We start from the raw sequence: 113890 nt of genomic DNA, 5'->3' as shown, positions 1-113890 counted from the left end.
TCTCTCCCACGCCCGTTGCTTTGCCTTCATCGCTCCGTTTCTCGCGGAAGATTACGACGTGGTGGCGTTCGATCTCGCCGGCATGGGCGACACGGAGATGCGCGGGCAAGCCGATCCCGCGGCAAGGGGGCGCGAGTTTGATGAGATTGCCGAGGCACTCGATCTGTTTACAGATGGCCACAAACCCACCATCATCGCGCACAGTTTCGGCGCGGGCGCAGCGCTGACAGCCGTGACCCTGTCGCCCGATGCATTCTCCGGCGTCGTGATTTGCGATCTCATGGTCATGCGAGCCGAGCTCCTGGAGCAATACTGGAACCATCGCCGCTCCAGCCCGGGATCAGGTGATCCTGACAAGCCCAACCGGCCCTATGCGAGCTATGAAGAGGCGCGCAAAAGATACGTCCTTTCCCCGCCCCAGCCGGTCGGCGAGCCGTTCCTCCTAGATTACATGGCGTATCATTCAATGCGGCGCGACGGTGACGGTTGGACATGGAAGTTCTCACCTGAGGTATTCCGACGAAGCAATAAGTCCGACGAATGGCTCACAATCGGCCATCGACTCGTGAATGCGCCGGGCCGCAAGATCATCGTTCATGGCGGAAAGAGTCAGCTCTTTACCAGGGACTCGGCTGACTACATCCGCGAGCTGGGGGGCGGTGACATTCCGATAATCGCCGTACCTGAGGCGCGCCACCATTTGATGCTCGATCAGCCATTAGCTTTTTTAACTGCACTCAGAAGCATTCTCTCCCTTTGGGAGGAGCAGGCACACCCAAGGTGTGTGTGAAGGACAAGCGCGCCGAGATCCACGGGCGGATCACGGCGTACCAGGCTCAGATCGCGCAGGCGAAGCACGACCTGGCTCATATAAATGCGTCGATCCGGCTGTTCACCGACATCTGTGTGCGCCATCTTGAGGTCGATGGCGAACTCACAACCCGGGATCTCGCCGAGCGGGTGATGATCGAGCGCCGACTTGACGCGACGGATGCCACGCTGCGCAATTCGGTCGTCTTCAAGGTCGTCCAGGCCCTTCGCCATGCCGCCCGGCGCAAGCATGTCCGGATGGTGGAGAAGCGCAAGGGCATGTGCGTCTGGGCACCAGGCGATGCCGTCACGTTGCGGGTCGTTGCCAGTAGATGTTGGCATCCAATACCGGTTCGATCAGGACTCAAATCGCTTGCACCGGGAGAGCCGTCCATAGATATAGAAGTTGGCCGAGCTGACACCATGACGCCGGCACACGTCTGCGGTTGCCACGCCTCGTTCCTGTTCAGCCAGGATCGCGATGATCTGTTCCTTAGTGAATTTGCTTTTGCGCATTGTCTGTCTCCGTTGCGACAGACTCTCCATTCAAATGCGGGACCAAATGGATATCAGGTCACATTGTATGAATGCATACCATATGCAAGCAAATGGGCCGTCGGGAGGCCGATGAAGGGTCGGCAAAAGTCCGTTTGCTTACATACAGTATGGACCCGTGCGGAAATTTCGTGTATTAGGGTTGGCAACAGCCGGTAGCACGAGTGCCTGCGGCTTGTCTGAGCGGTGGAATGTCAAACCAGTCGCCCTGACGAAGTGAGGAAAGTATCACATCGTCAGGAAGGCCTCCTCCTACATTCCGCAGTTTCGGTAGACTTGCTGGCTAGATTAATCTAGCCAGCACTTTTTTCCTGCTTTGAATATAGCGGTTGAATTTCGAGCTGCACAAAGCCAGAGTGAACTTTTGACACCATGGCTAGGTTTGGTTGGAATGCCCCAAGAGAAAATTCTGAGATTCGCTGACAATGATTTCTGGAGCGATGAGCGAGTTGAGCTGGCTTTTCTGATAAGCCGTGTTACGCGCGTGCTTCGGCGTCGATTTGATATGGATATGGCATCCTTGGAACTCACGCGGGCTCAATGGAGAGCGATGCTGTATGTTTTTCGGCTTTCTAACCCTACGCAAACCGAGTTAGCCGAGATATTGGAGCTGGGGCGAGCTTCTGTCGGGTCTCTGATAGACCAGTTGGAGCGAAGTGGATATGTATCCCGGGTCGCGGACAGCGATGATCGTCGTGTGTGGAGGGTTGTGCCTTCTAGATTGGCAGTCTCCCGGCAGTCCAAAATTGATCGGGCCGGAAGACGTGCGGCCGCTGAGTTATTTGCGGATTTCGACGAGAAAGATCTTAGAGATTTCCGTCGATGTCTTGAAAAGCTAATCCCAAGCGCGGAATGAGCGTGGTGAACGGTAATCATCCTATTTTTAAGCTGCCAGGTTCCTGAACTTTACGCAGAAAGTTTCAGTTCCATGGCGGGGTAATCCCGCCGATGCCCATGTCCGGGCGCTGATTGTTGTAAATCCAGAGCCACCGCGTAGCGTGTTCCTTGACCTTCTTGATCGCATTGAAGATGAACCGTCCTGGCCATTCCTGCCGAACGGTCCGATTGTAGCGCTCGACATAGGCATACTGCTGCGGCTTGCCAGGCTGGATGCAGAAGATGCCAATGCCGCGCTTTGCTGCCCAGGTCTGCAGCTTGCCACTGATATTTTTCGGCCCCGTTGTCCACGCGCATGCCCATCGGCTTTCCGAGCCCTTCAATGATTTGCTCAAGCATGCGAACGACACGGGCTGCAGGCAGGGAGAAGTCTACTTCGATACCAAGGCCTTCGCGGTAAAAGTCCTCGAGGACATTTAGCGTCCGGAAGGACCAGCCATCGCCGAGTTGGTCGGCCATGAAGTCCATCGACCACATTTCGTTCGGCCGCTCCAGAACCGCCAGGGGCCCGGAACTTCCCGAACCAGGCGTTTCCTCGGCTTGATCTACAAATTCAGCTCCAGTTCGCAAGGATATGCGCGTCTGTGAATCGCGATTTCTTCATTCTCGTCTCCGTCGATAATCAACGCCGGAGAAGTCCAGTTTTCAAGTCGCTTATTTTCAGGGATGACTACCTTTCCAGGTGAAGTCCGGCCCCTGATCGACCCGGATAGCTCAAGTTTTGAGCAGACCCGTTCGAGTGTTTCAGCGATATCGGCACCGGCGTACGTCCCTCGAAAGTCAATGGCTGGAACAAGTCTGGTGAAGGCATCGATGATGTTCAGGGTTCTGATCTTGCAACCGTCGTAGAGTGGGACGTGGACGAAACCTGTGCTCCATGCCTCGTTCGGTCGCGACAGCTGGCAACGCGCTTCCTGATGAGACGTCAAATCGTCGCGCCTTGGCCGTTACGCTGGTAAACACGCACCCTTCCCGCGACAATGCAAAAAGACAAGATGCTTGCCGACGTCCGAGCCTTCACAAATATGGGTCAATGAGATTGCCTTGAATTGAGCCGACTGTCGCGCGTTCGGTCTAGCGCTTACATCTATTGCAAATTTGCATCACATTGCGACGATTTCTGGCAGTGGGCAAAATGAATATTCACATCGCAGAAAAGTAATATAGCATACAGTACGCTATAAACATAAGGAGGAAACCAGGTGCATTATTTTAACACGCTGTCTAAGACAACTGCTTCGGTATCTTTGGCGGCATTGCTGCTCGCCGCAGGTGCTCATGCACAAGTTGAAGTGGACGAGCAGGGTACTACATCGACAACCGAAAACGCAGAGACCACACGTCGTCTGGGCGCAATTACAGTTACGGCGCAAAAGCGCGAGCAAAGTCTGCAAGATGTGCCGATCGTTGTGACGGCTTTGTCCGGTGAACTTCTCAGTGATGCGGGCGTTAAGGATATTAAAGATCTGACGGTCGTTACGCCCGGCCTGCTTGTGACTTCGTCGTCAAAGCAAGCAAATACGACGGCGCGTATTCGCGGCATTGGCACGGTAGGAGACAATCCTGGCCTCGAAAGTTCCGTCGGCGTCGTTATCGATGGGGTTCCGCGCGCCAGGAATGGCGTTTCCTTTGGAGATCTCGGCGAAATCGAGCGAATCGAAGTGCTAAAAGGGCCGCAAGGCACCTTGTTTGGCAAGTCGACTTCTGCGGGCGTTATAAATATCATTACCAAGAAACCGTCTGACGAGCTTGAGTCTATCTTCGAGGTCGGGATCGGCAACGAAGGCTTCCTTCGCACCTCTGCAGAAGTTACCGGACCGCTTTCTGAAACAGTGAGCGGTCGCCTTTTTGGGGTCTATGAGGAGCGCGGCGGTCTTCTCGACGTAAAGACGGGCAATGGTCCGCGTACCGAAGACGAAACGAGTCAGTATGACTTCTACTCCTTTCGAGGCCAGCTTCTTTTTGAGCCTTCGGGCGACCTCGAAATCCTTCTCTCGGCTGACTATACTGACCGGGAAGAAGATTGTTGCATGGGTGACTATGTCTCGGTGGACCCGGCCAGAGGCCCGCTGGTTACGCTGTTGGCCGGCGGCGATGGTGCCTCTGCTTTCCCGATCGATCCGTTCGATCGCGTCGCCTTTGCGAACCGCGACGCCACGCAGACGACCGAAGACTGGGGCGTGTCAGCCAATATCAAGTGGCAGACCGGATTCGGTGAACTGACATCCATCACATCGTATCGCGACTGGGAAAATGGCTCGGGTCAAGATACCGATTTCAGCGCGGCTGATCTTTGGTATCGTGATGATGAAACTTCCGTGGATGCTTTTGCGACTTTCAGCCAGGAGTTGCGGTTCGCAGGTGCCACCGACAACATTGACTGGCAGGTGGGTGCCTTCTACGCAAATGAGACTCTCGACCGTTCAGATTTCATCCGTTACGGCAATGATTACTTTTTCTACTTTCAGCAATTGCTGCTCGGTGCGAGCGGTGGTGCGTTCAATCTCGCTGCGCTGCCCGGTAACATTTACACGGGTGAGGCCAATGCAACTGCGGACGTTTATGAACAATCTTCGGACACATACGCGATCTTTACGAACAATACGTTCAGCTTGACCGATCAGTTCGACCTGACCGTCGGCCTTCGTTATACGATCGATGAGAAGACGCTGGAATCCAATTTTGATGGCAATGCAGGTAGCTGTGCCACAGCCTTGACTGTATTTGGGGCTGCAGGTGGGTTGACCCCAACGCTTTGCTTGCCTTGGACGAACGACAACTTCGTCGGTGTGAGATCCACGCAGGATCGCTCTGACGACGATTTGTCAGGTACAGTGAAGGGGGCATATCGGGTCAATGAAAATCTGATGTCCTACGCGTCCTATTCGCGCGGTTACAAGGCCGGTGGTTTCAACCTTGACCGCAGCCAGTTTGGTCCCTCAGATCCCACGCCGTTTCAACCGAATCTGGACACCGGTTTCGATCCCGAAACTGTGGATGCGTATGAGGTCGGCTTCAAGACCAACAATGCGGCAAATAGCTTGTTCTTCAATGGTGCGATATTCTATCAGGAATATAGCGACTTTCAGCTCAACACGTTCACCGGTACGAGTTTCATCGTGACATCCGTTCCCGGTGTGATTTCCAAGGGCGCTGAGTTCGATATCCGATACCTGCCTGAACAGCTTGAAGGACTGACGCTTCAGGGCGGCCTCGTCTATGCGGAAACCCAGTATGACGATTTCGAAGCGGTAGACTTTTTTGCCCCCCCGCGTCTGCCGGGAAGCACGATTTCGTTCGCGCCCCGCTGGTCCGGAACGTTGGCCGCAACTTATGAGACCCCGTTTATCAGCGACTGGGATGCGAGATTCAATGTGTCGAGCCGATTCACTTCACGGTATAATACAGGGTCGAACCTCGATCCGCTCAAGGAAGTTGACGATTTGGTCGTGGTCAATGCGAGGATGGCATTCTATAGCGACAATTCACCGTTTGAGCTGGAGGTTTGGGCGCAGAACCTGTTTGACGAGGACTATTACGAGCTGGCTTTCGATACGCCCCTCCAGGGCAATGCTGCCACGCAAACAGCGCCTGGAACCGCTGTTGGAGCGTTCCTGTCGCCACCTCTGACCTTCGGAGCAACCGCCCGTCTTCGTTTCTGACGTTGATGTAAGCGTAACTGACCTTGAGGCGGCTAGGTAGGTTCGTTTAACATTTGAAAGTCAGCGAAATACCGTTAGGTGCTTCGCTGACTTTGCTTAAGACGATTCAGGTCGTCGTTCTGCCGCCGAATGCCGGAATTGTTCGCTGGTGTTCAGGGCCTTGTCTGCATTCATGGCGAATACCACTATGAATGCAGACAGTTCCGGGCTTATTGGTGCTGGGATAATTCCGTGAATAATATCCGTAATCGCAGATTGAGACAATGCGCCAGGTCAACTTGTGGGGTGGCGTCTAAAGGCGAACCAACATTCTCTTTGTGAGTGATTGTGTTGAAAAAGTCCCCAAAATCGAAAATCACTAATTTTGAACATTTCTCGAAGAATTTTGTTGAGCCGATACAGTGACTTATAGCTATCCGTATACGGTGTGAACTGCGATTTTTGACTTTTCAGCACAATCTGAGTGGAAAAAGAAGTTTTCGCAGCCCGTTTTGGGGTTACTTGAAAAGCGCGGATACCCAGACTTGATACTTGGCTCACGATCCGCGCTAGCAATTCCCGTCTTTTTCCAGTCGGTCGGGAGTTGGAGAGATCAGGTTCTCGCGGAGGGTTGAGAGCAAAGCCATGGCCGCCGATAGATCTCGGTCTTCTATGGAAGCAAAGACTTGCGTCGCAACGCGTTCGGCAGACTGCGCAAAGGCTTCCGCGCGCTGGCTGGCCAACTGGGTTGGCATGATCCGCCAGACGCGCCGGTCATGGGCATCACGCTCACGCGAGACATAGCCCGAGTTCTCGAGCTGGTCTATGAGTGCTCCAACTGATGGGCGCGCAATATCGAGCGCTTCTGCAAGTGCAGTCTGCGTCGGACCATCCATTTTCAGAACATAAACAAGTACATGCCATTGCGATCGTGTCAGACCAATGGCTTCCATTTCATGATCGAACGCTCCGCGCAAAAGGCGGGTGACCTCGCCAAGAAGGAAACTGAAATCAATCCTTGGATCCTCTTTGATATCTGTCCCGTGCGATCGTGTGGAAACCGCCATCGAATTCTCCGTTTACAAAAACAGTAAGGTAACTTAACAATAGGAAACTTACAAATATCTAAAGTGGAGACACATATTGAGCAACAGTGATGGGTATCTTCACGCAAATAGACTGAAACTGGCGCAGAGTTCGTTCGGTGATCCTGCCGCACCCCCGATAATTTTTGCGCATGGTGGAGGGCAAACCCGCCACGCCTGGAGGGGCGCAGCCAAAGCGCTCGCATTTGAAGGGTATCGCTCAATTGCGTTGGATCTTCGCGGACATGGTGAAAGCGATTGGGCCGCTGACGGAGATTATTCGCTCGAAGCCATAGCGAGAGACCTTATTGAAGTTGGTGAACGCGTGGCAGGTGGGGGCGGGCGGCCGCACATCGTCGGTGCTTCGCTTGGAGGACTTGCCGCCATCGTTGCTGCGGGCGTGCTGTCAAGAAATGCATTTGCGTCTGTTACACTCGTCGACATTGCGCCGAATATGGACGCCGCCGGTGTGGCCAAGGTTGTCGAGTTTATGGGCGCTCACATTGAAGAAGGCTTTGACTCGCTGGAGCAGGCCGCCGATGTGATTGCCACCTATTTACCGCATCGTCCCCGGCCGAAAGATATGGAAGGGCTGCGCAAGAATTTGCGGCAAGATAATGACGGTCGCTGGCGATGGCACTGGGACCCCGCCTTCATCACCGGCGTAATGCGGCGCTCTGCTATTGCCCGCACAGGTGATTTGGAGCAAGCGGTACGAGACATTCGCGTACCGCTTCATCTCATTCGTGGCCGCATGAGCGAGTTGGTTTCGGAAGACTCGGTCACGGCATTTCGATCACTGGCTCCGCAAGCTCACTTCACCGACGTTGCCGGAGCGCGACACATGGTGGCGGGAGACCGGAATGATGTGTTTACCGAAGCTGTTGCGTCCTTCCTGCGTCAGATACGAGAGGAAACCCCTGCATGAATGCCTCATCGCTTACTCTCGACCAGGTGCAGACTGCGCTTGATGCGGCTCCGTTTCACCGTTGGCTTGGACTCAACGCCGTAAGTCTGGACACCGGAACGATCATGCTGGAAATGCCTTGGCGGGACGAAGTTGTCTCCAATCCACGCACACAATCTGCGCACGGCGGTGTTCTCGCTGCGCTCATCGATCTGACGGGCTTTTATGCCTTGCTGGCCGCAGGAAATATGCCAATCGCGACCGCAGACTTGAGGGTTGATTTTCACAAGCCTGCAACACCTGGAACACTTATTGCGACGGGAAAGATTGTCCGTCTGGGCTCGACACTCTCAGTCGCCGAAGCCTCGGTTATGAACGCAGACGGAGCCCTGCTTTCGAGCGGACGCGGTGCTTATCAGATGCCAAGGCGTTCATGATGATCCGTCCGGTGATTGCGCTCTGCTTTATGCCTGTTCTGCTCCTGGGTTGCCGAGAGACGGAGCCTGAAGTCCAGGTTGCCGCGCCGGCAGACGATTTGATGTCTGAAGCCGAGACGGCGCTCGTTTTGGTTGAAACTGTATCCGCAGAAACGACCATGTTGGTCGAACCTCTGATAGCTTCTGGGACGATTGCTGCCAAACAGACCAGCGATATTGGCGCGTTGGCAGAAGGGGTCGTCGACCGAATCTTCGTGCGTGTCGGAGACCGCGTCAGTAAGGGCGATCTGCTTTTTCGCACGCGTCAAGTTGATTTTGAACGGAGGCTTGTCGAGGCTGAAGCTATGCAAGATGTTGCTGCGGCTGAAGTTGACCGCGCCCAAACGCTCGTGAACCGGTACGCGCCGCTCGCTCCCGAAGGTGTGGTTGCCGAGGTGGTCTTTGATGACGCCAAAACCGGACTATTAGTGGCGAAAGCCAATTTGCGTCTCAGGCAGACGGAAGTGGAAACCGCAAACCAAATGCTCACAGATACGATCGTGCGGGCGCCGTTTGATGGCTCCATAACAGCGCGGTATATTGATGAAGGCGTCTTCATGGCGAACAGATTTTCCGGAATGGGAAATTCTGCCGTGGTTCAAGTGCAAGAATGCAGGATCGCGGCAGGGATATTGTTTGCGCCTGAGGCTGAACTCACGCGTTTGCGGCTCGGCTTGACGGGTCGTCTTTTTGTCGATGGCCGGAGTGATCCGATAGAGTCAGAGATTGTTATTCTGAACGACCGCGTGGACCCAACGTCGCGCATGATTGAATTTCGCATGGCGTTCGTGAACCCTGATTGCGGTGTCAAGGCCGGGCAATCGGTGCGCGCAGAAGTGGATGTCGATCCGCGATCAGCCACAGTCCTGCCACGGTCAGCAGTCCATGGCACAGGCGATGCGCGCTACGTATACATCGCCGCAGACACTCAGGTGCACCGACGCCCTGTCAAAGTATCCGATATCGACGCGGATCGTGTTGAAATTATGGGTGGACTGACGGACGAAGACAAGGTGATCGTGACCGCGTCCGGGCCACTTTACGATGGTGCGAAGATTGAGCCTTCATCCTCATGATGTGGCTGGTTGATCTATCGATCCGTCGCGCCGTATTCGCCGTAATGATCATCGCATCATTAGTTGGTCTTGGCTATATGTCGATAGGGCGCCTGGGCGTTGACTTGTTCCCCGATGTAGAATTTCCTTATGTGAATGTGACGGCCGTGTTGGACGGCGCATCTCCGGAAACCATGGAGTCGGAAGTCACCGACATTCTGGAAGAGTATATCAATACAATCGATGGAATAGAGACGCTGCAATCCTTTTCGAGTGAAGGGCGCACGCAAATTCTAATCGAGTTCGATTTAAGTTCGGACGCCCGCGAAAAAGTTCAGGATGTGCGAGACAAGGTGCAGCTTGCCCTGGCAGAGTTGCCACCGGATATGGACCCGCCAATCGTGGACAAGGTCGACCCGGATGCGGCACCGATCATTTCCGTTATGATTGCAGGCGATATACCGATTGCTGAGCTGACGGCCTTTGCAGACGATGTCGCCAAGGAACGTCTTCAACGCCTCGATGGTGTGGGCGCTGTGAATTTGGTGGGAGGTCGTGAACGCGCCGTGCGCATCTGGCTCGACAATGAACGCCTGCGCGCCTTTGGTGTCACTGCCGACGATGTGAGTCAAGCAATACAAAGCGAGCACGCTGAGCTTCCCGGTGGGCGGCTGGAAACCGCTGCTGGCACGCGAGAATTTGGTGTCAAAACCGTCGCCGAAGTTACCCATGCAACCGGCTTCATGGATTTGCCTGTCGCGTACCGCGAAAACGGCGTCACAATCCGAATTTCCGACGTGGCACGCGTTGAGGATGGGCTTGAGGATGAGCGCTCTGCAGCGATGCTCAATGGCAGACGAGGTATCTCACTTGATATCAGGAAGCAGTCAGGTCGAAATACTGTGGAGGTCGCGCACAATGTGAAGGCCGCCACAGAAGAATTGCGTGAGCTTGCGCCCGCCGGTGTGACCATTATCGCGACACGAGACGTGTCGAAGTTCATTGAGAGTTCAATCGAGGATGTGGCCCATGACGTGGTGATCGCGATTGGGCTCGTTGTTGCAGTGACTTTTATTTTCCTCCTTAAAGTCAGAGCGACCATCATTGTTGCCATGGCGATCCCGACATCCCTCGTGGCGACCTTTTTTGGTTTTTACCTCCTCGGCTTCACAATCAATGTCCTGACCCTTCTGGCGCTCACGGTTGCGATTGGGTTGCTCGTTGATGACGCCATCGTTGTTGTCGAAGCGATCATGAAAGAACTTGAAAAGGGAAAGTCGCCTCATCAAGCTGCGCTGGACGGCACACGCAAAGTGGGACTTGCTGTATTTGCAGGCACTGCCGCCACGCTTGCTGTTTTTGTTCCGATTGCTTTCATGGATGGCATCGTCGGACGTTTCTTCTACCAATATGGACTGGCAATCGTACTTTCGGTGTCGGTCTCTTTGCTTGTTGCGTTGACACTTACGCCGATGCTTGCATCGCGCATCCTCGCATCGGGTCGCGTTTCGCCATTATTTCGACCTCTGGAAGCCTTTTGGGACAGCGTTGACCGGGCGTATGCGGGGCTCGTCAAGCTCGCGGTCCGATTGCGCATTATTGTCATTTTTATCGCGGTCGCCTCAGTTGTTGCCGGTGCCTGGTACGCCGCTCGCGTACCTTCAGGCTTCACGTCGCGCGCAGACAGAAGTGAGTTTCAGGGTTCAATTGAGCTGCCACTTGGCACTGGAATGGTTGCCGCGCTCGACGCAGCACAAAAGAGCGATGCTGAACTCCGCAAGATCGAAGATATTGAAGATGTGTTCATATCTGTCGGATCCGGCGCGCAAGCCGACATTCATGTCCTTGAGTTATACGCATCTTTGACCCCGAAACAGGCCCGCCAAACCGGTCAGTTCGAAATCATGGATAAAGCCCGCAAGGCCATCCGAATAGCATCGCCCGAGGCGGTCAAAATATCCGTTCTTGAAGTCCCGTGGGTCGGCGGGACGACGTCCGGCAGTTCGGATATCGACTTGTTGTTGAGAGGATCCGATCTCAACTCCCTTGCGCAATATGCCGATAGTCTTGTGCGCGAGATGCGCGCCAACCCCAATTTTGCCGATGTAAGAACAAGCTTTGAGAGCGGTCGGCCGGAAGCACAAATCCTGTTTGATCGACGGAGAGCCGGGGATCAGGGTATCTCCGCTCGTGCGCTGGCAGAGACAGCCCGAATTGCCCTTGGCGGACTTGATGCAGGCACTTTTGAAGCGGACGGAAAGCGTTATGACGTGCGGTTGCGGCTGGAGGAGGATCAGCGGGAAAGCGTGCAGGACTTTAGCCGAATACAAGTGCGCGGCGCTGATGGGCGCCTTGTTGATATCGGTGCCGTATCACGCGTTCAGTTCGCTTCCGGTCCTTCGCAAATCGATCGATCAGACCGAGCCCGGAAGATTTCAGTGCTGGCGAGTTCTGCAACAGGTGTTTCACTGGGGGAGGCGACAGACACGCTGCTGGAGCTACTTGAAGCCAACCCGCCGCCCGTAGAGGTTGCCTACTCGATGGGCGGCATGGCGGAACGTATGCAAGAAACTGCTGGCGCGATCGGGTTCGCATTGTTGCTCGCCTTGATTGCGCTCTACATGGTACTAGCCAGCCAGTTCAATTCCTTCGTTCAGCCGCTTGTGATCATGGTGACGGCACCCCTCAGTTTTTCGGGGGCATTCGCAGGGCTCTATTACTTTGGACTGGAGTCCTCCCTGTTCGCACAAATTGGTCTCATTGGATTGATGGGGATCGTCATGAAGAATGGCATTCTGCTCGTCGACCGGGCAAACCAGTTGATAGCGGAAGGCATGACAGAAAGAGACGCGATCCTTCAGGCGTGCCCTGAACGTCTGCGCCCCGTCCTCATGACAGCCTTGTCGGCAATTTTTGGCATGGTGCCCGTCGCATTGGCGACGTCTGATGGAGCGGAATGGCGGAACGCCCTCGGCGCACTCCTTATTGGTGGGTTGACCTCTTCAACGATCCTGACGCTAGTCGTAGTGCCTGCGGTTTTTATGATCCCCGGTGATGTTGTAAACTTTTACCGAGTGCTTAAGCGTCTAATCCTTTGGCCATTCAGGCGATCGAAACGTGGCGACGACGCTGCGCAGAATGTAGCTATTGCTCATTCCTGATAATCAAAATTGCTTTGTCGATGTCAGTTTGCTCGGTTTAGGCCGTTGCGCACGGATCCAGGCAATAGCGTCCGCATTGGTGGCGCAATGGTAAGCGTCTTGGATGGGTTTAAGGTCGGTCGGATCGGTACTGTCATGTGTAGACGGCCCGGGTTCTGCGAGCGCAAAGCTTGAGGGACGTTGATCTGACGGGATGCGGTCATGTGTCCGACCTTTTGGCGCGGCGTATGCGACCGCTGGCCCTGATGAAGTCCGCTAGGGCGTTTTCCGAGCGACCTGAATCATTAGGGATTCCCAAGGCAGGCGGATTCTGATTCACCATGGGGGCTGGTGAAGGAGGTCAGCCTGTCATGGGGAAGCCGCTTTCGATTGATCTGAGAGTTCGGGCGTTGGCTGCGGTCGATGCCGGATTGAGCCGCCGGGCTGCGGCAGAACGCTTTGGCGTGAGCGCATCGAGCGTCATCCGCTGGGACCAAGCCCGGCGCGAGCGCGGCGATCCAGGCCCCAAATCCCAGGGCGGCGACCGCACGTCACACAGGATCGAAAAGCATGCCGATTTCATCTTCGCGCTGTTGGAGGAGCGTGGCGACATCACACTTGAAGAGATACGCACCGCCCTGTCGGCGCGCGGCTTTCATACGGCGATCTCGACAATCTGGCGGTTCTTCGATCGCCACGCCGTCACGCGTAAAAAAAGACCGGCCATGCGAGCGAACAGGACCGTCCGGACGTCCTGATCCGGCGCGAGGCGTGGTTCGAAGCCCAGCCCGTTCTTGATCCGGACCGCCAGGTGTTCGTCGATGAAACCTGGGCCTCAACGAACATGGCACGCACCCATGGCCGCTGCCGGCGTGGCGAGCGGCTGCGCATGAGCGTGCCATTCGGGCACTGGAAGACCTCGACGCTGGTGGCAGGCCTTCGCACCAGCGGGATGGTCGCGCCCTGCGTTTTCGACGGGCCCATCAATGGCGAGGCCTTCACCGCGTGGGTCGAGCAGTTCCTCGCGCCGGCCCTCAAGCTCGGCGACACAGTGATTCTGGACAATCTCTCAAGCCATAAGGGGACGAAAGCACGTGAACTGATCAAGGCTGTAGGGGCCGAACTCGTGTTTCGGCCGCCCTACAGCCCCGACTTCAACCCGATCGAAAAGGCCTTCGCCAAGCTGAAGGCCCTCTTGAGAAAGGCCGCCGAACGCACCGTAGATGCCTTGTGGAACACCATCGGAAGCCTCGTCGGTCTGTTCAGCCCGAACGAATGCGCAAACTACTTCGCAGCCTGCTAGGCAAGTAGGGTTGGCGTCCTGGTACAGGCGTCGTCCGGGCGATCAGCTTTACATATGATGCAGACTGGCTCGGTTGGGATCAAGCCATGCAAGTGTCAATTTCGCCGCCGATACGAGATGAAACCTATCGCGGCGCGCCTGTCATAAACGTTTTCAAGAACCGATTGCCAGGATGCCCCGCGTGTACGGGCCAGTTTGGCCGCGCGGCTCAGAGCCAAAGGGACTGATGCAGTCTCTTTGCTGGCAGTCGCGGGCAGGGATTGCGTAGGCACTCTGCAATTTCACTCAGAAGACGAAGCCCCGGTGTGGCCGGTTATGTAGCGGGTGGACCGCTGACAGAAGCGGAGATTGCCGAGATAATCCACAAGCTCAAGGTCAACCCGCTCGGGCTGGATCCGGACGACAATGACTTCCGCATCTCCATCGCTGGTGCTCAGGACAAGACGGCGCTCTTGAATATGGATGAGGGCGGAAGGCCCGATTGCCACAACACATATGCTGAAGCCGCCCATTGGTATTCTCCAGAACGAGATCGACATGACCGATGGCGTTGCGAACGAATACGTATGCCTTGAGCTCTGCCAGGCCTTTGGATTGGACGTGGCCGGGGCAGAGATAGAATCATTTGAAGATCAGACTGTGTTGAGTGTTCGTCGCGTCGACCGACTATGGGACCGGGACCGATAGCTGCGCCTGCCGCAGGAAGAATTTGTCGCTGCCCATGTGCGACGACTGGAGGCTTTGCGCCGCGCCGGCCAGCAGGTGCTCACGCAATCGTCAGGACATGTGACGTCTGACTGGCTATTTCTCTGCTATGGATCCCGTGATGTTCAAGCAAGATTGGCGGAGTCCCGCGTGAAACTGACATATCTTTTTGCCGCTGTTGGTTTATCCCTGTTTGGTCTTTGCGCCTGTACGCAGAAATATGAGAGTCAGCTGACCGCCCGGCACGACGTGCTGGAGGGCGATCGCGTCGCGGCAGTCCTGATCTTCGCGGAATGGTGCCCGAGCTGCAAGGTGCTCGATCCCAAGGTTGAATCGGTGCGAGCCTCCGAAGACTGGACTGGCGTCAGCTTTGTCTTGCTCGACTTCACAGACAAGAATGAAGGCGCCCTGCTCAAAGCAGCTGATGAGGCGGGGATTGGTCCTGCAATCCGAAGGGCCACATTGGACGGCATCCGGACAGGCCAGCTGATCCTGATGGATATTGCGGCACAGGAGGAGATGTCCCGGATAGGGAAGGGCACATCGGTAAAGGACATGGCAGAACGGATACGTTTGGCCCGGGACGAAGTCTCTTGAGCCTGTGGAACCGGTTCTCGCGTGGGTCAGTCTGACTTGGGGCCGACAGCCATGGCGCTGAAGACCGACACGCAGAAAGGTACAATATAGCTGAGGCCCATTTTCCACCAGTTCAGGGGTTCAACCGCCACGACCCGTTCGAACTGGTTGATCAGGGTCAGGAGCGAACCGACCAGTATCGCGACAATGAGACCTCTGGTCAGGATGGGGCGCATGATGTCGTCAAACTCTCTTCAAGCGGTGGCAGGCGGTCAATTCGCCCATGTCAGACTGCTGCCTTGCGGAAGGTAGTAAAAGGCGCGCCGTTGATCCATGCCGCTGCTGGCGTTGCTGCGCCCCAGAAATAACCCTGACCATACCGCGCTCCGAGTTCAAGCAGCCTTTTCCGGTCTGCATCTGTTTCAATGCCCTCGGCAATCGTGACGAGCCCAAGTGAGCCGGCAAGGAGCAGGATTCCCTTGATAAAGGCGTCCTCGTCACTCTGGACAAAGGCCCGGTCGATCTTGAGATAGTCGAACTCGAATTGCTGAAGGTGGGCCAGCGACGACATGCCGGTGCCGAAATCGTCCAGTGACAATTCAACCCCGGCGTCTCGCAACTGTGACAGGACCGACCGGGCGCGGACAGGATCCTCGGCCACACCACTCTCGGTGAGCTCCAGTTTCAGCCGGGCAAAGCGCGTACGCGCCTTGTGGACGGCTCCCACAAGTGTAGAGGGCTCGTTGAGCTGAAACGGGGACACGTTGACGCTCATGAAGAGGTCTTTCCGGCCGAGCGCGAGCGACATGCGGCGCGCGTCTTCAGCCGCAACGATCAGGATGCGGCGGCCGACCTGGTTGATCAGGCCAGATTCTTCAAGCAGCGGAATGAAATCGACCGGCGGCACCGGACCCAGCAAAGGGTGCGTCCAGCGCAGCAGCGCCTCCCAACCTGCGAGCAGATTGGTCGACAAGCAAACGATCGGCTGGTAGGCGACCCACAACTGGCGGCTCCGGATGGCTGTGTGCAAGTGGGATTCCAACTGAGCAAGGCGCTCGGCGCGCTGGCGTTGCCCCTTGTCAAAGTCAACCGACCTCTGGCGCCCGAGGCGCTTGGCCTCGTTCAGGGCGAGGCTGGCATTGTGCATCAGCATCGGGATATCCCGAGACTCCCTCGCCCATGCGGCACCGGAATTGGCCCCCCCTGAGAACGTGAAGCTGCCAGCGTCAATCGACCGGCCGAAACTCCCAAGGCTCGGAATATCCTCGCCTTCCAATTCATCCGGGTGCACGGACGCAAGAATCGCGAATTCGTCTGCGGCGATCCGCGCGATGAATGTCGAAGGCCGGGACGCGCCACGCAGGTCCTGAGCCGCGCGCACAAGCAGCGCATCCCCGGCAACCCGGCCCATTGTGTCGTTGAAACGCCTGAAGCTGCAGAGATCAACGAGAACAAGCCGGAGCGGGCGAAAGGGGCGCTGCCTTGCCCGCTGATCGAGTTCATCATTCAGTGCCTGCCGGCTGGGCAGCCCTGTCAGGGCATCTGTGTACAAGGCATCATGCAGCTGACGCGCTGTCTGCTGTCGTTCTTCAGATTCCTGCCTGAGCTTTGCGAGAAGGCGCTTTTCCTTTTTCAGCAGGCGCACGAGCTGGCTGGCATAATCAGTCACACGCCCCATGAAGCGCTGTCCTCGCCGCATCGCAATCGCGAGGCTGAACGAGAACAGGAGAATGGCGAGGACTTTCTCGACTTCGGCGCCGACAAGAATGGACGGTCCGGACATATAGGCCACAAAGTCGTGCGTTATTGCACTCGGCGGACTTTGCCAGACAGCCCACAGGGTCAGGCCGGTCCATCCGGTGGCAGCCATTGCGCCGGCTGCGAGAACCTCCAGGGGATCTAATCTCAGGGCTCGCAGGCCAATCAGAACGAAGAGCCAGATGACCGTCGGTGATTTCAGCACAAAAGCAGGAGGCTGATCATACTTGGCTTCAAAACAGACGATCAGAGTGAACAGGACGGCAAATTCGCCAGCCATTGTTATGTATGAAAGCCAGGACGGAAGCGGTCGCCGACGTGACATGTAGATGCGGAAAAGCGATAGGATTGCGAGCGCAGACATGGCCGGCCAGACAGGATCCAAGCTTTTCGAACTTGCATCACCGGGCGCCGGGGTCATCACGTATACCAGCGCCATCAGGATCAGGAGTATGGCTGTTACAAGCGCGATCGAGCGATCGCCTATCCGGATTTCATTCTCGAGTTGTGTGTCAGGTGCGGCTGGTCTGGTTTGCATATGCACGTTCCCTTCGAGAGCGCGATGAGTGAGGACGCCAGGCACGTCGCGGCTCAATGGCTTGACCCTCCTGAGGCGCGACTTTCAGATGGATGGCTGCTGTAAGTCCGGGCAGGCAGAGCGGATCTGGATCGTCCCGACTCAGCCTGGCCTGGCCTGTAGGTCTGGTCGATCTGCCAGAAATTCAGGTCAATATGTACAAGCCCACGCTCGCGGTCGCCAGGACGGGCGCCGGTACGGAGTGTGACGGCGATGTCTGCGAGGACGCCTGGATGTAGCCGAAAATAATTGTGCCTATCAAACTGATTGGCGTCCTGGACCATGATGAAGTGAACGGATTTGACGCCCTGAAAAACAGCCCGCGATTCAGGCGACAATTGATCGGGCCGGGCTGCGCCAAATCGCGGCGACCCAAATATCCAGCCAGCAAGACCAAGCGCGTTGTCGCCTGGGTTGAGATAGACATCGATCTGGCCAAATCCGATGCCGAAGGCTTCGGCGACAAGACGTTGCTCCATCACGCCAAGATCGATGTCTGGCGCAGCCATGATCAAAGTGTCGATCCGATAAGTGTCGCGCATCGATACTCCAGCACCTCGGGATTCGATCAACAGTTCCCGCAGGGCTGACGTCACAATTGATGCGCCGTGACTGTGCGTAACAACAACTAACTCATCGACCGCTCCTGTTGCAGAGATGAGTCGCAGCGTTTCTTTCAGATGGTAGACTGAAAAGTCACCGCTTTGCGTGTCACTGAAGTAGCCCAATGCCTTGTGCCCGCCCGTCGGCCAGCTGAACAGTATCGGGACGCCGGCCCTGCCGGCAGCTGACCAGAGTTCGAACAGGTTGAACGCACCATCATCGAACGTATTGTTGAAGCCGTGAACATAGAGAATGACTTTGCCGGTGTCGTTGTCTTCCAGCTCCTGCGTGAGTGCGGCTTGAAATTGTGCGCCTGCGCCCTTGTAGGCGGCCATTGCGCTTCTATCACGGATGAGCACGCCCTTCTCGATCGCAAAAGGCAGGGGCGTTCCCGGAAACCGAACGATTTCATCAGTCAGCGTCGCGGCATAACGCGGTCGCTTGTCGCTGATCGCGTGTCCCGACATGTAGGCGTCGAAGTCTCGCTGCCCCATATTGGTGGTGTCAATCCTGACATGGCCAAAAGCCATCGCGGTCGACCGGTCGGTACCAAAGCCTTGTTCGGTCTCGAGCATGTTGCGATCCGTGACATAAAGCATCTGCGAGGTGTTTTGTGGCACGCCGTCTCCCGGCCGCGACGCCGCTGCACCTGAAGTCTCCCAGGGCGTCGGCGAAACGGCTGCAGGGTAGACGCTGACGCAACCGCCCAGCAGAGCACACAGGGCTAGCAAGCAAAGGCGTTTCATCTTCTTGACCTTTCGAAGTATCGGGCTTTGCGGTGACGCAGAATTCCGGTCACCCAGACGGCTCCGATGAGCACAGATAGCAGCAGGGAGAGGAAACACTGTGGCAGAAAGCCAAATGCACGTGGACAGAAGGGCCCGTTGGCGATCTCGAGAACCGTCGCGAGAAACGCAAGAAAAGCGACAGGCAACCATCCGGCCAGGAACGCCAAATGTCTCTTCCATCCCCATGCCATCGCGGAATAGAAAATGAGACCATATCCAGCGAAGACAAGAAGGCAGGCAGGTAGCGGTCCGATCAGAGGACAAGCGGTACCCGTCGAGAAATGTTCTCCCGTCAACAAAGCTGCCGGAATCAGTCCAAACATGGCGACAATGGCCAGAAACAACCGCGATGTCATTGTCCTTCAATCCGGCTCGTCGTGAGGAGGGACAATGTGAAAAGTATGGCGTGTGACGTGTTCATGGCCGTCGGCAATACCAGCCATCCGATCACGGGCGCCGCGGCATATAGGCCAAAAATCAGAGCGAGCAAAAGTGCCGGACTGAACAATGCCATCCAGCGCGGGTAGCGTGTCTTTCCCGAAAGGATGCGCCGTATCCAGATAATCGAAAAGGCCGCCATGACGAAGCGAAGTGCATTCACCAAGGGCTCGTGAAGCAACCTCTGGTGAACCAGAAGATCCAGGCTGGCTCCGTCCGAACTGAGATCTTGCACGGTTTCAGCAATCAACGCGCGTTGACCGATCCAGACCGTTGCGAGAATGAACGCCCAGGCGCAACATACGAAAATTCCAAAACGCCATTTGGGCGCTTGCGGCAGGAGATGACCTGTGAGGTGCCAATAACCGGCAAGATAGAGAGGGGCAGCCGAGACGCTGAGGAAGTGCCCAAACGTCAATCTTGCCCGACTGACATCCAGAAAAAATCCATAGTCCGGGTCTGTGTAATTGCCCCCCGGGACAAGTTGCAAGACCCCTTCGCCGATCCCGGTCAGCAGGGCGCCGACAAGGCCGGCAATTCCGAACCAGACAAGGTTTTGACGAGGATTGGTGTCGACACAAGTCATGGCGCATCGACCCGCCAGTCCAGGACGGTGTTGGCCGCGACTTGCTCTGCTGAGCGTACCTCGCCATCCGGAAACCGGAGGGTAATTCTCCCGGCGGTCGCGGCATCGCCCAGTCCGATGAAAATATCCGCCGTGCTATCGGAACACAGTCCCTGAGCCGGTACCGCCTGGCGGACAAGTGTTCGACCATCGACAAGAACCTCAATACGGGCCGAATAGGCTGAAACCGAGTCGTCGAGCCGAATGCGTATACCATGCCGGTCGGGCGTTGCATTGAGGAAAGCCCTGGCCGGCCCCTTGAGATTGGCCCAGATTAGATCGGGCAGGCCGTCGCCGTTAAAGTCACCGACCAGTGGGGAAATAGCAAATAGCCGATTGGCCACGCCTGCGCGCTTCTCTACCGGGTTGAATTTGCGCCCCCGGGTATTTTGCAGAATCTTTCCGGCATAGCGGTGGATCAGTGCCGGTTGTCCGAACTTGGCGTAATTCTGGGCGACGGCGATGTCTTCCCAGCCATCGAGATTGAAATCAGCCGCAACCACACCCCAGCCGAAACCCAACCGTGCGGCGTTCATTTCAGCGGCATGGTCGCTGAAGCCTCCCTGGTCGTTGCCGACAAACAGCATGTAGTTGGAATTGAATGGCGCTGATTTCGGCAAGTCACCGCGCAGAAGCGAGGACGGCAGAGTGTTCCCGACATTCGAGAAATAGAAATCGAGGGCGCCGTCACCGGTAAAATCGCCTGCTGCGATCCCCATTGGATAGGAATTCACGGATGGGCTTTCGAGCCGCTCGAAAGGCGGCGCGTCGTTGTTTCTCCAGATTTCGACATGTCCTGTGTCCTGGGCAACGACCAGGTCTGGGTCACCATCATCATCGATATCGGCCAGGACGGCCGTGAACGTGTTGTGCTGGCGGCGTAGGCCCCACAATTCCGTTGCGTCGGTGAAGTCGCCTGCCGCATCCCCCAGCAACAGATAACTGTAGCCTCCGTAAGGGCGCGTGAAGATGGTCTGACCCTCGACGCGATCATTGCTGATATAGCCGGAAACGTAGAGATCGACATGCCCATCGGCATTGACGTCTCCAGGTGTCACCGAAAGAGCGGTGGTGCCGGCTTCCGGCTTGAAAATGGTTCTTCCATCACCGAGTCTGCCACTGGAGTTGAGATACAACCAGACGCCGCTCTCGCGGGCAAGAATCAAATCGGTCCATCCATCCCGGTCGACGTCGACGGAGACGCCGCCCATTGTTGCATCGCTTGAAGGTTTTGAGAGATCATGATCTGCGCTCTGATTTACAAACCTCCCGAGCAAGGCGCTGTAGCTGAAAAGTGCATCCGGTTGATCACGGCCTCCTCCCAGGAACACCTCGTCGTAGATATCACGATCAGTATCGATGACCACGCCCGCCATGAAGGGCAGGGATCCCGACTTTGCCTGGATGTCTGACTGGTTCTCGAACGCCAGATCAACGGATACAAATCTGAGGTCTGTGCTGCCTTGCGTTTTCCACTCAAGTTGCACGAGGCGAAAACCGAGCCAGCCTGAGCTGAGGAGGACGACCAGGACTGTACCGATCCCCAGTGCGCCACAGCCAAGCCAGAACCATTTTGGGGTGGATCGAAACATGCTGGCCCCCAAGGCTCTCACGTTCTCGAGGATTCGAGCTTGAATAGTCGGTCAAGAGAGAATCGGCCGGGACCACGGGCGACGATCACAAACAGGATGGCCGCCCACCAGACGTGACTACCCCACCAGCTATCGGCATCCGGGAAGACAAGGCGTTCGATCACCAGGGTCATCGTGAGCAGTCCGGCGGCCGCCAGTCTTGACGTCAGTCCGAGGACAAGAAGGATCGGCAGAAGGATTTCCATGATACCGGCCATGTTGGCGAAGCGCTCGACAATCCATTGTGTTGTCGGTGCGTATGTGCCCGCCGCCTGGTCTGTGCACAGCACGAGGGCGCCAGCGCGCTTATCTTCCGGGCAGAAGAATTCGAACAGGAAGAGGTCGTATTTGTCAGGGTTGAATGACAGGAAGCCATTCCATTTTGTAAGCCCTGACATGAAAAATACCCGGGCCACGGCCAGGCGCGCGATAAGTAGCGCAAACGGTTCCAGCATGTTGGCCTTGCTGGTAAGCCAGCTATAACCAGCCTGCAGCCTCTGAATGAGTATCATGATTAGCTCCCCCTTGTTGAGCGATGGTGATGAACAATCCCGACGAGACGGCGCCGGCAATGAGATGCGAAAGATCAATAGACGGCTCGGCAGCCAGGGCGGCTTCACATGCATCCCCAAGTGGCGATTGGGACATGGCCGAACTGAGAAACGCGTGTTCTCCGGGATGAAGAACGCGCATCCTGACCTCTCCTTCGGGACGCCAGAAAAGAACGTGTTCAGATCGGCACGCCAGGTGCATCTGGCGGTTCGGAAGCTCGCCTGATTTCAGGTCTGTCCAAAGGGATGCCACCGCCCATTCGATGTCGATAATATTAAGGCTCGGATGCATGGTCAGGGTGGATACCATCAGGGTCGAGCCATCGATCTCGGCAAGCGCGCCCGGTGCCAGCGGGTCTGCATCTGGTGCGAGGTGGGCATTGAGCCAACCCCGGTCCAGCCGGGCGATATCTGCGAGCCAGGGCAGTCCATGTTCAGATTCAGCTGCGGCGATAAAATGAGCGAGCGACACACCGTATCCGACCAGACTCCGGGTCGAGGGCGGTTCCGCATCGGCATAGGCCCGTGCCAGGGCACTGAAAAACGCGTCGCCCATGACGGCTGCCAGTCGTAGATTGTTGGACCTGAGGGCCTCAACGCAGGCGAGGATGCCAGAATTGCGATAGACTTGCGCGCGCTGGCCCGGGTGCGCTCTGGAGTCCATCAAAGGGGTAAGCGCAGCGGCGCCGGCGCGGCCAGCAGCGAAGGACGACATGGCTTCGATATGCTGCTCAAGCCGCATCGTGTGCCGCCTCTTGTGAAGCTGTCAGTATCCGCGTGGCGTGGTGAAATTCGGCAAGCAAGTCGTCAAACGGTGGGATATTGCCATCACGTTCAACGAGGACCGGCCTGGCCCCCCATGCGTGAAGCGCAACGGCCAAAAGGTGCCACACGCCCTCACTGACGGGCGCGTCATGACTGTCGATCAGAAATTTGGCGCCAAGCCCAGGGTCTTGCGAGTGCCCTGCAACGTGAATCTCGCCGACGAGCTCGCCAGGGATTGCGCGAACATAAGCATAAGGGTCCACGCCGACATTATTTGCACTCACCCAGATATTATTGATGTCCATCAGGAGACCGCATCCGGATCGGCGGGCGACTTCCACAAGAAATTCAGGTTCGTCGAGCTCGCAGGCGAACGGCAGGTAGTTGGTGGGGTTTTCGATCAGAATTCGCCGACCGATCAAGGCCTGGAAAGCATCGACCCGGTCTGCAAGATGTATCAGCGCTTCCTGTGTACGGGGAAGCGGCAGCAGATCTGCATGGTAGCGCGTCTTGTGCGCGGAGAACGTTGCGTGCTCGGACACCTGAAACGGATCGAACCGCTCGATCAATAAACGTAGATCATGGGTGTGCTGCCTGTCGAATGGATCCAGTCCGCCGAGAGACGCGCCGACGCCGTGAAAGCTGAGCTGGCGCTTTTCGCGGATAGCAGTCAGCCAGGCCAGGCGTGGGCCGCCTTGGACCATATAGTTTTCAGGGTGAACCTCGAACCACAATCCTTCAACTTCGGTCTCGAGCGCCGGAGCAAAGTGCTCCGGTTTTAGCCCGAGACCCGCAGTGGACGGGGGGGACGGTGGAAGTTGCATGACTGTGATCCGAGGAACTCTGTTGCCGGGCTGGGATCAGGCCGGTGTATTACGATCCAGTTCGTTCAACGCAGCAGGACCTTCGGGCGAGACGATGAAGTCGCAGGAGCCTTTGGGCGCGAACGTCCAGGCATTTCCCTGGAAGTCGACGGTGGATGTGCCTTCGCAGCTTGTTCCTTTGCCGGCCTTGCAATCGTTCTCGCCAGCAAGGGCAATACCGTAACATTTGTCCTTGCGGCCTTCGATTCGCTCACCAGCCTGCCATGCCGTGAAGGCGGACTGAACGTCCGCGGGCGCATTGTCGGCCAGGGTAAGTTGAGCGTTTGGCTTCGCGTTTGCGGCGCCAGCGGCTGCGGCGAGTGCAAGGCCAGCGATCAGGGATTTTGCAATGAACGTTGTGTGCGACATATGTCTAGTCTCCAGGTTGAAATCAGCTCCGCAAGTTTGGCGGCGCAGGGTCTGAATACGTGAAGCCCTATTGAACTGAAACTCACGAAAGCGTGCGGAAGGATCAACGATCCGGCATTCCGGACTGTTCAGTCCACTATTTCTTATGCGGGGACTGACAATCCTCGCTTATATGCAATGCTGTACCACTCGCCGTGAAAGGAAATCCGACATGAGCTATTATCCGAGCCTTCCGGACCGCGCGCATCTGAGCGACCTGTTCAAACGATTCCCAAGGGGCGTCGAGCCACTGCTCGCGTTCCACGACGCTGTCCTGCGAAGCGATAGCGAGCTGTCAATTGGCGAACGGGAGCTGATAGCAGCCTGGGTCTCAGGCCTTAATCAGTGCAAGTTCTGCTATGGCGCACACAAGCTCATGGCGCACGCGTTCGATGTTGATCCGGCACTGGTCGACATGTTGTTTGAGCGATTTGACGAGGCCCCGCTTCCAGCCCGATTCCTGAAATTGCTCCCGTTCCTCGAAAAGCTCGCCCTGACTCCGTCACTTGTGCGCCGTAGCGATGTCGCGGGACTGCTGAAGGCCGGCTGGTCAGAAGAGGCGATACACGATGCCGCGCTCGTTTGCGGGCTGTATGCGTTCATGAACCGGGTGGTCGATGCCGCGGGTATTCTTCCGGGAGAAGAATATGCCGACCCGTCGCCTGAAGCCATCGAACGACGCAGGAGCGGGTCGTACCTGTCCTGGGGACGGGATGCAGGTATCACCTGAGCGCCAGTTCGGAATAATTCAGTTATCCTGTTCTTGATCGGTCAGTACAGAATACCCAGCTAGAAGGGCCTAAAGGAGAAAGACCCATGGCATTATTTGATTTGCATACCATCGACACGGCGCCTGAAGCCGCAAGGCCACTTCTGAAAGAATCCGCCAAGGCCTTCGGGAGAATCCCCAACCTGCATGCCGTCATGGCCGAAAGCCCTGAGCACCTTGAAGCCTACAAGAACCTGCATGAATTGTTCGAGCGGTCAGACCTGAGCAAGGTTGAGCGGAATGTGGTCTGGCTTACGATTAATGTTGAAAACGCCTGCCACTATTGTGTGCCAGCCCATACCGCAATCGCCATGATGCAAGGGGTCGACGAAGCGACGATCAATGCTTTGCGTGCCGGTGATGCGCTGGATGACCCCAAACTGGAGGCCTTGCGTCAATTCACGCTGGCGATTGTTCGCCAGCGGGGCGTGTTGGATACGCAGCAGGTGAGCACGTTCCTTGAGGCAGGTTATGCGAGGCGGCATGTGCTGGATGTGCTACTCGGGGTCGCCCAGAAGACCCTGTCAAATTATGTGAATCACATAGCCGATACGCCTGTTGACCCGGCTTTTGCCCGTTTTTCCTGGGTCGACCCTGTCGCGGACTAGGGGCGCAGAGGCCGCCAGAATCCGGAAATTGTGAGAAACGTCTGCAGCGGTCCCTTGCCGAAGGCTGCTGCAGACGACATTTAGGGCGCATGGCAGGAAGACCTCGCAGCTTTGACAGAGATCTGGCGCTGGACGCGCTCGTCGACGTGTTCTGGACCCACGGCTATAATGGCGCCGACGTCGACAAATTGCAGCAATCTGCCGGCATCCAGCGTGGCAGCTTCTATGCCGCCTTCAGGGACAAGCCGACCGCCTTCCTCGACGCCCTCCGCCGCTATATGGAATTCACGCTCCTTCCCCGGCTGGACATGCTTGAGGGCGAGGCTGGCCAGCGACGCGAGCTTGTGGAATTTCTCGAAGCTGTTGGCGCATTTGTCGCAAAGCAGGGAAATCGGGGGTGTATGCTGTCCGAGGCGCTCGTCCAGTCGCCCCAGTTCGACCCGGCCTTGCGCCGGCAGGTCCGGCGCATCCGTTCTGATTTGTTGCGCAAACTGAAAAGGTTGAGTGGTGGTGACGAGGCGCTGGCGTCTTTCGCTCTGGCATCCGCGCTCGGATTTCACGCACTCGCCAGATCTGGCGCGTCAAAAAAGCAGATCCTTGCTGCCTCGACCTTGGCCGCTAAGGCGATTGGGCAGCGTCGCTGAGATTTTGTCACGTCCTCATTGACGATGATATTTTAACATCGCTACCAGGTCACAGACATTGTCTTGAAACAGTCCATTTTCAGACGAATGTTTAGACCCATAGAGTGATGGATTCGCTTTATGCCGTGAAGTGTCAAGGTCGCTGTCGGGGAACAATCGCTGCAGGATGCTGGACGTGAGGGTGATCTTCACTTCGTTTACTCGCCTATCGCGCACGCGCGGCACTTTCACCGGCACTGGATCAGTGCCGGTCATTACTTCGCTTTTCGGTAAGTGACCATGACGGACCAGACGTGCCCGCCCATTCACGCAGGGTGGCCTGTCGGGGCGCAATACATCTCTTCGAACCGGGCCAGGTCTTCGGTTTTGTACGCTGGCGCTGTGATAGCTTTGGCGCCCAATCCGGCGCATTCTGGTTGCCGAGGCAGGTCAACCCGTAGAGCAACTGACCCGGACTCCTGGTATCATAACCGGCGCACATTTACTGCTCCACGCCTTTGGCATGATCCGCTCCAGGCGTGCCCTGCGTGCGATTGACGTTCTCTCAGACGCTCACATTCTGCACGAGACACATCCTGCTTATTGGCGTCATGCTCATGCGCAGTTCACCGGGCTGGGTCAGCCAGAGCGTCGTCAATTCCTCGTTTGACAGGAACTGGTTGCCCGGTTTGCCCTTGGACCTCGTGGGAAGCTGTTCGGCGATATCGTAGGTATTGCTGTAGTCCCGCGCGCTACCACGATAGTCATAACGATTCTTCACCGCCCATTTCCAAGCCGTGACGATGCTGGAGCGAATCTGACTTCCTTGACGCTGACACGGCCGCTTTACAGTGGCTTTGCGACGTTCCGTCACGAATGTCGGGCGCTCACCTAGTCTACAGCTTTAGCCTGACACCTGGACCGCCATCTTTATTTTCTTCCGGGGCTAGGAAAACAACTCCACCCGCTTCCAGCGCCCGGCACACTGCGTCCACATTGGCCGGAGTACTCGCTGAAGGCCCGCGAGCACTCTCCATCCGGCGGACGGTCGGCACAGACAGTTTCGCCATCTCAGCCAGTTTCGGCTGCGTCCAATCCAGCAGGGCGCGCGCTGCGCGAATCTGAGCGGAGGTGAGATCAGTCATTTTCTTTTTACGATCATATTTACTTAAAACGATCACGCTGTTATGGTGCGTGACACTAAACGACTCACATGTACCATAAAGGTAAACCAATGTCGCGACGCCCTCTTGGTGCGGCGGATGCTGATTCACGCGCTATTCTTGAACTCTCGCGCCGGCAAATTATCGCGGGATCAGTTGCCGTCGCAGCCGTACGAGATATCCCCGCACGGACGGATCCATCTGTCGACGCTTGCAGGGCCTGGCTTGCGCTTGAGGAAACACACCAGGATCTGGTCAGGCGTTGGCAGGCGCTCGACACCTACCTCATTCGGGAGCGCTATTGGAGCGACCTTTCCCGGCAACGATGCGCCGCCATGCCTGAAGCTGTGGAACTAGATGCAATGGACCACCGTCTGGAGGCTCTATATGAGACGCGGCAAGAACTTCTCACTGCCCTGCCAGAAGTACCGGCAAGTACCCCTCAAGGTCTCGCTCTGAAGCTTGCCATCCTCGCGATCATCGTGATGCCGGACGAGAACGAACAAGCCTACAACCTGATCACGAGCGCGCTGAAGGATCTGCACACTTTAGCATTGTGATATGCACGCCTCAGCGCGCAAGGCCTTACCTGGCTTGATCGTCATCTGGCTGGCGAGACCAGCCAACAGGTGGGCTATTCCGGGTTTGGCGGCGAGGCGCGCGAGCTTATCCGACAGCGCCGGGCCGTGCTCGTCGCGCGCGGTATCGCGCAAGCGGGCCATAGCGGGGCACTGGAACCGCAGGCGATGGAGATGCTCCATATCCGGTCGATGCATGACTATGGCCGCGCCTATGCCGGAGAAAGTGGTATGGCCTACGTTCCGTACCAGCCCGGCAGGGAGGTCTCCGGCAGGGTGATGCCCGTCAACGATGGGCAAGCTTGAGCGGCTCGAGACATAGGTGACAGATTGTACCGGACACATGGGTAACACTTTCCGCTTTGGCGGGAGGTTGCGATGCCATGGAAGGACCCATCGAAAATGGACGAGAGACTGCGTTTTGTTGCCCGGCGGCTTGAGGGCGAATCGATGACGGATCTTTGCCGGGAGAAATCGGGATCGTCTCCCTGGAACGTCGGTGGGAACCTCGCCTCGACAAGGATATTCATGAGATAAAGCGCGGCGATGAGCACATCATGGGGGTGCTTTTCCAGTGGTCGAAATTGCGCCGGGCAGGTAGGACAAGATGGAGGAGAGTCCGGAAGATCGACAAGTATCGCCTTGTATAAGTTTTCGTGAATTTAGGGACGAAGTCCTCTATCGTCAGAGATATATCCGGTCACAGACCTGCGACGCTTTCCTGAGCTGGATCAGACGAAGTCTGCGTGACCGGATAGAGGTACTCCCGGTAGGGGAGGCATTTTGGCGCGCGCAGATTGGCCGCGACTGGGAATCCGGTGATGAAGAGGCACAGCGTCGGCGCGTGCCGCTTCAGAATGAACGGACGAAGCCTTGGATCGACAAGGCATTTGAGGGCCGGGTAAATCCCAAGGGTATTTCCTGTCTTTATCTTGCGACCTCAGAATATGTGGCCATGTCCGAGTTACGGCCCTGGATCGGCGCGACGCTGTCTCTGGCCCGCTTTCGGACTGTCCGGGCGCTTAGGATCGTCGACTGTTCCCTTTTCCACACGCTCACCGAGACCGCTCCGGACAGTCGTTCAGCCAATTCGGACGAACAGGTATGGCGGGACATCGACCGGGCATTCGCGCACCTGTCCTGCGCAGTGACAACACAGCCTTCTACGCGCCAACCCAGCTGATCGCCGAGTTCTTCCGGCTGGAGGGCTTCGACGGGATTATCTATGGCAGCGCGTTTGCCGAAACAGGCCGGAATACGGCCCTGTTCGATCTCAACGGCGCCGAGCAGGTCGACGCGCACTCGTTTGAAGTGATTGGCTGACAGAGTATTACCGGAAAAGCAGCAGCGGGATCGCGCACGACCGGATGAGCGCGGTCGTTGTTGAGCCAATAATCAGGCTGCGAATGCGCGAATGGCCATAAGCGCCCATTATCAGCAGGTCTGCATCGTCGCGTTCGGTTTCCTCGGCAATGATCTTTTCTGCATGGCCGGGCCGTTCTTTTGCAACGGCCTCATAACCCGCCTTGATGAGGCGGGCTGCTGCCGCGATCCCGCCGCGGGCGATATCTGAGCCCGCTTCGGCAACGCTGAAGACGGTGATACGCGGGCGATCGGCCAAGGGAGACTGGACCAGGCTGTCGAGTGCCTTACGCGCGCTGACTCCGTCATCGAACGCGAACACGGCATGCTGGATCGGCTTGAACGTCCGGCTGGCGATCAGAACCGGCCGGTGGACGGCTCGCACGACGCGCTCAAGATTTGAGCCAAGATGGAGCTTCTCAAAGTCTGCGCCTTCGCCGCGCTTGCCCATGACGATGAGGTCGCCGGCCCGCTTGACGAGGGAGTCGGCAATCTCCCCGGTGCGCAAGGCGAGGCTGACGTTCCCGATGCCCTGGCTTTCGAGGCGCTGCTGGGCAGCGTCGAGAATGGCACGGCCCCGCTCCTTGTCGAGCTGCGCGGTGCGGGCATCATGCTCAACAAGATCATCCAGGAGCGATGAACGGGCGCCGAGGCCGATGGCGCCTGACAGGTCCGTTGGCAAGGCGCCGGATTTTTGGGTGCTCAGAACATGGAGAAGCTCAATGTCCCCGCCATACTGGCGGGCTGCCCAAGCGGCATGGTCGCAGACGCTGTGGGTATAAACCGAGCCATCGATGAGTGCGAGAATATGGGTCATTGTCGTTCCTCCCTAGTGCGACATCAGCTTGTCGATCGCACCAGGCTTGTCGTGGATGGCGAGCTTGTCGACGATGGTTTCGCTGGCTTCGTTGAGGCCGATGATTTCAACTTTAGCACCTTCGCGCCTGAATTTCAGCACGATCATATCGAGCGCGGCCACGCTGGAAATGTCCCAGATATGGGCCTGGCTTACATCAATGATCACCTCATCGAGCGCTTCCTTCAGATCGAAGGCGGCATTGAAGGCCTCCACCGACGCGAAGAACACCTGGCCTTCCACCCTGTAGCGGCGCGTGCGGCCGCCTGCGGACAGTTCCGATGAGACCCGGAAAATCTGAGAAATCTTTCCGGCGAAAAACACGCCGGACAGTAGCACGCCGATCAGTACCCCGATGGCGAGGTTATGGCTGAAGATAACGCCGGCAACAGTCGCTAGCATGACGATCGACGAGCTGCGCGGATGGACCCGCAGGTTTTTGAGCGACGACCAGCTGAACGTGCCGATGGAGACCATGATCATGATGGCGACAAGGGCAGCCATCGGGATACGGCTCACCCAGTCTCCGATCAGGAGGATCATGGCCAGCAGGAAAATGCCCGCAGATAGCGTCGAAAGTCGTCCGCGGCCGCCTGATTTTATGTTGATGATTGACTGGCCGATCATGGCGCAGCCCGCCATGCCGCCGAAGAAACCGGTGATCGTATTGGCAACGCCCTGGCCAACACATTCGCGGTTCCGGTCGCTCGGCGTGTCGGTGAGTTCATCGACTATCGTGGCCGTCATCAGGGACTCAAGCAGGCCGACGACGGCGACGGCGAGCGCATAAGGGAAGATGATTTGCAGGGTTTCCAAGGTCAGCGGGATGTCCGGGATCAGGAACATTGGCAGGGTGGCGGGCAACTCGCCCATATCGCCGACGGTGCGGACATCCAGGCCGAAAGCAATGGCGATGGCCGAGAGCGCAATGATGCAGATAAGGGGCGAGGGCACCGCACGCGTGAGCAGGGGGAAGAGATAGATGATGGCCAGGCCAAGAGCGACCATTGGATAGGTCAGCATCGGGACACCCACGAGTTCGGGAATCTGGGCGAGGAAGATCAGGATGGCCAGGGCATTGACGAAGCCTGTAATGACCGAACGTGAGACGAACCGCATCAGCTGGCCAAGTCTGAGGAGGCCAGCTAGAATTTGAAGAAGACCTGCCAGGACGGTCGCCGCGAGCAGATATTCAAGACCATGATCCTTCACCAAGGTGACCATGAGCACGGCAGTTGCGGCGGTCGCCGCTGAGATCATACCGGGGCGCCCACCCGCGATGGCGGTGACGACCGCGATACAGAATGAGGCGTAAAGTCCAACCTTTGGATCGACGCCCGCGATAATTGAGAAAGCAATAGCTTCGGGAATGAGGGCGAGAGCCACGACAAGGCCGGCGAGCAGGTCACCGCGAATATTGAAAAACCAAATGTCCTTTAAAGAGGTGAGGGCTGGCAGCGGCATTGGGGTTATTTCCCTCTTGCAGATCGGGTGCGCTTGCACCTCTCAAGGCGGCAAACGCGAGCGTGTGACTTCGATTTCGGATAATTAGACTGAACGCATCCAGCAGCATGCAGCGGCGCAGCACATGCACCGGATAGAGCGTGCGGACACGTTTTGCAAGATCCTGCGCCATGAGCGGCTAGCAAAAGCTGCATTGGCCTGTCAGCAGGTAGGTTGGCGAGGGGCAGGCCTTGTTGTGCCAAGGCTAGATTGATGGCGCTAATTTGGTACAGCCGCAGATCCCAAGCTTAAGCCACGCCATTTTGTAATCACAGGGGCGGGAGTTCGAGTCTCCCAACCGGCACCACTGGAAACAAGGGCTTGGCGCCTTTTGAAATTGGTGGCCGCGATGCGAGGAAGCACACAGGGAGGCCCCGCATCACCCCTTAACGTGTGAAAGCGGCCAGAAGATGGGAATGATGACAACGGCGACGATGAGCATAAGATTGGAGGGGGGGGTGAAGAGAATTGAACCCTCGTATTTAGATTGGAACGGTTAAAACTCGGTCCCGAATCCTGCGGCAACGATCAATCTCGTTCATTACGGTTGCACCATACCCGGCTTTTTTGTGGGGCGGGTTGTGGGGCGAAATTGTTTAAAAATAGAAATAACACAATAAAAACAATTAGTTGCGTGAGGTTGTTGGCTCCGCGAGTAGGACTCGAACCTACGACCGGGCGATTAACAGTCGCCTGCTCTACCAACTGAGCTATCGCGGATCAGCCGAGAGCGGGTCAATAGCAGACCGTCAGGCCGGTTCAAGCCCCAACATGCTGCTCTCGTCCAAAAAGTTCTTGGCACCAGACAAAAAAATGGCGGAAGCTGAAAGCTCCCGCCGAGGCGTTGGGTGATGGTGGGTGTCTCCAAGAGAAGACAGTGCCAATCTCACTGGAATTGGTTAATGCGGCGTAAATGGTTTGCCGCCAAACGCACATAATTGGCGCAAGTCTGCGTTAAGGCTGACAAAAGGCTGGAATGTGTTCTGGAGGCTCCACCCGGAATCGAACCGGGGTGCGCGGATTTGCAATCCGCTGCGTCACCACTCCGCCATAGAGCCTGACCAGAGGGGCGTCACTAGCAAGCAATAGGCAGGCTTTCAATCTGCGTTTTCATTGCCCCTTGCGTTTATCGCGCATTGCTCCCGTCGCCGCCCATGCTAAAGGGCGGTCATATGTCCGTTTTGCCAGAGGAAAGCGTGCGCCCATGGATTTTGACGCAGCCCGCGAGATCATGGTGGATAGCCAGATCCGCCCGAACGATGTCACTGACGCGCCGATTGTTTCGGCTTTCCTGCGTACGCCGCGCGAAGCGTTCGTGCCCAATTCACGCAAATCGGTTGCCTATTCCGAGCTCGAAATCGTCACATCCCCCGGCCGCGCGCTGTGGATCGCGCGCGATACGGCCAAGCTGATCAAGCTGGCGGGCATCAAGCCAAGCGATATCGTGCTCGTGATCGGTGCAGGCGCTGGCTATGAAGCGGCGCTGATCAGCCATCTGTCCGAGACCGTGATTGCACTGGAAGAGACGACTGAACTGGTTGATGCCATGTCCGCGCGTTTCGCGTCCCTCAACCTCGATCGTGCTGTCGCTGTTGAAGGCAGGATCGACGCGGGCCTGCCGGACCAGGCACCTTTTGACGTGGTTTATGTCTGCGGCATGGTCGAGACTGTCCCCGAAGCCTGGACAGCCCAGCTGGCAGACGGCGGCCGCCTGGTTGCTGTCGTGACCGAGCGCGAAGGGCTTGGCCGGGGAACCGTGTTCACCAAGGCCGGCGATTCGGTGGCTGCGCGCGACGGATTTGACGCCTGCCCACCCCGTTTTGCGCAATTCGACCGCAAGCGATCTTTCGTGTTCTGATTCGGCCTGCGCTGAATTGGCCGCATTGTTAATTCGCTGGAAAAGTGAACAGTGTTCACTGATCTGCCGGGTATGGCTATAAGCCGTTCGGAAGACCGGGACGTCAGGGAGTTCAGGATGAGTGTAAAGTATCGGTGCTTGATGGGCGCAGCCGCCATTGCGATATGGAGCAGTGCCCCTGCAGTGGGTGACACGCTTGATGAGGCAGTTGCGTCGGCTTTCGCCACCAATCCGCAACTCGACATTCAGCGATCCGAGACCGACATTGCCCGCGAAAGCCTCGAACAGGCACGTTCCGGCAAGCGGCCGACCGTGAATATCATCGGCAGCGCCGGTTACGAATATGTCGACACGACATCGCCATTTGCATTCGGCCTGGGCGACCGGCCCATTGCCAGCGCACAGGTGCAGGCCGTGCAGCCGCTCTATACGGGCGGACGTGTCAGCGCGGGCATCCGCCAGGCCAAAGCTGGAATCAATGCTGCCAAGTCCCAGTTCGATGCGGTCGAGCAGGACCTGATCCTTCAGGTGGTTTCGGCCTATGTCGACGTGCGGCGTGACCGCGAAGCGGTGGCAATCCGCAAGAACAATGTCGAAGTGACGAGCGAGCAGGTACGCGCGGCGGATGACCGGTTTGAGGTCGGCGTCGTGACGCGAACCGACGTGTCGCTCGCCAATGCCCGCCTTGAAGGGGCCCGCGCGGCCCTTGCCGGAGCAGAAGCCGCGCTGGAGACCAGCGAAGCCAATTATGAGTTCCTCACCAGCCTGAAACCGGGCGAACTGGCGCCGCCGCCACCCATTCCGCCACTGCCCGCATCGCTCGAGGAGGCTGTAGCCGTTGCGCTTGATGGCAATCCGGACCTTGAAGCAGCGCGCCATTCTGAACGTGCCGCCGGCGAGGCCATCGAGGTTGCCCGTGCGCAATACAAGCCCCAGATCAACATTGTCGGCACGGCTGGTGTCGAGCAGACCTATGGTGACCCGGAGCAGCGCAACACGAGCGTCTCGGCCGTGGCGCAAGGGTCGATCCCGCTCCTCTCGGGCGGCCTGATCAAGAGCCAGGTGAGCTCTGCCCGCCTTCGCCGGAGCCAGGCACGCAACCAGATCGACCTGCTCGAGCGGCAGATACGCGCCCAGGTCGCACAAGCCTGGTACGGCTATGACGCGTCGCTGCGGGCCATCGAAGCGTCCCGGCGTCAGGTCGATGCGGCCGAAATTGCCTATGAAGGCGCCAAGGAAGAGCTGGCTGTCGGCGTTCGCACCACGCTGGATGTGCTGGACCAGGAGCAGCAATTGTTCGAGGCGCGCCTCGCGCTGGTCCAGTCCGAACGGGATGCCTATGTCGCGGCCTATCGCCTGCTGCGGGCGGCTGGCGAGCTGGACAAGCCGGTGCCCATTGGCACAGTGGCGACTTCAGAATAAGGTTAACAGCGTCAAGTGGTTGTTAACCGATACGACTTACCCCTTAATCTGTACTGATTCTGATGGGTAAAATGTAAGGGGCTGACATGGCCAACGAAGCGCACAAGGAACCGACGATGGAGGAAATCCTCGCGTCGATCCGCAAGATCATCTCGGAAGATGATGCCAGTAATGCGCGCCGCCCCGGTACGCCGACAGCGGTGCGTGAAGATCCCGTCGCAATGGACGAGGATGGCGACGACGATTATTCGGAACCGGCTTTCGAGGCCGCGCAGGATGAACTCGACGAAGTGATGTTCGATTCCGAGACAGACGATGATTATGAGACCTTCGAATCCGATGACACGGATTTCGAGAGCGACGCAGCCAGCCCCTTCCAGGGTGTGCTCGAAGCGGCGCGTGCCGCCGAAATGCCAGAGCCTGCGCCGGTCTTCAGACATGTGCCGGAGCCGGCACCGGCACCGGCGCCCGCACCCGCGCCTCGTCCAGCCCCGCGCGCCCAATCCCATGCGCCAAAGGAGACCGACATGCCTGCCAGTGCGCGCTACCAGCAGACCGTCCTGACCGATGATCATACGGCCGATGCCGCCGCCGGTTCACTCGGCAAACTGATCTCGAAAATGGATCTCGGCGGCGACAACACGATCGAGGGTCTCGTGCGGGAACTGCTCAAGCCTATGATCAAGGAATGGCTCGATGCCAACCTGCCGTCGATTGTCGAGCAGAAGGTCGAAGCCGAGGTACAGCGCATCGCCCGCATGGCGCGCTAGCCTCACCCGACAAATTCGTTATAGGGAAGGGCGCGCCGTAACAGGCGCGCCTTTTCTTTTGCCCAGACCACGCCGGAACCCCACAATCCCATGCTCGACCAACGATTTGACCCTGCCGAAGCCGAAACCCGCATCTATGAGGCCTGGGAGGCGGCGGGCTGTTTCAGGCCTTCCGGCGACACCAGCGCGCAGGCCTATTCCATCGTCATCCCCCCGCCGAATGTCACCGGCGTGCTGCATATGGGCCACGCCCTGAACAATACGCTTCAGGATGTGCTGGTCCGGTTCGAGCGGATGCGCGGCAAGAACGTGCTGTGGCAGGCAGGCACGGACCATGCCGGGATCGCGACGCAGATGGTGGTAGAGCGCCAGCTCGCCGAGGCGGGCAATGAAAGCCGCCGCGAGATGGGCCGTGACGCCTTCGTTGACCGCGTCTGGTCGTGGAAAGAGGAATCCGGCGGCGCGATCGTCGGCCAGCTGAAGCGGCTCGGCGCTTCGTGCGACTGGTCGCGCGAAGCCTTCACGATGGGCGACCGCAACGATCCCGACAATAACATGATGCGCGCCGTGACCAAGGTGTTCGTCGAACTCTACAACAAGGGCCTGATCTACCGCGACAAGCGCCTCGTGAACTGGGACCCGCATTTCCAGACGGCGATTTCGGACCTTGAAGTCGACCAGCGCGAGGTCGCGGGCCATTACTGGCACCTGCGCTATCCGCTGGCGGATGGTGTGACCTACGAACATCCAGTCAAGGATGAAGACGGCAATGTCACCGGCGCCGAGACGCGCAATTACATCGTGGTCGCCACGTCGCGCCCGGAAACCATGCTCGGCGATACGGGCGTTGCCGTTCACCCGGATGACGCACGCTATGCGGGCCTTGTCGGCAAGTTCGTGGAGCTTCCCATCGTCGGCCGCCGTGTGCCGATCATTGCAGACGAGTACGCGAACCCGGAAAAGGGCTCCGGCGCGGTGAAGATCACCCCGGCCCATGATTTCAACGACTTTGAAGTCGGCAAGCGCGCAGGGCATACGCCGCTGAACATCCTGAACGCCACGGCGCACATCGTTGATGGCGCGGACGCGGAGGCGGCTAGCATTCCTTTGGAATTGCGCGGGCTCGACCGGTTCGATGCGCGCAAGAAAGTGGTCGAGGCTTTCGAGGCGCTCGAACTGATGCAGGAAATCGAGAGCCTGAAGATTGAACAACCCTTCGGCGACCGCTCGAACGTGGTCATCGAGCCCTGGATGACGGACCAGTGGTATGTCGACGCCAAGACCATGGCCCAGCCCGCCATTGCGGCGGTGAAGGAAGGCAAGACCCGGTTCGTGCCCGAAAACTGGGAGAAGACCTATTATAACTGGATGGACAATATCCAGCCCTGGTGCGTCAGCCGCCAGCTCTGGTGGGGGCACCGGATTCCGGCTTGGTTTGGTGAAGAAGTCGATAGCGACGGTATCGTTTCCGAGTCCGGAAGATTTATCGAGTTTGTGGCCTCCTCCGAAGAAGAAGCCCTTGAAAAGGCGAAGGCGTATTACCCATCGTCTTCTAAGGTCAGTGTTGGGGCTAACGTTGGACATACCGCAGAAGAAGACGATGAAGGGCGGATGATACCAACACACATTTACCTTAAGCAGGACGAAGACGTCCTCGACACATGGTTCTCGTCTGCCCTCTGGCCGTTCTCGACCATGGGCTGGCCGGACAAGACGACTGAACTTGAAACCTTCTACCCCACCGCGACGCTGATCACCGCCTTCGACATCATCTTCTTCTGGGTTGCACGGATGATGATGATGGGCATCGAGTTCATGGGGGAAGTTCCGTTCAAGGATGTTTATATCCACGCGCTCGTCCTCGACGAGAAGGGCCAGAAAATGTCGAAGTCCAAGGGCAATGCCATGGACCCGCTGGAACTGATCGACGAATACGGCGCCGATGCCCTGCGCTTCACGATGGGCCGCATGGCCGGGCAGGGGCGCAATATCCGCCTGTCGAAACAGGCCGTCGAAGGCAACCGCAATTTCGCGACCAAGCTGTGGAACGCCGCCCGCTTTGCCGAGATGAACGAGTGCGGCGCGCCGGGCGAGATTGACTTTGCCAGGGTGACGAGTCCCGTGAACCGCTGGGTGCTGGGCGAGCTTGCCGCCTGTGAGGCCGAGGCCACGAAAGCCATCGAAGAGTATCGCTTCAACGATGCCGCCGGCGCGCTCTACAAGTTCATCTGGAACGTGCTGTGCGACTGGTATCTCGAACTGATAAAGCCGCTGCTGATGGGCATGGATGATGCAGCCAAGCAGGAAACGCGCGACGTGTGCGGCTATGTCCTCGATGAGACGCTGAAACTGCTCCACCCGTTCATGCCGTTTGTGACCGAGGAATTGTGGGAGCGCCGCGCTGCGGGCCGCGCCGAGTCCCAGGGCTTCCTGATGCACCAGTCATGGCCCAAATACGACATTACGCGGGACAGTGACGCCGATGATGAAATCGAGTGGGTGCTGGACCTGATCACCGAGATTCGGTCGCTCCGCAACGACCTTGGCGTGCCGGCCGGTTCGAAGATTCCCCTGTCGCTGGTTAGCGCCGGGCCGGTCATCGAGGACCGCGCCTTTCGCCATGAGGACATATTGAAGCGCCTCGCGCGCCTTGAAGACATTGTCCTCGACGAAACCGTTCCGGCAGGGGCGGTGTCGACTGTCGTTGGCGAAACGGTGGTTGCGCTGAACATTGCCGATCAGATTGACGTTGACGAAGCGCGCAAGCGTCTCGACAAGGAAATCGCCCAGCTCGACAAAGATATCACCTCGACCGAGAAGAAGCTCGGCAATGAGGCCTTCGTGTCCAAGGCGCCGCCGGAAATCGTCGAGGAGAACCGCGAGCGCATCGTGGACTGGACGGATCGCCGCGTGAAGCTGTCTGCAGCCCGGAAAAGCCTTGAAGGCCTTTAGGCAATCGGTCCATCCTGTATGCAGCAATGCTGGAGGCAAAGATGACCCTGAAAACCCTGATGGCCTTTGTGGCGGCGTCATCCGTTCTGGTGGCCTGCGCGACCCCGGTGGCGCCTGAGCCTGCGGCACCGGAATGGCATCTCGCCATCCATGGCGGGGCAGGGGTCATCCTGCGCGAAAACCTGTCGCCCGAACAGGAAGCGGCCTATGTCGCGGGCCTGACAGAGGCGATGGAAGCGGGGGCGGCAGTGCTGCGCGCGGGCGGCAGCGCGGTGGATGCCGTGCAGGCCGCCGTCCTGCCTATGGAAGACAACCCGATCTTCAATGCCGGTTATGGCGCAGTGTTTGCCGCCAACGGCACGCATGAGCTGGATGCCTCCATCATGGACGGACGCGATCGCAATGCGGGCTCCGTGGCGGGCGTGATGCGCGTCAGGAATCCGATCATTGCGGCGCGCGCCGTGATGGACAAGTCCGAACATGTCATGTTCGCCGGGGCGGGCGCCGATGCTTTTGCCGAAATGCACGGGCTCGAAATGGTGGAGAACGCGTACTTTGACACTGAAAGGCGCCGGAACGACCTGGAGCGCTTGCTGGAATCGCGCGTCGGCACGCCCATCGCATCGCGGCGCACGGCGGCAGACCGCTTCGGAACCGTTGGCGCCGTCGCTATCGACAGCCAGGGCAACCTTGCCGCCGCAACCACCACAGGCGGCATGACCGCCAAGGCGCCGGGGCGTGTCGGCGATGCGCCGCTGGTCGGCGCGGCGACCTATGCGGAGAATGGGGTGTGTGCTGTTTCAGCCACCGGCCACGGCGAATACTTCATCCGTGTCGGCGTCGCCAAGACGATCTGCGACCGGGTGAAATTCACCGGCGAAACCATTGGCCAGGCGGCAAGGGTAGCGCTGGGTGAAGTCGCGGCTTTGGGCGGCGACGGCGGCGTGATCGTGATTGACGGTCAGGGCCATGTCGATTTTGTGTTCAATTCCGCAGGCATGTACCGGGGCGAGATCAGTGCCAGCGGCGCTACCACCGCCATTTTCGGCAACGAATAGCGCAGCACAGGCGAACAGCGTTGCAGGAACGAGCGGCCTCAGCAAGTGCTGAGCAAAAATCGGCACCTGCGGGGCACAAATTGCCGGTCGCGGCGACCATTCGCCCCTTTTCCGCATGAGAATTGCGCGCTAGTGCGGATGGCTGAACCTACGGAAGATCTGACATGACCAAGACCTGGGACAAATCCAAGCTGCCTTCTCGCCATGTGACGGAAGGCCCGGAACGCGCGCCGCACCGTTCCTATTATTACGCGATGGGGCTTTCGACCAAGGACATCAAGAAGCCGTTTGTCGGGGTCGCGTCCTGCTGGAACGAGGCCGCGCCATGTAACACGGCGCTGATGCGTCAGGCGCATGCTGCCAGCAAGGGCGTGAAGGCGGCGGATGGTACGCCGCGCGAGTTCTGCACGATCACGGTCACCGACGGCATCGCGATGGGCCATGAGGGGATGCGGTCGTCCCTGGTCAGCCGCGAAGTGATTGCAGACTCGGTCGAGCTGACAATGCGCGGCCATTCCTATGATGCGCTTGTGGGCGTTGCGGGGTGCGACAAGTCGCTGCCCGGCATGATGATGGCCATGCTGCGTCTCAACGTGCCGTCGGTCTTCATCTATGGCGGTTCGATTCTGCCCGGCCGCTTCGAAGGCAAGGATGTAACCGTTATGGACGTGTTCGAGGCCGTGGGCGCCCATGCCGCCGGTTCCAATGAGATGACCGAGGAAAAGCTGCACGCGCTTGAAAAGCTCGCCTGTCCCGGCGATGGGGCCTGCGGCGGCCAGTTCACGGCCAACACGATGGCCTGCGTATCGGAGGCCATCGGCCTTGCGCTGCCGCTTTCATCGGCCCTGCCGGCGCCTTACCTGGAACGCGACGAATACTGCGTCGAGAGCGGCAAGGCCGTGATGAACCTGATCGATAAGAATATCCGCCCGCGCGACATCTGCACGCGCAAGGCGTTCGAGAACGCCGCCGTGGTTGTCGCCGCGACGGGCGGATCGACCAATGCCGGCCTGCACCTGCCTGCGATGGCGCATGAATGCGGCGTCCAGTTCGACCTGAAGGACGTGGCCGAAATTTTCGCAAAGACGCCCTATATCGCCAGCCTCAAGCCCGGCGGCGAATACGTTGCCAAGGATTTCGGTGAGGCAGGCGGCGTGCCCATGCTGATGAAGACGCTGTATGATGCGGGCCTGATCCATGGCGACTGCATGACGGTCACCGGCAAGACCGTGGCGGAAAACCTGAAAGATGTCGTCTTCAACAAGGACCAGAAAGTCATCCGCGAGGCTTCCGATCCGATCTCGCCGAATGGTGGGGTGGTCGGCCTGTGGGGCTCGCTTGCGCCAAGCGGGGCCATCGTGAAAGTAGCGGGTCTTGCGAACCTTACCTTCACCGGTCCGGCGCGTGTGTTCGATGGCGAGGCAGCCTGTTTCAAGGCCGTCAGCGAGCGCAACTACAAGGAAGGCGACGTCCTGGTCATCCGCTATGAAGGGCCCAAGGGCGGTCCCGGCATGCGCGAGATGCTGTCGACAACGGCGGCGCTCTACGGCCAGGGCATGGGCGACAAGGTGGCCCTCATCACGGATGGGCGTTTCAGCGGCGCGACTCGCGGGTTTTGCGTCGGCCATGTCGGACCGGAAGCGGCCGATGCGGGCCCGATCGGCCTGCTCAAGGATGGCGACATCATCACACTCGACGCCATCAAGGGCACGATTGATGTCCGGCTGACGCCCTCCCAGCTGGAAGACCGCAAGCGCAACTGGAAGCCGCGCAAGACGATGTATGGCTCGGGCGCCCTTGAGAAGTTCGCAAAACTGGTCGGGCCAGCCCATGAGGGCGCGGTCACCCATTCCGGGTTCGAAGGCGAGGGTCACGTCTACGCGGATATTTGAGGCCTTCCGGCGCGGGACCGGCTCAGTCTAGTATTCGGCAATCACCATTTGAGAGACTTGCCGAATGACTGACGACACGCCTGACCTGCCCGGTGGCGGCCCCGACCCGATTGACCCGGCGATCACCAGTGCCCTGTCGAGCCTGCCGGAGGGTTTCGGCCATTTTGCGCGCATCTTCCAGAATGAGATCCGCCCCGCCCTGCAGGCGCGGGAAGGCGATCGGATTGCGGCTGTCGCGAAGGCGCGGCAGGCGCGGTATGTCGGTGGCGGCATCGGGATTGCCGGTGTCCTGATCGGCCTGTTCGTTGCCAAGCTTCCGATCCTGGCCGTCGTCGCGGCGATGGTCGGGTTCGGCTATGTCTGGTGGGGGGCACGCGATGTCACAAAGCTCGGCAAGGAAGCAAAGACCCTGCTGGTCGCGCCCGTCGCCCGCCAGTTCGAGCTGAACTTCACCGAAAGCCCGGGGCAGGTCGCCTCAATATACCAGCATCGTGAAGTCGGCATCGTTCCCGGCTGGGATCGCGCCAGTTACGAGGACCTGGTCACTGGCACGCGCAAGGGGGTCGCCTTCGAACTGTTCGAAGCGCATCTCGAAGAGCGGCGGAGATCGACTGATTCAAAAGGGCGGACGCAGACACGCTGGGTGACCGTGTTCAAGGGCCAGTGCCTGCGCTTCCAGTTCGACAAGACATTCTATGGCCGCACGCTGGTCACGCGTGATGCCGGGTTCTTCAACCGGTTCGGCGGCGGCAACGGGATGCAGCGGGCGATGCTGGAAGACCCGGAATTCGAGCGTATTTTCGAAGTCTACACGACAGACCAGGTCGAGAGCCGCTACCTGCTGACTCCCGACCTGATGCAGAAGCTGGTCGATATGGAAAAGGCGTTCCATGGCGGCAAGCTGAAATGCTGCTTCGATGGCGGCGAGCTTTTCGTCACGCTACAGGGCAGCGACCTGTTCGAACCCGGCAGCATGTTCAAGCGCCTCGACGACCCGGACCGGGTGCGTGAATTGCTCAGCGATTTTGCCGCCGTGTTCAACATCATCGATGTAGTGGTCGCCAAGCGCCGCCGCCCGGAACCGGGCGGGGGCGCCTGATCTCATGCCGGGTGGGCAGGCAGGGTGAACGCGGCGAGCAGCGTGATCGGCAAGGTCAGCGTCCATTTCGGCGCCCATCGAGCGGCGCTCAGTTCGGCCGGAATGTCCAGCGGTGCGACCAGCTGATCGAGCGTCACGGCGCGATTGGCGGCCACCTGGGGGAGGGGACGGGTAACTGTCATGTTGGACGAGGCGTTAGTCATGTCTGTTCTCCAGCTAAGCCCACTATGTGAGCGAACAATCACAAATTTATATGAGAATGCGGCCAAAATGTGGCAAAGTGAATGTTTGCTCATTTTTTAATATACGGGCACTCCTGCAGATCAATTCCGGCGCAAACCGCACCCAATTGGGGCGTCGCGGTGGCACGAACATTCAGGTTTGCTTCAGCCGGGTTCCCGCATTAGGGAGGCACGCAAATGCGAGACGCCTGCCCATGATCCGATCTTTCCTTGTTTCGATTGTCCTTTTGGCTGCCCTGCCGGCGGCCGCAGATACTCTGTCCCCGAAACAGGCTGAACGCTGCAAGGCCATGCAGGCGACGCTGGCGCCAAAGCAGGCCGAGATTCTCGCGGCGACCGAAAAGCGCGACGCGCTTGCCGCGAAGGCCGAAGCCCTGGGTGAGCAGTTTGAAGACGCCCAGGTCATGCGCCTTGCGTCATCCTCGCACGCACAGGCTGCTGATGCGGCAAAGGCGGAATTTGATGCGGCACGGCGCGCCTTTGCGCAGGCGGAATTCGCGTTGCAATCCAATGCGCGCCAGTTCAATCAGGATGTGGCTGACTACAACCGGTCATGCTCGCCTGCAAAATAGGCATCAGCCAGAAAAAGTTCCGATGACCGGCACATGGTCAGACGGCTTGTCCAGCGTTCTGGCCTTGCGATAGATTTCGACCCCCGTTAGCCGGTCTGCTGCCTGCGGCGAACACAGGAGGTGGTCGATCCGGATGCCGTGGTCCTTCTGGAAGGCACCGCCCTGATAATCCCAGAAAGTGTATTGGTGCGCGCGGCCGTCGCAGGTTTCGAAAACATCGGTCAGGCCGAGATGCTTCAGTCGCCGGAATGCCTGGCGGGATTCGGGCAGGGCGAGCGCGTCATCGGCCCAGACGGTCTCGTCCCAGCTGTCATTGATGCCGGGGATCACGTTGTAATCGCCGCACAATACGAAGGCTTCCTCGGTTTTCAGCAATTCGCGGGCGTGGCCTTCCAGCGCGTCCATCCATTCCAGCTTGTAATCGTATTTCTGGCCCGGGGCGGGGTTTCCATTGGGCAGGTAGAGGCCGCCCACGCGGATCGGCCTGTCCGCCATCACCAGCGCCTCGATATAGCGTGACTGGTCATCTTCCATAGTCGACAGGCCGCGCTGGACATCGTCGAGCGGGTATTTCGACAGGATGGCCACGCCATTGTAGGATTTTTGCCCGTGAACCGCGCAGGTCCAGCCCAGCTCTTCCAGCTCCAGATAGGGAAAGCCGTCAGTCTCGCATTTGAGTTCCTGAAGGCAAACGACGTCGCAATCGATTGCGCCCAGCACTTCCAGAACGGTGGAAAGGCGGGCCTTGATCGAGTTGACATTCCATGTGGCGATACGCATGCCACTTCCTTTAACAGCTTCGCCCCATTGTTCCAGCCGGAACGCGGCGCTATGCTGCATTGCGAAACAAGCATTCAGGAGGCCCCCATGGGCTCAATCGGACCTCTCCAGATCGTCCTCGTCATCGTGGTAGCGCTGCTGCTGTTCGGTGGCCGCGGACGGATTTCCTCGATCATGGGCGATATGGCCAAGGGTGTGCGCTCGTTCCGCAAGGGGCTCGCGGATGATGACGAACCGAAGGCCGTCGACAAGGACGATCTCGTCAATGTGACCCCGAAGAAAGACGAGTCGAAAGCCTCGTCATAATGTTCCTGGTGGAGGGCGCATAATGCTGCCCGGCGTCGGATTTTCCGAACTCCTTCTGCTGGCCCTTGCGGCGCTCATCATCGTGGGCCCGAAGGACCTGCCATTCATGATGCGCAAGCTCGGCCAGATGGTCGGCAAGGCGCGCGGCATGGCGCGCGAATTCCAGGCGGCCTTCGAGGATATCGCTCGCCAGAGCGAACTCGAAGACCTGCGCAAGGAGATCGAGGATCTCAAGCGCAATAATGCCATGACCGCCGCCCAGGACGACCTCGCCAATATGGAAAGCGACATCAACGCCGCCGTCATGCGCAAGGAGGCGGCTGAAGCCGAAACCCCGCAGGCAGAGCCCAAGTCCAAGGACGATGCTGCGTGAATACGGTCCCGCCCAAAGACGAAGAGCCGGAAATCCTCGACGAAGTGGAAGCCAGCCGGGCGCCGCTGCTGGAGCACCTGACAGAGCTACGGTCGCGCCTGATCTTCTCGCTGGTCGCGCTGGGCATTGCCGCGCTCGGCTGTTTTTTCGTCGCCCAGCCGATCTATGACTTCCTGCTAGCCCCCTTCGCCGCCAAGGCGGAAGCCGTTCGCGGTGCACCGCTGGAGCTGATCTTCACCGCGCCGATGGAATTCTTCTTCGCCAAGGTGAAGCTGGCGCTGTTCGCGGGCATCTTTCTGGCTTTCCCCGTGATCGCCTGGCAGGTCTATTCCTTTGTCGCGCCGGGCCTCTACAAGCAGGAACGCGGGGCGTTCTGGCCCTTCCTGGTCGTTGCACCGCTCCTGTTCGCGACCGGTGCTGCATTCGTCTACATCCTGATGCTGCCAATGCTGGCGCGCTTCTCGATTTCGCAGGAGCAGATCGACAGCGGCGTCGCCACGATCAAGCTGTTACCCAAGGTTTCGGAATATCTGTCGCTGGTCATGGCGCTGATGCTGGCCTTCGGGATTTCCTTCCAGCTGCCGGTGATCCTCACGCTGCTGGCGAAAATCGGCCTCGTCTCGGCGCAGATGCTGATCAGCGGCCGCAAGTATGCGATCGTCGCCATCCTGGCTTTTGCTGCCGTGTTCACGCCGCCGGATATCATCTCCCAGCTCCTGCTGACCGGGCCGGTCTACCTCCTGTATGAAGTCTCCATCTTCTGCGTGAAGCTGATCGAGAAGAAGCAGGACAAGCAGGACGCCGCAGCCGCCGCCGAGTAGGCATTTTTGGTGCGGTGCATGGTTGCATTGACCCGACAAATGTAGAACATCAGCCGCTCGCCCAAGCTGCGAATCAGGGAGAACCCGATTGTCACGCGTGAAAAGCGTTCTTCTTGTCGATTTCGACAATATCTACGCGGCAACGGGCGAAGGCTTCACCGAAAACGTTGCAAACTGGCTTCTCTGGCTTGAGGATGGCGCGCTGTCGTACAAGCAGAAGCGCCGGAAATTCCTGGCCAAGCGCGTGTACTGGAACCTGCAGCATGATGTGCACAGGCCAGCCTTCGAGGCTGCCGGGTTCGAGGCCTTCAATTGCCGCGCCTTTGCCAAGAACAAGATATCGTCGGGCAAGAGTTCGGCTGATATCGTGCTGACCATGGATGCCATCGAAATGGCGCTCCATCTCAAGGACCTTGAGGAAATCATCGTCCTGACAACCGATTCAGATTTCGTGCCTGTTGTGAATCGCATCCAGTCTCCCCGCCTGCGGGTCGTGACCGCCGGCAAGGAAACCGACCCGACTTACGAACTCTACAGCCAGCATGCCGACGGCGTCGTTCACATGTCGGCGCTCAAGGCGGCGTGCGAGTATGAGCGCACCAAACGCAAGTGGTACAGGTTCCGTAGTCCGCCGCCTGATGTTGCGGCCCCGCGGCTGGTTCAGGAGCGCCGGTCGCCGCTGATGATGAAGGTGCGCAACGCCGTCCGTGACGAGGCCGAATCCCACGATCCACGCCCGCAGGACCAGCACCCCCACCTGACCCGCGCCGCCGAACTCGTCATGGAGCTTGGCGCCCGCACACCCGACCAGCCGATTGCCCGTGAGAAGATCATCAAGGCCCTGTCGGCCATTCCGGACTTTTCCACAACGCCGCTCAAGGGCCAGCCGGCCTGGTTCGGCCTGCGCAACTTCGCCGTGATGATGATGCGCCTGCGCGCCATCGAGCCGTGCATCGAGGTGCGTCCGCAGAAGCGCAATGGCACGCAGGTGATCTGCCGCGTGCCCAGGAAGGCGGCTCCAGCCGTTGTGCAGGCCACCGCAGAAGCCACCGCATAGTGGACGCCGCGCGCGTGGCGCATTAGAGCCTGTAGCGACAGCCACTGCAGGACCATTCCATGTTCGATATCCGCGCCCTTCGCGAAAACCCGGAAGCCTTCCGCCTCGCCTGGAACCGCCGCAAGCCGGGCCTCGGCGATGTCGTGGACGATATCCATGCGCATGACGCCGCCCTTCGCAGGGCGGTCACCGACAAGCAGGACGCAGAAAAGGTCCGCAACGAGACGTCCAAACTGATCGGCCGGGCCAAGGCCGAGAAGAATGAGGAAGAAGCCGCCCGCCTGATGGCGCTCGTCGCTGAGGCCAAGGACACGATCGAAGCGGCCGGCGAACAGGAAGCCGCCGCCAAGGCGCTGCTCGACGAATTGCTGATGGGCCTGCCCAACCTGCCGCTGTCAGACGTGCCGGACGGCCCGGACGAGCATGCCAATGTCGAAAAAAGCCGCTGGGGCGAACCCAAGCGCATCAACAATCCCAAGGACCATGCCGACCTTGGCGAGGTGCTGAAAAGCGGTCTCGGCTTCCCGCAAATGGATTTCGAAAGCGCCGTGAAGATGAGTGGCGCGCGGTTTGTTGCGCTGCGTGGGCCTCTCGCCCGCATGGAACGGGCGCTGGCGGCCTTCATGCTCGACTTGCAGACGTGCGAGCATGGCTATGAGGAAGTGAGCCCGCCGCTTCTGGTGCGGGATAATGCGCTGATCGGGACGGGGCAGCTGCCGAAGTTTGCGGAAGACTTGTTCGGGGTAGTTTCGGGCAGCCCGATTGAGAGTAAGAATTTGCCAGCTTTCGAAGCTCAGGCTTCTGGTAAGGCCGTCTTCGACGAAGACTATCTGACACATCGCCTAATCCCCACTGCCGAAGTCCCGCTCACGAACCTCGTCCGCGAGCAAATCCTCGACGCTTCCCGCCTCCCTCTTCGCTTCACGGCACACACGCCCTGCTTCCGGTCCGAAGCGGGCAGCGCGGGGCGCGATACGAAGGGCATGATCCGGCTGCACCAGTTCAACAAGGTCGAACTCGTCTCCATCGTGGAGAATGAAGAAGCCGGCCTCGCCGAGCTCGAGCGCATGACGGGCTGCGCCGAGGAAGTGCTCAAGCGCCTGGACCTGCCGTTCCGCCGGATGCTGCTCTGCACCGGCGACATGGGGGCAGGGGCCCGCAAGACCTATGACCTCGAAGTCTGGCTGCCGAGCCAGAACACCTATCGCGAGATCAGCTCGTGCTCCTATTGCGGCGACTTCCAAGCCCGCCGCATGGACGCGCGCTTCCGCAAGGAATCCGGGGCCAAGCCCGAATTTGTCCACACACTCAATGGCTCCGGCCTCGCCGTCGGCCGCACCCTGGTCGCCGTGATCGAGAACTACCAGAACGAAGACGGCTCCATCACCGTGCCGGACGTGCTGCGCCCGTACATGGGCGGGCTGGAGACAATCGTATGAGAATCCTCCTCACAAACGATGATGGCATCAATGCGCCCGGCCTCGCCGTGCTGGAAGATATTGCCAAGGAGCTGACCGACGATATCTGGATCGCCGCGCCGGAAGAGGAACAGTCCGGCAAGGGGCGCGCCATTTCGCTGACCCATCCGGTGCGCACCCGCAAGGTCGGCGCCAAGGCCTGGGCCGTGGCCGGTACGCCATCGGACGCCGTGCTTCTGGCCGTGCAGGACCTGATGCCCGATGCGCCGGACCTTGTGCTCTCCGGCGTCAATCGCGGCCAGAACATTGCAGAGGATACGAGCTTTTCGGGCACCATTGCGGCGGCCATGTTCGGCATGCAGCTGGGCATCCCGTCGATTGCCCTCAGCCAGGCGCAGAGTTTCCGCGAGCGCGGTTCGCTGCCATGGGACACGGCCAGGGCATGGGGTGCGCGCACCCTTCGGCCATTGATCGAGATTCGTTGGCCGAACGATGTCGTGATGAACGTCAACTTCCCGGACCGTGAGCCCGAAGACGTTCAGGGCATCCAGATCACCCGTCAGGGCTTTCGCGATGAAAGCATCATCCATACCGACCGGCGCGAAGACCTGCGCGGGAATGACTATTACTGGATCGGCTACAAGGGGAAGCTGTCGAAACCCGATGCCGGAACGGACCTGCGCGCGATCTATGACGGTTATGTCTCGGTTTCGCCGCTGCACGTCGACCTGACGCACGAGGCCTATCTCAAGGAATTGCGCGAGACATGGCCGAGCTGATCGCTGATCCCTTCCGCGCCGCGCGGCTTGTCCTGCACCTGCGGCAAGAGGGAATCACCGATGACGGCGTGCTGAAGGCGATGGAGACGATTGACCGGGGCGCGTTTGTCGACGGCCCCGGGCTCGACAAGCTCGCCTTCGAGGACTGCGTCCTGCCGATTCCCTGCGGCCAGATCGTGCCGCGCCCTGCCGTCACCGGCCAGCTGCTGCAGGCCCTGCAGATCCGCCAGGTACGGGAGGCGCGCATCCTTCTGGTGGGCGTCGGCAGCGGATACACGGCGGCCCTGGCGGCCCAGCTGGGCGCGGATGTGTTTGCGATGGACCGTTACCGCCGCCTGTGCGACGCCGCCCGCCGGCGCATGCTCGACCTTGGCCTCGGCAATGTCGCGGTCCGCCATGGCGATGGCCTGTTCGGCTGGCCCGAGCGCGGCCCGTATGACCGCATCCTGCTGACCGGCGCGATTGAGGAAGTGCCTGACGCGCTGTTGCAGCAACTGGCGAAGGGCGGCGTGCTGATTGCGCCGATCCAGACGGCCGGCGCGCAGCATCTGTTGCGCGTTGGTGTGGATGGCACACAGGAGCGTCTCGCCATCGCTCGGCCGCTTCCGCCGCTGATGGACGGGGCGTCAAAGGCGCTTTAGGACAGATTCACGCCGCCTGCAGGGCTTGTTTGCCAATGCCAGCGGCCACAGCTATAGGGTCAAGTCTTTCGCGGGCGCCATGATCGGCGACGCGGCACACGGGTTACAGGGAGTGGACCATCATGTTGAACAAATTCGCCGCGGCAACCGTCACTTTTGTGGGTCTGTCCCTTCCGGCACTGGCCCAGGCTGCCCCAGCCGCAGCAGGCCCCGGCATCCTGACGCAGGTGATGTTCTTCCTGCCGCTGATCCTGATTTTCTACTTCCTGCTGATCCGCCCCCAGCAGCAGCGCGCCAAGAAGCACCGCGCCATGATCGAAGCCGTCAAGCGCGGCGACAATGTCGTCACGTCCGGCGGACTGATCGGCAAGGTCTCCAAGGTTGGCGAAACCGAAGTGACCGTCGAACTGGCGGAAAATGTGCGCGTTCGCGTGATCAAGGCCATGATTGTCGAAGTGCGCGGGAAGACCGAACCGGTCGCCGCCAACGACTAGGCTCGCCGTTCCGGCCATTCTCCCGTCCAAGGACTAATACATGCTACAGTTTCCCGTCTGGAAGGTCAGCCTGATCGTCGGCATCTTGTTGTGGGGGGTGATGATGGCCCTTCCCAATGTCGTGAACATGTCCGGCGCGCCGGCCGGGGTTCCCAAGCAGGGCGTCAATCTCGGCCTTGACCTTCAGGGCGGCGTCTACCTGATGATGGAGATCAATCCCGACGAAGTCGTTGCCAACCGGCTCGAAGTGTTCGCGATCGACATTCGAAACGCTCTGGGCAATCGCGATGGACAGCCGCTGATCGGGCACCTGTCGGAAGTCGACGGACGCGTCCTGAATGTGAGCCTGACCCGGCCTGGCGCCGATGGCAGCTTTCCTGTGGACGAGGCGCTCACTCGCATCCGCAAACTGAATGGCAGCGTCGAAGGCGCCATTGGCGGGGCGAAGACCTATGAGATCGAGGCGGCCGGCCCTGCGCTCATCACCGTCACCGTGCCGGGGTCATCGGAAGAAACGCTGATGAAGGATGCGCTGGCCAAGACGATGACCATCGTGCGCCGCCGCGTTGACCCGGAAGGCGTCAGTGAGATTTCGATCACGCCGCAAGGCAACAGCCGCATCATCCTGGAAGCGCCCGGCGAGCCGGACGCGACCCGCCTGAAAAGCCTGCTCAGCCGCGACGGCAAGATGACGTTCAACCTTGTCGAAAGCAGCCCGTCGGCTATTGCCGCCGCCGAAAAAGGCGTCGTGAAGCCCGGCTATCGCCTGCTGTCGGGGCCTGAAACTGGTCCGCTCCTCGTGCGCAACATTCCGGAAGTGACAGGCGCAGATATCGCCACGGCCAGCCAGGGCTATGATGACGGTAACCGCCCCCAGATCAATTTCCGCCTCAATGGCAATGGTGCGGCCAAGTTCTTCCAGACCACCCGCAACAATTCCGGCAAGCTGTTCGCCATCGTCCTCGATGACACGATCATGTCCGCGCCGCGTATCAACGAGCCCATCCCGGGCGGCAGCGTGCGGATCACCGGCGATTTCTCGATTGAGGAAGCACAGGATCTCGCGGCCATCATCGAGGCGGGCGAAATGCCGGCCAAGGTCCAGTTCCTCGACCAGCGCACGGTCAGCGCCACGCTGGGGCAGGATTCGATCCGTGCCGGTGTCCGCGCCTCGCTGATCGGCCTTGCACTCGTCGCGGCCTTCATGATCCTGGCCTATGGCCTGATGGGCTTCTTTGCGGTCGGTTCACTTGCCGCCAATATCATCCTGATTGTCGGAGCACTGTCTGGCCTCGGCGCCACGCTGACGCTGCCGGGCATCGCAGGCATTATCCTCACCATTGGTATGGCGGTGGACGCCAACGTGCTGGTGTTCGAGCGCATCCGGGAAGAACAACGCGCCGGGCGTTCGCCGCTGACCGCCGTTCAGGCGGGTTACGAGCGGGCCCTGTCGACCATTCTGGATGCCAACATCACGACATTCATTGCCGCCGCGATCCTTTACCTGCTGGGTTCCGGCCCGGTGAAGGGTTTCGCCGTCACGCTTGCCATCGGCATCATCACCTCGGTGTTCACGGCATTCGTGCTGACCCGCTGGTTCACAGTTTCGTGGCTCAAGGGCTTCAAACCCAAAAAATTCGTGCTTTAGGCCGACAGGAGAGAAACCATGTTGCTCAGATACTGGCCTGAAGACACCAAGCTCAATTTCATGGGCCTGCGCCTTGGCGGCGCCATCCTGTCCGTGCTCCTGATAACCGCCTCGATCTTCCTCCTGTCGACGCGGGGCCTGAATCTAGGCGTCGATTTCGCCGGTGGCACCGTCATGGAACTGCAGCAGACCGAGACCCTGTCTGTGGAATCGATTCGGGCCGCGATGCCGTTCCCTGCCGAAGTGAACAGCGCCGTCGGAACCGATGCGCGGTCGATCGTCGTCGTGAAGTTTGGCGCAGCCGATCCGTCGCTGCTGGGTGAGGAATTTGCGACCCTCGCACCTGAATTGCAGGCAGAGCGGGCGCAGCAACTGACCAATGAAATCGTCGCCAGCACGCTTAAGGAGAAGCTTGGCCTCGCGGACGAGGATTTCCTGCGCGATGATTCTGTCGGTCCGAAAGTGTCAGGTGAACTGTTCCGCTCCGGCATCATGGCACTCGTTTCTGCGCTTGTGCTGATGCTCGCCTACATCTGGCTGCGCTTCGAATGGCAGTTCTCGGTCGGCGCTGTCGCGGCTCTCGCCCATGACGTGATCATCACGCTCGGCGTCTTCTCGCTGCTGCAGCTCGAGTTCAACCTGACGACCATCGCCGCGCTCCTGACGATCATTGGTTACTCCATGAACGACACGGTCGTCGTATTCGACCGCGTGCGGGAAGAACGCCGCAAGTACAAGAAGATGGCCGACCGCCAGGTGATCAACCAGTCGCTCAACCTGACGCTTTCGCGCACCCTGCTGACATCCGGCACGACACTGCTGGCTCTGTTCGCAATCTTCTTCCTCGGCGGTCCCGTCCTGCGCGGCATGAGCTTCGCGCTGATCTGGGGTATCGGTATCGGTACCTATTCGTCGATCTTCATTGCATCCTCGATCGTGCTGTCGCTCGGCATGGACCTGAACAAGAAACCGGCCGAGGATGTGACCGGCTTCCAGGGCGTTCGCTAGATATCGAGCACGATCATCCGGTCGCTCAGCGCCTGGATCGCTGTCTGCGACGAGTCAGAATGCACGAGCAGCGACCGGAAACTCTCCGGCGTGAAGCCGCCATCGATGATCTTTTCCATCAGGTCGAAGAAGGGTTCCCAGAACCCGTCTTCATCCAGGAACGCCATAGGCTTGGCGTGAAGGCCAAGGCGCGCCCAGGACAGGATCTCTACGGCCTCTTCAAGCGTGCCAATCCCGCCCGGCAGCACGATAAACGCGTCCGATTCGTCGAACATCATCTGCTTGCGTGTGTGCATGTCCTCGACGATGCGATGTTCGACATCTTCGAAGATCCGCTCCTTCTGGAGCAGGAAGCGGGGCATGATCCCCAGAACGTCGCCGGCCGATTGATGCGCCGCGCGGGCGCAGGCACCCATCAGGCCTACACCGCCGCCGCCATAAACGAGCCGGATACCCTGCCTGGCCAGTTCACGGCCAAGCTCCTCGGCGAGCGCAATATAGCCGGGGCTGACGGCATCAGACGCACCGCAATAGACGCAGATGGATTTTAGCTTTGTCATGGGGGAATCCGGCTGTTTGAACGACCCGCACAGTTAGCCATTGAGACGCCATCTTGCCAGTTCCAATGTCCGTGACGTTACGTGACAGTCAGTTGGCGTTTTGTCTTCCGGCGATTCCGCCCCATATGGCCGGGATGACAAAACCGACCGAAACGACCGAAACGCCAGCCAATCACGACAAGATCGACAGTGCTGATGGCGGCATTGGCGTTTCGATCCTGCGGATCCTCAAACTGCTCGGCCGGTCCGAACTCGCCAGGTGGCGCCCGACCATGGCGATCGCGGTGATCCTGACGCTTGTGGCATCCGTGCTTGAGGTGGTTTCGCCCCTCGTGCTTGGGCACGCGATCAACCAGGCCGCGCCGAAAGCCGGCATCGCCCCCGCGTTCGCGTCGGCTGCCCTCTGGCTGTCGATCGGTATCGGCGTCCGCTTCCTGGCGGCCGGTCTTCCGCAGATGCGCGATTACCTGTTCGCACCGGTCAGCCAGGATGCGCAGCGTGTCGCCAGCGTTGATGCGTTCGGCCACGCCCAGTTGCTCTCCCTGAACTTTCACCAGACGCGCCGCACAGGGGCGCTGAACCGCATCATCGAGCGGGGCGCAGGGGCGATCGATTACCTGATCCGCTTCCTGGCGTTCAATATCGGGCCGACCTTCATACGCCTGATCCTCGCGTCAATCGCCCTGGGCGTCGCCTATGATATCCGCCTCTCCCTGATCGCCGTGGCCACGATCATCATCTACGTGATCGCCACCGTCGTCATTACTGAATGGCGCGTGCGCCAGCGCCGCCGGATGAACGAGGCGGACACGCATTTCCGCGCCATGGCGGTCGACATCCTGACCAATTTCGAGACGGTCAAATCCTTCGCGGCCGAACGGCGCGAAACCGGGCGCTTCGATACCGCCATGGGCGTCTACAATGACCGCTACGTCGAGACCGTGCGCAGCATGTACATCCTGAACGCGGTTCAGGCACTGGTGATGAATGCCGGCCTGCTGGCCGTGCTGGTCCTGTCGGCCTGGAACGTGATCGATGGCAGGATGCAGATTGGCGACCTGACGGCTGTCATGCTGATGCTGCTCTCGCTCTATGCACCGCTGAACATCCTTGGCTGGGCCTGGCGCGAGATCAAGCAGGGCGCGGTGGACCTCGAAAAGCTGTTTGGCCTGCTCGCGATGAACGCCGACGTGTCCGATGCTGCAGATGCCGTCGATCTGGTCGCGCCGAAAGGCGACGTGAAATTCCAGCATGTCGGCTTCTCCCATGAAGGCCGCGCAGTCGGCGTCAGTGATGTCAGCTTCCACCTGCAGCCCGGGAAGAAGATCGCCTTTGTCGGCACCTCCGGGGCCGGCAAGTCCACGCTATTGAAGCTGCTCTTCCGCTTCTACGATGTCGAATCCGGGCAGGTCCTGGTCGATGACAGGGATGTGCGCTCGCTGACGCAGGAATCGCTGCGCAAGGCGCTGGGGCTCGTGCCGCAGGACGTTGTTCTGTTCAATGACACGATCCGTTACAATATCGGCTATGCCTGCCCCGAAGCGACCGAAGACGACCTGCGCGATGCGGCCCGTCGTGCGCAGCTGCTCGAATTCATCGACAGCCTGCCGGATGGCTGGAACACGCGCGTCGGCGAACGCGGGCTGAAACTGTCCGGCGGCGAGAAGCAGCGCGTCGGCATCGCCCGGGTGATCCTCGCTGATCCGGCCATCCTCGTGCTAGATGAGGCGACGTCCGCACTCGACAGCGCCACCGAGGCCGCTGTGCAGGACGCGCTTGAAGAGGCGGCTGAAGGGCGTACAACGCTGATGGTTGCCCACCGCCTGTCCACCGTGAAATCTGCCGACGAGATCCTCGTGCTTGAAGCGGGAAGGGTCATCGAACGCGGCAACCACGCGGTCCTGCTGGCCAAAGGCGGCAAATATGCTGATATGTGGGAACGTCAGGCGAAAAATGCCGACCTGGCATTGGTTGACGACTAGAGTTTGCCCGGGGAAGGGGCTGTTGGAATGTCTGAAGATCTCGATCGCAGGAATACGCCCTGGATGAATATCGGCCTTGACTGGGAAGGCGTTGCGGCTGCGCTTGGCGCGCTGCTTGTGGCCCTCCTGCTCGGCGCGCTTTGGTCTCCGCTGTTCTGGATCGGCTTTGCCGGTGTCGTCCTGGCGCTCATGGCCGCCCGCTGGTCGCACCGGACACCGCCGGACCTTGCCAATGGCGTCGTGGCGCCCTGCGATGGTGTCGTCGTCTCCGTGGAACGTGTGGAGGCGCCTTCCGAATTGCGCCTGATGGATTCCAGCACCACCCGTATCCGCATTGCATCCGCCCCCTCGTCGACCAACAAGGTCTACACGCCAATTTCTGGCAGCCTTGAATCGATGATCTATGAAGCAGGCGAGAACAGCGTGCCGCTGGCAACGCGCGCTGAGGATGACGGTCTGGCACGCGCCTATCTCACCTTCGAAAGCCGCGGCCAGCAGGTCGGCGTGCGCCTTGCGTCCGGCGGCCTCGGGCCCCGCATCGACCTTGCAGCGGAAGCCGGCGACATCGTCCGTCTCGGCCGCCCCTTCGGCACACGACGGCTTGGCGGCTGGTGCGATGTCTTCGTCCCGACCGCCGTAGGCATGCTGATCTGGCCCGGACAGACGCTGGTCGGCGGCGAGACGGTCATGGGTCGTCTCAAGGCGCAGGCTGACACAGAGCTTTTCGATGGGGTCACCGAAGCGGAAACGGAAGGCGAAACGGTACGCGAGATCGAATCCGAAGCTGAGGCTGCGCCCGAAGAGGACGAGGAGGATGATTACCCCTCGCCGGAAGACATTTCCACACCTGACGACCCGGCCGTGATCCTGGCGCGCCTGCGGGAAACATCACGCCGCCACGACGAATAGCGGGGCCAGCGTTCAGTCGTCGCTGTCCTGCGGTGCGCCGCCATTCATCCACGCAAACAGCGGCTTCAGCGGCAGGATCCAGGCAAACCCGGCGATCAAGTAGAACACGAGCTGTGCCCAGCGCGGCCAGCCGTCGATCATGCCGGAAAACGTGGCGACCAGCACGATATAGAGGACAATGAACGCAAGCAGGATCAGGCTGGCGACGGGTTTGCGCATGGCGGTCTTGGTTCCTGTCAGGCTCGGATAGGGAACGCTGCGACACGGTTGCCTCTTGCCGCGCCTCACCAATAGACCATTTAGGCCGCATGTCTCAAACAGGCAAATCCCCTCTCGCAACAAGCTGGATGCGAAACTGGCTCGTGATAATCGGCGTGCTTGTCTACGCGATGATCCTGATCGGCGGTGCCACGCGCCTGACCGATAGCGGCCTCTCCATTACCGAATGGGATCCCATCAAGGGGGCCTTGCCGCCCATGAGCGATGCGGCATGGCAAAGCCTGTTCGAGAAGTACCAGCAGACAGCCGAATACCGGCTGCAGAATTCCGGCATGTCACTTGGCGAATTCGAACAGATTTTCTGGTGGGAATGGGGCCATCGTCTGTTCGGCCGCCTGATCGGTCTTGTCGCCATGTTCGGCTTTGCCATCTTCGCCATTCGCGGCTGGCTCAGCCGCCGTCTCGCGACCCGCTTCGTCATCCTCATCCTGCTAGGCGCGCTGCAGGGCTTCATTGGCTGGTGGATGGTGTCCAGCGGTATCGGCGAAACCACCCGCGTCGATGTTGCGCCCTACCGCCTCGCAACCCATTTCATGCTGGCGCTGGTCATCATCGCCGGAACGGCCTGGCTGTGGCTCGATCTGGGCGCCAGGACGCGCACGCCGGTTGCGCCGCGCGTGCGCACGGTCGCCGCGGTGCTTTTGGGACTGATCTTCGTCCAGATGGCCGCCGGCGCCCTCGTGGCCGGGCTTGATGCCGGGCGCAGCTATACTGACTGGCCCTTGATGGCCGGTGAATTCGTGCCCGGTTCCTATCTTGGTGAAGGCCTTGGCCTGCGCAGCCTGTTCGAAGGCCGCGCAACCACCCAGTTCAACCACCGCATGCTGGCCTACCTGATCTGGGTCATCGCGCTCGTGGCCGCGTGGATGTTCCGCAGGACCGCCCTCAGGAACGCGTCTGCCGGCCTGGCCGTGCTTGTCAGCCTGCAGGCGGTCTGGGGAATCCTGACGCTCGTCAGTGCCGCGCCAATGAGCCTGGCGTTGGTCCACCAGGCCCTTGGCGTCATCGTCACACTGGCCGCTGTCCGGCTGGTCTGGCTCTCCCGCAGCCCGGATCAGTTGGTCGACAATGTCAGCGGGCTCGGGTCGACAAACACGGCATGATGCTCACCGGGCCGGGTCTCGCCCGCAATGACGATCAGTCCGCCCGGATACCCGCCCGACATCATCGTGCCCATCGCGGCCAGCGCGACCGGCGTGTCCGGGGCGACGACGGTGATCCCGTCTTTCACGCTGATCTCGGCATTGGTCATGCCAAGGTCGGTCGAGATGCCCAGCTTGCCGTCCTCCAGCGAGACCAGCGCGTCGAGTGGTCCGCGCACCAGCGAAGCGGCGCTGGAGGCGCGGGGCGAGGCAACCAGTGTGTCGCTGGTAAAGGCGCATGATTTGACCGGGAAATCAGTGAAGGTCGATGTGCCGGCCGTCCAGGCCAGCTCGCCATCCGCTTCGCGGATGATCCCGTTCTGCAGGACGCGATTGTTCGTTTCGGTCCAGAAGGCGAGGCGCATCAGGCCCGTGCCCGGCGCGGGGCCGGAGCAGACGCCGCCGATTGCTTTATCGGCATTGACCGGCAGGTCGATCTGGGCCGGGGCGATCAGGCCTTCGCCATAGATATAGGCCTTGAGTTCGCCGTCGCGCGTGATTCCGGGGAATACGGTGATCGAACGCTCCTCGACGACGGAGGATTGGCCGCCTGCCAGCGATTTCAGCCGGAAATTGGACTTTTCGCCCAGTTTTTCAGCCTCCATGTCGTAAAATTGCAGGCCGCCCTTCTCATAGGCGACCGCCAGAATGCCGCGTAATCCGCCTGACAGCGCGATGGAGGCGACTTCGCCCTCTAGCGGGCGCGTGGACCAGACGGCCGGAAGGACCGTGCCTGCAGCAATCACAGGGGCTTCAGCCCCGGAATCAGCTTGTTTGTCTTGTTTGGAACAGGCCGATGCCGTAAAAAGCAGGGCAAGGCCAACCCCAGCGTTGACAAGGGGGGAAGCGGCGCTTAAACGCCAGCGCTTGAATTGCATTCCATGAACTCCGAAAGCGAGAGGCTCTGATTAGAGCGATGAAAACCTATAACGCACCAGCAGATGTGGAGCACAAGTGGGTCGTGATTGACGCGACTGACGTCGTCATCGGACGCCTTGCTTCTTACGTCGCCAAACGCCTTCGCGGCAAGCACCGCGTCGATTTCACACCGCACATCGATACGGGCGATCATGTCGTCATTATCAACGCGGATAAAGCGAAATTCACAGGCAAGAAGCTGACCGACAAGATCTATTACCGCCACACCGGTTATCCGGGCGGTATAAAGTCGACCACGCCTGAGAAAATCCTCAACGGCAAGTATCCTGAGCGCGCCATCCAGATGGCTGTGAAGCGCATGATGCCGAAGGAAAGCACGCTCGCCCGCACCCAGTTCGGCAAGCTGCGCGTCTATGCCGGTGCCGAGCACCCGCACACGGCCCAACAGCCGGAAGTCGTCGATTTCAAGTCGATGAACCGTAAGAACATCAAGGCGGCCTAATCCATGACCGATACTGCAAACTCCCTCCAGGACCTCGGCACCATGTCCGGTACGCCTGCTGCTGACGCGCCTGTCGCGAAGATCGAACCGAAGATCGACGCACTCGGCCGCGCCTACGGCACCGGCCGCCGCAAGGAAGCCACTGCCCGCGTCTGGATCAAGCCGGGTACCGGCAAGATCACGATCAATGGCCGCGACCAGGAGCAGTATTTTGCCCGTCCGGTTCTGCGCATGGTGATTGCCCAGCCGCTGATCGAAACCGGCCGTGATTCCGAATTCGACGTCATCGCCACCGTCAAGGGCTCCGGCCTGATGGGCCAGGCCGGTGCTGTCCGTCACGGTATCTCGCGCGCCCTCGTCAACTATGAGCCAGGCCTGCGCGCCGTGCTGAAGCCATTCGGCTTCATGACTCGCGACCCGCGCGTCGTCGAACGCAAGAAGTACGGCAAGGCCAAGGCCCGCCGCAGCTTCCAGTTCTCCAAGCGCTAGGCCGTATTCCGGTTTTCCAATTCCGGCGGGCGCTTCGGGAACGAAGCGCCCGTTTTTTATTGTTCTGTGGTGGGGGGCGGGAATGCTGCCAAAGGTTTTCATAGATGGCGAAGCCGGCACGACCGGCCTGCAGATTGCCGACCGGCTGCGCCAGCGCAGCGATATTGACCTGGTCTCGATCAACCCGGCCAGGCGCAAGGACATCGACGAGCGGGCGCGCCTGATGAACATGGCCGATGCCGTGATCCTCTGCCTGCCCGATGATGCCGCCCGGCTCGGCGTGTCGCTCGTGACCAGCAAGAACACGATCATCATTGATGCCTCCACGGCCCACCGCACGGCAGCAGGCTGGACCTATGGCTTTCCCGAGATGGACAAGGGCCAGCGCGCCGCGATCCAGGCATCCACGCGCATTTCCAACCCCGGCTGCTACCCGACGGGCGTCATCGCCCTCGTGCGTCCGCTGGTGATGCGGGGGCTGCTGCCACCGGCGCACCCGGTCACAGTCAACGCGGTGTCGGGCTATACAGGCGGCGGCAATGCGATGATTGCCGAGTTCGAGAATGCGGACGCCCCCAACTACACGGCCGACAATTACCGCATCTATGCCCTCGGCCAGAAGCACAAGCATCCGCCCGAAATGATGCGCCATGGCCGCCTCGCCAACCTGCCTATGTTCACGCCCGCCGTCGGTCGGTTTGCGCAGGGCATGATCGTGGAAGTGCCACTGCCACTCTGGGCCCTGCCACGCAAGCCGCGCCGGGCCGACCTGCACGCCGCGCTGGCGGATGCCTTCCATGGCGAACGTTTCGTGCGCGTCGTGCCGCTGGCCGAGTCCGACGGACTGACAAGCCTCGAACCGGAAGGCTGCAACGGCACCAACCGGCTTGAACTCTATGTCTTCGGTACGGACGATCAGGCGCGCCTCGTTGCGCGGCTCGACAATCTGGGGAAGGGGGCCTCCGGCGCGGCGGTCCAGAACCTCAACATCGCGCTGGGGCTGGATGAGTGGACCGGGCTGGAAGCTTGAGTCCATTTAACTGCATTAGCTCATCCCGGGCCAAGTCGAAGGACGAGCGCTGATCCGGGTCTATTTCAGCGGTAGCTTGATGTCCTGCAGGCGCACGCGCACATAGGTGCCCGGCGCGTCGCCGAGGCCCATGTCCTTGGGTTCGACAGCGGCTTTCTTCTTGCCGGATTTCGGCCGAAGCCACTCCCACCAGTAAGGCCACCACGAGCCGGGGTGTTCCTCGGCTGTTTCCAGCCATTCGGCCCCGGTCTCGGTGATCTTGCCGCCGGTCCAGTGCTGGTATTTCTTGCTGTCGGGATGGTTCACCACGCCAGCAATGTGGCCCGAGCCTGACAGGACGAACTTGGTGTCGCCGCCAAACACGGTGGCCGTGCGGTATACGCTCTCGAACGGGCAGATATGGTCGTCGCGGCTGGCCTGCACCATGACCGGGATTTTGACATTCTTCAGGTCGATCTTTTCGCCCAGCAGTTCGAAGCCGCCGCTCGACAGCTTGTTGTCGGAATAGCAGTTCTTCAGATAGCTCTGGTGAACCGCCCCGGGAATATTGGTCTGGTCGGCATTCCAGTAGAGCAGGTCGAACGGACGCGGCGCCTTGCCCAGCATGTACTGGTCGATGACATAGCGCCAGACGAGGTCGATCGGCCGCAGCCAGTTGAAGGTCTCGTACATCATCGCGCCGGGCATGACGCCGCCATGCTCCTCGATGATGGTGTCGATATAGTTGCGCCCGGGGCCATCGGTGAAAACCTTCAGGTCGCCTGCCAGTTCGAAATCCGACTGCGAGGCAAAGAATGTCGCCGACGCAACCCGATCGTCTCCATGGGCCGCCATATGGGCCAGCGTGCCGGACAGCAGCGTGCCGCCAATGCAATAGCCCACGGCGTTCAGTTTCTTGGAACCGGAGGCCTGCAGCACCGCTTCGACAGCGGCATAGACACCTTTCCTGCTGTAATCGTCCCAGGTGTAATCCTGCGTCACCGCGTCGGCAGAGCGCCACGACACGACGAACACGGTGAGGCCCTTGTCGACCAGCCAGCGGATCATCGAATTCTCTTCGCGCAGGTCCAGGATGTAGAACTTGTTGATCCAGGGCGGGAAGATCAGCAGCGGCCGCGAATAGGTCTCCTCCTGCGTCGGCGCATACTGGATCAGTTCGATCAGGTCATTGCGGAAAACGACCTTGCCCGGCGCCGTGGCGATGTTCTTGCCGATCTCGAACGGTGTCTCGTCGGTCTGGCTGATATGCAGCTTGCCGCCGGCTTTCTTCACATCGGCGCGGGCGAGGCGAATGCCGTTCAGCACGCTTTCGCCGCCGCTCTCGAGGAAGGCGCGCAAGGCCTGCGGATTGGATCCGAGATAATTTGTCGGCGACAGCGTGTCGGTCAGCTGCTGCGTGAAGAACTTGGCGCGCAGGTGGATATTGTCCGGCAGGTCCGGCGCATGGTCGGCCAGGCCCATCAGCCAGTTGCGGTTCACGTCATACGCCTTGCGGATAAACTTGAAGCCGGGATTGGTCTGCCATTCAGGGTCTGCGAACCGCTTGTCCGTTTCCGGGGCAGCAGGCGTGCCCATCGCTTCGGTGGCCATCTCCTGCCACAGCTTCATCCAGCCCTGCATCAGTTCCAGATTGGCATTCATCAGCGCCATCGGATTGCGCGCAAGGCTCTTGCCGACCTCCTGGAACGCGTCGACGGCACCCATCGGGTCGCCCTTCGCCATGGTTCCCACCGGGCCGGACCCCATCAGCACGTCGCTGATCAGCGCTTGCGATTCCGTGTTGGCCAAGGCAAGCGTTGTCATCAACACCTGCAATTGCATCGGATTCTGCTCAGCCATCAGCGAGCCGAGAGACGCGAGTGCAGCCTTTTCTTTGGTTTTGCCGCTCATCTGTCCCAATATCGCCTGTTTGTGGATGCGTAACTATTCATCAGAATGTTTGTGATTTAATGAGTTTAACCATGAAAAACACGACGATTCCCCTCTTAGGCGTGTCATGCCTGTTGCTGGTCGGGTGCTCCAGCTCGTTCGCGAAGGTGCGCGGCGCCGTTAACCAGGCGCCGGACTGGTACGAAACCCGCCGGGTCGAGATCCGGGGTGAGGGCTATCCGGAACTGGTTGACGTGCCCACGATCGCACCGGGCGAAGAGCCCGGCAAGACGCTGCCTGCATCAGGCCTGCGCGTTGCGGCGCTGACCGCCGAGTTCGCCAACAACGCACGAGCGGAATTGCCGGCCGATGGGCCGGCCAAAATCGCCGCCGTTGGGAACGCGATCCGGCAGCAGTTTGCCGGATTCGACGAGTCCTCGAATTTTCTTACTGACGCCGAAATTGCTGCTATCAGGAACAGCTTCAACGTACCGCGCGTCACCCAGGGTCTGAAAGGCCAGAGATGAACACCGAATTTCACAAGATCAGGCGCCTTCCTCCATACGTTTTCGAGCAAGTGAACAGGAGCAAGGCAGCCCTCCGCGCGGAAGGCGCTGACATTATCGACCTTGGCATGGGCAACCCGGACCTGCCGACACCGAAGCACATTGTCGACAAGCTGGTCGAAACCGCCCGCAAGCCGGACGTTAACGGCTATTCCGCCTCGCGCGGCATTCCGGGCCTGCGCCGGGCCGTGACCGACTATTACAAGCGCCGCTTCGGCGTGACGCTGGACAAGAACAGGGAAGTGATTGTCACGCTGGGCTCCAAGGAAGGCTTTGCCAACCTTGCACAGGCCATTTCCGCGCCCGGCGACGTCATCCTCTCGCCCGATCCGTCCTACCCGCTGCACTCGTTCGGCTTCATCATTGCGGGCGCCTCGATCCGCGCCGTGCCTGCGCCGTCGCCGGAGGACTATCTCCGCAACCTGGAAAAGGCCGTCAAGCACTGCGTGCCGCCGCCGACCGCCATGGTGCTCTGCTATCCATCCAACCCGACGGCCGATGTCTGCGATCTCGAATTCTACAAGGACGCGGTCAAGTTCGCGAAAAAGCACGATCTCTGGATCCTGTCCGACCTTGCCTACAATGAAATCTATTTCGAGGAGCCGACACCCTCGATCCTCCAGGTGGATGGCGCAAAAGACATCGCGGTCGAATTCACCACCATGTCCAAGACCTATTCCATGGCCGGCTGGCGCATGGGCTTTGTCGCAGGCAATGAAACCCTGATCGCGGCCCTCGCGCGCGTGAAATCCTATCTCGACTATGGCGCCTACACGCCGATCCAGGTGGCCGCCGTGGCCGCGCTCGACGGCCCCCAGGATTGCGTTGACGATTTCCGTCAGATCTACAAACAGCGCCGCGATGTGCTGGTTGAAAGCTTCACGCGGGCAGGGTGGGCCATCCCCAGCCCGAAAGCCTCCATGTTCGCCTGGGCGCCCATTCCGGAGCCCCTGCGCCATCTCGGCAGCCTCGAATTCTCGCTGATGCTGATGAACGAGGCCCATGTGGCCGTGGCACCGGGGGCGGGCTTCGGCGAGCATGGCGATGGCCATGTCCGCATTGCACTCGTGGAGAATGAACAGCGCATCCGCCAGGCCGCGCGTAACATCCGCAAGTTCATGAGCAAGCACGGCGTCAAGGAACTTTCAGCCACTGCGGCCGAGTAGGGGTATAGCCCGACCCGCGCTTGGGTGTGCCGCGTAATCTCTGAATCATTCTCGCAGGACGGGTCACGCCCTCGGCTTGACCCGTCCTGCGGCGCTTTTCTCTGCGGGGCCCCCATGAGTTACAAGGATGAGCTTCCCGAGGGCTGGTATCGCGCCTTCACCCCTTTCCCCCAAGGCCCAAAAGGGCTAGGCAGCAGCCCGAAACACAAGAGATGAAAAGGGGCGCCTTTTGGGGCCGTTGAAAATCGGAATAGCAGGTCTCGGCCATGTCGGCTGTGGATTGATCGAACTGGTTGAACGTCAGGACAAGTTGCGCTTGCCCGGACGGGTCGAGATCACGGGCGTCAGCGCCCGCAGCCAGAGTCGCAACAGGTCCGTCGATACGGACAAGTACCGCTGGTTCGATGATGCCGCCACGCTGGCTGAAGACGCTGACGTCGATGTCTTCATCGAACTCATCGGCGGATCGGATGGCCCGGCCAAGTTCGCCGTCGAAAGCGCGCTCAAGGCCGGCAAGCACGTCATCACGGCCAACAAGGCCCTGATGGCCAAACACGGCATGGCGCTCGCGTCGCTGGCCGAGGAAAAAGGCGTCGACCTCCTGTTCGAAGCGGCGGTCGCAGGCGGGATCCCGGTCGTGCGCGTGCTCCGCGACAGCCTTGCCGGGGTTGAGATCAAGCGTGTTGCGGGCATCCTGAACGGCACATGCAACTTCCTGACGACCACCATGCTGGAAACCGGCCGGTCCTATGACGAGGTTCTCGAAGAGGCCCAGAAACTCGGCTATGCCGAAGCCGACCCGACGCTTGACGTGTCCGGCATGGACGCTGCCCACAAGGCCGCCATCCTGTCGGCCATCGCCTTCTCGGCCGATCTCGATTTCTCCAAGGTCAGCGTCTCGGGTGTCGACCAGATCGACCTCCTGGACCTGAAACTCGCCGACCGCCTCGGCCTGCGCATCAAGCTGATCGCCGAGGGCGTCCTGACGGATGTCGGCGTCGTCTGCCGCGTCGAACCCATGGCACTCTCGGCCAATCACCCGCTGGCGCGCGTCAACGGCTCGCTCAACACCGTCCGCATCGAGGGCGACCCCGTCGGGGCCATCACGCTAACGGGGCCGGGAGCAGGTGCAGGCCCGACCGCCAGCGCCGTCATGGGCGACGTCGCCAAGATGTTCCGCCCGGCCATTCGGCCCGCCTTTGGCCGCGCAGAGCACCATCTCGCCCGCCCGTTCGTGACCAGTGTCGGTGATGAAACGTCCGCTTTCTTCCTGCGCGTCCGTCTGGCTGACAAGCCGGGCGCCCTTGCTGCCCTGACCGAGGCGCTGGCGGCTGAAGGTGTCTCGGTGAACCAGCTCCTGCAGGATTCGGCTGACGAATCCGGTGCCAGCCCGGTTGCCATCGTGACCCACCGCTGCCCGCGCTCGCACATGAAGGCTGCCCTGGCACGTCTTGAAAAGCTGACAATGCTGATCGACGCGCCACGCCTCATGCGGATCGAAACGGCAAACTAGTTAATCAAATGAATCGCGCCGTGTTTCATGGTCGCGCCAAGGGATGGAATGCGATGAAAAACAATGTTCTGACACCGGGCCTCGCTGATGCCATGGTCCGCGTGACCGAGCTGGCTGCCATCGCGGCAGCGACCGAAGTCGGCCGCGGCGATGAGAAGAAGGCCGATGCTGCGGCCGTCGACGCCATGCGCAGCGCCTTCAACGCCGTGGACTTCAGGGGCCGTGTCGTCATCGGCGAGGGCGAACGCGACGAAGCGCCGATGCTCTATATCGGCGAGGAAGTCGGCACCGGCAACGGCCCGGAAATCGACATTGCGCTTGATCCGCTTGAGGGCACCACGCTCACGGCCAAGGCCATGTCCAATGCGCTGGCCGTGCTGGCTATTGCGCCGCGCGGCGGCCTTTTACACGCGCCCGACACCTATATGGACAAGGTTGCCGTCGGTCCCGGCTATCCGGAAGGGATCATCAGCCTCGACGTGACGCCTGCCGAAAACGTCACGGCCCTCGCCGCCCACAGGGGTGTGCCCGTGACCGAGATGACCGTCTGCGTCCTCGACCGCCCGCGCCACGAGGACATCATTGCCAGCCTGCGCGGCGTCGGTGCTCGCATCGCCCTGATTACGGATGGCGATATTGCAGGTGTCATCGCCACGACTGATCCGCAGACCGGGATCGACTTCTATGTCGGTTCAGGCGGCGCGCCCGAAGGCGTGCTGGCAGCGGCCGCCCTCAAATGTGTCGGTGGCCAGATGTACGGGCGCCTCATCTTCCGCAATGACGACGAGAAAAAGCGGGCCGCGCGCGTCGGCATCACCGATTTCGACCGGATTTATTCGCTGAACGAACTTGCGTCCGGTGACACGGTGTTCTGCGCCACGGGCGTCACCAATGGCAGCATGCTGAAAGGCGTCCTCACCAAGGGTGGCCGCGTGCAGACGCACACGCTCGTGATGACCTCCGCTGACGGCATGGTCCGGCACGTCCGGTCCGACCGCAAGGCCTGAGAACTGTGCGGGCAGGTCACAGCCGCCCGGATTTGGGCTAGAATGGATTTCCCGATTCTCTGACAGGAAGCCCATCCCGATATGGCAGAAGGCGCACGCCAGACAAGCTCCCGCCTTTTTGGGGTGGACCAGTCCGCCACAGGGCGGTTCTGGACGCTGGCGGAGGCTGACGAGGCCCTTGTGCGCCGTCTCGCCCCCAGTGTGGGCGGCTCCGACCTGCTGGCGCGTCTCCTCGCCACGCGAGACGTCGATCCGGCCAGTGCGGCGAGCTACCTGGCGCCCACTTTGCGCGATTATTTCCCCGATCCGTCCAGCTTTGCCGACATGGACAAGGCGGCCGGGATCGTCCTCGACGCCATTCTTGACCGGAAACAGGTCACCGTCTTTGCCGACTATGATGTCGACGGCGGCACGTCCTCGGCCATCCTCGCCCGCTATTTCCGTGCATGGGGGCTCGACCTCGGCCTGTACGTGCCTGACAGGCTCGAGGAGGGCTATGGCCCGTCTCCGGCGGCCTTCCGCCACCTCAAGGACACAGGCTCCGATCTCGTCATCACGGTCGACTGCGGGGCGGCCGCAATCGCCGCGCTGAACGAGGCGGAATCCATCGGCCTGCCGATTGTCGTGATCGACCACCACCTGATGTCCGGCGAACACCCGCCATCGGCAGCGCTGGTCAATCCGAACCGCCCCGATGACACGTCCGGCTGCGGCCACCTCGCGGCGGCAGGCGTCGTTTTTGTCTTCGTGGCGGCGCTGAACCGTCTGGCGCGCGAGCGTGGCATCGCGCCGGATGGCGGCCTGCCGGATATCATGCCCTTCCTGGACCTCTGCGCCCTTGGCACGCTGTGCGACATGGCCCCGCTGCATGGTGTGAACCGCGCCTTCGTGCGGCAAGGCCTCACCATCATGGCCCGCGACCAGAATCCCGGCCTGCGCGCCCTCGCTGACGTGGCCGGCATCGGCAAGACCGAGACCGTCTATCACGCCACCTTCATGCTGGGGCCGCGCCTGAATGCCGGGGGCCGGGTCGGCGATCCGTGGATCGCAGCGAAGCTCCTCGCGACGGACGACCGGCAGGAGGCCATCGAACTGGCCGAACGCCTCCATGCGCTCAATGACGAACGCAAGGCCGTCGAGAGCGCCATTCTCGACCAGGCCATGGCGCAGGCCGAGCAGGCGCTTGCCCGCAACCCGGATCGCGGCATCCTCGTCGCCAGCGGCGAGGGCTGGCATCCCGGCGTCATCGGCATCGTCGCAGGCCGCCTGAAGGACCGCTACCACCTGCCCAGCATCGTGATCGGATGGGGGGAGGGGCTGGGCCCCGTCGCCAAGGGGTCGGGCCGCTCCGTCACCGGCGTGAATATCGGCGAGGCCATCACCACGGCGGCGCGCGAGGGCATCATCCTCTCCGGAGGGGGCCATGCCATGGCGGGCGGCCTCAGCCTCGAACCGTCGCAGGTCGCCGCCTTCGACGACTGGATGGTGGCGCATATGGCGCAGTTCTCGGCCGAGCGGACTGCAGCCCTCGAACTGAAGATTGACGCGGTGCTGGCGCCCGGCGCCGCGAGCCCGGCGCTGGTCGATCAGATCGCGCAGATCGGACCCTTTGGCATCGGTTCGCCGGAACCCGTCTTTGCGCTCCAGTCAGTGCACGTCACTGGCGTGCGCCAGGTCGGTGCCAACCATGTTCGCTTCATTGCAGAAGATGCTGGCGGACGCCTCGAATGCATCGCCTGGCGGGCGGCCGATACCCCGCTCGGGCACGTCCTGACCAATGGTGCCCGCGTGCATCTGACCGGAAAACTCAAGGCCGACGAGTGGAACGGACGCCGCCGTGTCCAGCTCGACGTGGCAGATGCTGTCGCGGGCTGAACATTCTGCAGATATGGGGCGAAACCGGGTTGCCCTCACCTGAAACAGCCGCTATATCGCCTCTTCTTCGAACCGGTGCGGTCCCTTCGTCTATCGGTTAGGACGTCAGGTTTTCAACCTGAAAAGAGGGGTTCGACTCCCCTAGGGACTGCCACCCGGTTTTTAGAGCGCTGTTTCTAAATATCTTTTTTCCTCTTTTCGCCCACTTTTCTGCCCGGTGGGCATTCGTGGGACGGTTTGTTCCCCGAATGCGCCCTCCAGCGCGGCCTTGGAGAGAGCTTTCCGGCATTGGGGCGGACTGTATAGTGCTGTACCCCTGCCGGTGTCTGGTGGCCGGTCACTGTCATACTGGGCCTGGTTTTATGACCCGCAATGCCGGTTGTGATTTTCTTTTCTATCACAACGACGATAATTTCATGATTCGATCATGCCTAACTCGGCCGCAAGTCCTCTGATGCCTCGCAAGTGGAAAACGCGTCCGGTTCGAAGAAATCAGCATCATAGCGGACGCCATCGAAAATCTTGATTACGTGCTTGTCGTCATATCGCACTGTATAGTCCCACACGGCCTCTCCCTCGGACGTCACTTCCAGCAAACGGCCTTCCTGCTCAATCGTGATCAGCATATTGCCATTGGGCAAGTGTTGATGCATGCCGCAGCAATTAGAGTAGAAATACTGGTCTTCGGACTTGGGGTAGAGGATTTCTGTCGCGCGCGTCACCGGGTCGATGGCCATAATATTGCTCCCTCCGTGATCGGCGTTCTCCCGATTGTTGTTGAACACCGAGATTCGGCCATCCGGCATGATGTCTGGATCATGCTGGCGGATCCACGGACCGGCTTGCCACCAATGGACGTCCAGGGTGTCGGGATCAAATATGATGACGAGATTTATATTGCGCGCACTAACCATCAAATCACCCGCCTGCGCCAGAGGAATTCCCGCGGCCGCCTGGGCTGTCAGCATCTCGATATCGTTCGTGTGGAAACTGTCATCCGAATCGAATCCGCCATTCTGGAAGACCGGAGTTTGTCCGTTTGCTCCAATGACTGAATGTAGATTGTTCTTCAGGAGCACGTCCCACAAGCTGATTTTCTGAAGAATAACACCATCTGCCGAAAACTTGACAAACAAGTCCTCGCGCAGGGGATCGCCATTCGTGCGCCACTCGGCCGGTGGCTTTTCATGGTCTGCAAAGCCCAGCCCCCAGAATGTGCCGTCCTTGTTTGAATTCAACATATGGTGCGTGGCCGTTGGCAACGTCCATTCGTGATTGCCGCACGCATCCAGTTTCATGAACATCGCGCCGGCATTCAAAGTCATGGACCCATCCGGTTCCGCGACGATGCCAGTAATCTGATAGCTCCACTCATCAAGCGGGACATCGACATAGTCGATTTCCTTAGCATACCGTTTGACGAGTTCAAAAGGCACTGGCCATTGATGGACGGTCTCACCTTCCATATCCAGCATTCGCACCGCAACCTGATCGTCAAACAATCCTGACACGAGGGTATAACCGGGGTGCGTCAGGTCTGAGCGATTCAAAGTCAATCCGCTCTTTCCGTTGGTGTTTTCACTCAGGAACCTGGTAGGCAGGACACCGGCGTCTGAACGCCAGTTGTCCTTGAGGTCAACGAGTGCGGCCTTGGCCGCGACGACGACTGGATAGGGGAATACCTTGTAGTGCGCGCTTGCCATGCCAGCAGCAAACACCGCGAAAGCCACAGCCGTTCCGAAGAGGACCCGGTCCATGATCCCCTCGTCGGAATCTGCATCTTTCTTCATCATACGCATCGCGTCCTTCAACTTGTTCATCATCAGCTGGTTTCTCGCTCGGTGAAGTTTGATCCAGGTCCATCTCCTGGCCGCGACGCTATGCATCGTGTTCGGAGTAATTGGTATACAGCCTCAATTTCAATGTGGAGGCCCTCTTCAGACCCTTCTGGAAATGTATGTCTGGCGAGGGTCGGACGAAGACGTTGGGCAGCTATCTGCAATTTGTCTGAAAATGGGACGCAAATTGCAGTCGCCAAAGATTCGATATGCTTCAGTCCATCGCGGCAGGCGGCCTCATAGTCAAAGAGGATGAGATTTTCGTCCGACACCAATGGTGTGTAGGCAGCAAGCCAATATTTCATCCAGAACGTGGCGTTATCGGCTTCCGCGATGTCAATAGTGTCCAACCATCCGCCGAAATTGATCGGCTTGAACCCGGCGCCAAATTCGAAATGTCCGATCCCGCTCATGTATGTCAGGCTGAACTTATCCTTGACGTGCATCGACTTGAAACGCTCGTGCTGACGCATCAGGGATGCAATCTGGTCTTGTGGTCGACGGATTGGAACGACAATCTTGCAATTGGGATACATGGCATGCAGCAAAGGCAACCGCGCGATATTCGCATTGTTCTTTGATACATACCGTGCAGCTGGCGACCCCGCTTCTCCCCGCAGGGCACGTATTTGGCCCATATGGCTGGCGAAGAATTCCTCGAATTCTTCGTGCCGGTCGGATGCGATCCATGGCGTGATACTGTCGCGGGAATATTTTCCTTTCCAGAATGTCGTCCAGATAATTTCTTCAAACGCTTCCGGACTGTCAAAGCTGACCTGCATACCATCAGCGTGCGCCCGTTCGCGCACCTCTGCCTCTGCACGAAAGCCTGATGACAGTTTGTCCCATAGCATGGGACACAAGACAAACGGCATATCGCGATAGGTATGGCTGGCCAGATCCGGGGATTCCGAGAGGATTTCCAGCAAAACCGTCGTACCTGCCCGTGGCAGGGACGTGATGAAAACCGGTGAGTCGTCAAACTTCGGCAAGCGGTCGGCAAACATGGAATTCGCCATATCTGCCAGTGCAAGCTGAGGTGTGCGGAGCTTGAATGCAATGCGGTGCATCATCCGGTCCGTAGGTGAATAGGAATCAGCCATTTTCATCGCATCAGCCAATAGCCGCCCAGCGTTGCCGCCGTGGCACCCAACAGAAACCGCCAGTCTACCGACGCTGCGATCAAGCGTTCCGTGTCGTAAAAGCCAATCAGTACACCAAGCAGAGCTACGCCGATGGAGAGGCCGAGCGCCACAACGCTGGAAAGAGTGATCAATCCAAAAAATCGCAGCATTTTCAGACTGATGGCCTGTATCAACCTTTCTTTTTCATCATCGCCTAATGTCGTTGAAGCCATTGTCGTGATGGCATGGCTTCCTGTCTTGGTCGCATCGCCTACCAAACGCTCTATGCGCAACAGCTTGATCAGGATCACAAAGGCTAGGATCGCGGCGGTTAAGAAAAGATACGTCATGCTATCCTTGCCAGTAGTCGTTCCGACTGCACTATTCAGTGGTGCTATCGTCTTTCACCACTGGCGTTGCCGCAGCGCTGTCTGATTTCATGGCCTTTCTGCTCCGGAGCATGCGCTTTACCGGGTACCAGATGAACCCGACGATCATCAGCGCGATCGTGCCAATCAGCACGAGAAAGCTTCCAATTGCTGTAAGACCCGCTCCCGGCCCGACATAAGCCGCAGCGGGTAGCGCAAGCACTGAAGTCACCGCCAGAACCGCAAAAAGATGGAGTGCCCGTCGTCCCATAACTGTCTGTCCTTTTGTCATGCTCACCTCGTCCTGTAGATCCAACCTGCTTCTGCAAGCAGGGTTGAGCCTCGGGTCTTGCATATTTCGAACCAACATAAACAAGCTCTGATTGTTTTAGCTTCGAAACAAGCGAAAACTCACCTTAAGTATCAAATTGTTATGTCGCTTTCTTATAAAGCTCGGGCGGTTCCATCATGGGCGTGGACATCGTCCGTCCTCCTATGGTCCGGTTGGAGGTCGCAACTCAAACCTGTCCTGCCAAGGAAATAACGAATACTAATCGCACGGAGCGCATCAGTTCATGTGTTCCGCCTGGCTGTCCGCATGGTCAGTTCTCCGGCCCTTTCCTGCTCCAGGATGCGCCGATTGCATCCACGCCCATGCCGTGGCCAGGATCGTATCCAGGTCGCTCTGGCGGGGCGTCCAGCCAAGCTCGGTCGCGGCGAGGGCCGGGTCGGCATAGAGAATTGGGGGATCGCCCGCCCTGCATGGGACCATTTCGATGTAAATTTTCTGACCGGTAACCCGCTCGGCCGCCATACAGATATCCATGACACTGGTGCCGATGCCTGCACCGAGATTGAAGGCCTTGAAATGTCCTGAGGCGCAAATATCGAGCGCTTTCACGTGCGCATCAGCCAGGTCGGTAACATGGACATAGTCGCGAACTGCCGTTCCATCGGCTGTGGGATAGTCGTTGCCAAATATTTTTACGTTGGGGAGCAGGCCCGCAGCCGCCTGGAGGACCAAGGGGATGAGGTGTGTTTCCGGTGTGTGATCCTCGCCGATCTCCCCCGCAGTATCCGCCCCGGCAGCATTGAAGTATCGTAAGGCAATGGCGCCAAACCCGAACGCGCTGCAATAGTCCCGCAGCATGGTTTCCATCACGAGCTTCGTCCGGCCATAGGGGTTCACCGGGACTTGAGGTGTTGTCTCGGAAATCGGCATTTCGGCCGGCGTGCCGTAGGTTGCGCAGGTGGAGGACACGACAATCCGGGTAACGTCTGCCAGGCGCATGGCATCAAGCAGGTTCTGCGTGCCGGCAATATTGGTGCGGTAATAGAGATCCGGTCGGTGAACCGACTCACCGACATAGGCGAGGGCCGCAAAGTGAAGCACGCCATCCGGACGTGTATCCTCGATGGCGCGTTTGATGCACTCCCGGTCGAGCAGGTCTCCTACCACCAGGTCGCCCCACTTTACGGCCTCCCGGTGGCCCGTGCTCAGATTGTCGAAGACAACCACCTCATGCCCTGCTCCAGCAAGCGCCTTGCAGGCGTGTGCGCCGACATACCCCGCGCCTCCTGTTACAAAATATCTCATCGATTTCTTTCAGATACGGATTGATCTAACTTTGTCTTTTGATGCCGGGTTGCCTGGTGCTACAACAGAAAGGGTAACCTGGTCTCACGAACGGAATTTTCCTTGCGTCACGTTGATGACAGCTCGGCTGGCGTCGTTACTCTTGGGTCTGATGGCAACGGGGTCGCGTCCACCATCCGGCTGAAGGCGCCGCTCCCCCGGGCGAGCAATTCACGCGGTGATCCTTCCTCGACGACGCGGCCTTTTTCGATGCAGATAATGTGATCGACCGAAAGAATCGATGTCAGTCGATGGGTCACGGTCACGATTGTCCGCCCCTCGAAGCAGGACATGAGATTATCCCGCACGGTCTGCTCGAGGCTGACATCGAGTGCACTTGTTGCTTCGTCCAGCACGAAGATTTCAGGGTCTCTCAAAATGGCGCGGGCGAGGCCCAGGCGTTGCCGCTCGCCACCGGAAAAGTTGGCGCCCTGCGGACCAATCCAGTTGTCCATCCCATAGGGCAGGGCCTCGATCACATCGAGGACACCGGCCAGCTTTGCTGCCTCGCGGAGCGCCTTGTCATCAGCTTCCGCCTTTGCAACACAGATATTGGCGCGGACAGTGCTGTCCATGAGTTCGACATCCTGTCCAGCCAGCGCGAGCTTGCGAAGCCAGTCCTTGCGCTTGATGTCATTCAGGGGCGTGCCATCGACGAGGATCTCGCCTTCATTGGGTTCGTCGAGTCTCTGGAGCAAGCGTACAATCGTGCTCTTGCCCGATCCGCTTGGGCCGACCAGCGCGGTCGTCCGGCCCGCCGGGATCTTGAAACTCACGCCGTGAAGTGTATCGGCGTCCTCTTCATTATAGCGGAAGCAGACATTGTTGAATGTGATCTCCTGCTTGAGATGGGAAAACGGCTTCGAGCCTTGCCGCGGATAGCGTTTATCGGTCCGGCGCAGTACTTCGACGACGGCAATGAGTTGTGCTTCCATTTGCGCCATCGCAATGACGGACCCCTGGATATCGCGCAATGGACCTTGCATGCGATAGAGAAGGGCGACACAGGCAAGTGTGGAAGCAAAGGGAACAGAGGTGAGGCTAGCCAGACCGGCGATGCTGGCCAGCAGCAGCAGGTAGCCAAGCTCGGTCACGGGCGGCAGGACAGCGTAGAGGCGCTCTGTCGTGACAGCCAGGCGCTTGGCCTTTTCTGACGTATCCGCAAACGTTTTCTGGTGTTCCTGCTCCTGGCCGAATGCGCGGATCGCTCGCATGCCCTGCAGCGTGTAAAGCGTGCGCGCGGCAAGCTCCTGGTTGATCTCTGCTGTCCGGCGGCCGAGCCGGCGCACTGGAATGGCGAGCAGGTTGACGAATGCCAGCAATGCGGCGGCACCGATAATGGCAAGAATCGTCAGCTGCCAGGATAGGGAAAAGAGAAAAGCCATCATCACGAACACGGCGATGGCGCTCACCACAACATGGCTGATCATGCGGTAGGCGCTGGAGACAGTCCAGGAGTCGATGGCCAGGACCTTCAGCATTTCCCCTTCTTCGCGGTTGCGAATGTAATTATACTCCACATCGAGATATTGCTGGTGCAGGCGGTCGCGGACGTCCTGGCTGATCCCGTTCTGGACTGAGGCCGAGATGAATGCATACAGTGTCGAAAATGCCAGTTTCGTCAGAATGAGTCCGAGTACCATCAGTGCAAGGTATGTCGCATTGGGGATATACGCCGTCACGACTTCGAAGAACTTGCCCAGTGGCCCCCCGGCTTCGGCCGCGTCAGCCGAACGCCCCATCACGGTGTAAAGGAACAGCACGATCAGGGAAATTCCAAGGCTGTCGGCGAAGGACGATACAATCCCCAACACCACGATGACAGGGAAGGCCCAGGCATGACGGGATGTCAGGTGAACCAGTTCCATCACTTGTTGGCGCGAGAGTCGTTTCGGTGCGTCTTTGCCGGTTGAAGTACTCATTTGAATGCCTCTACGGGACTGGCACCACCGACAACGAACCGGCCTTCTGGAGAAACCGTTTTCACATATCGTGGGCTCGACATGAGCTTTCTTGCCGTTTTAGTGACAAAGCCTGGCAGGACATTCGAAATCGCAAAACGCGAGTCACATTTGGCAATGTGAATCACGAGTGACGCAGCAGAGAAGAGCTTGCCGGCCCGTACGGCCTTCCAGAACAGCCATTCGGAAATCCAGACTTCGCCCTTGATGGTCTGTGTCGCGAAGCACGGATAGGCAAGGCGCATCTCCTCCGCGACGATCTGAAATGATCGCAGCATTTGGAAGACATCGGAAGACATGGCTTGCGGCATACGACGATAACCCGTGAGATAATCGCGGATGACTCTGAATTCGTATTTTTTTGAAATGCGGAAATACAGCAACAGGTCTTCGCAACCCTGCGCCTTCCTGTCTTTCAGGCTGGTGTCATATCCGCCAGCTTCCAGAATCGCGGACTTTCGCATCAGAGGGGAACTGGCATTGCCGATAAAGTTTCCTGAGCAAAGGCGATGCATGACATAGCCCTCATCCTGCGGGGTGACGCTCAAGTCGATGACACAGCTATCCTGATTGATGACGGCAAACCAGGTATAGACCAGCGCCACATGGCTGCCGCCATACTTCAGCGCCATGACCTGGCTTCGAATCTTCTCGGGTGCCCAAAGGTCATCGGAGTCTATCGGGGCGATCAGTTCACCCCTGGCCCTGGCTATCCCGTTATTCCGCGCAGCGGCAACGCCGGCATTGGCCTGGGTGATGAGGCGTACCCGCGCGTCTTGCGCAGCATGTTCAAGCACGACCTGTGCAGTCTGGTCAGTTGAGCCATCGTCGATGACCAGTATCTCCAGGTTGGCATATGTCTGGCTACGGACGCTGGTGAGCGTTTCGTCAATCGTCGCTTCTGCGTTGAATGCCGGAATGATGACGCTCACCAGATCGTCTTCGGCATTGAGGCTTGGATCAGTGGCGGCAGCGCTAGCCACGTCCGGAGCAGGCAGGGACAGCATCCGGGCAAATTCGGTCATCGGCCAGTGCCCGTCAACTTCGACGCGCGGCATGATGTAGGGATTGGACGATATGTCAGCAGGCCCCCACTCGCAGGAGACGCCAAAGCGATATCCGGCAGCTTCCAGCATGCGGTTGTATCTTTCGCCGATAGACCCATACGGCGCCGCGATGGATACGACGGGCACACCGAGATGCTTTTCAAGTGCCGCCCGGGAATTCACGGTTTCGTGCAGGAGGGCAATGCTTGAAAGATTGGATGCAGGTGTGTGCGTCTGAAGATGGCTGCCGAAGACAACCCCCTCCTTGTGCAGGGCTTCGATCGTGTCCCAGTTCATGAGGGGGGCATTGCCCTGAAGCGAGATATCCCAATCTGAAGTCTGGCCGACCTTGTCGGTAACGACGAAGACTTCTGCTGTAAAACCATAGGCTTTGAGAAGTGGCCAGGCCGTGTCGGCGAAATCCTGGTAAGCATCATCAAACGTAAAATGAATCGGGCGGCCGGGGAGGGGGAGTCCTGCTTCGCGATGCTTGAGGATTTCCCGTGACGTCACGCTGTAGAAACCGTTCTCGCGCAACATGCGCAACTGTTGTTCGAACATGTCAGGATCGACACGCCACGTACGAAGCGCCTCCGGTCCTTCGTCCGCGATCCGGTGATAGGCAAGGATGGGAACCCGCCGTGTGGAGAGTGTCTGCATGAGTTCGTTGCAGAGCGCAGTTCGCTCAGCCACGGACGCCGTTGGCAAGCCAGTGAGGGGAGCCGCGACCGTGGCTGGCCTGGCATTCAATACCTGTTCGATCATGGCAAAGTGACCGCCTTTCGAAGAACGGCCGGCGCAGCGATCGATGGCATCGTACAAGGTCCGGCGTAACGTTTTGCGAAAGCCCAGTCCCTGAGACGAGTGTTGACGCAGCCGATCAATGGCATTGGCGAAAATGCGCTTGGTGAAAAGGAACCCCGCGGTCCCGGCGACCAGCGGGCTCATCCACTGCTTTGAATGACGCAGATAGGCTGAGAGGCCAAGCCCCTCAGCGGCCAGTCTGCGCACGTCCCCGGCGGACAAGTCTCCCAGAAGGCCCAGCTCGATGAGCCCTATCTTTTCGCCATTATCCGTCAACTCCAAAAGGAGGAGGTCGATCTGAGGCGGCTTGGTCACAGGACGAAGCCGATGAATATCCATTGACAGTTTCGTTACCAAAGACAATTCAGCCGATGAACCGACCGCGTGATGTTTCAGCAATTCGCACTCTACAGCGTAGATGAGCCCGCGTTCGGGCAACGCCTTGGAACTGTGGGCCGCAAGTGCATGGATCAGTTTGTGCGTGTTGTCTGAAAACTCTGGCCAGTGCGCGACAAGGTTCTCGACCCGGGTGCGCGCTCCGATTGCCAGGCCTTCGATAATTGTTTCAGCCAGCGCCGGATCATAGCCGCCATAGTCGACCGCATGCAATTGCTTGAGCAGGCGCGAACCGTCGCGCCCTGCACCGATATCCGCTGCGGCATTCCAGACCACGAAATAAGTAGACTGCATTTTCAGGTTCTTGACCGGCAAGCCTTCGGCATATTCATCCAGCACTACAGACAGGCGTGGATCGCGTCTGTGATTGTTCGCGATGACTGTCAGGCCGTCTGTCACCATCTGGACGTGATCGCGCGATAGGCTGATGTCTCCCATGCGGTAATGGGCAAGCGTTCCCGGAGCACGCTTGATCCGGTTCGTCATGCGCAGAATGCGAACCCATAGATCCCAGTCTTCGCAAACCGTGAGGCACGTGTCGAAACCACCAGCCGCAGCGACAATCGCGCGGCGCACGACAACGCCATGAATGCAGACATGACAGCTGCGTGCCATGGCAAGAAAGCCATCCCTCTCGAGATTTTCAGTGCGAAATTCATAGGCCGTGGACCCGTCGGGCGCGACGCGCCGATAGTCGCAATACACGAAGTCGATGTCGTCACCGGCGGCCGCCATCATGTCCCGAACAAACTCCTCCGAGACCCAGTCGTCGGCGTCCAGGAAGCATACCCATTCGGTGTCGGCCAGCTCGAATCCCAGGTTGCGTGCACGACAGACCCCGCCATTTTCCTGGCGGCGAAAGGAGAGCCGATCATCATGCTGGACAAGTTGCGCAATGACCTCGCTGGTATTGTCGGTCGAACCATCATCGACCACGATCGCCTTCCAGTTGGACTGCGTCTGCGCCTGCAAGGACGCGATGGTTTCAGCCAGCGTCATGGCCGCGTTGTAGGCGGGTATGATGAATGTGAGGGCGGCTGGTTTCAGGCTCATGGAGTTTTTTCCGAAGTACGGGGGGTGCGCAGGTAGAAGAGGATGCCTGATACAAGTCCAGTCAGTTCTTCCCAGGTAAATAGATCGACATCGCGGCGTCCATGCCTGAGGCGGCGCAGGCTGCGAAGCGCATAACTGACCGGCAGTACGACGATCAGGCGGTACAGGATTCCAAATGCGGGGGCCCGCTCGTGCTGGACAAGCAGCGCGGCAGCGTGGCCGCGCATATAGGCTTTTATCTGGGAACGGAGACCTTCCATTTCCCGGCGGTGATAGTGGAACGCGACAGCGCCTGGCTCATACCGGCAAATTCCGCCGACGGACAGCACGCGATGCCAATACTCGGAATCGCCTGAGCATCCGGCAGCGCCAACATCCAGGCGTTCGTCGAACAGGCCCGCGCGTGAAAATGTCTCTCTGCGGAAGGCCATGCTGGCTCCTGCACCGATGTCCCAGACCCGGGCCGCATCCAGTTTTCGGACTTTCAGGAATGCCGGTTCGAAATCAATCCGCTCGAAGCCGCGGCCGAAACCCCAGTATCGCTCAAAATGCCACTGCGCCGGTGTTGCGAGTTCTGCGGGAAGGACCAGTCCGGTGACCGCGAGAATATCCGGCGCATCGAAAGCCTGGACGATCTGTTGCAGCCAGGCTGGATGAAGGATTACGTCATCATCCGTATAAGCAATGATATCACCCGTGCTCATTCTGGCGCCCGTATTGCGGGCGATATCCAGTCCGCCTCGCGGCTCGCGCACATAGCGGACATCTGCCGCCTCGCAGACCCGTCGTGTTTCATCGGTTCGAGAGGCATTGTCGACCACCAGAACTTCATCCGGGCGGCGGACGTGATCTGATAATGAAGCAAGGCAGCGGGCGAGTTCTGCCGGACGATCGCGTGTGCAGATGACAAGGCTGACCGAGCGGTCGCCTGCGTCCGCCTTGCTGACGGGCCCGATGGCTGCACGCTCAGGAGGCAAGACAGGTTGCGCAGCCCCGGTGAAATCCGGACCTTCCATGAACTGGGCGATCGGGCGCTCGCCCTCCCATACGACGGTCAGCCGGTTCTGATCGCAGGTCCGCTGCTGCGCGATGAAATGATCGCGTGTCACATGAGCAACTCCGGGCGATTTCAGATTCTGGGCCCAAACCATCGTCTACAGTCTTCCGCGCGTCTCAGCGTCCTCTGGAGCAGGAGCTTGAATGTGGAGGGAATGTTGGTGATCGCGCTTCGGACAATCGGCATTGAGCGAACGGAAATGCTGCCCCTGAAACGCTCTGGCTGAGGGGTGCATGGTCGGCGAGATTTTCAGATCCCATCCGGTCCGCTGAAAGGCTGGGACCAACTCGGACTCGACGAGAATTCGCGCTGTAATCCCGGGATAGCGCATGATCATTTTGAACAGCATTCCAAGCGATTCCAGATAGCGTCCGTTGGTGATGGATTTCCGGCGAAGCCAGTTCAGGAACCAGGATTGGTTCCATTGAAATTCTCGCTTAAGATGTGGAAATTGTTCAAGGAATTCGCCGATCACGATGTCCTGAGACCTGATCATGCGAAATGCCCCACTCGACATGTTGCTGGGCGTCTGACGATATCCGACACAGTAGTCACTGACATAGTCAAAATCATAATCGGCGGAAAGCTGGAGATAGAGCTTGAAGTCCTCGCAACCTTCGGCATTTCGGACGCGCAAGGAGGCGTCATACCCGCCGGCCGCAAGAACAGCGTCGCGGCGCATCAAGGTACTGCTTCCATTACCGATCAGATTGGCGCGGCACATGTCGATCAGAACGCGACCGCGGTGAAGCGGCGTGATCGGCAATTCAAGGATAAGGCTGTCGCTGTCGATGGAGGCGGAACGGCAATACACGAGGCCGACATTTGGCCCGGCTCGTTTCCAGGCTTCGACTTGAAGTTCAAGTTTGTTGCTTGACCAGAGATCATCTGCGTCGCAGGGCGCAATCAATCGTCCTCTGGCAAGCTCGATACCGAGATTGCGGGCGCTCGCCACGCCGCCATTGCTTTTCGTTATAAGGTGGAATCGGGCGTCGGATTCGACGAAACGATTGACAAGGTCGGGCGTGCTGTCCGTCGATCCGTCATCGACTACCAGCACTTCAATATCGGAATATGTCTGTGCAGCGATGCACGAGAGGGTTTCGGTAATCCATTTCTCCGCGTTGAACGCGGGAACGATCACAGAAACAAGCTCATCTTGATCCAGCGCGATCCCTTCAGATCGGTCGCACGACATGGATTCGTCCGCCACTCCGGACGTCAAATTCAACCGCTGATTATGCTTTCGCCTGCCCACACCATTCTTCCCCCTTTTAATCTCCTGTTTTGCAAGCAATTCGCGGTTCGATCAAAATGTTAGCAATAACTATGCCAATAAAAGCTCAAAGAAACGCAAATAAAGCAGCACAAATCTGAAGAGATGCTTTCGGCTAGGATTCCCCTCCATTACCTCAGGCCGCTCGGTAGACAGGCGGCCGATCATAGGGCTGGCGTTTTGCTCGAACCCGACTTCCGAACGCGGTGGGACTTGGCCTGACGCATTTTCGGGATGGCAATCCATGATTGAATTGTCCCTTGGTGTATGTCCGGCCTCAGGGTGCGCAGGAAGAGGTTGTCTGCGTCAGCCCGCACGACGTGCGTGACATACCGATTCCTCTGATTTACCCGTACTGACAGGACAGGTTCGGTCTGCTGAGAACTTCCTGGGCATTTGTCGCGTAATCACTGGATCACTACGTGCAAGCTGAACTTCTTGGCTTTTGTTGTGAAGATCGCGTGACAAGCGCGCCTTCACATTTTAGGTTACCTCCTTGGGGAATTTGGGTTGATGACGAGAGCTGTGGCAAAATCCGAATCAGACATGCCGGGCGCTGAGCCCGTGGTGCGCGTCATCGGCCGCGTGAAGTGGTTCGATAGCGCCAAGGGCTATGGGTTCATCGTGGCGGAATCCACGTCGGACGCATCCCTCACAGGTGATGTCATGCTGCACATCTCCTGCCTGCGCGACTATGGCGAAACCTATGCCGATGAAGACGCGCGCATCATCTGCGATGCCGTCCATCGCGGACGAGGCTGGCAGACCGCCCACATCATCGAAATGGAACGCCCCCGTGCCGTGGTTGCCCGCGAAAAGGGCGTGGAGTTCGACTACACGACCGTGACGCTCAAATGGTTCAATCGCACGCGCGGCTACGGCTTCGTGCATCGCGACGGCCTTGATGTGGATATTTTCGTGCATGCGGTCCACCTGAAAAAGGCGGGCTATGAGGATGTCGAGCCCGGCACACGGCTGGACGTTGTCATCGAGAATGGCGGCAAGGGCGAACACGTCACCCTGGTCAAACCGCGCTAGGCCCATTTTCTGCAGCCAAGATCGCTTGCTCAGCCCAGAATGCGCGGCTAAACCAACGCCCATGACCCGTTTGATCGCCAGCCTTTTCGCCGCCGCGTTTTTCCTTGCTCAGGGCGCTTTCGCCCAGCTGGAAACCGGACCGCTTGAAATCGACACGGGCGATTCAGTCCACAAGTTCACTGTCGAACTGGCCAATGATGCTGAAGAGATCCGCACAGGCCTGATGGACCGCGAATCCATGGCGCCGAATGCCGGCATGCTGTTCGATTTCGGCCAGCCGCGCGAAGCCAGCATGTGGATGAAGAACACGCTGATCCCGCTCGACATGCTGTTCATCGCGCCCGATGGCAAAGTCCTGGCGATCGCACGCAACGCCGTTCCGGGCTCTCTGCGCACCATAGGCCCCGGCGTGCCGGTCAAGGCTGTGCTTGAACTGAATGGCGGCCGCAGCGAAGCATTGGGAATAGAGCCTGGCGATATGGTCCGGCATGAGGTGCTTGGAAACCTTGGCGGATGATCCGCGCCGCGTCATGAATCCGCCGCCCCCGGGCTTCGCGCCAACGCCTTCGCGCGGCAAGTTCACCCTGCACAATGGCCCCACCTACCGCGCGACCGCCGAAGGCGACATTCGCACGGGCATGTGGGTGCTCGACCGTCACTGCAACGGGATGGGCTTCCTGCATGGCGGCATGATCTCGGCCTTTGCCGACAGCGCCCTTGCCTGGGCGGTCTGGAGCGCAACGGGCCGCATGTCCGTTACCATCAAGCTGACACTCGAATTCATGGACATCGTGCCAGAGGGTACATGGCTCGAGGCGCATCCCGAAGTGACAGCCGTGGACGGGGAAATCGTCCATGTGCGGGCAAGGCTGATCAAGCCGGGCGGGCACCTGGCGGCCCGCGCCGATGCCGTTTTCCGATCGCTGCGGCGGCGCACCACATGAGGCAGGTTGGCGCGCGACAAGGCTGACCGCGCAATCTTGGACGAGTCGTGCTAGCCTGACGCCATAACGTCCAAGAGGCACGGTACCGATGGAATTTGACGCATTACTGCTCTCGCGAATCCAGTTCGCATTTGTCATCGCCTTCCACATCATGTTTCCGGCTTTCACGATTGGCCTCGCGGCCTTTCTCGCCGTGTGCGAGGGCCTCTGGCTGAAGACGGGCAATGAGGTCTTCAAGCGGCTCTATCTCCACTGGGTCAAGATATTCGCGCTCGCCTTCGCCATGGGCGTCGTGTCCGGCGTCGTGATGAGCTACCAGTTCGGCACCAACTGGAGCGTCTTCTCCGAAATTGCCGGCAGCGTCATCGGCCCGCTTCTCGGATATGAAGTGCTGACGGCCTTCTTCCTTGAAGCGACCTTCCTCGGTGTCATGCTGTTCGGCTGGAACAAGGTCGGCCGCAAGCTCCATTTCGTCGCCACCTGCGCCGTCGCAATCGGCACCACGATTTCCGCCTTCTGGATCCTGTCGGCCAATAGCTGGATGCAGACGCCAGACGGCTTCGCCATCGATCCGGAAACCGGCAATTTCTACGCGACCGACTGGATCAAGGTCATCTTCAACCCCAGCTTCCCGTCGCGCCTGGCCCACATGCTGCTCGCCGCCTATATCACGACCGCGGCTGTCGTCCTTGCGGCAGGGGCATGGCAAGTCATTCGTGGCCGTATCACCACGCCGACGCGCTGGCAGATGCGCATGGCAGCCGGCACGCTGGCCGTTCTGATGCCGATCCAGATCATGGTCGGCCACGAATCCGGTCTCGTCGCGCATGAGCACCAGCCCGCCAAGATCGCCGCCGCCGAAGGATGGTGCGAGAGCGCGCCGGTGCAGGGCACGGTCCTGCTCGCCTGGCCCGCCGACAATGCCTGCGGCCATGCAGGCATCACCATTCCGGGCACCAGCCCGATCCTCTTTCCCGGCACGCCCGAAGGCGAAGACCTGAAAGGACTCGATGCCTTCGACAAGGCCGATACGCCGCCGATCTGGCTCGTCTTCTACAGCTTCCGCATCATGTTCGCTGCCGGCATGGCCATGCTCGGGCTTGGCCTCTGGGGCTGTTTCCTCTGGTGGCGCGGCCGGATTGACGAAAAGGGCCTCTTCCACTGGGCCGCCGTTCCCGGCGGGGCGCTCGGCTTCATTGCCGTGATCACCGGCTGGATCGTCGCCGAAGTCGGCCGCCAGCCCTACACGATCTATGGCCACCTGCGCACGGTCGACAGTGTTTCGCCGGTCTCCACCGCGCAGGTCGCAACCTCGCTGCTCGTCTTCATGGTCACCTATGCGATCATCTTTACCGCCGGCACGATCTACATGGCGCGCATCGCGACACGTGGGTTCGATGATGATCCCATGGGCAAGCCGTCACGGGAGCGCCGCGCCCCCGGTTCGCCGCTTGGTGCGGTGGACGAGCCCGCCGAGACCGGCGAAGACATTGTGGCAGCGGATTAGGAGAGAACAGATGGCACTCGACCTTCCACTGATCTGGGGCTTCGTCCTCGCCATTGGCGTCATGATGTATGTCCTGCTCGACGGCTTCGACCTCGGCGTCGGCATGCTCACATTCCTTGCCCGCTCCGACGAGGAGCGCAACATGATGACCGCGACAATCGAACCGGTCTGGGACGGCAACGAGACATGGCTCATCATTGGCGGCGGCGGCCTTTTCGCGGCCTTTCCGCTCGCCTACGCGATCATCATGCCGGCTTTCTACCTGCCGGTCCTCATCATGCTCGCGGCGCTGATCTTTCGCGGTGTCGCGTTCGAATTCCGGCACAAGGCTGTCCGCCCCAACACGCGCAGGTTCTGGAACGGCGCCTTCCTCGGTGGCTCGGCCACGGCGGCATTCTCGCAGGGCCTGATGCTTGGCGGCATGATCCAGGGGATCAATGTCGAAGGCGGCGCCTTTGCCGGTGGGGCGTTCGACTGGCTGACACCCTTCTCCGTGCTTGTCGGACTTGCCGTCGTGATTGGCTACCTGATGCTCGGGGCATGCTGGCTCGTGCTCAAAACGGAGGATGACCTCTTCCTGCGGGCCCGGAATTGGGCGCGCCTGTCACTCGCCGGGGTGGCGATCAGCTTCCTCGCGGTCAGCCTCGCCACGCTCGCCATCGACCCGTCAGTCGGCGAACGCTGGGGCTTCTCCATGACCCATATCGACTTTGCCAAACTGCTGCCGCTGTCGCCCGCCCCTCTGGCCGGCATGTTCTTCTGTGCCTGGCTGTGGCGCGACCTTTCCATGAATCCCGGCACCGGACGCGCACCTGACTGGCGGCCCTACCTTCTGGCCGCCGGTATCTTCCTGTCCGGTTATGTCGGTATCGGCCTCAGCCTGTATCCCTATATCGTGCCCTTCGAATATACGCTCTGGGAAGCGGCTGCCCGCGACAATGCGCTCGCGTTCATGCTGGTCGGTGCGGCGATCATGCTGCCCATCATCCTGCTGTACACGGCGTTCGTGTACCGCCTGTTCTGGGGCAAGGTGAAACCGGGTGACGGCTACCATGCCTGACCCCGTCTTCCGCCCCGCAGAGCCCTTGCCGGAAGGCCAGCCTGAAGGCCCGCTGATCAAGCGCGTCTTGTGGTTCGTCGGCATTGCGCTCGCCTCCATGCTCGCCGTCGCCGCCGTCGCCTATACGCTCAGGTCGCTGCTGTTCCTCTGAGGTGACAGCCCGCTCTGATCAAGGGCACGCCATCACTTTCGATTGCTATCCTCGTCGTACCAGACCAGTCTCCAGACAGCCTGCCAAGGTGAAGGGGACGAGCAAATGATAAAACGTAACAATGCCTTGGCACTCACGGCACTTTTCCGAGCAAATACTGGCATTCGGCGAGGATTGATCGCGGCGCTTGTCGCCTGGACACTGGTGCCAGGCCTGGCCTCTGCCGAGGCGAAGGCAGTCCCTTGGCCGACGACAGAATTTGTCGTCGTGCTGGAAGATCCTCATCTCAATGATGTGCAGCGCGCTGCGATTGCTGCCATAGGCGTTCTGGACAACCAGACGGGTCTGATGGACGACGCAATGCAGCCGCATATCGACAGGATCGAAGCCTATCTTCACGAGGTGGCGCTCGAATACCAGCGCATGCAATTCAGGGCACCAGCGCTTCCGATTGTCGATGGGCGCTATGAGGTCAATCTCCACCCATTCGACGCTGGATTCGGAGCGCCTGCCCGTGTGATGTGCGCAAATCCCACGTATCTGGAAGTTGATGTCGATGCTGTTATTGAATGGGGAAAATGGGACGACCGCCTGTACGAGCATCTGGCGCATGAACTCTTTCATGCCGTGGTCGCGTCCTATGATCATTGCGATATTGATCTCAACCGGTTTTTCACGGAAGGCGTCGCTCAGGCCCTTGGAGTCGACATGGCCTTCAAGTTGCGTGGACAGGAACCGGCACGCTCAAACGGGGGGCGTTGGGGCGCTAGACGATACGATCTTCCATTGCAACAACCGAAAGACAAGAATGATGCTTACCAGACTGCGTCATTCTGGCGATACTTGGGCGAGCATGTCTCGGCAAAGGCTCAGAATAAGAGTGCGGGCGTTTATGAACTTCCGGCTGACTACTCATATTTGCACACGATTATGCTGGCACCTTTGTCATCGGGCGATGACATAACTGTACTGCGTTGGCTCGACACCGGCCTGAAAAAGGCAATCAATCAGCCGCTGGATCGTGAATACGCGTTCTTCCTGTCGACCTTCGCCGGATATGGTGAGGGTCGTTACACAAGCGCGACAAGGACGGCCGATGAAGTCAAGGCGGTGGCGCAGGATACAATCTTCGACCAGTGCCAAACATTGTCTCTCAATGCACAGCCGGCAGGGGCATCCACGACCCTCAACATACTTCCGCTCGCTGGGGAATGTATCCGGATTGAGGGCGGGGATGTCACCCGGCCCGAACCTCTCACATTGGTCATTCAGATGGTCGCCGATTCCGCGCAGCAGCTAAATCAGATCTGGCTCGGTGTGGCTGGAGATCAGAAGACATCGAAGCGCCTCGCGGCGGCGGGTATGACAGCAACAGGCAAGCACTATGCCCGTTGGCACGTTGACCTGCTGCCGGAGCAGCAGATGACACTGATCGCCACAAATATAAATACCAATCCGTGGAACACGACACCTTTCGTCGGTGAGGTATCCATCTTCTCGACAACCGGACTGGCCGACAGCACGTTCGTTGGGCCGTTGCCATCTGCATCCATGCCGCCCGCGCCAAGCCGCACGGGTGAATCCAGGAACAGGCAGGCCGCGCGAAAGCTGACATTCAACGGCCCGTCAGCCACCCGGGTCGAGATTGATGCGATTGCTCGCAGCATCAACATCTCTTTGCACGCCACGCCTGACATCCTGAATGTTCTGTCCGGCATCAATGCAGAAGGAGGCGAGCTTGAACACCTGATCACCAAGGGCGAGATATTGAATGAAACCCTGGCCGATATGAACAGCGCTTTCTCCAACCTGTCCGCCCTCGAGAAAAGCATGCCGGGAACAACCATCGACATCGACGTTCCTTACTTCGACTACGGTTTCACCGGCATGGTCTCCAGCGCGCTCATCTCAACGAACAATTATGACAGCGGGCAACTTTACGCTGTGGGTCCGAAAGACTCGGTGCCCGGTGGGCAACGCGAATTCAAGCCGTCGGGAACCGTCACGATCATCCAGTATTCGCCGACAATCCTTGAGGGGCGTTTTGTTGCAAACTTCACCGATCCGAATTCCCTGACGCCAGAGCAAATGCAGGAATCCCAGCCGACACTGGATATTGTCGGCACCATCAATGGCTACTTCCGCATTGCTGCTCCCTGGCAGGATGACACCCGTTACGAACCGGACCTGTCCGTGCCGCCAATGGATGATATGCGTTATGAACTCATCGCGCGTATGCCTGCTGGTCAGGAAGATCTTGTCGATGCCGTTCTGGAGGCGGCTGAAGAGGCGAAGAGGACGGGCCGTGACCCGGACATCTCATCGATCGCCGGTTCGCACGGAACGGCCCATGGGAACTGCGATTGCTCATGTTCCGGAATGGCGAAACTGGATGCCATGGGCGAAGCAGTTGAAAAGGCCAGCCGCGCGCCAACGCCAGCAGAACTGTCCATGGCGCACTGCGGCCTGACCTGCATGGCCGAATATCAGCGTTGCGAATAGGGCGCCGTCAGCGCTCTATCGGGTCACGCCACTGGCCGGTACAGGCGCCGCGCACCCGTCCAGTCCGATACTTGCTTCACGGCTTGCGGCAGCAGGTCGGGACGTTCGATATAGTAATGGTCGGCGCCCTTGATCGTCACCATCTGCTTGTCTTCCGATCCCACCGCGTCGAACAGCCTTTGCGCTTGGCTCGGCGTACAGGCGAGGTCAGCCGAATTGCTGATCACCAGGACGGGGCATGTGATGCGCGAGGCGTTGCCGGTTCCGTCCGCCCGGCTCTTGTCATAGCTCCACTGTGACAGCCACGACCGAAGGGTGGTAAACCGGCCAAGCCCCACCGGACCGTCATTGGCAATCTTCGGGTCGCCCAGGTAGCAGGTGCCCGGCGTGCGGTCGGACGGGTCCTGCAACGGGTCCAGCCAGCGCACATCACTCATCGTGCCCTGCACCACAAAACACCGTTCTGCATCCGGATCAGGTCCGGCCTTGATCTCGGCGAGCTGTGCCAGCACGCGGTCCGTGATGCGCCGGTTGCGCGCCACCTGCGCCGCCCGGAACTGCGCCACGAATTCAGGTGTGTACGGAGGCTGGTTGGGGCAGGCGGGGTCATAGATATTCAGCTCCGTGTTCCGCTCGAACGGCCTGTCCTCGTCAAGGATCGACGGGTCCATCCATTCGGTCATCGTGTGCGACCGGCTGACATGCGCCGCCAGCAGCAGGATGGCATCGGCCGGGATCAGCCCTGCGCCGGCAAGGTCTGCCGGGTCGCCCGCAGGTGTCTCGGTAATCGTAGGATTTTCCGCCTGGTCCTGATAGAACAGCGACAGCGATCCGCCGCCAGACCAGCCGCCCAGCACCACTTTCTCATATCCGAACCGCTTCTTCGCATCGGCAATGCACGCGCCGAGGTCCAGAACGCATTTCTCCATGATCAGCGCGGTATCATTCCCGCGATAGCGCGGATTGCAATAGATGACATGATGGCCTGCATGGGCCAGCGACGTCACCAGCGGCAGGAAGCTGCCTCCGCCAATCGGATGGCTGAAGATGATCACCGTATCGGCGTCACGGTCTTCAGGCCGGATACGCATGCACTCAACGAACACCTGCCCCGCCGGGCCGCCATAGGTTTCCTTCAACCGTCCGCTGTCGGCGTGAACAAATCCGTAGGGTTCCCTTGCGATAGCCATCAGCGTGTTTCCTTGCCCTTGTTTTTCATGCAGCGCATACTTGCCGAAAGAACGATCAGGGGAAAGCAGGAAAGGTTCGATGCATGAGTGAACAGTCCCGGCCGCAGCCGAGCGGCATCCATCACATCGCCATCATGGCATCCGACATCAAGAAGCACATTGCCTTCTTCTCGGAGGTCATGAATTTCCCGCTCGTCGCCCTGTTCGACATGCACGGCGTGCCCGGCGGGCTCCACGCCTTTCTCCGCATGAATGATCATAGCTTCTTCTCCATCGTCCAGCTGCCCGATGTCGGCAAGATACCGGTCACGCTCGGCATCACCCATTCCGGCAATGGCGCGCTACCCAGCGCCGCCGGCACGATGCAGCATCTCGCCTTCCGCGCCGATGACCGGGACAGCCTCCTCGCGATGCGAGACCGCATCCGCAGCCACGGAGTCAATGTCATCGGCCCGCTCGATCATGGCTTCTGCCACTCGATCTATTTCGCCGGCCCCGACCAGATGACACTGGAAGTCGCTGCCCCGGCCACAGCGGTCGATCCGAAACAATGGATCGATCCGGCCGTGCTCGAAAAGGCCGGCATCTCGGCGGCAGAAGCTGAGGCCTACAAGGCGCCCGCGCCCTATACAGGGCATGGCAACGAGCCCCAGCCGCCCTATGATCCGGCCAAGCCGCACATGGTCTATCCACCCGAGATGTACCAGGCCATGCTGAAGACACCGGATGACGTCATCGCGAGGTCTGCGAAATTCCCCGGTCCGCCCGTTCCGGCCTAGGCGGGCCGTCCCAGCCAGCGCTCAAGGATCATCGCCGTGTCCTCGCCGACCGTGCGGGGGGCCTGCTTGCGGATTGATCCCGGCGTCGCGGAGAATTTCGGGAACGTGTTCTGCATGGTCACCGGGCCAAGGTCCGGGTCATCCAGCGTCACGACAGACTCGCGCGCCGCATAGTGCGGGTCCGCCAGCATGTCCTCGGCATCGTACACCTTGCCCGACGGCACCGCATGCGCCAGCAGCAGCGCTTCCAGTTCCGCCACCGTCAGGGTGCGCGTCCAGTCGGCAATGATACCGTCCAGCTCCGTCTGGTTTTCGCCGCGCGCCAGGTGCGTCGCATAGAGCGGGTCCTGCGCCAGTTCCGGCCGCTCCATCGCATCGCACAGGCGCTTGAAGATCGGATCCTGGTTGCCGCCGATCAGGAAGTCTCCATCCTTGCACGGATACACATTCGATGGCGCGATCTTCGGCAGGATCGCTCCGGTCCGCTGGCGCTTGTGGCCGGATGTTGAATAGTCCGCGACATAGCTTTCCATCACCTGCAGCACGCTTTCATACAGCGCCACGTCGATGACCTGCCCTTCGCCCGTCTTGTCCCGGTGGTGCAGCGCGGCCAGAATGCCCATGCAGCCATAGGTCGCCGCCAGCGAGTCTCCGATCGAAATTCCCACCCGCGATGGCATCCTGTCCGGTTCGCCGACAATCCCGCGCAGGCCGCCAAAGCCCTCGCCGATCAGGCCAAATCCCGGCCGGCTCGCATAGGGGCCTGTCTGGCCATAACCCGACATGCGCGCCACGATCAGGCCCGGATTGGTCTTGCGCAATTCCGCCGGATCGAGGTGCCACTTCTCCAGCGCGCCGGGCCGGAAATTCTCGATCAGTACATCGGCCTTGCCGATCAGGTCGCGCGCCAGCTGCTGGCCCTCTGCGGTGCGCAGGTCCACCGCCACCGAATATTTGTTGCGGCCAATCACGCGCCACCAGGCTGGCTTGTCGCCCTGTCCCCATTCGCGCATCGGGTCGCCCTTGCCGGGCGGCTCCAGCTTCACCACTTCGGCGCCCATGTCGCCCAGCAGCTGGCCGCAGAACGGCCCCGCGATGAGTTGCCCCATCTCGACGACCTTCAGGCCATGCAGCGGCCCATTCGGTTTTGGCGTGTCAGTCATGCCTGCCTCTACCGCATTCCGCGCGGCGGCGCCAAGCCGGTGATCAGCCTTTCCCGGCCTGTTCTTCCGCGAACGCCTTGATCGTCTTGTAATCCGCCTTGCCGTTCACGGCGCGGCCAAGGTCCGGCTTGAAGAAGATGCGCTTGGGCGATTTGAACCGGGCAATCCTGGTCGCCACGAAGGCGCGCAATTCATCCTCGCTCACCTCGCTGTCCAGCGACACCACGGCGGTCACCGCCTGGCCCCACTTGTCATCCGGCAGGCCGACTACCAGTGCGTCGCGCACCGCATCATGCAGTTTCAGCGCCTCTTCCACCTCTTCGGGATAAACCTTCTCACCGGCTGTGTTGATGCAGTTCGAGCCGCGCCCCAGCAGCGTCATCGAGCCATCGGCCTCCACGGTGCACCAGTCGCCCGGAATGGAATAGCGCACGCCGTTGATCGTCGGGAATGTCTTCGCCGTCTTTTCGGGGTCCTTGTAATAGCCAAGCGGCACAGCGCCCCCGCGCGCCACGAAGCCCGCTTCGCCGCTGCCCGGCTGGATCTCGCGATAATCCTCGCTGAACACCTTGCAGTTCGGACCCAGCTCGAACTTCGAAGTCTTTACCTCGCCATCCGCCGTCATGGCCGATGATCCAAAGCCGACCGCTTCGGATGCGCCGAAACTGTCCATCATCGCCGCCTGCGGCATGTGCTTCAGCAGCCCGCGCTTGATCTCGACAGACCACATCACGCCGGATGACACGACGGCCACAACCGTCGACAGGTCATATTTGCCGGGATTGTCCTCCAGTTCCTTCAGCATCGGCTTGCCGAACGCATCGCCGACAATCGCCATATTGGTGACGCCATTGCGCGCGACCGTTTCCCACAGGTTTTGCGGGCTGAAATTCTTGTTCTCGGTCAGCGTCACCACCGTGCCGCCGTTCAGCATCACGCCCATGGCCGTGAACAGGCCCGTGCCGTGCATCAGCGGGCAGGCGGGAATGATCCGCGCATGACGGCCCAGTTCCAGCGCATTGGCGACATGCTCGGCCAGGTCCTTTGGCACCACGCCTCCCGCCTTGGCCACGCCGTCCATGCCTGCCTGCCGCCAGATGCCATGAGACCACATCACGCCTTTCGGCATGCCCGTCGTTCCGCCCGTATAGAGGAACAGCATGTCGTCGCCCGACCGCTCAATGCCCAGTGGCGAGGCGTCGCCCTCGCTGGCCAGGTCTTCATAGGCCACCGCGAAGTCCGGCACGCTGTCGCCGCCGATCTGCACCCAGGCGATCACGCCTGGCAGGCGCGCGCGCACGCGCTCCACCTGCTCGATGAATTCCACGTCATAGAACACGACCGTGGAATCCGAATTGTCGAAAATGTAGACCAGCTCGTCATCCAGATAGCGGTAATTGACGTTCACATGCGTCAGGCGGCCTTTGAAACACGCGGCCAGTGCTTCCATGTATTCCGGCTGGTTGCGCAGGTAGAAGCCGGCCTTGTCGCCCGTCTTCGCCCCCATGTTCCGCAGGTTGCGCGCCAGGCGGTTCGACCGCGCCGTCATCTGCGGCCAGGTCACCACCCGGTCGCCATGGATCAGGGCAGGGGCATCATCGCCCAGCACCTCGCCCAGCGCATCCAGCATGTCCCCGAAATTCCAGTCAAAAGCCTTGGCCACGGCGTGTCTCTCCCTGATTGTTATTATTGCATGCGAATTGTACGGCCTTGCCGCGAGGGCAGCAAAGCCTGAAACGTAGATGGACGCCACGTCGCCCGTCAGGTCAGCGCGGCGCCATCCGGATCGCGCCGTCCAGCCGGATCGTCTGGCCGTTGAAATAGCCGTTGCGGGCAAATTCCATCGCCAGGGAGGCAAACTCTTCCGGCTTGCCGAGGCGCTTGGGGAAGGGCACCGATGCGGCCAGGCTGTCGAGCACGTTCTGCGGCGCGCCCAGCATCAGCGGCGTGGCAAAGATGCCCGGCATGATCGAGTTCACGCGGATGCCGAGATCCATCAGGTCACGCGCCAGCGGCAGCACCAGCCCGTTCACACCGGCCTTGCACGAGCCATAGACCACCTGTCCGATCTGCGCGTCCATCGCCGCAACCGATGCCGTCAGCGTAATCACGCCGCGCTCGCCATCCTCGGTAATCGGTTCGGCATTCGCCATGCCAAGCGCCGAGATCGAGGCGACCCGGTAGGACGAGATCAAAATGCCCTGCGCGCCGAACGCATAGTCTTCCGTCGGCAGGCGCTTGAAGGCGTGGCTCTCCTTGTCGAAGCGTAGCGTCTTGCCGCCCTTAGCCGTCATCGCGCAATGCACGGTCACGCGCTCCTGCCCATGCGCCGCGCGGGCCTTCTCGAACCCGTCCAGAACCGATTGCTCGTCCAGTATGTTCACCTTGCAGAACAGGCCGCCAATCGCCTTGGCGACGGCCTCGCCCTTTTCCTCATTGATGTCGAAAATGGCGACAGGTGCGCCTGCCTTGGCAAAGGCTTCGGCGGTGGCCTGTCCCAGGCCGGATGCGCCGCCGGTAACAACAAGCGGTGTGGTTTTGCTGATCTGCATGGGTCTCTCTCCTCGGGATGCTGTTTTGCCCGATTTGTAGACCCGCCCCGGCCAACAGGGAACGCCTGACCACGCGGCACCCATGGGCAAGCGAAGGTTTCGGGCATAGCTTGTAGGCAACAGAAAAGGGAGAAAGCAAAATGGCCATCGATTTCACCATTCCGGACGACGCCAAGGAAGTCCGCGAGCGCGTGCGCCAGTGGGTGCAAGACGAATGTATCCCCGCCGAGAAGGAAATGACGGCCGGCAAGGCCTACAAGACCGTCCTGGCGGAACTGCGCAAGAAGGCCCGCGCGCAGGGCCTCTGGCTGCCCTTCATCCCCGTCGAGCATGGCGGCATGGGCCTCGGTCCCCTCGCCAACGCCCTCGTCCAGATGGAGCTCGGTCAGAGCCATCTCGGGGCCCTGTCGATGAACTCGCAAGGCCCGGATGATGCGACCATGCTCACGCTGCTCGCCCACGGCACGGACTTCCAGAAAGAGAAATACCTCAAGCCTCTGTTCAATGGCGACAAGCGCATCTGCTATTCCATGACCGAGAAAGCTGCTGGCGCCGATGCCACCGGCATGCAGACGACCGCCGTCAAGGACGGCAAGGGCAACTATGTGCTGAATGGCGAGAAATGGTTCTCCAGCGCGGCCAGCGCCGCCGACATTGCCGTCGTCATGGCCAAGACCAATCCCGACGCCCCTCGCCACCAGCAATTCTCGACATTCATCGTCGAGCTGCCAAACCCCGGCTACCAGATCGTCCGCGACATCCCCACAATGGCCGTGCACGGTGCACATTATGAAGAGATGGGCGGCGGCCATTCCGAGGTGCGAATCGACAACCTCATCGTGCCGGAGGAAAACCTGCTCGGCGGCGAAGGCGGCGGCTTCTCCATGGGCCAGCACCGGCTCGCCTATGGCCGCCTGCGCCACGGCATGCACAATGTCGCCATGGCCCAGCGCGCGCTCGACCTGGCCACGGAACATGTCACCAGGCGCACCACGTTCGGCAAGGGCCTCGAAGACCGTCAGGGCGTCCAGTTCATGCTCGCTGAATGCGCCAGCGAGCTTTACATCGCTCGCCTCATGCTCATGCACATCGCCTACAAGGCCGAGAACGGCATGGACCTGCGCCAGGAGAACGGCATCGCCAAGGTCTTCCTCGCCAACATGGTGCACAAGGTCGTCGATACTGCCATCCAGCTCCACGGCGCCCTTGGCTACAGCCTCGATACACCGCTCGCCGCCTGGTACACCCATATCCGCTCCCAGCGCCTCGTCGACGGGCCGGACGAAGTGCACAAATGGATCACCGGCAAGAACGTCATCCGCGCCTTCAAGAAAGATGGCACCACAGCCGCCGCAGCCGGCGGAGACCTGCTCTAGGCCAGACCGGCCCCAGCTTGACAGGGCGTCCCGTTCGTTAGACTACATATGTAGTCATTAAATGGAGGAGACGCCCATGTCGCGTGTATCACTGCCAGCCATCCTGCTCGCCACGGCCCTTGCGCTGCCCGTCGTCACCACGGCCTGCGCCAGCGAGCCTGTGGCCGAAGCCGAAAAGGTCGAGGCGACTACCGAGACCGTCGAAACCACCGACAGTGAAACACAGCCCCATCGTGTCATCGTCAAGGAGATGCACAAAGTGTCTCTGGATGAAGACACAGAGGTCAATGTCCACACCAAGCATGGAGGGAAGACCATCGTCCGTGTCATGGAGCAGGGCAAGCACACGACCCATGTTGCTGACTGTTCTGCCGGTGAAGGGGAAGACGACCCGGTGAAATACGCGTTCCGCGATGAGAGCGAAGATGGCAGCGAAGTCGAGGTCAGTGTCATCTGCCTGACGGGCGACGAGGCCAAACCGGAAAACAAGGCTGCCGCGCTCGAAAAGGCCATCGCCTACATGGAAGCCGAAGGCGAACGTGAAGCGGCCCACCGGGCCCGCGCGCTGGAAAAGCTGAAGGCCGCACTCGCAAAGCTCAAGGCTGAATCTGAATAAGAGGCGGCCGCTGTGAGCGGGACAGAGTCATGGCGCACGCCCGCGCGTGCGCACGTCACCCGTCATTTCAACGAACTGCTCCACCATTCACGCTCCTCGAAGGTGCGGTTTTAGGGGGCGTGGCGGATTGAAAAATCCCGGATGGGTCAGCCCAGCCTATTCATCCGGTCCGGCCAGCTCTTTCAGCATGACATGGAAATGATCAAGCCCGTCATAAAAGCTGTCCACAGGCAGGCGCTCATTCAGGCCGTGCGCATATGTGTCGTTCGACTTGGCCGCTGATCCGCCGACACCATACGTGTCATAGCCGAGATTGCGGTAATGCATCCCGTCCGTGCCGCCCGATGACATGTGCGGCACCACCGGCACGTCGACACCCCGCTCCTCAAGCGCTGCATTCAGCGCCCCCAGCACGTCCTCGCGCAGGCCCGACTCGGGGCTCTCGACCAGGTCCGAGATCAGCTTGAACTTCACATCCTCATTGGCAACGACGTCCTTCAGCGTCTGTTCGGTCGCCTCAATGCCGACACCCGGGAAGATGCGGCAGTTCACTGTCGCGGTCGCAGATTGTGGCAATGCGTTCTCGGCATGGCCGCCGCGCAGCATGGTCGCGATACACGTTGTTCCGATCGTGCCCACCGTAGACGGATCATCCCGCAGAATCTCGATTGCGTTTTCATCGGTCGGGTCAGCAGCGAAGGCGCGCATTGCATTGCCGAGCTTGTCGAGCCGCTGACGCCCGCCCGCTTCAAGCGAAGCGCGTGTCAGCTCGCTTGAGCGAACCGGGAACTTGTACGCCTGGATATTCTTCAGCGCATCGGCAAGCTCATAGATCGCGTTGTCCTTGCGCGGAGCAGACGAATGCCCGCCTGGATTTGTCACGGTCAGTTCGAAGGTCGCATAGGTCTTCTCGGCGCCCTGAACGCCATAGATCAGCGGCTCACCATCCGGGCCGAGCGACAACCCGCCCGCATCGGCGTTCAGGATGAAGGCCGGTTTGATGGTCTCATGCACATAATTCGCCTGCGCGCGGGTCGACACCATGCCCGTCTCCTCATCGCCCGACAGCACCATGACAAGATCACGCGTCGGCACGAAGCCTTCTTCCTTGAGGCGGATAAAGGTCGCCACCAGGCTGGTTACGCCATACTTGTTGTCCGCTGTGCCGCGCCCGAAGAAATAGCCCTCTTCTTCTGTCAGCTTGTAGGGATCACGTACCCAGTCCTCGGCCAGCGCATCGACCACATCCATATGCGCCAGCAGCACGATCGGGGCCTCGCTTGGCTCACCTTCTGCGCGGTACCAGACGATCAGCCCCTGCGTCGCCTCGCCGGTTGCATCATAGTCGGTGATCTGGATATCTTCGCCGGCGAAACCGGCTGCCTTCAGCTCGCCGACAATATAATCGACCACTTCGGGCACCTTTTCATGCCCGCGGGCCGAGCGAATCTCCACCACATTGCGATAGATTTCCCGCGCCTGCTGTTCGAATGCCGTGCGGTCCTGCGCGATGGCCTGTGGTGCGGCGGCCAGCATTGCTGCCGATACGATGAGCGAAAGCCTGAAATTCATTGGGATTGTCCTTGTTCTGTGCGCGAGAAGGCAAATGTTTGAGGCCGACCTTACCCTGCTCGCACAAAGAGTCAGCCTCCGATCTGGAAATTCATTCTCGTCCGGAACCGTCTCTTGGAGATGCGGCGCAGGATTATTCGCGGGCCTTCTCGATTTCTTCGAGCACGGCCTGCCCGCGGACGATCTGTTCCGCGATGCCATAACTGAGCCCGGGCTTTCCATACATGATCGTCTGGAACTGCTGGCGTGTGCCGGCCATCAGGGCCCAGTCATAGCGCTCCAGGCGGTTTTCCGGCTCAGGTGAAAAGTCAGGGTTCACATGGATCGCATCGTGAAAGCCATCATGCGGCGCAGAAACGCGCTGCAGGGTCAAGCTCGACAGCTCGCGCTGATACAGGGCCGTCTCGTGATAGCGGATCAGCGCCGTGCGCAGGTCCGGAGAGGAGAGGTCTGACAGCCCGCCGCCTGGCATCAGTTCAACCAGCGTCACCGGTTCCGCGGGGGCGGGCTCAAATCCGCCCGCAATCCCCAGCGTCTTGAGAAACGCCCCGCTGTCATCCGGTTCCTCGCCTTCCCAGATCGCCTTCAGCACATCCCGTGTTGCCGCGAGTGAGGCCTCAGCCTCAACCTGCGCACGTTTTCCCTCCTCGACCGCCATGGTGAACTCACTGGCCCGCTGTTCCAGAACGATGCCCTCCCGCGCCCGTTCCTGGCTTGCGGTGTTCCAGTTGTTGACCTGCAGACCGATGAACACGCCGAACACCACGATCAGCGTTTCCACCGCGACGGTGAACCAGTCCTGCTTGGGAATGGAGGTGGCGAGGCGCTGGAGGATCATGGCGCGGTTTCGCGTTTGCGCCGCGAGTGTGACGTGCCCAATTCCTTCGTCAGTTCAGCATCCAATTCCGTCAGGACGATGATGCGGTCTTCGTAGCGTTTGAGATATGAATTCAATCGCGCAATATTGTCGCTGTATTCGCTGAGGAAGCCTTTGTTCCCGCGAATTTTGCTGATGTCGCAGAGATATCGCCACACCATGCCTTCGCCGTCAGTGTTCGCAGCTGGGGGAAAGTAGTCTGTGTCGTCGGCACGCCCCACTTCGAGCTGGACGGCGTCCGGATGGCGGCTGTGAAGCCGGAAGAGTTCGCTGACCGCTTCGGCCCGCGCACCACGAGAGCGTTCCTTTACCACCGCATAGTCCCGAAGGGCCTCCTTCACGGACCGATTGGAAATCAAATCAAAGCGGCCGGATGCAATGAGCTCATCAAGGCTCGACAATTCTTCGGTGGGCGATGGCAGCCAGTGTGAGACGACCAGGGCCCAGCACTCATCACTGGTCAGTGGCCGTGATGGTGCCAGCGAGAACATAACGGGATGAGCGTTTTTGAGTATCTCAAGGCGAGGGCGTTGAGCCGCCAGCTCTCCTTTCTGCATATCCAGAAGTGAGCGGGCTTCCTCCTGCAGGCGCAAAAGCATGACATGCTCGCTGTTTCGCTCAATCCGCTCCTGGTTCCAGTTATTGACCTGCAGACCGATAAGCACGCCGAACACCACGATCAGCGTCTCCACCGCCACGGTGAACCAGTCCTGCTTGCGAAACGCTGTGGCGATACGGCGAAGGATCATGGGTTTCTGCCTGCGATGGTGCGGAGACTTTTTAGCGTCTCCGCATTGACGGTTTCAAGATCGGTGATTGCGGTTTCCAGGTCGGCGAAGCGAATCTGCAGCGCTTCCACAAGTCCGGCGTCCGAGCGCAACAGCGTGACGGCAGCGGCGATGGCATCCGGCGCAAGCCGAAGCTCGCACGGATAGGCCAGTGAGCCGGTGATTGCGTCATAGTCGCCGGTCGGCGCGAACCGGTCGCCGCACTTTTCAAGTAGTGCCTGCTGGACATCGGCTGGCACGCGCCGCCGGAACAGCGTCCTAATGGGTGCCTCACGCCCCTCGTCGGCAATCACATCGATCAGCGTCGTCGTGTAGATCGAGATGGCCGTCGCCCGAAGCTTATCACTGGCGATCAGCCCGATGTCGCCGGTCGAGATCAGCTCGTCAAAAGTCGCGCGGTTCCGGTCCATGTATTTGTACTGGGTCGCGCGATAGGCATCGACCAGGAATTGCTCGTCATTGAGCGGCCCCGTGCCGGACAGCGCGTCGATCGCAGCCTTCGCTCCGGCGCGGACGTCCCGATTGTAGGCGATCAGGTATTCATAGGCCCAGGCTTCATAGCGCAGGTCCTGCGTCAGGCGCTCGCTGAACACGGCCGCGCGCTGGCGCGTTTCACGATTGTCGTTCCAGTTGGAGGCCTGCAGGCCGATGAACACACCCGTCACCACAATGACGAAATCGAGGCCCACCGCGAACCAGTTCTGGTCCTTCACGTGCTGGGTCAAGCGGCGCAGGATCATCGACGCTGCTCCAGTTCCGCGTCAATGACGGCGATCGCGCGCCTTGCGGCTTCATTCTGTTCGGCGAGGTCTGAAGGCGTGGAATACATCAGCCCGGCCCACTCTGTGAGAAGGGGCTCAATGTGAGGATTACCGGCAATTTTCGAGACTGTCTCCGCCGCCACCTCGTCACTGACCCCCTTCGGACAATCCAGCACATAGGTTTCGGCGCCGTCATTGAGGTCATAGCAATTCGACCAGTAATGGGCCTGGGCATCGAAAGGGATCAGCTGGCGAACGCGGGAACGGTAGGCCGGCATCACCTGCGTGCTGGTTAGCGTCGCGTTCTGCGAGAGATACCCTTCCACCGCGTCGATGACATCGCGCGCGCGCGGAAAGCCCTGTCGGCGCATTTCGCTATAGGTCGACTGGTTGACGTCTATGGGTTGCCACTGCGAGGCATGGAAGAAGTCGACCAGGACGGGCCAGCAGTCTGCGCCACAATCGCCGTCGCTCGCCATGAAATCCAGCGAGCGCTTGCCCGCGTCCACCACTTGGCCGATGGCGTCGGCCTTCTGGTTCGTGACACGGATCGAGGTTTCAATTTCCTGCCGGAGCTCCTGAAGCAGTTCTGTCTCCTGCATCCTCACCGCCTGCGCCTCGTTCCAGTTGCCAAGCTGGATACCGAGAAACACGCCGAGCACGACGATCAGGGTTTCCACCGCGACGGTGAACCAGTCCTGCTTGCGGAAGGCGGTGGTGATGCGGCGGAGGATCATGGTTGCGCCTTCGTGCCGGAAAGAGCGGCTGTATAGGTGTCGAGCCTGTCGGCGACCTCGGAAACGTAGATCGAGTAGAGGTGCTGGGTGAGCGCCGCATTGCTGACCAGCGCGATGACTACGGTGTTACCGCAGATGCGGTTCGGCGTGGTCATCTCGTACTGGTCCAGCCCGGCGATGACGTCAGTTCCGGGGCGGACTTCCAGGTCGCTCTCGGTCATCAGGCGCAGGCCCGCCGCTGTGTAAGCGGCCTTCTCGGTCTCCTGCTTGACGCGGACATAGCGCTGCCACTGGTTGTCCATGAACGCCATCTGGTCTGCCATTTCGCGGACACTGTCGCGAATTTCGGGCGACCCGATCAGCGAAAGCCGCCCTGTCTCCAGCGCCTCATTTGCCGATGACAGCGAAAATCGGGGCGGCGGAAAGTCCCCAATACCCAGAATCAGCGCCTTCGTCTCATCACCCATGGCAAGACAGGTTTCGCTTTCACCCAGCCGGACAGCGAGACGCTTCGCGTCAGTCAGGATCAATTCGTTCAGTGCAAGATATGCGGCGATATCGGCGCGCGTTTCCTCTGCCTCAATGCGCAGCCGCGACGCCAGGTCCGCTGCATCACTGCGCGAGACCCGCGCCGCATTCCAGTTATTCACTTGCAGACCGATGAACACACCGAACACGACGATCAGCGTTTCCACCGCGACGGTGAACCAGTCCTGCTTGCGGAAGGCGGTGGCGATACGGCGGAGGATCATGGCGCGTTCTGATAAATCTGGGGTGCGGGGCATGTCAGGGGCGCCACGACAGCAAGGCCACCGGCGATCTTTGCTGTGGGGGCGCCTTGTTCGATATTCATGACTGCATTTCCAGAAGGGGCGCGGTCGGCCCTGAGGCGATCAGCTGGTCGACCATATCCCGGAAATCGAGTGGGAAATGGTGTCGCCTGGCTGTCCAGAAGGCCTGATAGTATTTCGAAGCCAGATGGTCGCGGAAATGGTTCTGCGTATGACGCCAGAAATCTGCCTCGAACACATTCTTTTTGGCCTGGTAATGCATCACCTGATAACCGCGCGTGACCATTGTGTAGAATACGTTGAGCCGCGTTCTTTCTGCCGGTTCGAAAGTGTCCGGCGTGTAGTCCAACCCGCGCAGGAAGAGATCCACCATTCCGGCCTCGTTGAGGATATTCATGTGATCCCGGAAAATGTCATAGTAACCGACTGCGGTCGCGATGCGCTGCTGGGCGGCGGAGTGGCGGACCTGCAGCCCGACAAAGATCAGGGATGCAATCACCGCGACCGACGAGATGATCGCGGCCAAGAAATAGATTTGTTCAAGTAGCATGACCGCTCCCAGTTACTGTCCGGACCTTCCAGTTATTCACCTGCAGACCGATGAACACGCCGAAGAAGACGATCAGGGTTTCCACCGCGACGGTGAACCAGTCCTGCTTGCGGAAGGCATCGGTGATGCGCCGGAGGATCATGGCGCGGGCTCCGCTTCTGGTGTTTCGGGCGGACTTTCTCCCAGCTCGATCAAGACCTCTCGCGACGCTTCGGCGAGGCTGCTTGCCAGACTCGTGATGTAGGCCCCGTTCTCCAGCCGGTCGAAAAGAAACTGGTTCAGGGCGGTGTCCTGGCAAGCCTCTTCATAACTGACAGTCAGGGTGATCTTCGCCAGGCCGCCGCTAAAGTCTCCATCGAGCGTGCGTTGGAAGATGGGGTTATCCTGAGGTGGTGGCCGGTTGCCGTAAAAGCTGTCGCTGAACCGCGAATTGTCAGCGACGTTGTCCACGCGTCGCAGATAGGCCGAAAGCGTGGTGCGGTCCTCTGGCGAGATATTATCGAGAAAGGCATCCGAGGTGAGAATTTGATTGATCGCGTCGCGACGGACATTCAGGCCCACAATCAATCTCAAGGTTTGCATCGCGCGCATAAAGCGCCCTTCAGCGCCGTTTTCCGCGCTGCATGTTTCAAAGTCCCGCAAGATTTCGAAGGCTTGGTTCTTCTGGTCAACTACCCGCCTGATCGCGTTTTGAGACAGAACCAGATTTGTGTTTGCTTCTTCGATGACCCGTGCGCGGGCCTGTTCGTAAATCAGATTGTCCTGCCGCGCTGCGCTCCAGTTGGTAATCTGAAACGCGATCAGGATACCCAGTACTACGATGCAGAAATCCAGCCCCACCGCGAACCAGTTCTGGTCCTCCATATGCTTGGTCAGACGGCGCAGGATCATTGGGCATTCCCGCGCTGCAGGTCGATCTGAACCGTCAAAGCGGCCTGGAGTTCCCTGGCGCTATCGGCGTGGTCGGTGACGATGAGGTTCGCCACCTTCAGCGACGATATCCAGTAGCGTAATTCCTCATGGAGCGCTTCGCTTGATTGTAGCCGGTCAATGACGACCTGGATTTCAGGGTGTTGCGCTGGTGACGGACAAGCTTTCAGCGTCTGCATGGAACCATCCGTTTGGTAACAGTCTGACCAGATATAAAGCTGCATGCGCGCAGGGATGATGCCGCGCACATGCTCCCGATAGCGGGGGCGCTCACGCAGGCTTTCAATTCCGGAATAGTTGTAATACTGGGCAAGTTCGCTGCGCAGTTTCGCATCGCGGACGAGGCCGAGTTCGCCGGCGCTCTTCAGTTCCTCGAATGTCGAATTGGAAGGCTCGAACTCTGCGACCTGGCTTGCCTGAAAATAGGCCAGCAGCAATTCCCAGGCGCTGAGGGATGTTCCGCCTGCATCGGCTTCATCAAGAACCGCCAACCCATAGTCAGAAACCTGCTGCCAGAATTGAATCCGGTTGCCATATGTAGAAATATCCTGGGAGAGGTCGGCCGAAATACGTTCAAGATACTGCATGGAGCGCGCCAGGTCAGCCCGCGCTGCGTTCCAGTTCGACACCTGAATACCGATGAACACGCCAACGACGACAATGACGAAGTCGAGCCCCACCGCGAACCAGTTCTGATCCTTCACATGCTTCGTCAGACGGCGCAGGATCATGGCGCTTCTGCCGCGCTGGCATGACTGGCGCCTATTTCGTCATCAAGAACCGCGTGCAGCGTCGCCAGTTGCGCGCTTACGGGAAAGACGGCGCGCTCGGCATACACATTATACATGTATGCATTTTCACCCAACTCATTGAGGAAGACCAGGTTCGCGCGCATCGCATGCGTATTGCATTCCGGATTGAGCCATACGCTGTCCGGCAGACCAACGCGCGCCGGGCCGACATTATGCGTGATCAGATGTGGATATTGCTTGCCGAGATCGCGTCCGGATTCCGTGATGACGAGAATGAGATCGCGGGCGCGCGCGGCCTCCTGTGTGTAGTTGAGAATCGCGGTGCGCACCGGCGCCGAGGTGAGCTGGTCAAGGCGCCCGGTCGTCAATAGCTCCATGATAGTAGGCAATTCGGCGGGCGGTACTGTCGTATGTGCCGAACCGGCAATGGCGTCGCATTGTTCCACTGATATGGCCTCTGCGCCCGCCGGGTCCTTGAGCACGGCTAGCGCGCCAAGAAGGCCTTCGGAGAAATTTTTTCGAGACTCATCGTAACTGGCGCGGCTTTCAATAAGCAGCACGACCTCGCCATGCAGCCGCGCGAGGTAGTCGCGTTCATTGCTCTGGCGTTCACGCTCGACAGACCAGCCCTGTGCCTGCAGGCCGAGGAACACGCCCAGCACAACGATCACAAAATCGAGCCCCACCGCGAACCAGTTCTGGTCCTTCACATGCTGGGTCAGACGGCGCAGGATCATTGCGGCATCTCCGGCTCAGTGGCTGCGGTTCCGGGCGCGGGCAGTCTCATACTGTCGAGATAGTCGGCGAGGAAGTTTTCATCGAGCGCTTCGACAATGGGGCCGGCCACTTCCATCATGGGCGTGCCTTCCCAGCCGGAGGCCTGAAGCGACCACCAGCGCTTGGCAAAGGGGCTGCCGAAATAGTAGGGGGCCGAGTTGAGCACGTGCTGACGCGCCTCTTCCCGGCTCGCCAGTCCTGCCGCCTCCATCTGGAAGCGATGGTCCCATTGCAGCATCAGCGCGACCAGAATGCCGTCCAATGTGCGCATTTCCGGCTCGGTCAGGTCTTCCGGGTGCCGGATTGACTTGATCCAGACGCCGGAAATGTCCGGCTTGGCGATATAGAGCTCGATCTCGGCGAGGAAGTCGTTCTTCTGCTGCTCCATGGCCGCACGGGACAGGGCCGCATTCTGGCGCACTTCCACGATCAGCACGATCAGGCCAAGCAGCACGCCGATATTGGCGCCAAGCGCCAGCCACTGGCTCAGCCGTTCGGTGCGGCTGCGCGCAGGCGGCGCTTCCACTGGCGCAGGCACGATCACCGGTTCAGGCGGGTTTGCCTTGGCAGCGCCCGGACGCCGGACCCGCGACAGGAATGCGGGCAGCTTCATGCCGCCACGCCACGCGCTCTGAATCGAAATCGTCCCACTCTGGTTCCCCCACGAAACACCTGTAGGGGCATTTATGGAACGATTTTTTCCAAATGTCTCGCACTCTCGCCCCGGACCCGACCGTCTGAGGCCGGACCTGTAATGGTATCAGCGCATCCCGCCTTCAAGCGGGCCCCACAGGGCTACATGAAACGCAAGGTCTTACCGTCCTTCACCACGGTCTCTGTCCGGATCACCTCGGTCCGATAGTCCGGCAGCAGCACGGTATCGACCGCCACATAGGCCACATCCGCCTGTGCCTGCGTCAGCACCACGCGGACATATCCCTGGTGCATGTTGTCGGTCCAGCGCACTTCCTCCAGTGCCTGTTCGAACACGCGGTCCAGCGCTTCGGCCGTCTCGGCATCCCATCCCGTATCGACGAAATCGCCGGGCGATGTCACGCCGGCCGTGCCCAGTTCCAGGCCCATCGGGCGGCCTTCGCCGTCGAACAGCTGGTTCGCCCAGAAACTGTGGCTGTCGCCGGTCAGGAAAAGCAGGTCTTCCGCGCCCGCCGCGCGGCTGAGCGCATAAAAGGCTTCGCGGGCCGCCGGATAGCCATCCCATGTGTCTGTATAGAAGGGCAGGTTCCACTGCGCCTTCCAGAACAGGTTGGTGCCTTCACCGGGCGCTTCGCCCTTCGGGGCCCTGGCAGGGTCAATCCCGTAGGCCGCGACATCGGGCACCAGCATCCGCGCAATCGGGCTCGGATTACCGATCAGGCGCCAGGGCTGGCCAGCCGCCACCGAGTCTGACAGGCTATCGGCCAGCGCAGCTTCCATCCGCTCAGAGAGCATCCGGCGGTTCGGGTCGCCAATCACGTCCCGCATGAAGGAATCGCGTGTTTCCGGCGACGTGATCGTCTCGGCATACGCTGCATAGTCCACCTGCTCGCCCCGGCCTGAATGGCGGGTTTCCAGCGTCACCAGCGTCGCCAGGTTCCCGAAGGAATAGGTCCGCCAGAATTCCGCGCGGCTGAAGCCCGGCTCCGGCTCGCGGATCGGCATCCACTCATAATACGCGCGAAGCGAAGCGGCCCGCCGTGCGTCCCAGTCGCCCTCCGTCTCCGGCTGGTGGTTCTGGGCGCCGTCCATCCACGGATTGTTCGCGCTCTCATGGTCGTCCCAGCTGGCCATGAAGGGGTGCGCCGCGTGCATGGCGCGCGATCCGGCATCGGTCTTGTACTGGGCATGGCGCGTGCGATAGTCGGCCAGCGTCACGATCTCGTTGGCGGGAACATGTGCGCGACCGAGGCCCGTGCCTTCCTCATTGCCCCAGGCATCGGCGCCGTATTCATAAATGTAATCGCCCGTGTGCAGAACGAAATCCACGTCTGCATCCTTCGCGATGGCGTCATAGGCATTGAAATGGCCGAACGGATAGTTCGAACAGGAAATCAGGGCGACGCCCAGACGGTCCAGCGCGCCAACAGGCAGGGTGCGGGTGCGCCCCGTGGGCGACGTTCCGCCATTCGTAATGAACCGGTAGTAATACTGCCCGCCGGGTTCCAGTCCTTCGGGGATCACCTTCACCGTATGGTCTGCCTCGGCGCTGGCCACCGCTTCGCCGCTCTGCACCATGTCGCTGAACGCCGCATCGTGCGCCAGCTCCCAGGTCACGGCCTGCTCGGCCAGATCCGTCGTCACCCGCGTCCACAACACCACGCTCGTCGTGCGCGGATCGCCGCTGGCCACGCCATGCGCAAAGGCAGGCGAGTGGGCAGGGGGAGCAACGGCTTCGGTCTGCGGCGCGGCGCAAGCGGCCAGCGTGCCGCCCGTGATCAGGGCCAGGGTCTGTCGGCGATCAAGTGTGGGCATGTCGGCCTCCTCGGCAGGGCCACACAATGCGGCCAGGGATTGCAGTTGAAAACGAAAAAGGCGGGCCCATTGCGGGCCCGCCTGTTCCGGATGGGGTTGGTCTAGAAGTCAGCCGTCGCGGTGAACATCACCGTGCGCGGCGCCGAGATCCAGGCACCGTTGCCCGAGATGCCAGCCAGCCAGTCATTGTCGAACAGGTTGTTCACGTTCAGGCGGAACTCGACATTCGACAGGTCTTCCGACAGGGCCGAGCCCGAGATGCCGGCATAGAGGTCGGCATCGTAATAGCTCTCGGCGGTCCAGGTGTTCGACAGGTTCACGAACCGGTCATCCACCCATTTTGTCGACAGGCCGGCAAAGAAGTTGCCTTCCGTATAGTCGGCGCTGATCACGAACATGTTCTCGGCAATGCCCGGAACCTGGTTGCCGGTAAAGATTCCAGCTGCCGTGTCGAGGACCGTATCGCCCGTGCCGAGGATGGTCGCGTCATTGTATGTGTACGATCCGAAGAACGACCAGTTGTCCGTGGCGTTGAACTCACCCGCCACTTCCAGGCCGCTGGACTCGATACCGCCACCATTGATGAAGCCGCCATTCGACGATTCCAGGTAGTCGATACCGTCGACCGATTCGGTTGGCGCCGGGAACAGGCGGTTCTCGAAGGTCGAGTCGAAGTACACTACCGAACCGCGCAGGCGGTCGCTGACATAACGCACACCGATTTCAGCGTTTTCGGCTGTTTCAGGATCCGGCAGGCCGGTAACACCGCTGCTGCCCACGACTTCCAGCACCGTGTCCGGTATGGCCTTGAAGTTCTCGGCATAGCCGGCGAACACTTCCACGCCCGGCATGGCGCTTGGCGTCCAGGCTGCACCGCCCGAGAACAGCACATCGGAGTCGCTCGACACCTTGAAGTTCAGCGTCGGGTCATTCGGCGTGAACAGGTCGACGCGCTCGATCTCGTTGCTGAACTGCTTGACGCCCAGACGGAACGTGAAGTCGGACACTTCCACCACGTCCTCAATGTACCACTTGAACGTGGTCTGCGGGAATTCGCGGCTGTACTGCACCCAATAGGCCGTCGCATCATAGTCTGGGCCGATGCGCGTATCGTTGAGCTGGTGCCAGTCGCGGTATTCATAGCGCGTCGTGTCTTCGTACCACAGACCGCCACGCAGCGTGTTCTCGATGCCTGTACCGATCTGCGTGGTCCAGTCGAGGTCGGCATAGGCGCCCGTGCGTTCTTTCTGGTAGTGCGTGTGGCGGTAGGACTGAAGCGCCACCGAACCGGCAGGGAAACAGGCCGGGTCGTATGCGGGGCCTGCGCCGCCATACGGGAAGGTGATCGACGAAACGCAGCCGGGCGTCGGTTCCAGCGGCGTGCCCGCCTGATCGACAAAGGTCACCAGCGGAAGGGTCGAAGCGCCGAACTGGCCGACATTGACCACATATTGCGGCACCCAGTCACCGCGGCCGTCATTGTCATGGCGGTAGACGCCTGCTTCCAGGTTCACGCCCTCGAACAGTTGCTTTTCGCCCTTCACGTAGAAGAGCGAGTTTTCGCGCAGTGTGCCCCAGGCCTGGCGGTAGAGCTGGTCGATATAGGGGATGCCCGTCCATTCGCCCGTCAGCTGGTCCGAATTGGGGTTGGCGGCAAAATCGGCTGGCGAGAACAGGCGCTGGTAGTTGTTTTCCAGCGTGTCATCGATCGAAAGATAGCTTGTCCAGTCGATGCCGAACTGCTCGGTCTGCAGCTTGGCGGCGAAGTGGTCGCGCGTATTGTCAGCCGTTCCGGTGACATGATCGGTGGCTGACTGGGTCGACAGAGAGACCCAGAACTTGGTCTTGTTGTCAGCCAGCAGGCCGCTGTCATAGCGCCCGTAGAAACGCTGCGCTTCGAAATCGCCCAGCGAGGCCGATACGCGCACGCGGCGCTCGTCCAACGGGTTCTGCGTGGTGAAGTTCAGCGTACCGCCAAGCGCATCATTCGAGCGCGAGGCAATGTCCGCGGTGCCCTGAGACACTTCGATGGAACCGGCATTCTGCGTGTCGATGTAGCGGTTGGCCTTTGCGCCGCCGCCATAGTTCGATCCGCCGTTCGGCATGCCGTCAACCGTGATGCCAACCTGCTGCTCGCCGAGGTTGTTCTGGAAGCCGCGAACCGCAACGCCGGTTGACCAGTCGTCAAAGCCGAATGCGTCACCTTCCTGAACCTGAACGCCGGGGAGGTTGTCGATCTGGGCGAGAATGCTCGTCACCGGCGACTGTTGCAGCGCCATCGACTCGGTCGACTCGCTGGACGCATAGGTCTGTTGCTGACCCAGAACGATCACAGTGTCCAGCTGGCGCGTGTCCTGTGTGGTTTCGGCATCATCGGCGTGGGCAAAACCCATCACCAGGCTCAGGCTGACACCGGTCAGAAGACCGGCTTTCCATAACGTATTCATGATTTTTCCCTACTTGAATACTCTTGACCCCGCACATGCGGAAGAAATCGCCCTGATGCATGATCAGAGCGTCCGTCACCGAAACACTCCGTGTCCGGTCTATTCCTTGTGCTTGAGGAGTCAGCTAACCCGCCTTGATGACGCTTGGATGACAATTCGGTTACGAATTTTCGCAACTGCGAAATTTCTCGAAACTGTCGCAAAAATTACAGGCGCGTGTCGCGCCGTGCCGCAGGTCTGAAATGCAGAACGGCCCCCCGTTTCCGGAGGGCCGCCTGTTCGTTTCGGTTGGCTTGAGGCCTGGACTAGAAGCCCATGTCGCCCATGCCACCCATGCCGCCCATGCCACCTGGCATGCCACCGCCTGATTCTTTCTTCGGTGCTTCGGAGATCGAGGCTTCCGTCGTGATCAGCAGGGCTGCGACAGAGGCCGCGTTCTGCAGGGCAGAGCGGACAACTTTCACAGGGTCGATGACGCCCATGACGACCAGGTCGCCATATTCTTCAGTCTGGGCGTTGAAGCCGTAGGAGCGCGACTTGTTAGACAGGATGTTGTTGACAACAACCGAGCCTTCCACGCCTGCGTTCTCGACGATCTGGCGGATCGGTGCTTCCAGCGCCTTGCGGACGATGTCGATACCGGCTTTTTCGTCGTCATTCAGGCCGACCACATCGATATTCTTCGATGCGCGCAGCAGGGCCACGCCGCCGCCGGGAACAATGCCTTCTTCAACGGCTGCGCGGGTTGCGTTCAGCGCGTCGTCGACACGGTCCTTCTTCTCTTTCACTTCGATCTCGGTGGCACCGCCAACCTTGATCACGGCAACACCGCCAGCGAGTTTCGCCAGGCGTTCCTGCAGTTTTTCACGGTCATAGTCAGACGAGGTGTCTTCGATCTGGTTACGGATCTGGGCAACGCGTCCTTCGATGTCCTTCTTCTTGCCGCCGCCATCAACGATGGTCGTGTCGTCTTTCGTGATCGACACGCGCTTGGCTTTGCCGAGCATGTCCATCGAGACGTTTTCCAGCTTGATGCCGAGGTCTTCGGAGATGACCTGGCCGCCTGTCAGGACAGCGATGTCCTGCAGCATGGCCTTGCGGCGGTCGCCGAAGCCCGGTGCTTTCACGGCAGCGATCTTCAGGCCGCCGCGCAGCTTGTTCACGACCAGTGTGGCAAGGGCTTCGCCGTCAACGTCTTCAGCGATGATCAGCAGCGGCTTCTGCGACTGGACAACAGCTTCGAGGATCGGCAGCATTGGCTGGAGCGATGAGAGTTTCGACTCGTGCAGCAGGATGAGCACGTCTTCGAGTTCGACGGTCATCTTGTCAGCATTGGTGACGAAGTAGGGCGACAGGTAGCCGCGGTCGAACTGCATGCCTTCGACGACTTCCAGTTCGGTTTCCAGCGACTTGGCTTCTTCAACCGTGATGACGCCTTCATTGCCGACTTTCGCCATCGCATCAGCGATCATCGCGCCGACTTCGGTGTCACCGTTTGCCGAGATCGTGCCGACCTGGGCGATCTCTTCGTTGGTTTTCACCTTCTTGGAGCTGTGGGCGAGGTCGCGGACGACTTCGGCAGCGGCTTTCTCGATGCCGCGCTTCAGGTCCATCGGGTTCATGCCGGCAGCAACGCGCTTCATGCCTTCGCGAACGATGGCCTGTGCGAGAACCGTGGCGGTCGTCGTGCCGTCACCGGCAACGTCGTTCGCCTTGGAGGCCACTTCGCGCAGCATCTGTGCGCCCATGTTCTCCAGCTTGTCCTCAAGCTCGATTTCTTTTGCGACGGTGACGCCGTCCTTCGTGGAGCGCGGTGCGCCGAAGGATTTTTCGATCACCACGTTACGGCCTTTCGGGCCGAGCGTGACTTTCACTGCGTTTGCGAGAATGTCGACGCCCTTGAGCATCTTCTCGCGGGCTTCGGAGCCGAAAACAACGTGTTTGGCAGCCATATTGAGTTACCTCTTTGAATAGTTTGGGAATTCAGGAAATTGCGACGGGTGGGAGACTATTTCTCCAGCACACCCATGATGTCGCTCTCTTTCATGATGAGCAGCTCTTCGCCGTCGACGGTCACTTCCGTGCCGGACCATTTGCCGAACAGGACGCGGTCCTTAGGCTTCACGTCGAGCGGAATGCGCTCATTATCGTCGCCAATGGCGCCAGCGCCGACTGCAACAACAACGCCTTCCTGGGGTTTTTCCTTGGCGGTATCGGGAATGATGATCCCGCCCTTGGACTTTTCTTCTTCCTTGACGCGGCGCACGACAACACGGTCGTGGAGGGGACGAAGTTTCATATTGAGCCTCTCGCTTTTCTACGTAGGTTCGGGGTTGAATCTGTCGCGCCAGCTTCAAAGGGGGGAAGGGAATTAGCACTCACCCCCTCAGACTGCTAACGCTACAGCGCAGATAGGGGGGGCTGGAGGCGGCGTCAACAGGCGGACCGTGAATTTTTTGTTCACCAAACGCCTGTGAATGCTATGATTTCGGGCAAACGGGGGCGCGCCATGGTTCGCATTGAATATGACGCAGCAGGAAGGGCCGTAAAGGTTCCGGGTCTCGAGGCGATCGCCCTCAAGCGGCCGGAATTCTTCAGCGGCCCGCGGATCTGGGCCGAATCGCTGGCCCCGGCGCTGCAGGCCCGCGAGGCCGAACGCCGCGAGACCATCCGCAAGGTCTGGCGCAAAACCCTCGCCGCCGTGATGATCCCCGTCATCCTGCTCCTCGTGCTCGGCCTGATGAACCCCTTCATCTTCGGCGGCTGGATGCTGTTCCTGTTCTTCGGCGTGCCGCTCTCGGTCGTGCTGATCGCCGGCATGGACTGGCTGCGCGTCTACGCCATGAAGGCCGCCACCAAGCAACTCGTCCTCGGCGCGGCCTGCGAGTGCTTCGGCTTCACCTATGAAACCCTCGCCCCCGATGTCTCGAAGGTCACCGACTATCGCAGCCTGCTCAAGGCGGCCCGCGCCTATCAGGCCCGCCATGGCCCGCCGGGCCGCAAGACCGGCAAGCGCAGGCGCGGCGGCCAGACCCGCGTCACCACGCCGTTCGGCAGCGCCAGCTTCGGCTCCTCGCATGCCACCGGCCCGGAATGCCCCACACCCGCCTATGACGTGCTGGAGGATGCGAGCCTCTTGCCCGGCCATGATACCCGCCATTTCGAGGATCTGATCAAGGGCACCCGCGCCGGGGCGGCCTTTTCCCTCGTCGAGGCCAAACTGGAAACCTCGGGCAAGAATGGCGGCACCGTGTTCCAGGGCATGCTGTTCCATGTCCAGTATCCGGGCCGCTTCCTCGGCCGCACCCTGATGGCCCGGTCGCGTTGGTGGAAGCGCGGCAAGGCGGCGAAAGACCTCCAGAAGGTCAGCCTCGTCTCCTCCGAACTCGACAAGGCCTTCACCGTCTATTCCACCGACCAGGTCGAGGCCCGCGCTCTGCTGACACCCGACCGGATGGAACGCCTCATGGCGCTGGAGCGCCACTTCTCCGGCGGAAAGATGCGCGGCGTGTTCGAGGATGGCCACATGACCATCGCCCTCGAAGCCCCCAACCAGTTCGAGGCCGGCTCTATCTTCAAACCCCTTGTCGATTCGGAACGTTTCTCGTCCGCCCTCGTCGAACTCGGCCTCGTCTGCGACATGATCGACGGCTTCCTCACCCGCGACTGGGTGAAGGACAAATCGTAGGAGAGACGCGCCTCTCTCCCACCCCGCCTAACCTGTGCCATGCTTGGCCCCATGTTTCAGCTCGACCAACAGGACCTCGACCATATCGCGCCAGAATGCCTGCTCTCCACGGGCTCTCCTTCGACTTCGCTCAGGATGAGCCCTAAGGAAATCAGGGAAGGGCGGCCTGCCGCCCCACATCATATTTGTCGCTCTTGCGCTCGCCCAGCAACATGCGCTGTTCGAGCCGCTTGCGCAGGGCCGCGTAATACGCCTCCAGGAAGGCAAGGTCGGTCTCGCCCGACCCCGGCACCCAGCCGATCTTGGCGCGGATCCGCGCGGCCACTTGCGCCTTGATCTCCGGCGTCGACTGGCGCAGCACATCCTCCAGGACATGCAGTTCGTGAATGCCATAGGCATCCGCCTGCTGCGGCGTGAAGGCAAAGCGGCTGCCCTGCGCTTTCGTCTTCACCGCCGTGACGATATCGCTCATCAGCTGCGCCTTCGGGGCCTTGATCACCCAGGTGCCCGCCAGCAGGTCACCCACCCGCATCTTGTCCTTGTTGAACACCGGGAAGAACAGGAACACGCCGGACCAGGCGAGCCCCAGCAGCGCCATCCATGCCCCCACCTGGTCGCTCCCCATGCTCATGATCAGGAATTGGAGCGGCAGGCCCAGCTCCACTTCGCGCATGAAATTGCGCGCCAGCACGGCGTCCGCCGTCAGCCGCCCGCCATCGCGCGACGCGACCCGCAGG

111 protein-coding genes, 3 tRNA genes and 5 pseudogenes (1 of these 119 cut by a window edge) are annotated in these 113890 nt (G+C 59.9%); 62 read left to right on the top strand and 57 right to left on the bottom strand.

Features of this window, described 5'->3' with window-relative positions; translation table 11 throughout:
- Positions 1–790, top strand: partial view of an alpha/beta hydrolase gene (locus VR74_RS01065; protein WP_034742436.1) — the 3' portion only. 203 nt of this gene lie to the left of the window's left edge; only the last 790 of its 993 coding nucleotides appear in the window; its start codon lies off the left edge, out of view; its stop codon occupies positions 788–790.
- Here the strand turns inward: VR74_RS01065 and VR74_RS20275 are convergent.
- Both VR74_RS20275 and VR74_RS20270 read right to left on the bottom strand, forming a co-directional pair.
- A complete protein-coding gene (locus VR74_RS20275) occupies positions 712–1152 on the bottom strand; it encodes a hypothetical protein (protein ID WP_199286285.1) in 441 nt (146 codons plus the stop codon). The genes VR74_RS01065 and VR74_RS20275 overlap by 79 nt on opposite strands.
- A gap of 57 nt (positions 1153–1209) precedes the next feature.
- A pseudogene (locus tag VR74_RS20270) lies at positions 1210–1326 on the bottom strand (transposase); the annotation flags it as partial.
- Positions 1327–1756: 430 nt separating this feature from the next.
- On the opposite strand from VR74_RS20270, the gene VR74_RS21475 reads away from it, so the two are divergent.
- A complete protein-coding gene (locus VR74_RS21475; protein ID WP_051615544.1) occupies positions 1757–2221 on the top strand; it encodes a MarR family transcriptional regulator in 465 nt (154 codons plus the stop codon).
- Between the two features lie 64 nt (positions 2222–2285).
- Here VR74_RS21475 and VR74_RS01050 read toward each other — a convergent pair.
- A pseudogene (locus tag VR74_RS01050) lies at positions 2286–2828 on the bottom strand (integrase core domain-containing protein); the annotation flags it as partial.
- A 636-nt stretch (positions 2829–3464) separates the two neighbouring features.
- Here VR74_RS01050 and VR74_RS01045 point away from each other — a divergent pair.
- Complete coding sequence (locus VR74_RS01045; RefSeq protein ID WP_034742432.1) at positions 3465–5924, top strand: TonB-dependent receptor; 2460 nt, start codon at positions 3465–3467, stop codon at positions 5922–5924.
- A 548-nt stretch (positions 5925–6472) separates the two neighbouring features.
- On the opposite strand, the gene VR74_RS20265 is transcribed toward VR74_RS01045, so the two are convergent.
- A complete protein-coding gene (locus tag VR74_RS20265) occupies positions 6473–6970 on the bottom strand; it encodes a MarR family winged helix-turn-helix transcriptional regulator (protein ID WP_051615541.1) in 498 nt (165 codons plus the stop codon).
- A gap of 76 nt (positions 6971–7046) precedes the next feature.
- On the opposite strand from VR74_RS20265, the gene VR74_RS01035 reads away from it, so the two are divergent.
- The 10 genes and pseudogenes from VR74_RS01035 to VR74_RS01000 all read left to right on the top strand — a co-directional run bounded on the left by VR74_RS01035 (position 7047) and on the right by VR74_RS01000 (position 15171).
- On the top strand, positions 7047–7916 hold the full coding sequence (locus tag VR74_RS01035; protein WP_034742430.1) for an alpha/beta hydrolase: 870 nt from the start codon (positions 7047–7049) through the stop codon (positions 7914–7916).
- Entirely contained in the window at positions 7913–8332 is a 420-nt protein-coding gene (locus VR74_RS01030; protein ID WP_034742427.1) for a PaaI family thioesterase, read from the top strand. The genes VR74_RS01035 and VR74_RS01030 overlap by 4 nt, the downstream gene beginning before the upstream one ends.
- The gene (locus VR74_RS01025; protein WP_034742424.1) at positions 8329–9447 is read left to right on the top strand and encodes an efflux RND transporter periplasmic adaptor subunit; all 1119 of its coding nucleotides are present in this window, start codon (positions 8329–8331) and stop codon (positions 9445–9447) included. Before VR74_RS01030 ends, VR74_RS01025 begins: the two co-directional genes overlap by 4 nt.
- Positions 9444–12587, top strand: a complete 3144-nt coding sequence (locus VR74_RS01020) for an efflux RND transporter permease subunit (RefSeq protein ID WP_081812280.1) — start codon at positions 9444–9446, stop codon at positions 12585–12587. The genes VR74_RS01025 and VR74_RS01020 overlap by 4 nt, the downstream gene beginning before the upstream one ends.
- Positions 12588–12937: 350 nt before the next feature.
- A protein-coding gene (locus VR74_RS20260) for an IS630 family transposase (protein WP_155839360.1) occupies positions 12938–13869 on the top strand; the annotation gives its coding sequence in 2 pieces (ribosomal slippage) (positions 12938–13277 and positions 13277–13869; 933 coding nt in all).
- A 41-nt stretch (positions 13870–13910) separates the two neighbouring features.
- Positions 13911–14096: a HipA N-terminal domain-containing protein gene (locus VR74_RS21470; RefSeq protein WP_081812279.1), complete on the top strand. Its 186-nt coding sequence runs from the start codon at positions 13911–13913 to the stop codon at positions 14094–14096.
- Positions 14062–14190 (top strand): annotated as a pseudogene (locus VR74_RS21465) (hypothetical protein); the annotation flags it as partial. The gene VR74_RS21470 and the pseudogene VR74_RS21465, both read left to right, overlap by 35 nt.
- Positions 14175–14444 (top strand): type II toxin-antitoxin system HipA family toxin, encoded by a 270-nt coding sequence (locus VR74_RS20255; protein WP_162176954.1) that lies wholly within the window; start codon positions 14175–14177, stop codon positions 14442–14444. The pseudogene VR74_RS21465 and the gene VR74_RS20255, both read left to right, overlap by 16 nt.
- Positions 14365–14556, top strand: coding sequence for a HipA domain-containing protein (locus tag VR74_RS21460; RefSeq protein WP_051615539.1), 192 nt, complete (start codon positions 14365–14367; stop codon positions 14554–14556). Before VR74_RS20255 ends, VR74_RS21460 begins: the two co-directional genes overlap by 80 nt.
- Before the next feature lie 54 nt (positions 14557–14610).
- On the top strand, positions 14611–15171 hold the full coding sequence (locus tag VR74_RS01000) for a thioredoxin family protein (RefSeq protein WP_045693612.1): 561 nt from the start codon (positions 14611–14613) through the stop codon (positions 15169–15171).
- Positions 15172–15197: 26 nt separating this feature from the next.
- On the opposite strand, the gene nrtS is transcribed toward VR74_RS01000, so the two are convergent.
- From nrtS to VR74_RS00950, 9 genes are all read right to left on the bottom strand, one after another.
- Positions 15198–15386, bottom strand: a complete 189-nt coding sequence (gene nrtS / locus VR74_RS00995; RefSeq protein ID WP_034742410.1) for a nitrate/nitrite transporter NrtS — start codon at positions 15384–15386, stop codon at positions 15198–15200.
- A 50-nt stretch (positions 15387–15436) separates the two neighbouring features.
- Entirely contained in the window at positions 15437–17446 is a 2010-nt protein-coding gene (locus VR74_RS00990) for a GGDEF domain-containing phosphodiesterase (RefSeq protein WP_034742408.1), read from the bottom strand.
- A 53-nt stretch (positions 17447–17499) separates the two neighbouring features.
- Entirely contained in the window at positions 17500–19056 is a 1557-nt protein-coding gene (locus tag VR74_RS00985) for an alpha/beta hydrolase (RefSeq protein ID WP_299949263.1), read from the bottom strand.
- A 172-nt stretch (positions 19057–19228) separates the two neighbouring features.
- The gene (locus VR74_RS00975) at positions 19229–19900 is read right to left on the bottom strand and encodes a DUF6796 family protein (RefSeq protein WP_034742399.1); all 672 of its coding nucleotides are present in this window, start codon (positions 19898–19900) and stop codon (positions 19229–19231) included.
- On the bottom strand, positions 19897–21315 hold the full coding sequence (locus VR74_RS00970) for a CRTAC1 family protein (protein ID WP_299949261.1): 1419 nt from the start codon (positions 21313–21315) through the stop codon (positions 19897–19899). The genes VR74_RS00975 and VR74_RS00970 overlap by 4 nt, the downstream gene beginning before the upstream one ends.
- A gap of 233 nt (positions 21316–21548) precedes the next feature.
- Positions 21549–22082 carry a DoxX family protein gene (locus VR74_RS00965; RefSeq protein WP_034742394.1) on the bottom strand — a complete coding sequence of 178 codons (534 nt, stop codon included), beginning with the start codon at positions 22080–22082 and terminating at the stop codon, positions 21549–21551.
- On the bottom strand, positions 22048–22863 hold the full coding sequence (locus VR74_RS00960) for a putative DNA-binding domain-containing protein (RefSeq protein ID WP_034742391.1): 816 nt from the start codon (positions 22861–22863) through the stop codon (positions 22048–22050). Before VR74_RS00960 ends, VR74_RS00965 begins: the two co-directional genes overlap by 35 nt.
- Positions 22853–23710 (bottom strand): DUF692 domain-containing protein, encoded by an 858-nt coding sequence (locus VR74_RS00955; protein ID WP_034742387.1) that lies wholly within the window; start codon positions 23708–23710, stop codon positions 22853–22855. The genes VR74_RS00960 and VR74_RS00955 overlap by 11 nt, the downstream gene beginning before the upstream one ends.
- A 36-nt stretch (positions 23711–23746) precedes the next feature.
- Positions 23747–24118 carry a DUF2282 domain-containing protein gene (locus tag VR74_RS00950; RefSeq protein WP_045693610.1) on the bottom strand — a complete coding sequence of 124 codons (372 nt, stop codon included), beginning with the start codon at positions 24116–24118 and terminating at the stop codon, positions 23747–23749.
- A gap of 211 nt (positions 24119–24329) precedes the next feature.
- Between VR74_RS00950 and VR74_RS00945 the strand changes: the two genes are divergently transcribed.
- From VR74_RS00945 to VR74_RS20250, 3 genes are all read left to right on the top strand, one after another.
- The gene (locus VR74_RS00945) at positions 24330–24887 is read left to right on the top strand and encodes a peroxidase-related enzyme (protein ID WP_045693608.1); all 558 of its coding nucleotides are present in this window, start codon (positions 24330–24332) and stop codon (positions 24885–24887) included.
- Positions 24888–24973: 86 nt separating this feature from the next.
- Positions 24974–25534, top strand: coding sequence for a carboxymuconolactone decarboxylase family protein (locus VR74_RS00940; RefSeq protein ID WP_034742382.1), 561 nt, complete (start codon positions 24974–24976; stop codon positions 25532–25534).
- Between the two features lie 89 nt (positions 25535–25623).
- Positions 25624–26178, top strand: a complete 555-nt coding sequence (locus VR74_RS20250; protein WP_051615537.1) for a TetR/AcrR family transcriptional regulator — start codon at positions 25624–25626, stop codon at positions 26176–26178.
- 15 nt (positions 26179–26193) lie between these two features.
- Here the strand turns inward: VR74_RS20250 and VR74_RS20245 are convergent, their stop codons facing one another.
- The gene (locus VR74_RS20245) at positions 26194–26433 is read right to left on the bottom strand and encodes a hypothetical protein (RefSeq protein ID WP_241765747.1); all 240 of its coding nucleotides are present in this window, start codon (positions 26431–26433) and stop codon (positions 26194–26196) included.
- Positions 26434–26578: 145 nt separating this feature from the next.
- Here VR74_RS20245 and VR74_RS21455 point away from each other — a divergent pair, with 145 nt between their 5' ends.
- Entirely contained in the window at positions 26579–26827 is a 249-nt protein-coding gene (locus VR74_RS21455; protein WP_155839367.1) for a DUF2840 domain-containing protein, read from the top strand.
- Here the strand turns inward: VR74_RS21455 and VR74_RS00930 are convergent.
- Both VR74_RS00930 and VR74_RS20240 read right to left on the bottom strand, forming a co-directional pair.
- Positions 26723–26938, bottom strand: a complete 216-nt coding sequence (locus VR74_RS00930; RefSeq protein ID WP_034742379.1) for a hypothetical protein — start codon at positions 26936–26938, stop codon at positions 26723–26725. The genes VR74_RS21455 and VR74_RS00930 overlap by 105 nt on opposite strands.
- A gap of 115 nt (positions 26939–27053) precedes the next feature.
- Positions 27054–27302, bottom strand: a complete 249-nt coding sequence (locus tag VR74_RS20240) for a helix-turn-helix transcriptional regulator (protein WP_081812274.1) — start codon at positions 27300–27302, stop codon at positions 27054–27056.
- Between the two features lie 89 nt (positions 27303–27391).
- On the opposite strand from VR74_RS20240, the gene VR74_RS00925 reads away from it, so the two are divergent.
- The 4 genes and pseudogenes from VR74_RS00925 (at position 27392) to VR74_RS20235 (ending at position 29221) form a co-directional block, all read left to right on the top strand.
- Positions 27392–27880 carry a hypothetical protein gene (locus tag VR74_RS00925; protein WP_034742376.1) on the top strand — a complete coding sequence of 163 codons (489 nt, stop codon included), beginning with the start codon at positions 27392–27394 and terminating at the stop codon, positions 27878–27880.
- Between the two features lie 24 nt (positions 27881–27904).
- Positions 27905–28204, top strand: a pseudogene (locus tag VR74_RS00920) (DUF3363 domain-containing protein); the annotation flags it as partial.
- 301 nt (positions 28205–28505) lie between these two features.
- Positions 28506–29081, top strand: coding sequence for an RES domain-containing protein (locus tag VR74_RS21450; RefSeq protein ID WP_081812272.1), 576 nt, complete (start codon positions 28506–28508; stop codon positions 29079–29081).
- Complete coding sequence (locus VR74_RS20235) at positions 29003–29221, top strand: RES family NAD+ phosphorylase (protein ID WP_051615536.1); 219 nt, start codon at positions 29003–29005, stop codon at positions 29219–29221. Before VR74_RS21450 ends, VR74_RS20235 begins: the two co-directional genes overlap by 79 nt.
- Before the next feature lie 7 nt (positions 29222–29228).
- Here VR74_RS20235 and VR74_RS00910 read toward each other — a convergent pair whose 3' ends face one another.
- From VR74_RS00910 to VR74_RS00895, 5 genes are all read right to left on the bottom strand, one after another.
- Positions 29229–30077: a universal stress protein gene (locus VR74_RS00910; protein WP_034742371.1), complete on the bottom strand. Its 849-nt coding sequence runs from the start codon at positions 30075–30077 to the stop codon at positions 29229–29231.
- A 12-nt stretch (positions 30078–30089) separates the two neighbouring features.
- The gene (locus VR74_RS00905) at positions 30090–31580 is read right to left on the bottom strand and encodes a SulP family inorganic anion transporter (protein WP_206741482.1); all 1491 of its coding nucleotides are present in this window, start codon (positions 31578–31580) and stop codon (positions 30090–30092) included.
- A complete protein-coding gene (locus tag VR74_RS20230; RefSeq protein ID WP_155839356.1) occupies positions 31522–31752 on the bottom strand; it encodes a hypothetical protein in 231 nt (76 codons plus the stop codon). Before VR74_RS20230 ends, VR74_RS00905 begins: the two co-directional genes overlap by 59 nt.
- 511 nt (positions 31753–32263) lie before the next feature.
- A tRNA-Asn gene (locus VR74_RS00900) sits at positions 32264–32339 on the bottom strand.
- A gap of 264 nt (positions 32340–32603) precedes the next feature.
- Positions 32604–32677 (bottom strand) — tRNA-Cys (locus VR74_RS00895).
- A gap of 146 nt (positions 32678–32823) precedes the next feature.
- Here VR74_RS00895 and VR74_RS00890 point away from each other — a divergent pair.
- The 7 genes from VR74_RS00890 (at position 32824) to VR74_RS00860 (ending at position 42670) form a co-directional block, all read left to right on the top strand.
- A complete protein-coding gene (locus tag VR74_RS00890; protein ID WP_045693606.1) occupies positions 32824–33477 on the top strand; it encodes a protein-L-isoaspartate O-methyltransferase in 654 nt (217 codons plus the stop codon).
- Between the two features lie 117 nt (positions 33478–33594).
- A complete protein-coding gene (locus tag VR74_RS00885) occupies positions 33595–34899 on the top strand; it encodes a TolC family outer membrane protein (RefSeq protein ID WP_045693605.1) in 1305 nt (434 codons plus the stop codon).
- An 86-nt stretch (positions 34900–34985) separates the two neighbouring features.
- Entirely contained in the window at positions 34986–35669 is a 684-nt protein-coding gene (locus VR74_RS00880; protein ID WP_045693604.1) for a DUF2497 domain-containing protein, read from the top strand.
- Positions 35670–35759: 90 nt separating this feature from the next.
- Positions 35760–38621, top strand: coding sequence for a valine--tRNA ligase (locus VR74_RS00875; protein ID WP_045693603.1), 2862 nt, complete (start codon positions 35760–35762; stop codon positions 38619–38621).
- Positions 38622–38662: 41 nt separating this feature from the next.
- Positions 38663–39679, top strand: coding sequence for an isoaspartyl peptidase/L-asparaginase family protein (locus VR74_RS00870; RefSeq protein ID WP_045693643.1), 1017 nt, complete (start codon positions 38663–38665; stop codon positions 39677–39679).
- A 164-nt stretch (positions 39680–39843) separates the two neighbouring features.
- Positions 39844–41571, top strand: coding sequence for a dihydroxy-acid dehydratase (gene ilvD / locus VR74_RS00865; RefSeq protein WP_045693602.1), 1728 nt, complete (start codon positions 39844–39846; stop codon positions 41569–41571).
- A gap of 64 nt (positions 41572–41635) precedes the next feature.
- Entirely contained in the window at positions 41636–42670 is a 1035-nt protein-coding gene (locus VR74_RS00860; protein ID WP_045693601.1) for a DUF3137 domain-containing protein, read from the top strand.
- A gap of 2 nt (positions 42671–42672) precedes the next feature.
- On the opposite strand, the gene VR74_RS00855 is transcribed toward VR74_RS00860, so the two are convergent.
- The gene (locus VR74_RS00855; protein WP_299949259.1) at positions 42673–42873 is read right to left on the bottom strand and encodes a hypothetical protein; all 201 of its coding nucleotides are present in this window, start codon (positions 42871–42873) and stop codon (positions 42673–42675) included.
- A gap of 233 nt (positions 42874–43106) precedes the next feature.
- On the opposite strand from VR74_RS00855, the gene VR74_RS00850 reads away from it, so the two are divergent.
- Positions 43107–43484 carry a hypothetical protein gene (locus VR74_RS00850; RefSeq protein WP_045693597.1) on the top strand — a complete coding sequence of 126 codons (378 nt, stop codon included), beginning with the start codon at positions 43107–43109 and terminating at the stop codon, positions 43482–43484.
- A 3-nt stretch (positions 43485–43487) separates the two neighbouring features.
- Here the strand turns inward: VR74_RS00850 and VR74_RS00845 are convergent, their stop codons facing one another.
- Positions 43488–44264: an exodeoxyribonuclease III gene (locus tag VR74_RS00845; RefSeq protein WP_045693595.1), complete on the bottom strand. Its 777-nt coding sequence runs from the start codon at positions 44262–44264 to the stop codon at positions 43488–43490.
- A gap of 87 nt (positions 44265–44351) precedes the next feature.
- Between VR74_RS00845 and VR74_RS00840 the strand changes: the two genes are divergently transcribed.
- The 10 genes from VR74_RS00840 to secF all read left to right on the top strand — a co-directional run bounded on the left by VR74_RS00840 (position 44352) and on the right by secF (position 52809).
- A complete protein-coding gene (locus VR74_RS00840; RefSeq protein ID WP_045693642.1) occupies positions 44352–44570 on the top strand; it encodes a twin-arginine translocase TatA/TatE family subunit in 219 nt (72 codons plus the stop codon).
- A 22-nt stretch (positions 44571–44592) separates the two neighbouring features.
- Positions 44593–44943, top strand: coding sequence for a Sec-independent protein translocase protein TatB (gene tatB / locus VR74_RS00835; protein WP_299949257.1), 351 nt, complete (start codon positions 44593–44595; stop codon positions 44941–44943).
- Entirely contained in the window at positions 44940–45764 is an 825-nt protein-coding gene (tatC, locus tag VR74_RS00830) for a twin-arginine translocase subunit TatC (RefSeq protein ID WP_299949255.1), read from the top strand. Before tatB ends, tatC begins: the two co-directional genes overlap by 4 nt.
- 97 nt (positions 45765–45861) lie before the next feature.
- The gene (locus tag VR74_RS00825) at positions 45862–46821 is read left to right on the top strand and encodes an NYN domain-containing protein (protein ID WP_299949269.1); all 960 of its coding nucleotides are present in this window, start codon (positions 45862–45864) and stop codon (positions 46819–46821) included.
- A gap of 59 nt (positions 46822–46880) precedes the next feature.
- Positions 46881–48260, top strand: coding sequence for a serine--tRNA ligase (gene serS / locus VR74_RS00820; protein WP_045693591.1), 1380 nt, complete (start codon positions 46881–46883; stop codon positions 48258–48260).
- Positions 48257–49018, top strand: a complete 762-nt coding sequence (gene surE, locus VR74_RS00815) for a 5'/3'-nucleotidase SurE (protein ID WP_045693590.1) — start codon at positions 48257–48259, stop codon at positions 49016–49018. The genes serS and surE overlap by 4 nt, the downstream gene beginning before the upstream one ends.
- Complete coding sequence (locus VR74_RS00810; protein ID WP_045693588.1) at positions 49006–49659, top strand: methyltransferase domain-containing protein; 654 nt, start codon at positions 49006–49008, stop codon at positions 49657–49659. Before surE ends, VR74_RS00810 begins: the two co-directional genes overlap by 13 nt.
- A gap of 122 nt (positions 49660–49781) precedes the next feature.
- Positions 49782–50153 carry a preprotein translocase subunit YajC gene (yajC, locus tag VR74_RS00805; RefSeq protein ID WP_045693586.1) on the top strand — a complete coding sequence of 124 codons (372 nt, stop codon included), beginning with the start codon at positions 49782–49784 and terminating at the stop codon, positions 50151–50153.
- A 40-nt stretch (positions 50154–50193) separates the two neighbouring features.
- Complete coding sequence (gene secD, locus VR74_RS00800; RefSeq protein ID WP_045693584.1) at positions 50194–51801, top strand: protein translocase subunit SecD; 1608 nt, start codon at positions 50194–50196, stop codon at positions 51799–51801.
- 18 nt (positions 51802–51819) lie between these two features.
- The gene (gene secF, locus VR74_RS00795) at positions 51820–52809 is read left to right on the top strand and encodes a protein translocase subunit SecF (protein WP_045693582.1); all 990 of its coding nucleotides are present in this window, start codon (positions 51820–51822) and stop codon (positions 52807–52809) included.
- Here the strand turns inward: secF and VR74_RS00790 are convergent.
- A complete protein-coding gene (locus tag VR74_RS00790) occupies positions 52806–53369 on the bottom strand; it encodes a TIGR00730 family Rossman fold protein (RefSeq protein ID WP_045693580.1) in 564 nt (187 codons plus the stop codon). The two genes, secF and VR74_RS00790, sit on opposite strands and share 4 nt — an antisense overlap.
- Before the next feature lie 134 nt (positions 53370–53503).
- On the opposite strand from VR74_RS00790, the gene VR74_RS00785 reads away from it, so the two are divergent.
- A complete protein-coding gene (locus VR74_RS00785; protein ID WP_045693636.1) occupies positions 53504–55351 on the top strand; it encodes an ABC transporter ATP-binding protein/permease in 1848 nt (615 codons plus the stop codon).
- Positions 55352–55378: 27 nt separating this feature from the next.
- Positions 55379–56260, top strand: a complete 882-nt coding sequence (locus tag VR74_RS00780; protein WP_045693578.1) for a phosphatidylserine decarboxylase — start codon at positions 55379–55381, stop codon at positions 56258–56260.
- Between the two features lie 12 nt (positions 56261–56272).
- On the opposite strand, the gene VR74_RS00775 is transcribed toward VR74_RS00780, so the two are convergent.
- On the bottom strand, positions 56273–56479 hold the full coding sequence (locus VR74_RS00775) for a DUF2842 domain-containing protein (RefSeq protein WP_045693575.1): 207 nt from the start codon (positions 56477–56479) through the stop codon (positions 56273–56275).
- 128 nt (positions 56480–56607) lie between these two features.
- Here VR74_RS00775 and VR74_RS00770 point away from each other — a divergent pair, with 128 nt between their 5' ends.
- Positions 56608–57642 (top strand): COX15/CtaA family protein, encoded by a 1035-nt coding sequence (locus VR74_RS00770; RefSeq protein ID WP_299949253.1) that lies wholly within the window; start codon positions 56608–56610, stop codon positions 57640–57642.
- Here the strand turns inward: VR74_RS00770 and VR74_RS00765 are convergent.
- Entirely contained in the window at positions 57594–58559 is a 966-nt protein-coding gene (locus VR74_RS00765) for a hypothetical protein (protein WP_045693572.1), read from the bottom strand. The two genes, VR74_RS00770 and VR74_RS00765, sit on opposite strands and share 49 nt — an antisense overlap.
- A 38-nt stretch (positions 58560–58597) precedes the next feature.
- Here VR74_RS00765 and rplM point away from each other — a divergent pair, with 38 nt between their 5' ends.
- From rplM to argC, 3 genes are all read left to right on the top strand, one after another.
- The gene (gene rplM / locus VR74_RS00760) at positions 58598–59062 is read left to right on the top strand and encodes a 50S ribosomal protein L13 (RefSeq protein WP_045693570.1); all 465 of its coding nucleotides are present in this window, start codon (positions 58598–58600) and stop codon (positions 59060–59062) included.
- Between the two features lie 3 nt (positions 59063–59065).
- Entirely contained in the window at positions 59066–59551 is a 486-nt protein-coding gene (rpsI, locus tag VR74_RS00755) for a 30S ribosomal protein S9 (protein WP_045693569.1), read from the top strand.
- An 82-nt stretch (positions 59552–59633) separates the two neighbouring features.
- Positions 59634–60581, top strand: a complete 948-nt coding sequence (gene argC, locus VR74_RS00750) for an N-acetyl-gamma-glutamyl-phosphate reductase (protein ID WP_045693567.1) — start codon at positions 59634–59636, stop codon at positions 60579–60581.
- Positions 60582–60641: 60 nt separating this feature from the next.
- On the opposite strand, the gene phaC is transcribed toward argC, so the two are convergent.
- Positions 60642–62471, bottom strand: coding sequence for a class I poly(R)-hydroxyalkanoic acid synthase (gene phaC, locus VR74_RS00745; protein WP_045693565.1), 1830 nt, complete (start codon positions 62469–62471; stop codon positions 60642–60644).
- A 71-nt stretch (positions 62472–62542) separates the two neighbouring features.
- Between phaC and VR74_RS00740 the strand changes: the two genes are divergently transcribed.
- From VR74_RS00740 to VR74_RS00715, 6 genes are all read left to right on the top strand, one after another.
- Positions 62543–62977 carry a hypothetical protein gene (locus tag VR74_RS00740; protein ID WP_045693563.1) on the top strand — a complete coding sequence of 145 codons (435 nt, stop codon included), beginning with the start codon at positions 62543–62545 and terminating at the stop codon, positions 62975–62977.
- Positions 62974–64182 carry an LL-diaminopimelate aminotransferase gene (locus tag VR74_RS00735; protein ID WP_045693561.1) on the top strand — a complete coding sequence of 403 codons (1209 nt, stop codon included), beginning with the start codon at positions 62974–62976 and terminating at the stop codon, positions 64180–64182. The genes VR74_RS00740 and VR74_RS00735 overlap by 4 nt, the downstream gene beginning before the upstream one ends.
- A gap of 229 nt (positions 64183–64411) precedes the next feature.
- The gene (locus VR74_RS00730; RefSeq protein WP_045693558.1) at positions 64412–65695 is read left to right on the top strand and encodes a homoserine dehydrogenase; all 1284 of its coding nucleotides are present in this window, start codon (positions 64412–64414) and stop codon (positions 65693–65695) included.
- Positions 65696–65748: 53 nt separating this feature from the next.
- A complete protein-coding gene (gene glpX, locus VR74_RS00725; protein ID WP_045693634.1) occupies positions 65749–66702 on the top strand; it encodes a class II fructose-bisphosphatase in 954 nt (317 codons plus the stop codon).
- Between the two features lie 81 nt (positions 66703–66783).
- Positions 66784–68577, top strand: coding sequence for a single-stranded-DNA-specific exonuclease RecJ (gene recJ, locus VR74_RS00720; protein WP_045693557.1), 1794 nt, complete (start codon positions 66784–66786; stop codon positions 68575–68577).
- Positions 68578–68656: 79 nt separating this feature from the next.
- A tRNA-Glu gene (locus VR74_RS00715) sits at positions 68657–68731 on the top strand.
- Positions 68732–69008: 277 nt separating this feature from the next.
- On the opposite strand, the gene VR74_RS00710 is transcribed toward VR74_RS00715, so the two are convergent.
- The 9 genes from VR74_RS00710 to VR74_RS00665 all read right to left on the bottom strand — a co-directional run bounded on the left by VR74_RS00710 (position 69009) and on the right by VR74_RS00665 (position 81058).
- Complete coding sequence (locus tag VR74_RS00710; protein ID WP_045693555.1) at positions 69009–70400, bottom strand: arylsulfotransferase family protein; 1392 nt, start codon at positions 70398–70400, stop codon at positions 69009–69011.
- Positions 70400–71518, bottom strand: a complete 1119-nt coding sequence (locus VR74_RS00705) for a sulfotransferase (protein WP_299949249.1) — start codon at positions 71516–71518, stop codon at positions 70400–70402. Before VR74_RS00705 ends, VR74_RS00710 begins: the two co-directional genes overlap by 1 nt.
- A gap of 2 nt (positions 71519–71520) precedes the next feature.
- Positions 71521–71889 (bottom strand): hypothetical protein, encoded by a 369-nt coding sequence (locus VR74_RS00700; RefSeq protein ID WP_045693553.1) that lies wholly within the window; start codon positions 71887–71889, stop codon positions 71521–71523.
- Between the two features lie 31 nt (positions 71890–71920).
- Positions 71921–72199 (bottom strand): hypothetical protein, encoded by a 279-nt coding sequence (locus VR74_RS00695; RefSeq protein WP_299949247.1) that lies wholly within the window; start codon positions 72197–72199, stop codon positions 71921–71923.
- A 276-nt stretch (positions 72200–72475) separates the two neighbouring features.
- Positions 72476–73504 (bottom strand): UDP-glucose 4-epimerase GalE, encoded by a 1029-nt coding sequence (galE, locus tag VR74_RS00690; protein ID WP_045693551.1) that lies wholly within the window; start codon positions 73502–73504, stop codon positions 72476–72478.
- Between the two features lie 107 nt (positions 73505–73611).
- On the bottom strand, positions 73612–75465 hold the full coding sequence (locus VR74_RS00685; protein ID WP_299949246.1) for an ABC transporter ATP-binding protein: 1854 nt from the start codon (positions 75463–75465) through the stop codon (positions 73612–73614).
- Positions 75462–78803, bottom strand: coding sequence for a glycosyltransferase (locus VR74_RS20225; protein ID WP_299949244.1), 3342 nt, complete (start codon positions 78801–78803; stop codon positions 75462–75464). The genes VR74_RS00685 and VR74_RS20225 overlap by 4 nt, the downstream gene beginning before the upstream one ends.
- Positions 78800–79912: a glycosyltransferase family 2 protein gene (locus VR74_RS00670; RefSeq protein ID WP_299949242.1), complete on the bottom strand. Its 1113-nt coding sequence runs from the start codon at positions 79910–79912 to the stop codon at positions 78800–78802. The genes VR74_RS20225 and VR74_RS00670 overlap by 4 nt, the downstream gene beginning before the upstream one ends.
- A gap of 45 nt (positions 79913–79957) precedes the next feature.
- The gene (locus VR74_RS00665; RefSeq protein ID WP_299949240.1) at positions 79958–81058 is read right to left on the bottom strand and encodes a glycosyltransferase family 2 protein; all 1101 of its coding nucleotides are present in this window, start codon (positions 81056–81058) and stop codon (positions 79958–79960) included.
- 591 nt (positions 81059–81649) lie between these two features.
- On the opposite strand from VR74_RS00665, the gene VR74_RS00660 reads away from it, so the two are divergent.
- From VR74_RS00660 to VR74_RS00635, 7 genes are all read left to right on the top strand, one after another.
- Positions 81650–82174, top strand: a complete 525-nt coding sequence (locus tag VR74_RS00660) for a cold shock domain-containing protein (protein ID WP_045693547.1) — start codon at positions 81650–81652, stop codon at positions 82172–82174.
- A 61-nt stretch (positions 82175–82235) separates the two neighbouring features.
- Positions 82236–82691 carry a DUF192 domain-containing protein gene (locus VR74_RS00655; RefSeq protein WP_045693545.1) on the top strand — a complete coding sequence of 152 codons (456 nt, stop codon included), beginning with the start codon at positions 82236–82238 and terminating at the stop codon, positions 82689–82691.
- A gap of 13 nt (positions 82692–82704) precedes the next feature.
- Positions 82705–83118, top strand: coding sequence for a PaaI family thioesterase (locus VR74_RS00650; protein WP_045693621.1), 414 nt, complete (start codon positions 82705–82707; stop codon positions 83116–83118).
- A gap of 88 nt (positions 83119–83206) precedes the next feature.
- On the top strand, positions 83207–84625 hold the full coding sequence (locus VR74_RS00645) for a cytochrome ubiquinol oxidase subunit I (protein WP_045693543.1): 1419 nt from the start codon (positions 83207–83209) through the stop codon (positions 84623–84625).
- A gap of 10 nt (positions 84626–84635) precedes the next feature.
- A complete protein-coding gene (cydB, locus tag VR74_RS00640) occupies positions 84636–85685 on the top strand; it encodes a cytochrome d ubiquinol oxidase subunit II (RefSeq protein ID WP_045693541.1) in 1050 nt (349 codons plus the stop codon).
- On the top strand, positions 85678–85836 hold the full coding sequence (locus VR74_RS20220) for a hypothetical protein (RefSeq protein ID WP_299949238.1): 159 nt from the start codon (positions 85678–85680) through the stop codon (positions 85834–85836). The genes cydB and VR74_RS20220 overlap by 8 nt, the downstream gene beginning before the upstream one ends.
- Positions 85837–85941: 105 nt before the next feature.
- Entirely contained in the window at positions 85942–88338 is a 2397-nt protein-coding gene (locus VR74_RS00635; RefSeq protein ID WP_299949236.1) for a hypothetical protein, read from the top strand.
- A gap of 23 nt (positions 88339–88361) precedes the next feature.
- Here VR74_RS00635 and VR74_RS00630 read toward each other — a convergent pair whose 3' ends face one another.
- Positions 88362–89528: an alpha/beta fold hydrolase gene (locus VR74_RS00630; protein WP_045693538.1), complete on the bottom strand. Its 1167-nt coding sequence runs from the start codon at positions 89526–89528 to the stop codon at positions 88362–88364.
- 83 nt (positions 89529–89611) lie between these two features.
- On the opposite strand from VR74_RS00630, the gene VR74_RS00625 reads away from it, so the two are divergent.
- Positions 89612–90307, top strand: coding sequence for a VOC family protein (locus VR74_RS00625; protein ID WP_045693535.1), 696 nt, complete (start codon positions 89612–89614; stop codon positions 90305–90307).
- Here the strand turns inward: VR74_RS00625 and VR74_RS00620 are convergent.
- The 3 genes from VR74_RS00620 to VR74_RS00610 form a co-directional block, all read right to left on the bottom strand.
- A complete protein-coding gene (locus tag VR74_RS00620; RefSeq protein WP_045693533.1) occupies positions 90304–91470 on the bottom strand; it encodes a CoA transferase in 1167 nt (388 codons plus the stop codon). The genes VR74_RS00625 and VR74_RS00620 overlap by 4 nt on opposite strands.
- 43 nt (positions 91471–91513) lie before the next feature.
- Complete coding sequence (locus VR74_RS00615; RefSeq protein ID WP_299949234.1) at positions 91514–93133, bottom strand: acyl-CoA synthetase; 1620 nt, start codon at positions 93131–93133, stop codon at positions 91514–91516.
- 103 nt (positions 93134–93236) lie between these two features.
- A complete protein-coding gene (locus tag VR74_RS00610) occupies positions 93237–94022 on the bottom strand; it encodes an SDR family oxidoreductase (protein WP_045693531.1) in 786 nt (261 codons plus the stop codon).
- A 140-nt stretch (positions 94023–94162) separates the two neighbouring features.
- On the opposite strand from VR74_RS00610, the gene VR74_RS00605 reads away from it, so the two are divergent.
- Together VR74_RS00605 and VR74_RS00600 are read left to right on the top strand one after the other, a co-directional pair.
- On the top strand, positions 94163–95398 hold the full coding sequence (locus tag VR74_RS00605; RefSeq protein ID WP_045693530.1) for an acyl-CoA dehydrogenase family protein: 1236 nt from the start codon (positions 94163–94165) through the stop codon (positions 95396–95398).
- 76 nt (positions 95399–95474) lie between these two features.
- Positions 95475–96014 carry a hypothetical protein gene (locus VR74_RS00600; RefSeq protein WP_045693528.1) on the top strand — a complete coding sequence of 180 codons (540 nt, stop codon included), beginning with the start codon at positions 95475–95477 and terminating at the stop codon, positions 96012–96014.
- Between the two features lie 156 nt (positions 96015–96170).
- Here VR74_RS00600 and VR74_RS00595 read toward each other — a convergent pair whose 3' ends face one another.
- The 16 genes from VR74_RS00595 to groES form a co-directional block, all read right to left on the bottom strand.
- On the bottom strand, positions 96171–97586 hold the full coding sequence (locus VR74_RS00595; RefSeq protein WP_045693526.1) for a M20/M25/M40 family metallo-hydrolase: 1416 nt from the start codon (positions 97584–97586) through the stop codon (positions 96171–96173).
- Between the two features lie 133 nt (positions 97587–97719).
- Positions 97720–98424: a hypothetical protein gene (locus tag VR74_RS00590; protein ID WP_045693524.1), complete on the bottom strand. Its 705-nt coding sequence runs from the start codon at positions 98422–98424 to the stop codon at positions 97720–97722.
- Positions 98421–99161: a hypothetical protein gene (locus VR74_RS00585; RefSeq protein WP_299949232.1), complete on the bottom strand. Its 741-nt coding sequence runs from the start codon at positions 99159–99161 to the stop codon at positions 98421–98423. Before VR74_RS00585 ends, VR74_RS00590 begins: the two co-directional genes overlap by 4 nt.
- Positions 99162–99208: 47 nt before the next feature.
- The gene (locus VR74_RS00580; protein WP_045693520.1) at positions 99209–99991 is read right to left on the bottom strand and encodes a hypothetical protein; all 783 of its coding nucleotides are present in this window, start codon (positions 99989–99991) and stop codon (positions 99209–99211) included.
- Positions 99988–100749, bottom strand: a complete 762-nt coding sequence (locus tag VR74_RS00575; protein ID WP_045693518.1) for a hypothetical protein — start codon at positions 100747–100749, stop codon at positions 99988–99990. Before VR74_RS00575 ends, VR74_RS00580 begins: the two co-directional genes overlap by 4 nt.
- Positions 100746–101501: a hypothetical protein gene (locus tag VR74_RS00570; protein WP_045693517.1), complete on the bottom strand. Its 756-nt coding sequence runs from the start codon at positions 101499–101501 to the stop codon at positions 100746–100748. The genes VR74_RS00575 and VR74_RS00570 overlap by 4 nt, the downstream gene beginning before the upstream one ends.
- Positions 101502–101598: 97 nt before the next feature.
- Complete coding sequence (locus tag VR74_RS00565; RefSeq protein WP_045693515.1) at positions 101599–102090, bottom strand: hypothetical protein; 492 nt, start codon at positions 102088–102090, stop codon at positions 101599–101601.
- On the bottom strand, positions 102080–102232 hold the full coding sequence (locus tag VR74_RS20215) for a hypothetical protein (RefSeq protein WP_299949230.1): 153 nt from the start codon (positions 102230–102232) through the stop codon (positions 102080–102082). Before VR74_RS20215 ends, VR74_RS00565 begins: the two co-directional genes overlap by 11 nt.
- Positions 102229–102981 (bottom strand): hypothetical protein, encoded by a 753-nt coding sequence (locus tag VR74_RS00560; protein ID WP_045693513.1) that lies wholly within the window; start codon positions 102979–102981, stop codon positions 102229–102231. Before VR74_RS00560 ends, VR74_RS20215 begins: the two co-directional genes overlap by 4 nt.
- Positions 102978–103751, bottom strand: a complete 774-nt coding sequence (locus tag VR74_RS00555; protein ID WP_045693511.1) for a hypothetical protein — start codon at positions 103749–103751, stop codon at positions 102978–102980. Before VR74_RS00555 ends, VR74_RS00560 begins: the two co-directional genes overlap by 4 nt.
- Positions 103748–104509 (bottom strand): hypothetical protein, encoded by a 762-nt coding sequence (locus VR74_RS00550; RefSeq protein ID WP_045693509.1) that lies wholly within the window; start codon positions 104507–104509, stop codon positions 103748–103750. The genes VR74_RS00555 and VR74_RS00550 overlap by 4 nt, the downstream gene beginning before the upstream one ends.
- Positions 104506–105162, bottom strand: coding sequence for a hypothetical protein (locus VR74_RS00545; RefSeq protein WP_045693507.1), 657 nt, complete (start codon positions 105160–105162; stop codon positions 104506–104508). Before VR74_RS00545 ends, VR74_RS00550 begins: the two co-directional genes overlap by 4 nt.
- Positions 105163–105344: 182 nt before the next feature.
- A complete protein-coding gene (locus tag VR74_RS00540) occupies positions 105345–107018 on the bottom strand; it encodes an alkaline phosphatase D family protein (RefSeq protein WP_045693505.1) in 1674 nt (557 codons plus the stop codon).
- 101 nt (positions 107019–107119) lie between these two features.
- A complete protein-coding gene (locus tag VR74_RS00535; protein ID WP_045693503.1) occupies positions 107120–109465 on the bottom strand; it encodes a TonB-dependent receptor in 2346 nt (781 codons plus the stop codon).
- Positions 109466–109770: 305 nt separating this feature from the next.
- Positions 109771–111417 carry a chaperonin GroEL gene (gene groL, locus VR74_RS00530; RefSeq protein WP_045693501.1) on the bottom strand — a complete coding sequence of 549 codons (1647 nt, stop codon included), beginning with the start codon at positions 111415–111417 and terminating at the stop codon, positions 109771–109773.
- A 56-nt stretch (positions 111418–111473) separates the two neighbouring features.
- Positions 111474–111764, bottom strand: a complete 291-nt coding sequence (groES, locus tag VR74_RS00525; RefSeq protein ID WP_045693499.1) for a co-chaperone GroES — start codon at positions 111762–111764, stop codon at positions 111474–111476.
- Positions 111765–111974: 210 nt separating this feature from the next.
- On the opposite strand from groES, the gene VR74_RS20210 reads away from it, so the two are divergent.
- A complete protein-coding gene (locus tag VR74_RS20210; protein WP_299949228.1) occupies positions 111975–113153 on the top strand; it encodes a DUF3137 domain-containing protein in 1179 nt (392 codons plus the stop codon).
- A 151-nt stretch (positions 113154–113304) separates the two neighbouring features.
- On the opposite strand, the pseudogene VR74_RS00515 reads toward VR74_RS20210, so the two are convergent.
- Positions 113305–113890, bottom strand: a pseudogene (locus VR74_RS00515) (RDD family protein); the annotation flags it as partial.

This window comes from Hyphomonas sp. BRH_c22, assembly GCF_000961795.1.
GTDB lineage: Bacteria > Pseudomonadota > Alphaproteobacteria > Caulobacterales > Hyphomonadaceae > Hyphomonas.
This window is presented reverse-complemented; position numbering and strand designations above follow the sequence as displayed.

Bases quoted from the DNA above. Each gene is read 5' to 3' on its own strand.
- VR74_RS00575 (WP_045693518.1), bottom strand. From the start codon at position 100,749: ATGATCCTCCGCCGCATCACCACCGCCTTCCGCAAGCAGGACTGGTTC.
- VR74_RS00710 (WP_045693555.1), bottom strand. From the start codon at position 70,400: ATGATGAACAAGTTGAAGGACGCGATGCGTATGATGAAGAAAGATGCA.
- VR74_RS00765 (WP_045693572.1), bottom strand. From the start codon at position 58,559: ATGCAATTCAAGCGCTGGCGTTTAAGCGCCGCTTCCCCCCTTGTCAAC.
- rpsI (WP_045693569.1), top strand. From the start codon at position 59,066: ATGACCGATACTGCAAACTCCCTCCAGGACCTCGGCACCATGTCCGGT.
- VR74_RS00605 (WP_045693530.1), top strand. From the start codon at position 94,163: ATGGCCATCGATTTCACCATTCCGGACGACGCCAAGGAAGTCCGCGAG.
- VR74_RS00950 (WP_045693610.1), bottom strand. From the start codon at position 24,118: ATGTCGCACACAACGTTCATTGCAAAATCCCTGATCGCTGGCCTTGCA.
- secD (WP_045693584.1), top strand. From the start codon at position 50,194: ATGCTACAGTTTCCCGTCTGGAAGGTCAGCCTGATCGTCGGCATCTTG.
- VR74_RS00770 (WP_299949253.1), top strand. From the start codon at position 56,608: ATGCGAAACTGGCTCGTGATAATCGGCGTGCTTGTCTACGCGATGATC.
- VR74_RS00555 (WP_045693511.1), bottom strand. From the start codon at position 103,751: ATGATCCTGCGCCGTCTGACGAAGCATGTGAAGGATCAGAACTGGTTC.
- VR74_RS00645 (WP_045693543.1), top strand. From the start codon at position 83,207: ATGGAATTTGACGCATTACTGCTCTCGCGAATCCAGTTCGCATTTGTC.
- VR74_RS00985 (WP_299949263.1), bottom strand. From the start codon at position 19,056: ATGGAAGAGACATTTGGCGTTCCTGGCCGGATGGTTGCCTGTCGCTTT.
- groES (WP_045693499.1), bottom strand. From the start codon at position 111,764: ATGAAACTTCGTCCCCTCCACGACCGTGTTGTCGTGCGCCGCGTCAAG.
- VR74_RS00655 (WP_045693545.1), top strand. From the start codon at position 82,236: ATGACCCGTTTGATCGCCAGCCTTTTCGCCGCCGCGTTTTTCCTTGCT.
- VR74_RS00540 (WP_045693505.1), bottom strand. From the start codon at position 107,018: ATGCCCACACTTGATCGCCGACAGACCCTGGCCCTGATCACGGGCGGC.
- glpX (WP_045693634.1), top strand. From the start codon at position 65,749: ATGAAAAACAATGTTCTGACACCGGGCCTCGCTGATGCCATGGTCCGC.
- VR74_RS00870 (WP_045693643.1), top strand. From the start codon at position 38,663: ATGACCCTGAAAACCCTGATGGCCTTTGTGGCGGCGTCATCCGTTCTG.
- VR74_RS00560 (WP_045693513.1), bottom strand. From the start codon at position 102,981: ATGATCCTGCGCCGTCTGACCAAGCATATGGAGGACCAGAACTGGTTC.
- surE (WP_045693590.1), top strand. From the start codon at position 48,257: ATGAGAATCCTCCTCACAAACGATGATGGCATCAATGCGCCCGGCCTC.
- VR74_RS00810 (WP_045693588.1), top strand. From the start codon at position 49,006: ATGGCCGAGCTGATCGCTGATCCCTTCCGCGCCGCGCGGCTTGTCCTG.
- recJ (WP_045693557.1), top strand. From the start codon at position 66,784: ATGGCAGAAGGCGCACGCCAGACAAGCTCCCGCCTTTTTGGGGTGGAC.
- VR74_RS00910 (WP_034742371.1), bottom strand. From the start codon at position 30,077: ATGACCCATATTCTCGCACTCATCGATGGCTCGGTTTATACCCACAGC.
- VR74_RS00600 (WP_045693528.1), top strand. From the start codon at position 95,475: ATGTCGCGTGTATCACTGCCAGCCATCCTGCTCGCCACGGCCCTTGCG.
- VR74_RS00630 (WP_045693538.1), bottom strand. From the start codon at position 89,528: ATGGCTATCGCAAGGGAACCCTACGGATTTGTTCACGCCGACAGCGGA.
- VR74_RS00700 (WP_045693553.1), bottom strand. From the start codon at position 71,889: ATGACGTATCTTTTCTTAACCGCCGCGATCCTAGCCTTTGTGATCCTG.
- yajC (WP_045693586.1), top strand. From the start codon at position 49,782: ATGTTGAACAAATTCGCCGCGGCAACCGTCACTTTTGTGGGTCTGTCC.
- VR74_RS00650 (WP_045693621.1), top strand. From the start codon at position 82,705: ATGAATCCGCCGCCCCCGGGCTTCGCGCCAACGCCTTCGCGCGGCAAG.
- VR74_RS00945 (WP_045693608.1), top strand. From the start codon at position 24,330: ATGAGCTATTATCCGAGCCTTCCGGACCGCGCGCATCTGAGCGACCTG.
- VR74_RS00855 (WP_299949259.1), bottom strand. From the start codon at position 42,873: ATGACTAACGCCTCGTCCAACATGACAGTTACCCGTCCCCTCCCCCAG.
- VR74_RS00570 (WP_045693517.1), bottom strand. From the start codon at position 101,501: ATGATCCTCCGCCGTATCGCCACCGCCTTCCGCAAGCAGGACTGGTTC.
- VR74_RS20210 (WP_299949228.1), top strand. From the start codon at position 111,975: ATGGTTCGCATTGAATATGACGCAGCAGGAAGGGCCGTAAAGGTTCCG.
- VR74_RS20265 (WP_051615541.1), bottom strand. From the start codon at position 6,970: ATGGCGGTTTCCACACGATCGCACGGGACAGATATCAAAGAGGATCCA.
- VR74_RS20230 (WP_155839356.1), bottom strand. From the start codon at position 31,752: ATGGCGCAGGATCTTGCAAAACGTGTCCGCACGCTCTATCCGGTGCAT.
- VR74_RS20235 (WP_051615536.1), top strand. From the start codon at position 29,003: ATGGCGGGACATCGACCGGGCATTCGCGCACCTGTCCTGCGCAGTGAC.
- VR74_RS00840 (WP_045693642.1), top strand. From the start codon at position 44,352: ATGGGCTCAATCGGACCTCTCCAGATCGTCCTCGTCATCGTGGTAGCG.
- VR74_RS00845 (WP_045693595.1), bottom strand. From the start codon at position 44,264: ATGCGTATCGCCACATGGAATGTCAACTCGATCAAGGCCCGCCTTTCC.
- VR74_RS01020 (WP_081812280.1), top strand. From the start codon at position 9,444: ATGATGTGGCTGGTTGATCTATCGATCCGTCGCGCCGTATTCGCCGTA.
- VR74_RS00880 (WP_045693604.1), top strand. From the start codon at position 34,986: ATGGCCAACGAAGCGCACAAGGAACCGACGATGGAGGAAATCCTCGCG.
- VR74_RS00545 (WP_045693507.1), bottom strand. From the start codon at position 105,162: ATGAAGCTGCCCGCATTCCTGTCGCGGGTCCGGCGTCCGGGCGCTGCC.
- groL (WP_045693501.1), bottom strand. From the start codon at position 111,417: ATGGCTGCCAAACACGTTGTTTTCGGCTCCGAAGCCCGCGAGAAGATG.
- VR74_RS00925 (WP_034742376.1), top strand. From the start codon at position 27,392: ATGTCGCGACGCCCTCTTGGTGCGGCGGATGCTGATTCACGCGCTATT.
- galE (WP_045693551.1), bottom strand. From the start codon at position 73,504: ATGAGATATTTTGTAACAGGAGGCGCGGGGTATGTCGGCGCACACGCC.
- VR74_RS00940 (WP_034742382.1), top strand. From the start codon at position 24,974: ATGGCATTATTTGATTTGCATACCATCGACACGGCGCCTGAAGCCGCA.
- VR74_RS00990 (WP_034742408.1), bottom strand. From the start codon at position 17,446: ATGCAAACCAGACCAGCCGCACCTGACACACAACTCGAGAATGAAATC.
- VR74_RS00665 (WP_299949240.1), bottom strand. From the start codon at position 81,058: ATGTCGTGCGACCGATCTGAAGGGATCGCGCTGGATCAAGATGAGCTT.
- VR74_RS00705 (WP_299949249.1), bottom strand. From the start codon at position 71,518: ATGGCTGATTCCTATTCACCTACGGACCGGATGATGCACCGCATTGCA.
- VR74_RS00565 (WP_045693515.1), bottom strand. From the start codon at position 102,090: ATGCTACTTGAACAAATCTATTTCTTGGCCGCGATCATCTCGTCGGTC.
- tatB (WP_299949257.1), top strand. From the start codon at position 44,593: ATGCTGCCCGGCGTCGGATTTTCCGAACTCCTTCTGCTGGCCCTTGCG.
- VR74_RS20225 (WP_299949244.1), bottom strand. From the start codon at position 78,803: ATGAGCCTGAAACCAGCCGCCCTCACATTCATCATACCCGCCTACAAC.
- rplM (WP_045693570.1), top strand. From the start codon at position 58,598: ATGAAAACCTATAACGCACCAGCAGATGTGGAGCACAAGTGGGTCGTG.
- VR74_RS00550 (WP_045693509.1), bottom strand. From the start codon at position 104,509: ATGATCCTGCGCCGTCTGACCCAGCATGTGAAGGACCAGAACTGGTTC.
- VR74_RS20275 (WP_199286285.1), bottom strand. From the start codon at position 1,152: ATGCCAACATCTACTGGCAACGACCCGCAACGTGACGGCATCGCCTGG.
- VR74_RS00535 (WP_045693503.1), bottom strand. From the start codon at position 109,465: ATGAATACGTTATGGAAAGCCGGTCTTCTGACCGGTGTCAGCCTGAGC.
- VR74_RS00735 (WP_045693561.1), top strand. From the start codon at position 62,974: ATGAACACCGAATTTCACAAGATCAGGCGCCTTCCTCCATACGTTTTC.
- VR74_RS00660 (WP_045693547.1), top strand. From the start codon at position 81,650: ATGACGAGAGCTGTGGCAAAATCCGAATCAGACATGCCGGGCGCTGAG.
- VR74_RS00695 (WP_299949247.1), bottom strand. From the start codon at position 72,199: ATGACAAAAGGACAGACAGTTATGGGACGACGGGCACTCCATCTTTTT.
- VR74_RS00885 (WP_045693605.1), top strand. From the start codon at position 33,595: ATGAGTGTAAAGTATCGGTGCTTGATGGGCGCAGCCGCCATTGCGATA.
- VR74_RS00970 (WP_299949261.1), bottom strand. From the start codon at position 21,315: ATGGCGGGCGTGGTCATCGATACTGATCGTGATATCTACGACGAGGTG.
- VR74_RS00960 (WP_034742391.1), bottom strand. From the start codon at position 22,863: ATGCGGCTTGAGCAGCATATCGAAGCCATGTCGTCCTTCGCTGCTGGC.
- VR74_RS00965 (WP_034742394.1), bottom strand. From the start codon at position 22,082: ATGATACTCATTCAGAGGCTGCAGGCTGGTTATAGCTGGCTTACCAGC.
- VR74_RS00685 (WP_299949246.1), bottom strand. From the start codon at position 75,465: ATGAGTACTTCAACCGGCAAAGACGCACCGAAACGACTCTCGCGCCAA.
- VR74_RS00780 (WP_045693578.1), top strand. From the start codon at position 55,379: ATGTCTGAAGATCTCGATCGCAGGAATACGCCCTGGATGAATATCGGC.
- VR74_RS00625 (WP_045693535.1), top strand. From the start codon at position 89,612: ATGAGTGAACAGTCCCGGCCGCAGCCGAGCGGCATCCATCACATCGCC.
- phaC (WP_045693565.1), bottom strand. From the start codon at position 62,471: ATGAGCGGCAAAACCAAAGAAAAGGCTGCACTCGCGTCTCTCGGCTCG.
- VR74_RS21460 (WP_051615539.1), top strand. From the start codon at position 14,365: ATGCTGAAGCCGCCCATTGGTATTCTCCAGAACGAGATCGACATGACC.
- secF (WP_045693582.1), top strand. From the start codon at position 51,820: ATGTTGCTCAGATACTGGCCTGAAGACACCAAGCTCAATTTCATGGGC.
- cydB (WP_045693541.1), top strand. From the start codon at position 84,636: ATGGCACTCGACCTTCCACTGATCTGGGGCTTCGTCCTCGCCATTGGC.
- VR74_RS00785 (WP_045693636.1), top strand. From the start codon at position 53,504: ATGACAAAACCGACCGAAACGACCGAAACGCCAGCCAATCACGACAAG.
- VR74_RS20245 (WP_241765747.1), bottom strand. From the start codon at position 26,433: ATGACCGGCACTGATCCAGTGCCGGTGAAAGTGCCGCGCGTGCGCGAT.
- VR74_RS00790 (WP_045693580.1), bottom strand. From the start codon at position 53,369: ATGACAAAGCTAAAATCCATCTGCGTCTATTGCGGTGCGTCTGATGCC.
- VR74_RS20215 (WP_299949230.1), bottom strand. From the start codon at position 102,232: ATGATCCTCCGGCGCATCACCGATGCCTTCCGCAAGCAGGACTGGTTC.
- VR74_RS00890 (WP_045693606.1), top strand. From the start codon at position 32,824: ATGGATTTTGACGCAGCCCGCGAGATCATGGTGGATAGCCAGATCCGC.
- argC (WP_045693567.1), top strand. From the start codon at position 59,634: ATGCTGCCAAAGGTTTTCATAGATGGCGAAGCCGGCACGACCGGCCTG.
- VR74_RS00580 (WP_045693520.1), bottom strand. From the start codon at position 99,991: ATGATCCTGCGCCGCTTGACCCAGCACGTGAAGGACCAGAACTGGTTC.
- VR74_RS21475 (WP_051615544.1), top strand. From the start codon at position 1,757: ATGCCCCAAGAGAAAATTCTGAGATTCGCTGACAATGATTTCTGGAGC.
- ilvD (WP_045693602.1), top strand. From the start codon at position 39,844: ATGACCAAGACCTGGGACAAATCCAAGCTGCCTTCTCGCCATGTGACG.
- VR74_RS00635 (WP_299949236.1), top strand. From the start codon at position 85,942: ATGATAAAACGTAACAATGCCTTGGCACTCACGGCACTTTTCCGAGCA.
- VR74_RS00860 (WP_045693601.1), top strand. From the start codon at position 41,636: ATGACTGACGACACGCCTGACCTGCCCGGTGGCGGCCCCGACCCGATT.
- VR74_RS00875 (WP_045693603.1), top strand. From the start codon at position 35,760: ATGCTCGACCAACGATTTGACCCTGCCGAAGCCGAAACCCGCATCTAT.
- VR74_RS01025 (WP_034742424.1), top strand. From the start codon at position 8,329: ATGATGATCCGTCCGGTGATTGCGCTCTGCTTTATGCCTGTTCTGCTC.
- VR74_RS00905 (WP_206741482.1), bottom strand. From the start codon at position 31,580: ATGCCGCTGCCAGCCCTCACCTCTTTAAAGGACATTTGGTTTTTCAAT.
- VR74_RS01030 (WP_034742427.1), top strand. From the start codon at position 7,913: ATGAATGCCTCATCGCTTACTCTCGACCAGGTGCAGACTGCGCTTGAT.
- VR74_RS00775 (WP_045693575.1), bottom strand. From the start codon at position 56,479: ATGCGCAAACCCGTCGCCAGCCTGATCCTGCTTGCGTTCATTGTCCTC.
- VR74_RS00740 (WP_045693563.1), top strand. From the start codon at position 62,543: ATGAAAAACACGACGATTCCCCTCTTAGGCGTGTCATGCCTGTTGCTG.
- VR74_RS00610 (WP_045693531.1), bottom strand. From the start codon at position 94,022: ATGCAGATCAGCAAAACCACACCGCTTGTTGTTACCGGCGGCGCATCC.
- VR74_RS00595 (WP_045693526.1), bottom strand. From the start codon at position 97,586: ATGAATTTCAGGCTTTCGCTCATCGTATCGGCAGCAATGCTGGCCGCC.
- VR74_RS00975 (WP_034742399.1), bottom strand. From the start codon at position 19,900: ATGACTTGTGTCGACACCAATCCTCGTCAAAACCTTGTCTGGTTCGGA.
- VR74_RS00620 (WP_045693533.1), bottom strand. From the start codon at position 91,470: ATGACTGACACGCCAAAACCGAATGGGCCGCTGCATGGCCTGAAGGTC.
- VR74_RS00850 (WP_045693597.1), top strand. From the start codon at position 43,107: ATGATCCGATCTTTCCTTGTTTCGATTGTCCTTTTGGCTGCCCTGCCG.
- nrtS (WP_034742410.1), bottom strand. From the start codon at position 15,386: ATGCGCCCCATCCTGACCAGAGGTCTCATTGTCGCGATACTGGTCGGT.
- serS (WP_045693591.1), top strand. From the start codon at position 46,881: ATGTTCGATATCCGCGCCCTTCGCGAAAACCCGGAAGCCTTCCGCCTC.
- VR74_RS00590 (WP_045693524.1), bottom strand. From the start codon at position 98,424: ATGATCCTCCAGCGCCTCGCCACCTCCATTCCCAAGCAGGACTGGTTC.
- VR74_RS20250 (WP_051615537.1), top strand. From the start codon at position 25,624: ATGGCAGGAAGACCTCGCAGCTTTGACAGAGATCTGGCGCTGGACGCG.
- VR74_RS00955 (WP_034742387.1), bottom strand. From the start codon at position 23,710: ATGCAACTTCCACCGTCCCCCCCGTCCACTGCGGGTCTCGGGCTAAAA.
- VR74_RS20220 (WP_299949238.1), top strand. From the start codon at position 85,678: ATGCCTGACCCCGTCTTCCGCCCCGCAGAGCCCTTGCCGGAAGGCCAG.
- VR74_RS21450 (WP_081812272.1), top strand. From the start codon at position 28,506: ATGGAGGAGAGTCCGGAAGATCGACAAGTATCGCCTTGTATAAGTTTT.
- VR74_RS20240 (WP_081812274.1), bottom strand. From the start codon at position 27,302: ATGACTGATCTCACCTCCGCTCAGATTCGCGCAGCGCGCGCCCTGCTG.